At 58.7% G+C, this 114,440-nt stretch carries 105 protein-coding genes, 2 tRNA genes, 2 pseudogenes and 1 riboswitch (2 of these 110 cut by a window edge); of the genes and pseudogenes, 53 read left to right on the top strand and 56 right to left on the bottom strand.

What is annotated here, in order from left to right:
• Both B9P63_RS08120 and B9P63_RS08115 read left to right on the top strand, forming a co-directional pair.
• A protein-coding gene (locus B9P63_RS08120) for a class I SAM-dependent methyltransferase (RefSeq protein WP_085308055.1) crosses the window boundary here: on the top strand, positions 1–193 show its end. The gene continues 410 nt to the left of window position 1, outside the view; only the last 193 of its 603 coding nucleotides appear in the window; its start codon lies off the left edge, out of view; it ends in the stop codon at positions 191–193.
• A 72-nt stretch (positions 194–265) separates the two neighbouring features.
• Entirely contained in the window at positions 266–709 is a 444-nt protein-coding gene (locus B9P63_RS08115; protein ID WP_085308054.1) for a rhodanese-like domain-containing protein, read from the top strand.
• Between the two features lie 68 nt (positions 710–777).
• On the opposite strand, the gene gcvP is transcribed toward B9P63_RS08115, so the two are convergent.
• From gcvP to gcvT, 3 genes are read right to left on the bottom strand one after another with little or no spacing between them, the layout of a single operon-like run.
• Positions 778–3,621 (bottom strand): aminomethyl-transferring glycine dehydrogenase, encoded by a 2,844-nt coding sequence (gene gcvP / locus B9P63_RS08110; RefSeq protein ID WP_085308053.1) that lies wholly within the window; start codon positions 3,619–3,621, stop codon positions 778–780.
• A gap of 13 nt (positions 3,622–3,634) precedes the next feature.
• On the bottom strand, positions 3,635–3,994 hold the full coding sequence (gcvH, locus tag B9P63_RS08105) for a glycine cleavage system protein GcvH (protein WP_085308052.1): 360 nt from the start codon (positions 3,992–3,994) through the stop codon (positions 3,635–3,637).
• Between the two features lie 17 nt (positions 3,995–4,011).
• Positions 4,012–5,127, bottom strand: a complete 1,116-nt coding sequence (gene gcvT, locus B9P63_RS08100) for a glycine cleavage system aminomethyltransferase GcvT (RefSeq protein ID WP_085308051.1) — start codon at positions 5,125–5,127, stop codon at positions 4,012–4,014.
• Positions 5,128–5,290: 163 nt separating this feature from the next.
• Positions 5,291–5,376, bottom strand: a riboswitch (glycine riboswitch).
• Between the two features lie 216 nt (positions 5,377–5,592).
• On the opposite strand from gcvT, the gene B9P63_RS08095 reads away from it, so the two are divergent.
• Positions 5,593–6,465, top strand: a complete 873-nt coding sequence (locus B9P63_RS08095; protein ID WP_085308319.1) for an isoaspartyl peptidase/L-asparaginase family protein — start codon at positions 5,593–5,595, stop codon at positions 6,463–6,465.
• 49 nt (positions 6,466–6,514) lie between these two features.
• Here B9P63_RS08095 and B9P63_RS08090 read toward each other — a convergent pair whose 3' ends face one another.
• Genes B9P63_RS08090 through B9P63_RS08080 form a run of 3 tightly spaced genes read right to left on the bottom strand, consistent with a single transcriptional unit; the run spans position 6,515 to position 11,999 of the window.
• A complete protein-coding gene (locus tag B9P63_RS08090; RefSeq protein ID WP_176219122.1) occupies positions 6,515–8,245 on the bottom strand; it encodes a Mur ligase family protein in 1,731 nt (576 codons plus the stop codon).
• Positions 8,238–11,123 carry a cyanophycin synthetase gene (gene cphA / locus B9P63_RS08085; RefSeq protein ID WP_085308049.1) on the bottom strand — a complete coding sequence of 962 codons (2,886 nt, stop codon included), beginning with the start codon at positions 11,121–11,123 and terminating at the stop codon, positions 8,238–8,240. The genes B9P63_RS08090 and cphA overlap by 8 nt, the downstream gene beginning before the upstream one ends.
• Positions 11,124–11,168: 45 nt before the next feature.
• Positions 11,169–11,999: a cyanophycinase gene (locus tag B9P63_RS08080; protein ID WP_085308048.1), complete on the bottom strand. Its 831-nt coding sequence runs from the start codon at positions 11,997–11,999 to the stop codon at positions 11,169–11,171.
• Between the two features lie 291 nt (positions 12,000–12,290).
• On the opposite strand from B9P63_RS08080, the gene B9P63_RS08075 reads away from it, so the two are divergent.
• The 6 genes from B9P63_RS08075 (at position 12,291) to B9P63_RS08050 (ending at position 19,517) form a co-directional block, all read left to right on the top strand.
• A complete protein-coding gene (locus tag B9P63_RS08075) occupies positions 12,291–13,874 on the top strand; it encodes an ABC transporter substrate-binding protein (protein WP_085308047.1) in 1,584 nt (527 codons plus the stop codon).
• A gap of 109 nt (positions 13,875–13,983) precedes the next feature.
• Positions 13,984–15,558 (top strand): ABC transporter substrate-binding protein, encoded by a 1,575-nt coding sequence (locus B9P63_RS08070; RefSeq protein ID WP_085308046.1) that lies wholly within the window; start codon positions 13,984–13,986, stop codon positions 15,556–15,558.
• Between the two features lie 83 nt (positions 15,559–15,641).
• A complete protein-coding gene (locus B9P63_RS08065) occupies positions 15,642–16,622 on the top strand; it encodes an ABC transporter permease (protein ID WP_085308045.1) in 981 nt (326 codons plus the stop codon).
• On the top strand, positions 16,622–17,581 hold the full coding sequence (locus B9P63_RS08060) for an ABC transporter permease (RefSeq protein WP_085308044.1): 960 nt from the start codon (positions 16,622–16,624) through the stop codon (positions 17,579–17,581). Before B9P63_RS08065 ends, B9P63_RS08060 begins: the two co-directional genes overlap by 1 nt.
• Positions 17,581–18,555, top strand: a complete 975-nt coding sequence (locus B9P63_RS08055; RefSeq protein WP_085308043.1) for an ABC transporter ATP-binding protein — start codon at positions 17,581–17,583, stop codon at positions 18,553–18,555. The genes B9P63_RS08060 and B9P63_RS08055 overlap by 1 nt, the downstream gene beginning before the upstream one ends.
• On the top strand, positions 18,555–19,517 hold the full coding sequence (locus tag B9P63_RS08050; RefSeq protein ID WP_085308042.1) for an ABC transporter ATP-binding protein: 963 nt from the start codon (positions 18,555–18,557) through the stop codon (positions 19,515–19,517). Before B9P63_RS08055 ends, B9P63_RS08050 begins: the two co-directional genes overlap by 1 nt.
• Positions 19,518–19,554: 37 nt before the next feature.
• Here B9P63_RS08050 and B9P63_RS08045 read toward each other — a convergent pair.
• From B9P63_RS08045 to B9P63_RS08035, 3 genes are all read right to left on the bottom strand, one after another.
• Positions 19,555–19,631: transfer RNA gene (locus B9P63_RS08045), tRNA-Arg, on the bottom strand.
• A 54-nt stretch (positions 19,632–19,685) separates the two neighbouring features.
• Positions 19,686–20,768, bottom strand: a complete 1,083-nt coding sequence (locus B9P63_RS08040; protein ID WP_085308041.1) for a CaiB/BaiF CoA transferase family protein — start codon at positions 20,766–20,768, stop codon at positions 19,686–19,688.
• A 3-nt stretch (positions 20,769–20,771) separates the two neighbouring features.
• The gene (locus B9P63_RS08035; protein WP_085308040.1) at positions 20,772–21,011 is read right to left on the bottom strand and encodes an Lrp/AsnC family transcriptional regulator; all 240 of its coding nucleotides are present in this window, start codon (positions 21,009–21,011) and stop codon (positions 20,772–20,774) included.
• A gap of 134 nt (positions 21,012–21,145) precedes the next feature.
• On the opposite strand from B9P63_RS08035, the gene hisB reads away from it, so the two are divergent.
• Positions 21,146–21,733, top strand: a complete 588-nt coding sequence (gene hisB, locus B9P63_RS08030; RefSeq protein ID WP_085308318.1) for an imidazoleglycerol-phosphate dehydratase HisB — start codon at positions 21,146–21,148, stop codon at positions 21,731–21,733.
• 1 nt (position 21,734) lies between these two features.
• On the top strand, positions 21,735–22,373 hold the full coding sequence (gene hisH, locus B9P63_RS08025) for an imidazole glycerol phosphate synthase subunit HisH (protein WP_085308039.1): 639 nt from the start codon (positions 21,735–21,737) through the stop codon (positions 22,371–22,373).
• Here the strand turns inward: hisH and B9P63_RS08020 are convergent, their stop codons facing one another.
• Together B9P63_RS08020 and B9P63_RS08015 are read right to left on the bottom strand one after the other, a co-directional pair.
• A complete protein-coding gene (locus B9P63_RS08020; protein WP_139816225.1) occupies positions 22,374–22,778 on the bottom strand; it encodes a DUF2147 domain-containing protein in 405 nt (134 codons plus the stop codon). It abuts the gene before it with no gap.
• Positions 22,779–22,893: 115 nt separating this feature from the next.
• Positions 22,894–23,283 (bottom strand): DUF2147 domain-containing protein, encoded by a 390-nt coding sequence (locus B9P63_RS08015; RefSeq protein ID WP_085308317.1) that lies wholly within the window; start codon positions 23,281–23,283, stop codon positions 22,894–22,896.
• Positions 23,284–23,414: 131 nt separating this feature from the next.
• Between B9P63_RS08015 and hisA the strand changes: the two genes are divergently transcribed.
• The 3 genes from hisA to B9P63_RS08000 are packed head-to-tail and all read left to right on the top strand — an operon-like array spanning position 23,415 to position 25,270.
• The gene (gene hisA / locus B9P63_RS08010; protein WP_085308316.1) at positions 23,415–24,134 is read left to right on the top strand and encodes a 1-(5-phosphoribosyl)-5-[(5-phosphoribosylamino)methylideneamino]imidazole-4-carboxamide isomerase; all 720 of its coding nucleotides are present in this window, start codon (positions 23,415–23,417) and stop codon (positions 24,132–24,134) included.
• Positions 24,135–24,194: 60 nt separating this feature from the next.
• The gene (gene hisF / locus B9P63_RS08005) at positions 24,195–24,956 is read left to right on the top strand and encodes an imidazole glycerol phosphate synthase subunit HisF (protein ID WP_085308037.1); all 762 of its coding nucleotides are present in this window, start codon (positions 24,195–24,197) and stop codon (positions 24,954–24,956) included.
• The gene (locus tag B9P63_RS08000) at positions 24,953–25,270 is read left to right on the top strand and encodes a phosphoribosyl-ATP diphosphatase (protein ID WP_085308036.1); all 318 of its coding nucleotides are present in this window, start codon (positions 24,953–24,955) and stop codon (positions 25,268–25,270) included. The genes hisF and B9P63_RS08000 overlap by 4 nt, the downstream gene beginning before the upstream one ends.
• A gap of 15 nt (positions 25,271–25,285) precedes the next feature.
• On the opposite strand, the gene tilS is transcribed toward B9P63_RS08000, so the two are convergent.
• From tilS to ruvC, 12 genes are all read right to left on the bottom strand, one after another.
• Complete coding sequence (gene tilS / locus B9P63_RS07995; protein ID WP_085308035.1) at positions 25,286–26,452, bottom strand: tRNA lysidine(34) synthetase TilS; 1,167 nt, start codon at positions 26,450–26,452, stop codon at positions 25,286–25,288.
• The gene (gene ybgF / locus B9P63_RS07990) at positions 26,452–27,282 is read right to left on the bottom strand and encodes a tol-pal system protein YbgF (RefSeq protein WP_245830586.1); all 831 of its coding nucleotides are present in this window, start codon (positions 27,280–27,282) and stop codon (positions 26,452–26,454) included. The genes tilS and ybgF overlap by 1 nt, the downstream gene beginning before the upstream one ends.
• 37 nt (positions 27,283–27,319) lie before the next feature.
• Positions 27,320–27,847: a peptidoglycan-associated lipoprotein Pal gene (gene pal / locus B9P63_RS07985; protein WP_085308033.1), complete on the bottom strand. Its 528-nt coding sequence runs from the start codon at positions 27,845–27,847 to the stop codon at positions 27,320–27,322.
• A 45-nt stretch (positions 27,848–27,892) separates the two neighbouring features.
• Positions 27,893–29,212: a Tol-Pal system beta propeller repeat protein TolB gene (gene tolB / locus B9P63_RS07980; protein WP_085308032.1), complete on the bottom strand. Its 1,320-nt coding sequence runs from the start codon at positions 29,210–29,212 to the stop codon at positions 27,893–27,895.
• Positions 29,213–29,331: 119 nt separating this feature from the next.
• A complete protein-coding gene (locus B9P63_RS19160) occupies positions 29,332–30,357 on the bottom strand; it encodes a cell envelope biogenesis protein TolA (protein WP_176219121.1) in 1,026 nt (341 codons plus the stop codon).
• A 10-nt stretch (positions 30,358–30,367) separates the two neighbouring features.
• A complete protein-coding gene (tolR, locus tag B9P63_RS07970; protein ID WP_085308031.1) occupies positions 30,368–30,847 on the bottom strand; it encodes a protein TolR in 480 nt (159 codons plus the stop codon).
• A gap of 3 nt (positions 30,848–30,850) precedes the next feature.
• On the bottom strand, positions 30,851–31,546 hold the full coding sequence (gene tolQ / locus B9P63_RS07965) for a protein TolQ (protein WP_085308030.1): 696 nt from the start codon (positions 31,544–31,546) through the stop codon (positions 30,851–30,853).
• A 115-nt stretch (positions 31,547–31,661) separates the two neighbouring features.
• Positions 31,662–32,048, bottom strand: a complete 387-nt coding sequence (gene ybgC / locus B9P63_RS07960; RefSeq protein ID WP_085308029.1) for a tol-pal system-associated acyl-CoA thioesterase — start codon at positions 32,046–32,048, stop codon at positions 31,662–31,664.
• 9 nt (positions 32,049–32,057) lie between these two features.
• Positions 32,058–32,696 carry a hypothetical protein gene (locus B9P63_RS07955; RefSeq protein WP_176219120.1) on the bottom strand — a complete coding sequence of 213 codons (639 nt, stop codon included), beginning with the start codon at positions 32,694–32,696 and terminating at the stop codon, positions 32,058–32,060.
• A 37-nt stretch (positions 32,697–32,733) separates the two neighbouring features.
• Entirely contained in the window at positions 32,734–33,759 is a 1,026-nt protein-coding gene (ruvB, locus tag B9P63_RS07950) for a Holliday junction branch migration DNA helicase RuvB (protein ID WP_085308028.1), read from the bottom strand.
• A gap of 3 nt (positions 33,760–33,762) precedes the next feature.
• On the bottom strand, positions 33,763–34,431 hold the full coding sequence (gene ruvA / locus B9P63_RS07945) for a Holliday junction branch migration protein RuvA (protein WP_085308027.1): 669 nt from the start codon (positions 34,429–34,431) through the stop codon (positions 33,763–33,765).
• Positions 34,428–34,934 (bottom strand): crossover junction endodeoxyribonuclease RuvC, encoded by a 507-nt coding sequence (gene ruvC / locus B9P63_RS07940; protein WP_085308026.1) that lies wholly within the window; start codon positions 34,932–34,934, stop codon positions 34,428–34,430. Before ruvC ends, ruvA begins: the two co-directional genes overlap by 4 nt.
• A gap of 354 nt (positions 34,935–35,288) precedes the next feature.
• On the opposite strand from ruvC, the gene B9P63_RS07935 reads away from it, so the two are divergent.
• Positions 35,289–35,495: a DUF1127 domain-containing protein gene (locus tag B9P63_RS07935; protein ID WP_085308025.1), complete on the top strand. Its 207-nt coding sequence runs from the start codon at positions 35,289–35,291 to the stop codon at positions 35,493–35,495.
• Between the two features lie 160 nt (positions 35,496–35,655).
• Here B9P63_RS07935 and B9P63_RS07930 read toward each other — a convergent pair whose 3' ends face one another.
• The 3 genes from B9P63_RS07930 to B9P63_RS07920 form a co-directional block, all read right to left on the bottom strand.
• Positions 35,656–36,009 (bottom strand): hypothetical protein, encoded by a 354-nt coding sequence (locus B9P63_RS07930; protein WP_139816224.1) that lies wholly within the window; start codon positions 36,007–36,009, stop codon positions 35,656–35,658.
• A gap of 106 nt (positions 36,010–36,115) precedes the next feature.
• Entirely contained in the window at positions 36,116–36,988 is an 873-nt protein-coding gene (locus B9P63_RS07925; protein ID WP_085308023.1) for a 50S ribosomal protein L11 methyltransferase, read from the bottom strand.
• Between the two features lie 17 nt (positions 36,989–37,005).
• A complete protein-coding gene (locus B9P63_RS07920) occupies positions 37,006–38,235 on the bottom strand; it encodes an MFS transporter (RefSeq protein ID WP_085308022.1) in 1,230 nt (409 codons plus the stop codon).
• Between the two features lie 122 nt (positions 38,236–38,357).
• Between B9P63_RS07920 and B9P63_RS07915 the strand changes: the two genes are divergently transcribed.
• Both B9P63_RS07915 and B9P63_RS07910 read left to right on the top strand, forming a co-directional pair.
• Complete coding sequence (locus B9P63_RS07915; protein WP_085308313.1) at positions 38,358–39,419, top strand: YeeE/YedE family protein; 1,062 nt, start codon at positions 38,358–38,360, stop codon at positions 39,417–39,419.
• 19 nt (positions 39,420–39,438) lie between these two features.
• Positions 39,439–39,732, top strand: a complete 294-nt coding sequence (locus B9P63_RS07910) for a DUF6958 family protein (protein ID WP_085308021.1) — start codon at positions 39,439–39,441, stop codon at positions 39,730–39,732.
• 89 nt (positions 39,733–39,821) lie between these two features.
• Here B9P63_RS07910 and B9P63_RS07905 read toward each other — a convergent pair whose 3' ends face one another.
• Positions 39,822–42,050, bottom strand: a complete 2,229-nt coding sequence (locus B9P63_RS07905) for a primosomal protein N' (protein WP_085308020.1) — start codon at positions 42,048–42,050, stop codon at positions 39,822–39,824.
• A 58-nt stretch (positions 42,051–42,108) separates the two neighbouring features.
• Here B9P63_RS07905 and fsa point away from each other — a divergent pair, with 58 nt between their 5' ends.
• The 4 genes from fsa to B9P63_RS07885 all read left to right on the top strand — a co-directional run bounded on the left by fsa (position 42,109) and on the right by B9P63_RS07885 (position 45,252).
• Positions 42,109–42,762 (top strand): fructose-6-phosphate aldolase, encoded by a 654-nt coding sequence (gene fsa / locus B9P63_RS07900; protein ID WP_085308019.1) that lies wholly within the window; start codon positions 42,109–42,111, stop codon positions 42,760–42,762.
• Between the two features lie 47 nt (positions 42,763–42,809).
• The gene (locus B9P63_RS07895) at positions 42,810–43,517 is read left to right on the top strand and encodes a DUF484 family protein (protein WP_085308018.1); all 708 of its coding nucleotides are present in this window, start codon (positions 42,810–42,812) and stop codon (positions 43,515–43,517) included.
• Entirely contained in the window at positions 43,514–44,434 is a 921-nt protein-coding gene (locus tag B9P63_RS07890) for a tyrosine recombinase XerC (RefSeq protein ID WP_085308017.1), read from the top strand. Before B9P63_RS07895 ends, B9P63_RS07890 begins: the two co-directional genes overlap by 4 nt.
• 125 nt (positions 44,435–44,559) lie before the next feature.
• Positions 44,560–45,252, top strand: coding sequence for a CDP-alcohol phosphatidyltransferase family protein (locus B9P63_RS07885; RefSeq protein ID WP_085308016.1), 693 nt, complete (start codon positions 44,560–44,562; stop codon positions 45,250–45,252).
• A 70-nt stretch (positions 45,253–45,322) separates the two neighbouring features.
• Here the strand turns inward: B9P63_RS07885 and B9P63_RS07880 are convergent.
• Positions 45,323–46,159 (bottom strand): annotated as a pseudogene (locus B9P63_RS07880) (EamA family transporter).
• Positions 46,160–49,096: an isoleucine--tRNA ligase gene (gene ileS / locus B9P63_RS07875; RefSeq protein WP_085308015.1), complete on the bottom strand. Its 2,937-nt coding sequence runs from the start codon at positions 49,094–49,096 to the stop codon at positions 46,160–46,162.
• 281 nt (positions 49,097–49,377) lie between these two features.
• Here ileS and B9P63_RS07870 point away from each other — a divergent pair, with 281 nt between their 5' ends.
• Positions 49,378–49,668 carry a hypothetical protein gene (locus tag B9P63_RS07870; RefSeq protein WP_085308014.1) on the top strand — a complete coding sequence of 97 codons (291 nt, stop codon included), beginning with the start codon at positions 49,378–49,380 and terminating at the stop codon, positions 49,666–49,668.
• Here the strand turns inward: B9P63_RS07870 and B9P63_RS07860 are convergent.
• The 4 genes and pseudogenes from B9P63_RS07860 to B9P63_RS07840 form a co-directional block, all read right to left on the bottom strand.
• Positions 49,665–51,979 (bottom strand): annotated as a pseudogene (locus B9P63_RS07860) (DUF2339 domain-containing protein). The gene B9P63_RS07870 and the pseudogene B9P63_RS07860 overlap by 4 nt on opposite strands.
• A 407-nt stretch (positions 51,980–52,386) precedes the next feature.
• On the bottom strand, positions 52,387–53,388 hold the full coding sequence (locus tag B9P63_RS07850) for a YcjF family protein (RefSeq protein ID WP_085308312.1): 1,002 nt from the start codon (positions 53,386–53,388) through the stop codon (positions 52,387–52,389).
• Positions 53,381–53,842, bottom strand: a complete 462-nt coding sequence (locus tag B9P63_RS07845; RefSeq protein WP_085308010.1) for a GNAT family N-acetyltransferase — start codon at positions 53,840–53,842, stop codon at positions 53,381–53,383. Before B9P63_RS07845 ends, B9P63_RS07850 begins: the two co-directional genes overlap by 8 nt.
• Positions 53,839–55,254, bottom strand: a complete 1,416-nt coding sequence (locus tag B9P63_RS07840; RefSeq protein ID WP_085308009.1) for a YcjX family GTP-binding protein — start codon at positions 55,252–55,254, stop codon at positions 53,839–53,841. Before B9P63_RS07840 ends, B9P63_RS07845 begins: the two co-directional genes overlap by 4 nt.
• A gap of 116 nt (positions 55,255–55,370) precedes the next feature.
• On the opposite strand from B9P63_RS07840, the gene truA reads away from it, so the two are divergent.
• Positions 55,371–56,141, top strand: coding sequence for a tRNA pseudouridine(38-40) synthase TruA (gene truA, locus B9P63_RS07835; RefSeq protein ID WP_085308008.1), 771 nt, complete (start codon positions 55,371–55,373; stop codon positions 56,139–56,141).
• Between the two features lie 103 nt (positions 56,142–56,244).
• Here the strand turns inward: truA and B9P63_RS07830 are convergent, their stop codons facing one another.
• From B9P63_RS07830 to B9P63_RS07810, 5 genes are all read right to left on the bottom strand, one after another.
• Positions 56,245–56,685 carry a DUF3726 domain-containing protein gene (locus B9P63_RS07830; RefSeq protein ID WP_085308007.1) on the bottom strand — a complete coding sequence of 147 codons (441 nt, stop codon included), beginning with the start codon at positions 56,683–56,685 and terminating at the stop codon, positions 56,245–56,247.
• Between the two features lie 2 nt (positions 56,686–56,687).
• A complete protein-coding gene (locus B9P63_RS07825) occupies positions 56,688–58,340 on the bottom strand; it encodes a hypothetical protein (RefSeq protein ID WP_085308006.1) in 1,653 nt (550 codons plus the stop codon).
• Positions 58,337–59,320 (bottom strand): membrane dipeptidase, encoded by a 984-nt coding sequence (locus B9P63_RS07820; RefSeq protein ID WP_085308005.1) that lies wholly within the window; start codon positions 59,318–59,320, stop codon positions 58,337–58,339. The genes B9P63_RS07825 and B9P63_RS07820 overlap by 4 nt, the downstream gene beginning before the upstream one ends.
• Before the next feature lie 89 nt (positions 59,321–59,409).
• A complete protein-coding gene (locus B9P63_RS07815; protein ID WP_085308004.1) occupies positions 59,410–59,904 on the bottom strand; it encodes a ClbS/DfsB family four-helix bundle protein in 495 nt (164 codons plus the stop codon).
• A gap of 81 nt (positions 59,905–59,985) precedes the next feature.
• Positions 59,986–60,435 (bottom strand): nucleoside deaminase, encoded by a 450-nt coding sequence (locus B9P63_RS07810; protein ID WP_085308003.1) that lies wholly within the window; start codon positions 60,433–60,435, stop codon positions 59,986–59,988.
• Between the two features lie 57 nt (positions 60,436–60,492).
• Here B9P63_RS07810 and B9P63_RS07805 point away from each other — a divergent pair, with 57 nt between their 5' ends.
• The 9 genes from B9P63_RS07805 to dtd all read left to right on the top strand — a co-directional run bounded on the left by B9P63_RS07805 (position 60,493) and on the right by dtd (position 69,172).
• Entirely contained in the window at positions 60,493–61,542 is a 1,050-nt protein-coding gene (locus B9P63_RS07805; RefSeq protein ID WP_085308002.1) for a pseudouridine synthase, read from the top strand.
• A gap of 104 nt (positions 61,543–61,646) precedes the next feature.
• On the top strand, positions 61,647–62,465 hold the full coding sequence (locus B9P63_RS07800; protein ID WP_085308001.1) for a TerC family protein: 819 nt from the start codon (positions 61,647–61,649) through the stop codon (positions 62,463–62,465).
• Positions 62,466–62,669: 204 nt separating this feature from the next.
• On the top strand, positions 62,670–63,575 hold the full coding sequence (locus B9P63_RS07795; protein ID WP_085308000.1) for a 5-bromo-4-chloroindolyl phosphate hydrolysis family protein: 906 nt from the start codon (positions 62,670–62,672) through the stop codon (positions 63,573–63,575).
• Positions 63,576–63,605: 30 nt separating this feature from the next.
• Positions 63,606–64,799, top strand: a complete 1,194-nt coding sequence (locus B9P63_RS07790) for a toxic anion resistance protein (protein ID WP_085307999.1) — start codon at positions 63,606–63,608, stop codon at positions 64,797–64,799.
• Positions 64,800–64,896: 97 nt separating this feature from the next.
• Positions 64,897–65,760 carry a DUF2927 domain-containing protein gene (locus B9P63_RS07785; RefSeq protein WP_085308311.1) on the top strand — a complete coding sequence of 288 codons (864 nt, stop codon included), beginning with the start codon at positions 64,897–64,899 and terminating at the stop codon, positions 65,758–65,760.
• Between the two features lie 39 nt (positions 65,761–65,799).
• On the top strand, positions 65,800–66,909 hold the full coding sequence (locus B9P63_RS07780; RefSeq protein ID WP_085307998.1) for an SPFH domain-containing protein: 1,110 nt from the start codon (positions 65,800–65,802) through the stop codon (positions 66,907–66,909).
• 48 nt (positions 66,910–66,957) lie between these two features.
• Entirely contained in the window at positions 66,958–68,064 is a 1,107-nt protein-coding gene (locus B9P63_RS07775; RefSeq protein WP_085307997.1) for a TFIIB-type zinc finger domain-containing protein, read from the top strand.
• Positions 68,061–68,738: a nitroreductase gene (locus B9P63_RS07770; RefSeq protein ID WP_085307996.1), complete on the top strand. Its 678-nt coding sequence runs from the start codon at positions 68,061–68,063 to the stop codon at positions 68,736–68,738. The genes B9P63_RS07775 and B9P63_RS07770 overlap by 4 nt, the downstream gene beginning before the upstream one ends.
• Positions 68,735–69,172, top strand: a complete 438-nt coding sequence (dtd, locus tag B9P63_RS07765; protein ID WP_085307995.1) for a D-aminoacyl-tRNA deacylase — start codon at positions 68,735–68,737, stop codon at positions 69,170–69,172. Before B9P63_RS07770 ends, dtd begins: the two co-directional genes overlap by 4 nt.
• Before the next feature lie 172 nt (positions 69,173–69,344).
• Here dtd and B9P63_RS07760 read toward each other — a convergent pair whose 3' ends face one another.
• The 6 genes from B9P63_RS07760 to B9P63_RS07735 all read right to left on the bottom strand — a co-directional run bounded on the left by B9P63_RS07760 (position 69,345) and on the right by B9P63_RS07735 (position 79,384).
• On the bottom strand, positions 69,345–70,535 hold the full coding sequence (locus B9P63_RS07760; protein WP_085307994.1) for a beta-barrel domain-containing protein: 1,191 nt from the start codon (positions 70,533–70,535) through the stop codon (positions 69,345–69,347).
• A gap of 3 nt (positions 70,536–70,538) precedes the next feature.
• A complete protein-coding gene (locus tag B9P63_RS07755; protein WP_095533005.1) occupies positions 70,539–72,779 on the bottom strand; it encodes a type I secretion system permease/ATPase in 2,241 nt (746 codons plus the stop codon).
• Positions 72,776–74,506: a TolC family protein gene (locus B9P63_RS07750; protein WP_245830584.1), complete on the bottom strand. Its 1,731-nt coding sequence runs from the start codon at positions 74,504–74,506 to the stop codon at positions 72,776–72,778. Before B9P63_RS07750 ends, B9P63_RS07755 begins: the two co-directional genes overlap by 4 nt.
• Positions 74,507–74,508: 2 nt before the next feature.
• Positions 74,509–77,262, bottom strand: a complete 2,754-nt coding sequence (locus B9P63_RS07745) for an Ig-like domain-containing protein (RefSeq protein WP_085307993.1) — start codon at positions 77,260–77,262, stop codon at positions 74,509–74,511.
• Positions 77,263–77,575: 313 nt separating this feature from the next.
• Positions 77,576–78,667, bottom strand: coding sequence for a Gfo/Idh/MocA family protein (locus tag B9P63_RS07740; RefSeq protein ID WP_085307992.1), 1,092 nt, complete (start codon positions 78,665–78,667; stop codon positions 77,576–77,578).
• A gap of 15 nt (positions 78,668–78,682) precedes the next feature.
• Positions 78,683–79,384 (bottom strand): GntR family transcriptional regulator, encoded by a 702-nt coding sequence (locus tag B9P63_RS07735; RefSeq protein ID WP_085307991.1) that lies wholly within the window; start codon positions 79,382–79,384, stop codon positions 78,683–78,685.
• 88 nt (positions 79,385–79,472) lie between these two features.
• On the opposite strand from B9P63_RS07735, the gene B9P63_RS07730 reads away from it, so the two are divergent.
• The 6 genes from B9P63_RS07730 (at position 79,473) to B9P63_RS07705 (ending at position 85,251) form a co-directional block, all read left to right on the top strand.
• Positions 79,473–80,627, top strand: a complete 1,155-nt coding sequence (locus B9P63_RS07730; protein WP_085307990.1) for an LLM class flavin-dependent oxidoreductase — start codon at positions 79,473–79,475, stop codon at positions 80,625–80,627.
• 1 nt (position 80,628) lies between these two features.
• The gene (locus B9P63_RS07725; protein WP_085308308.1) at positions 80,629–81,519 is read left to right on the top strand and encodes an aldo/keto reductase; all 891 of its coding nucleotides are present in this window, start codon (positions 80,629–80,631) and stop codon (positions 81,517–81,519) included.
• Entirely contained in the window at positions 81,516–82,037 is a 522-nt protein-coding gene (locus B9P63_RS07720) for a flavin reductase family protein (protein WP_425439735.1), read from the top strand. Before B9P63_RS07725 ends, B9P63_RS07720 begins: the two co-directional genes overlap by 4 nt.
• Positions 82,038–82,101: 64 nt before the next feature.
• Complete coding sequence (locus B9P63_RS07715) at positions 82,102–82,692, top strand: TRAP transporter small permease (RefSeq protein WP_085307989.1); 591 nt, start codon at positions 82,102–82,104, stop codon at positions 82,690–82,692.
• On the top strand, positions 82,692–84,167 hold the full coding sequence (locus B9P63_RS07710) for a TRAP transporter large permease (protein WP_085307988.1): 1,476 nt from the start codon (positions 82,692–82,694) through the stop codon (positions 84,165–84,167). The genes B9P63_RS07715 and B9P63_RS07710 overlap by 1 nt, the downstream gene beginning before the upstream one ends.
• A 25-nt stretch (positions 84,168–84,192) precedes the next feature.
• Positions 84,193–85,251, top strand: coding sequence for a TRAP transporter substrate-binding protein (locus tag B9P63_RS07705; RefSeq protein ID WP_085307987.1), 1,059 nt, complete (start codon positions 84,193–84,195; stop codon positions 85,249–85,251).
• A 146-nt stretch (positions 85,252–85,397) separates the two neighbouring features.
• Here B9P63_RS07705 and B9P63_RS07700 read toward each other — a convergent pair whose 3' ends face one another.
• Positions 85,398–85,868: a tetratricopeptide repeat protein gene (locus tag B9P63_RS07700; protein ID WP_085308306.1), complete on the bottom strand. Its 471-nt coding sequence runs from the start codon at positions 85,866–85,868 to the stop codon at positions 85,398–85,400.
• A 45-nt stretch (positions 85,869–85,913) separates the two neighbouring features.
• Between B9P63_RS07700 and B9P63_RS07695 the strand changes: the two genes are divergently transcribed.
• Positions 85,914–87,167, top strand: a complete 1,254-nt coding sequence (locus B9P63_RS07695; RefSeq protein ID WP_085307986.1) for a cytochrome-c peroxidase — start codon at positions 85,914–85,916, stop codon at positions 87,165–87,167.
• Between the two features lie 89 nt (positions 87,168–87,256).
• Here B9P63_RS07695 and B9P63_RS07690 read toward each other — a convergent pair whose 3' ends face one another.
• On the bottom strand, positions 87,257–88,315 hold the full coding sequence (locus B9P63_RS07690) for an ABC transporter ATP-binding protein (protein ID WP_085307985.1): 1,059 nt from the start codon (positions 88,313–88,315) through the stop codon (positions 87,257–87,259).
• A gap of 5 nt (positions 88,316–88,320) precedes the next feature.
• Positions 88,321–89,139, bottom strand: coding sequence for an IclR family transcriptional regulator (locus B9P63_RS07685; RefSeq protein WP_085308305.1), 819 nt, complete (start codon positions 89,137–89,139; stop codon positions 88,321–88,323).
• A 201-nt stretch (positions 89,140–89,340) separates the two neighbouring features.
• On the opposite strand from B9P63_RS07685, the gene B9P63_RS07680 reads away from it, so the two are divergent.
• The 9 genes from B9P63_RS07680 to B9P63_RS07640 all read left to right on the top strand — a co-directional run bounded on the left by B9P63_RS07680 (position 89,341) and on the right by B9P63_RS07640 (position 99,660).
• Entirely contained in the window at positions 89,341–90,606 is a 1,266-nt protein-coding gene (locus tag B9P63_RS07680; protein WP_085307984.1) for an ABC transporter substrate-binding protein, read from the top strand.
• 119 nt (positions 90,607–90,725) lie between these two features.
• The gene (locus B9P63_RS07675; protein WP_085307983.1) at positions 90,726–91,655 is read left to right on the top strand and encodes a carbohydrate ABC transporter permease; all 930 of its coding nucleotides are present in this window, start codon (positions 90,726–90,728) and stop codon (positions 91,653–91,655) included.
• Positions 91,655–92,503 (top strand): carbohydrate ABC transporter permease, encoded by an 849-nt coding sequence (locus B9P63_RS07670; RefSeq protein ID WP_085307982.1) that lies wholly within the window; start codon positions 91,655–91,657, stop codon positions 92,501–92,503. The genes B9P63_RS07675 and B9P63_RS07670 overlap by 1 nt, the downstream gene beginning before the upstream one ends.
• Entirely contained in the window at positions 92,504–94,585 is a 2,082-nt protein-coding gene (locus B9P63_RS07665; RefSeq protein WP_085307981.1) for an alpha-galactosidase, read from the top strand. It abuts the gene before it with no gap.
• A gap of 61 nt (positions 94,586–94,646) precedes the next feature.
• The gene (locus tag B9P63_RS07660; RefSeq protein WP_085307980.1) at positions 94,647–95,411 is read left to right on the top strand and encodes an SDR family NAD(P)-dependent oxidoreductase; all 765 of its coding nucleotides are present in this window, start codon (positions 94,647–94,649) and stop codon (positions 95,409–95,411) included.
• A complete protein-coding gene (locus tag B9P63_RS07655) occupies positions 95,408–96,304 on the top strand; it encodes a 2-dehydro-3-deoxygalactonokinase (protein WP_085307979.1) in 897 nt (298 codons plus the stop codon). The genes B9P63_RS07660 and B9P63_RS07655 overlap by 4 nt, the downstream gene beginning before the upstream one ends.
• A gap of 13 nt (positions 96,305–96,317) precedes the next feature.
• The gene (locus B9P63_RS07650; RefSeq protein ID WP_085307978.1) at positions 96,318–96,947 is read left to right on the top strand and encodes a 2-dehydro-3-deoxy-6-phosphogalactonate aldolase; all 630 of its coding nucleotides are present in this window, start codon (positions 96,318–96,320) and stop codon (positions 96,945–96,947) included.
• The gene (locus B9P63_RS07645; RefSeq protein ID WP_085307977.1) at positions 96,944–97,777 is read left to right on the top strand and encodes an SMP-30/gluconolactonase/LRE family protein; all 834 of its coding nucleotides are present in this window, start codon (positions 96,944–96,946) and stop codon (positions 97,775–97,777) included. The genes B9P63_RS07650 and B9P63_RS07645 overlap by 4 nt, the downstream gene beginning before the upstream one ends.
• Positions 97,774–99,660, top strand: a complete 1,887-nt coding sequence (locus B9P63_RS07640) for a beta-galactosidase (RefSeq protein WP_085307976.1) — start codon at positions 97,774–97,776, stop codon at positions 99,658–99,660. The genes B9P63_RS07645 and B9P63_RS07640 overlap by 4 nt, the downstream gene beginning before the upstream one ends.
• Positions 99,661–99,745: 85 nt before the next feature.
• On the opposite strand, the gene katG is transcribed toward B9P63_RS07640, so the two are convergent.
• Positions 99,746–101,953: a catalase/peroxidase HPI gene (katG, locus tag B9P63_RS07635; RefSeq protein WP_085307975.1), complete on the bottom strand. Its 2,208-nt coding sequence runs from the start codon at positions 101,951–101,953 to the stop codon at positions 99,746–99,748.
• Positions 101,954–102,048: 95 nt separating this feature from the next.
• On the opposite strand from katG, the gene B9P63_RS07630 reads away from it, so the two are divergent.
• Positions 102,049–102,969: a hydrogen peroxide-inducible genes activator gene (locus B9P63_RS07630; protein ID WP_085307974.1), complete on the top strand. Its 921-nt coding sequence runs from the start codon at positions 102,049–102,051 to the stop codon at positions 102,967–102,969.
• A gap of 50 nt (positions 102,970–103,019) precedes the next feature.
• A complete protein-coding gene (locus B9P63_RS07625; RefSeq protein ID WP_085308304.1) occupies positions 103,020–103,925 on the top strand; it encodes an MBL fold metallo-hydrolase in 906 nt (301 codons plus the stop codon).
• Between the two features lie 511 nt (positions 103,926–104,436).
• Here the strand turns inward: B9P63_RS07625 and B9P63_RS07620 are convergent.
• The 3 genes from B9P63_RS07620 to B9P63_RS07610 all read right to left on the bottom strand — a co-directional run bounded on the left by B9P63_RS07620 (position 104,437) and on the right by B9P63_RS07610 (position 106,084).
• The gene (locus tag B9P63_RS07620) at positions 104,437–104,829 is read right to left on the bottom strand and encodes a copper resistance CopC family protein (RefSeq protein ID WP_245830582.1); all 393 of its coding nucleotides are present in this window, start codon (positions 104,827–104,829) and stop codon (positions 104,437–104,439) included.
• 32 nt (positions 104,830–104,861) lie between these two features.
• A complete protein-coding gene (locus tag B9P63_RS07615) occupies positions 104,862–105,080 on the bottom strand; it encodes a c-type cytochrome (RefSeq protein ID WP_342743574.1) in 219 nt (72 codons plus the stop codon).
• A gap of 254 nt (positions 105,081–105,334) precedes the next feature.
• The gene (locus B9P63_RS07610) at positions 105,335–106,084 is read right to left on the bottom strand and encodes a glutaredoxin family protein (RefSeq protein WP_217806500.1); all 750 of its coding nucleotides are present in this window, start codon (positions 106,082–106,084) and stop codon (positions 105,335–105,337) included.
• An 86-nt stretch (positions 106,085–106,170) separates the two neighbouring features.
• Between B9P63_RS07610 and cueR the strand changes: the two genes are divergently transcribed.
• Entirely contained in the window at positions 106,171–106,554 is a 384-nt protein-coding gene (cueR, locus tag B9P63_RS07605) for a Cu(I)-responsive transcriptional regulator (protein WP_085307972.1), read from the top strand.
• Between the two features lie 500 nt (positions 106,555–107,054).
• On the opposite strand, the gene B9P63_RS07600 is transcribed toward cueR, so the two are convergent.
• From B9P63_RS07600 to pdxH, 5 genes are all read right to left on the bottom strand, one after another.
• Positions 107,055–110,726 carry a vitamin B12-dependent ribonucleotide reductase gene (locus B9P63_RS07600; protein WP_085307971.1) on the bottom strand — a complete coding sequence of 1,224 codons (3,672 nt, stop codon included), beginning with the start codon at positions 110,724–110,726 and terminating at the stop codon, positions 107,055–107,057.
• Between the two features lie 626 nt (positions 110,727–111,352).
• Positions 111,353–111,429: transfer RNA gene (locus tag B9P63_RS07595), tRNA-Pro, on the bottom strand.
• A gap of 48 nt (positions 111,430–111,477) precedes the next feature.
• Positions 111,478–111,975 (bottom strand): DUF192 domain-containing protein, encoded by a 498-nt coding sequence (locus tag B9P63_RS07590; RefSeq protein WP_085307970.1) that lies wholly within the window; start codon positions 111,973–111,975, stop codon positions 111,478–111,480.
• Positions 111,954–112,475, bottom strand: a complete 522-nt coding sequence (locus tag B9P63_RS07585) for a cold-shock protein (protein ID WP_085307969.1) — start codon at positions 112,473–112,475, stop codon at positions 111,954–111,956. Before B9P63_RS07585 ends, B9P63_RS07590 begins: the two co-directional genes overlap by 22 nt.
• A 120-nt stretch (positions 112,476–112,595) precedes the next feature.
• On the bottom strand, positions 112,596–113,201 hold the full coding sequence (pdxH, locus tag B9P63_RS07580; RefSeq protein ID WP_085307968.1) for a pyridoxamine 5'-phosphate oxidase: 606 nt from the start codon (positions 113,199–113,201) through the stop codon (positions 112,596–112,598).
• 153 nt (positions 113,202–113,354) lie between these two features.
• On the opposite strand from pdxH, the gene fabI reads away from it, so the two are divergent.
• Both fabI and B9P63_RS07570 read left to right on the top strand, forming a co-directional pair.
• Complete coding sequence (gene fabI, locus B9P63_RS07575) at positions 113,355–114,161, top strand: enoyl-ACP reductase FabI (RefSeq protein ID WP_085307967.1); 807 nt, start codon at positions 113,355–113,357, stop codon at positions 114,159–114,161.
• 8 nt (positions 114,162–114,169) lie between these two features.
• Positions 114,170–114,440, top strand: the 5' end (the start) of a protein-coding gene (locus B9P63_RS07570; RefSeq protein ID WP_085307966.1) for a LysE family translocator. It continues 332 nt past the right edge of the window; 271 of the gene's 603 nt are visible here — the first part of the coding sequence; the start codon lies at positions 114,170–114,172; its stop codon lies beyond the right edge, outside the window.

Genomic DNA, 114,440 nt, shown 5'->3' with positions numbered 1-114,440 from the left:
ACTGCGCCAGGTGCGCGAGATCGTCGGCACCGATCCCGACGCCGCCGATCTGCTGCGCACCGCGCTTCAGCATGCGCGCAATCGGGTCGTGCTGAAATGGCCCGCCAAGGGCGATCCGATCGAAGGTGTGCGCCCCTGCTCGCATCAAATCCTAGGAAAATCAACGCGCTACGATGTGTTCATGCTTGCGTGATTTCATTTGATTTGCCGAGGGACACCTTGGGCGTTAGGTTGCCTCAACCCATCAGCCAAAGGACGGACCCGAATGCTGCGCTGCCTTTTCCTGAGCTTTCTTTTACTGATCACCACGCCGCTGGCCGCAGAGCCAAGCATCATTTCCGCGCCCGACGCCTTTTCGGCAAGCAGCGCAGGCGAAATGATCCTCGTAGACATTCGCAGCCCCGCGGAGTGGGTGGAAACCGGCGTCGCAGAAGGTGCCATCGCGCTCACTATGCACGATCCGGCTTTTCCCAAGCAAATCAGCGCCTTGCTTAACGCAAACAAGGACCAACCGGTCGCTCTGATCTGCGCAACGGGCGGGCGCACGCAATATGTGGTGTCCTTCTTGGCAAAGAACGGTTTTCCCGACGTGATCGATGTTTCGGAGGGCATGTTCGGCAACGCCCGTGGCCCCGGCTGGATCGCGCGCGGCCTGCCTTTGATCGCCGCTAAAGAAGCGCAGGCAGCGTATCGAAGCCTGCTGAAGTAATAGCATCAAAAGCGAGCCGCGTTGATCAAAATTTAAGAGCCGCCCATCACAGGCGGCTCTCTCAATCGTTACTCCGCTGCAACCGCGTAGTCTTCCATCGGCGGGCACGTGCAGGTCAGATTGCGATCCCCCCAGACATTGTCGACGCGGTTCACAGGCGGCCAGTATTTATCCACGCGGAAAGCCCCGGGAGGGAAGCAACCGGTCTCGCGCGTGTAGGGCCGATCCCAGTCTTTCACCAAGTCCTCCATCGTGTGCGGCGCGTTGCGCAGCGGGCTGTTGTCTACCTCCATATCGCCATCCTCGATCTGTTTGATCTCGGCGCGGATCGCCAGCATGGCGTCGCAGAAGCGGTCCAGCTCGGCTTTGGTTTCGGACTCTGTGGGCTCGATCATCAGCGTACCCGCCACGGGCCAGCTCATCGTTGGGGCGTGAAAACCGCAATCAATCAAACGCTTGGCGATATCATCCACAGTTACATGCGCGCTGTCGGCGAAGGGGCGCGTGTCGATAATGCACTCGTGCGCGACGCGCCCTGTGGGGCCTTTGTAGAGCACCTCGAACGCGCCCTCGAGGCGTTTAGCAATGTAGTTGGCGTTCAGGATCGCGACGCGCGTGGCCTGTGTTAGCCCCTCGCCGCCCATCATCAAACAGTAGGCCCATGAGATCGGCAGCAAAGACGGCGAGCCGAAGGGCGCGGCAGAAACAGCCCCCTCACCGCCGTTGGGATCACCGGGCAGATGCGCGATCAAGTGGGATTTAACGCCAATCGGCCCCATGCCCGGACCACCGCCGCCATGCGGGATGCAGAAGGTCTTGTGCAGGTTGAGGTGAGAAACATCGCCGCCCAGATCACCGGGGCGCGACAGGCCGACCATGGCGTTCATGTTCGCTCCGTCAATATAGACTTGGCCGCCGTTATCATGGGTGATCTTGCATACGTCGATCACGGTTTCCTCGAACACGCCATGCGTGGATGGATAGGTGATCATGCAAGCGGCAAGGTTGTCCTTATGCTCTGCCACTTTGGCGCGGAAATCATCAAGGTCGATATCACCGCGCGCATCGCATTTCACGGGGACCACCTTCCAGCCCACCATCTGCGCAGAGGCAGGGTTGGTGCCATGTGCATTCATCGGGATGATGCAAATGTCGCGTTGCCCCTGCCCTTGTGCACGGTGATAGCTGGCAATGCTGAGAAGCCCTGCATATTCACCCTGAGCGCCTGAATTGGGCTGCATGGAAATCGCATCATAGCCCGTCACATCACAGAGTTTGGCGCTTAGATCGTCGATCATCTCATAATAACCCGCCGCCTGATCCTTGGGGATATAGGGGTGTAGCAAGGAAAACTCGTCCCAGCTAACGGGCATCATCTCAGCGGCGGAATTGAGCTTCATCGTGCAAGAGCCAAGCGGGATCATCGCACGGTCGAGCGCAAGGTCGCGGTCCGCAAGGCGGCGCATGTAGCGCATCATTTCCGTTTCAGCGCGGTTCATGTGGAACACAGGATGCGTGAGGAAATCGGAAGTGCGGATCAGCTTTTCGGGCATGTGGTAATGCGGCGTGTAATCCTTGTCCTCTTGGCGCAGACCAAAGGCGCGCCAAACGGCTTCAATGGTTTCAGAGCGCGTGCGCTCGTCCAGCGTGATCCCCACTTTGGTTGTGCCCACAGCGCGCAGGTTGATGCCCTCGTCCACCGCAGATTTCATCACCGCTGATTGCAGCGGACCGACATCGACAGTGATGGTGTCGAAAAAGGCCGTTGGCTCGGATACGAAACCCGCCATGCGCAGCCCTTCTGCCAAGCGCGCAGTTTTACGGTGAATGCGCTGCGCGATGGCTTTGAGGCCCTCAGGCCCGTGAAACACCGCATAAAAGCCCGCCATAACCGCAAGCAAGGCCTGCGCCGTGCAGACGTTCGATGTCGCTTTTTCGCGTCGGATATGCTGCTCGCGGGTTTGCAGGCTAAGGCGATAGGCGCGGTTGCCATGGCTGTCGATCGACACACCGACAAGGCGCCCAGGCATGTTGCGCGCATAGGCTTGCTTGGTCGCCATATAGGCCGCGTGAGGGCCACCGTAGCCAACGGGAACGCCAAAGCGCTGCGTGGATCCAACCGCAATGTCTGCGCCCATCGCACCCGGTTCCTTGAGTAATGTCAAAGCCATAGGGTCCGCCGCCATGATCGCAATCGCTTTGCTCGCGTGCAGTTTGGCAATGTCGTCGGTGAAGTCGCGCAAATGGCCATAAGTGCCTGGGTATTGGAAAATTGCACCGAACACGGCCGCGGCATCCATGTCCTCGACCCGGCCGATCGTCACATCGATACCCAGGGGCGCGGCGCGGGTTTTCATCACGGCGATGTTTTGCGGGTGGCAATTCTCGTCGATGAAGAAGCCTTTGACTTTGGATTTGGACACGCGCTGCGCCATAGTCATCGCCTCTGCGCAGGCGGTTGCCTCGTCCAGAAGGGATGCGTTGGCAATTTCAAGCCCTGTCAGATCGCTGACCATGGTTTGAAAGTTCAAAAGCGCCTCAAGACGCCCTTGGGAAATTTCCGGCTGATAGGGCGTGTAGGCCGTGTACCATGCAGGATTTTCAAAGATATTGCGCTGGATTGCGGGCGGCGTAACTGTTCCGTGATAGCCCTGCCCGATCAACGAGGTCAGCACTTTGTTCTTTTGCGCGACCTGCTTCATGTGATGCAGCAATTCGCGCTCGGACTTGGGCTTGCCAAAATCGAGCGGCACCTGCTGGCGGATCGATTTTGGCAGTGTGTCATCGATCAGCGCATTGAGGTCTTTCGCCCCCACCACATCCAGCATCTGCGCCATTTCAGAGGGCGATGGACCAATGTGACGGCGGTTCGCAAAATCATAAGGCAGATAGTCGGTGGGGGTGAACGTCATTTTGATCTCTCTCTTAAGCGATGAATTTCTTGTAACCGGCTTCGTCCATAAGATCGTCCATCTGGGATGGATCGGACGGCTCGATCTTGAAGAACCAACCTGCGCCAATGGCGTCCTCATTGGCCAGCGCGGGGTTCTCGGCAAGCGCCTCGTTCACCTCGACAATTTCGCCATCAATAGGCGCAAGAATGTCGGAGGCCGCTTTTACGCTCTCGATCACCACGATCTCTTCGTCCTTGGTAACGGTCGTACCGACTTCGGGCAGTTCGACAAAGACGATATCGCCCAATTGAGTCGTCGCGTGCTCGGTGATGCCGACGACGACGCCGTCGTCTTCAACGCGTAGCCATTCGTGTTCTTCAGTGTATTTCATGGAGAGTCTCCCGTGAGTTATCGTTTGAAATTGGCCGCTGTGAAGGGCAGCTTGGCGATCGTAAGTGGCAAACGCTTGCCGCGCAATTCCCCAAATACCGTTGTGCCGACCTCGCTGTGCGCGCGGTCGACAAGCCCCATGGCGACGGGGCCGCCGACGCTGGGTCCAAAGCCGCCAGAGGTGATCGCGCCGATCTGCGCGCCGCCCTCAGCACTGGCAAAAAGCGCGACGCCTTCGCGCATCGGCGCACGGCCCTCGGGAAGCAATCCAACACGTTTGCGCGGTGCGCCTTGCTCCAGTTGCCCTAAAATGATGTCTGCTCCGGGAAAGCCGCCCGCGCGCGCGCCGCCGCTACGGCGTACTTTCTGGATCGCCCAGCTTAACGCGCCCTCAACGGGCGTCGTGCTTGCGTCAATGTCATGGCCATACAGGCAAAGCCCACCTTCAAGGCGCAGGGAATCGCGCGCGCCAAGACCGATGGCCTCTACGTCACCGTGCGCCAGCAAGGCTTCGGCCAAAGCGACCGCATCCGCCTCGGCAACGGAAATTTCATACCCGTCCTCGCCCGTGTAACCTGATCGAGACACCCAGCACTCAGCCCCGTTCAGCGATAGCGTCGCCACATCCATGAAACGCATAGTCGCCGCCTTTGGATCAAGCGCGCTCAGCACCGCTTGCGCACTCGGACCTTGCAACGCCAGAAGCGCACGATCCGTCACGGGCGTCACGCTTACATCAGGCTCCAGATGCGCCTTCATATGGGTAATATCCGCATCCTTGCAGGCGGCGTTCACCACGATGAAAATATGATCGCCGCGATTGGCCAGCATCAGATCATCCATGATCCCGCCTGCCGCGTTGGTGAACATGCCATAGCGCTGACGATCAAGGCCAAGCCCTTCGATATCAACGGGAATAAGCCGCTCCAACGCCGCGGCCGCGCCTGTGCCAGAGACCTTCACCTGCCCCATGTGACTGACATCGAACAGCCCCGCCCGCTCGCGCGTTTGGATATGTTCCTTCATCACCCCCAGCGGATATTGCACCGGCATGGAATAGCCCGCGAAGGGCACCATCTTGGCACCAAGCGCAACATGCAGATCGTGCAAAGGCGTCTCAAGCAATTCAGACATCTACGGCCCTTTCCCAAATTCGGACCGGCTGCGCTGAAAATCGGCAAACGGCACCACACTTTGCCAAGCGAATCCTCTCGCCGGCGTGATGCCCCCTCTGTCTTTTGGCCTGAGATCGCTATCCCTTCGGCGGACGCATATCGCGCCTCTCTCCAGAGTGTTCGTAACGGCATCGGTCCTTGGGCCTGAGAGTTTCCGGGGCGGTTGCTCCTTCGGCACCAGCAGCGCTGGTTCTCCCGATGTCGATGATTGCGATTTGTGGTGATGCTCGCAGATTTGTCAACACGAATACGCAAGCTGCAGCGCACCTTTGCACGGACCTAGCAAACCTTAGGCGCGATCAAGCCCTTCAAATGCTGCGCATTTTTCATTATGAAACGGGATCAAGAAAAATCGACGGCACGCAAAGCGGCCTGTCTGCGCATCGCTTTAAGAAACGCCAGCCGCTCTATTCAGGACAAAAACATGACATACGCATTGGTACTTCACGGCGGGGCCGGTGCACGGCCAGGTACAGATTATACGACGCAAAAGGCGGATCTGACACGTTTGATCATCGCGGGGCAGGAAAAGCTGCGCGCGCGCCAATCGGCCTTGGACGTTGTGGTCTGGGCCGTGGAAGCGCTCGAGGCCTCGGGTCTATATGTGGCGGGAAAAGGCTCTGCACCCAACTCGACGGGCGGATTCGAGCTTGATGCCTCGCTTATGCACGGCCCCCAGCGGCGCGCAGGGGCAGTTGCTGCAATCGAAGGGATCAAAAGCCCGATTCGCGCAGCTCGGGCTGTGCTTGAAGATGGACACCATGTAATGCTCGCCGGGCTTGGCGCGCAAAACGCCGCCAAAGCAAGCGGTTTGAGCGAAATCACTGATCCGCTCGCCTATTACACGGAACATCTGTCACACGGCTCCGCAGACAGCGCGAACCATGGAACCGTTGGTGCTGTGGCGCTCGATTTGCACGGCGAACTTGCCGCAGGCACCTCTACGGGCGGTACCTTTGGCAAGCGCGCAGGCCGCGTCGGCGATACGCCAATCATCGGGGCTGGCACATGGGCCGACGAAACCGTTGCCGTTTCCTGCACCGGCCTTGGCGAAGCATTCATGCGCACCGCAAGCGCCTATGACGTCTCAGCAAGAATGCGTTACGCGAACACGCCATTGCAGAGCGCGAGCCGGCAAGTTCTGGATGAAGTCGCACGCTTTGGCGGCGATGGCGGGCTTATCGCAATCGATGCGAAGGGCAGCATTTCAATGCCCTATAACAGCCACGTTATGAAGCGCGCCGCCGTGTCCAGCACGCTTGCCCCCGTCGTACGCGTGTTCGAGCCGGAGCCATGATGTCCAGCCTAATGGGTCCAAGCTTGTGGCCCGTTTCTAAGGCGCAGCCCTAAAGCGGCAAAGGCTGTCCCGCTTGCCACCCCGACAGGCGCAAGCGCTCCAGAAGCGCCATGGTCTGCACACGGCTGTCGTGCAACAGCAGCGCGAGGAAATCACCCTTGCGCGCCCATTCAAGCGATTTGAGCACGGCCTTATATTCGGTTTCCGTCTCGAGGATATTATCCTCGCCTGCCCCGAGCCTGCGCAACTCAGCGCTCATCACCTCGCTCAACTGACCAAGGGGACGCCCGCGCAGCAATGTGGGCAACTCGGCAACCACGACCATATCCGGCTCGAACGTCCACAGCGCACGGATCATATCGCAGGTATCTGCATCGCTGCGATCCCCCGCTTGCCCGGCGATCACCAGCCTGCGCTCTGCGGGAATAGATTTGATTGCAGGGGCCAAAGCCAAAAGACCGTGAGGGTTATGGGCGAAATCGATCAGCAGGGTCAGCCCGCCAAGCTCGATGTAATTGCCGCGCCCCGGGTTTTCCTCGGGCGTATCGGTAAAGCCCCGAAGCCCCTCGCGCATCGCCGCGAGCGGCAGGTCCAAAGCATCAGCAAGGCAAATCGCACCAAGCGCGTTGTAAACATTGAACTGCGCCGCGCCGCCCAGCGCAGGCACGAAATCATCCACGGCCAGAACCGCAGCCACACCGCCATCGCGCGCGAGCATCATCTGCCCGCCAGAAACGAAGGCGGCACGCCCGCCGCTTGCGATCCAGACATCGAGCAGGGGTTGCTCGAACGTAGGGGCGAACCAGGTGATCGCACCGTCAAACCCTGCACTTCGCGCAACAAGTTCGTGATCATCTGCGTTCAAAACCAATCGCCCACTCGGGCGCACCGCTTGCGAAAGTTGAAACTTCGCATCGGCCAACGCAGCCAAGTCCATGATCCCGTAGGACCCCAAATGATCGGCGGCAATATTGGTAAGCAGGCAAACATCCGCGCGCGGAACGGGCAAGCCGCGGCGCATCAGCCCTCCGCGCGCCGTTTCAATAACAGCCAGTTCCACCCGTGGATCACGCAGCGCCAAGCGCGCGCCTGCGGGGCCTGAATAATCCCCCTCATCCAGAATATCGCCCCCGACGCGCACCCAATCGCTTGACGACAGGCCGACGCATTTTCCCGCCGCCGCGCCGATTGCAGCGGCCAGCCTGACGGTCGTGGATTTACCGTTGGTGCCTGTGACCATGGCAACCGGGATATCGTGCAAAGCGTCCCAATCCACATCGTCGGGCGCAGGTAGATCTGTGATATCGAAGACTTTGCCGCCCCGCCCCATGCCGAGCGAAATCTTGTCGTCATGCCCGAGATAGGTGACGCCGCGCACCCCAGCCGCCTGCGCCAGCGCGACTTCCTTGGGCGATCGTTCTGCTGCAATGCGCGGCGTGACGGCACGCGCTGCAGCCTCGATATCGAACGTGTGCCCAGCCATACGGGCCAAACATGCCGCCCAAGAGGTCTCGAGCAGCTCTGTCGCCGCGTAAAGCGCATCTGTGGGCGCGCTGATTTGCAACGTGGCCCCACCCTCGAAGGCGCGCAGTGCGATCTTGCTATCAGGCCAGCCGACGGCGTCCAGTAAATCACGCGCCGCCGCGCGCCACAGCGCCATGACCAAACCTTTGCCGTCATCGCCAATGCGGGCTTCGGCGGCGGCGCCATGTGCGCTCATCAGGAAATTTGCGCCGCTCAACCGGCGTGTGTTGGCAAGCTCGGCCCCGGTCTCAATCACCGTCTTCCTCCTGTGTGTCCACAAGGCGCACGCCGCGCGCATCGCGGATCATGCGCATACCGCCCAAGAGAATATTCTCGGGCACCTGCGGCGCACCCTCCACCGGCGTTGCGCCCGCAAGCGGATCGGGCGCGCTTTGGTCATGATCGCCGCCTTGGCCAGTCACGTCTGCGCCCCCGTTTGCACCAGAGCCATCGCCCATGCTTGCATCCAGAGCATCCTGAGGGCGGTTAAAGTAAATGATCTGCTTCCAAGTGCGCGCTATGTTGTCGCCAAAGACCAACAACAGATCATCCGCTTGCCCGTGTTGCAATGCAGCCTCGACCGCTTGAGTTTCGTCGGGAATAATCTCGATGCACTCTTTGGGCACGCCGCATTCGATCAAGGTCTTGCTCAGCAATTCAGGCACTTCGGCATTACCGCGCCCACGGCGGTTGTCATCAGCGCGGCAAATATAGTGATCAAACTTGCCCGCGACCGTATGCGCAGCGGCCACGATGTCTTCGTCGCGTCGATCCCCCGGCATCGAGAAGCAAAGCAATTTGCGTCCTTTGGGCTCCAGTTGGGTGCATAGCTTGGTCATCGCATTGATCGCGGCGGGGTTATGGCCATAATCCAGAATAACCTTGAACGGATGTTCCTCATATACGTTCAAACGTCCGGGGGCCTGAAAATACGAGGTCGCAAAAGTGCGCAGTCCTTGGCGGATATCTTCGAGTGATTTGCCCATCGAGTAGCAAATCGCCGCTGCGAACATCGCGTTTTGCACATTGTGCATCGCTTTACCGTCGATGGTTGCCGGGATCAGATGGGTCCACATCAACTGGATATTCGAAGAATTCTCGTAGATCGTGATCATATGTCCGTTCATGCCCTGTTCGAGCACTATCGCGCGCCCACCGATGCGCACGTGTTCGCGCACCAGCGGGTGATTGGCGTTCATGGTGACGTAGCAAATATGATCCGCCTGCGTGTGGCTGGCCATCTTCAGGCACAGCTCGTCATCCGCGTTCAGAACCGCCGTGTCTCGCGCCACTTCGACGACGATACGCTTGACGCGGGCAAGGTCTTCGACGGTTTCGACACCTTTGAGGCCAAGGTGATCCGCGTCGATGTTCAGCACCGCACCCACATCACAGCGCTCATAGCCCATGCCACTGCGCAGCAATCCACCGCGCGCCGTTTCCAGAATAGCCGCGTCCACCGTTGGATCACGCAGGATCATCTGCGCCGCACGCGGTCCAGTCAAATCACCTTTGACCGTCAGATTGCCGTCTATATAAACGCCATCCGTCGTGGCCAAACCTACGGTATTGCCGCTCAGCTTGTGAATATGCGCAACCATGCGCGACACGGTCGTCTTGCCATTGGTGCCGGTGATCGCGGCGATAGGAACGCGGCTGGGCGTGCCAGCGGGAAAGAGCATTTCCATTACCGCGCCGGCAACGTCACGTGACTTGCCCTCGCTTGGGGCGACGTGCATGCGAAAGCCCGGAGCAGCGTTCACTTCGCATATGCCCGAATTAATGTCCTTGTAGGATTGCGAAATATCCGCTGACAGAAAATCAACGCCGCCGATATCCAGCCCGATCGCCTTGATCGCGCGCTCTGCCATGTTGCGGTTGTCCGGATGCACGATATCGGTGACATCCACCGCCGTGCCCCCCGTGGAGAGGTTCGCGGTCGAGCGCAGGAACACCACCTCTTTATCTTTGATCACATCAGCGGCGCAGTACCCGACCTCGGCCAGATGGTCTTCGGCGGTCTTGTCCAGCTCTAGCCGCGTCAGCACCTTTTCATGCCCGACGCCGCGGCGCGGATCGGAGTTGACGATCTCGATCAGTTCCGCGGCGCTATGTTTGCCGTCGCCCACAATATGCCCCGGTACCCGCTTGGACACGGCCTCAAGTTTGCCGTCGATCACCAACATCCGATGATCGAGGCCCTCAATGAAGGTCTCCACGATAACCGTGCGCCCGCGCTTGTTATGAACGAGCGCGAATTCGAATGCCTCTGCCACCGCTTCGCCCGTCTTGAGATTGATCGAAATCCCGTTGCCATGATTGCCGTCCAAAGGTTTGACGACGACCGGATAACCGATGCGCTCCGCCGCACTTACTGCCGCTGGCGCATCGCTTACCGCAATCTGGCGCGGCACTGGCAGGCCAAGATCGCCCAAAATACGGTTGGTGGCTTTTTTGTCCGAGGCCAGATCGGTCGCGATATAATCGGTTTCGGAGGTAATCGTCGCCTGAATGCGCTTTTGGTATTTTCCGTAGCCAAGCTGGATCAGACTGTATTCATTCAGCCGCATCCAGGGAATATCACGTGCAATGGCCGCGTTGACCAGCGAAGCGGTGGATGGCCCCAGCGCTTTGCGCTGCGCGGCGCGAATGAACTTTTCGCGCTCCGCGGTATAATCAAATCCTTCCACGCGCTCGCTATTTTCGAGCAGATGATCCGGCAACAGGTTGTGAATAAAATCCAGCGCAAGCTGGCTGGCGTGCAGGCCGACCTCTTCTTGCTCGTATTGGAACACCATGTTGTAGAGACCGCTCTCGCCTGCGCCGCGCGTGCGCCCGAAGGTGACGTCCAACCCTGCAACGTTTTGCAACTCGATCGACATATGTTCCCAGATATGGGCCATCCACGTGCCCTCGTCCTCGCGCAGACGGCGAATAAACCCGCCATGTTCGCGGTACGAGCAGCCGTGCTCTGCTAGGCCGGGCAAAGCGTCCAGAAGCTGCTCGATAAAATCCTCTCCGATTTTCGCAGAGGGCCAGTCTTCCAGAATACCGATATCAACCACATGTCGAATGACCGGGAACTTTGCATAAATGTTAGGACCTCGAAAAACGGATGTTTCAAGAATCTTCATGCAAGTTCCCCTTTTTGTTCAGATGTTAGGCAGATATCGCGCGCGTCACGGTCCTGCGCTTGGAAAGGCACGGCGCGTATTTAGATCATAGCGATCCCCAGCGAGAAGGATATGCAGCTTTAGACCGATAAGTCCAACGGCAGCGCCTGTCTGGGCATCGGCCATAGACGAAAACTCCAGCTCGGATGGATCAACGATAGTCAATCCGCCGCTGCCAAAGACCTCGATCACATCATCAGGTCCGATAAACGCCGCTGTATCTTCGTCGACGCCGACCCCCGTCGCGAAGGGATTATAGGCCAATGCCGTCATCAAACGTCCCAGCCGGTCACGTTCGCGAAAATGCTGATCGACGATCACCCGGTTGGTCAACCCGAGACCCGGTGACAGCGATGCCATGCCGCGTTTGGGCGTGCCACCTGATTTACCGATCGCAATCATATGCTCGCACACGAAAGCGGCACCTGCCGAAGTACCCGCAATATGCACGCCCCGCGCATTGGCCGCACGCAGCGCCTTGGCCGCCAAAGTGCCACCGATGGTCGTGGCCAGCCGAAGCTGGTTGCCACCGGTAAAAAATATTCCTGTGGCAGCATTCAGCTTTTCAAGAAACTTGGGGTCTGCGCAATCCGCGCGCGTCGCAAGGTCAACAATTTCGATGTCGCTGACGCCCAACTGGCCAAAGACGTCCTGCGTGCGTTGCCCCGCAGTATCCAGTTGCGAGGCAGTGGGAATGATCACCATGCGCGCATCCGCGCCGCCGCTCAATTCAACAAAGCGTTGAAGAATAGTGGAGGAGCGCACTTTCTTGTCGCCCCCGCCGATCGGGATGATCCATCCACGCTGCATGGTCTTGGTCGGTTGAGCCGGGCACATCGATACGATTCTTTCCAATTTACGAGCTCTGCACCTGTCGGGGCAAATCACGCGCGTGTCCACAGCCAACACGGTCGCCTTGCAGCGAATAGGTGAAATTCACGAGCAAACCTGTCTGAATGGGGAGGAAAGAGCGATAAATACGCAAACGCTGGACACAGCCTATCGCGACACCCGATCGATCATGCACGCCCCGTCAAATGGCGAAATCTGCATGCGCACCACACGACCCCTTGCCATTCGCGCAGAATAATCCATTTTTGGAGGATAAATCTGAACAGGGGAATCTCGATGAAACTGACGATGGCAACCATGCTTGGCGCTTTGCTGATCTCTACGGCAGCGCCCATTAGCGCGGAAACGCTCCGCTGGGCGCGCTCCGGCGATGCTTTGACGCTCGATCCGCACGCGCAAAACGAAGGTCCGACACATACAATCCGTCACCAGATGTATGAGCCGCTGATCATCCGCGACATTTCTGGCGCGTTCGAGCCAGCGCTCGCAACCGATTGGGCACCCAAAGCCGGTGATCCGACGGTTTGGGTCTTCAACCTGCGCCAAGGCGTGAAATTCCACGATGGTGCGGATTTCACATCCGAGGACGTCGTGTTCAGCTTCGAGCGCGCGAAACAGCCCAACTCGGACATGAAAGAGCTGATTGGCTCGATCACCGAAGTACGCGCCGTGGGCGAGTATTCGGTCGAGATCGTCACCGACGGCCCGAACCCGATCCTGCCCTCCAACCTGACCAACCTGTTCATGATGGACAAAGGTTGGACCGAGGCGAACAACACCGTCAACGTGCAGGACTTCGAGGGCGGCGAAATCACATTCGCCACCACCAACGTAAACGGCACAGGTCCCTACGTTCTCTCCAATCGCGAGCCTGACGTGAAAACCGTCATGACGCGTAACGAAGCCTATTGGGGCCGCGATCAGTTCCCACTCGAAGTGAGCGAAATCGTCTACACGCCGATCCAGAACGCCGCAACGCGCGTCGCTGCGATGCTTTCGGGCGAGATCGATTTCCTGCAAGACATGCCCGTACAAGACCTTGAGCGCGTGAATGCAGTCGATGGCCTTGTGGTCAAGCAAGCACCGCAGAACCGCGTCATCTTTTTCGGGATGAACCAGGGCGCGGCTGATATCGAGGGTGACAACGTCGATGGTGCCAACCCGCTCGCAGATGTGCGCGTGCGCAAGGCGATGTCCATGGCAATCAATCGCGATGCGATCCGCCAGGTTGTGATGCGCGGCCAGAGCGCGCCTGCGGGCATGATCGCACCGCCCTTCGTGAATGGCTGGACGGCTGAAATGGACGCGGAATCCTCCACGGACATCGAAGGCGCCAAGGCGTTGATGGCCGAAGCTGGCTATGGCGATGGTTTCTCCATCCGCCTCGATTGCCCGAATGACCGTTATGTCAACGATGAAGGCATCTGTCAGGCGGCCGTCGGCATGCTTGGCCAGATCGGCGTCAAGGTGAACCTCGATGCCAAGCCGAAGGCGCAGCACTTCCCGCTGATCACCGATGGCAAAACCGATTTCTACATGCTCGGTTGGGGCGTTCCGACCTACGATTCCGAATATGTGTTCAACTTTCTGGTGCACAGCCGCGAATCTGACATCGGCACGTGGAACGGCACCGGTTTTGCCGATGCGGATCTGGACGGCATGATCAAATCGCTGGCCTCCAACACCGATCTGGACGCGCGTAACGCAGATATCGCTAAAATCTGGCGTGTTGTGCAGGACGAGCAGCTCTACATTCCGATCCACCATCAGGTTCTGAACTGGGGCATGTCCGAAAAAGTCGGCATCGAAGTTGATGCAGAGGATCAGCCAAAAGTGAAATACTTCACAATGTCGAAGTAATTGCGAAATTGCGGCGCGCCGTCAGGACTTGGCGCGCCGCATGTTTTTTCGCGGTTCACTCTTTACTTACCCTCGAACACTTCCGCTTTGGCCAAGATTGGGAAATCTCATGATACGCAAACTAAGCTTCGCCGCCGCTATTGCACTTTTGGCGCCGCTCGCGCCGCTGGCCAATGCAGAAGAGTTCACATGGGCCGTCACCACCGACCCTCAAACCATGGACCCGCACGCGGTCAACTCCGCGCCGGTGCTCGGGTTTTTGAACAACATCTATGAAGGCCTCGTGCGCCGTGACCGCGAAATGGCGATCGAACCAGCCCTCGCCCTAAGCTGGGAGCCGATTGGCGCGGGCGAAGGCTGGCGCTTCAATCTGCGCCAAGGCGTGACCTTCCAGAACGGTGCGCCCTTCACCGCAGAAGATGTGCTGTTTTCCTATCAACGCGCCTCAAGCAAGCAGGCAGATACCCGCAGCTGGTTTTCTCCGGTGTCGGACGTTGTCGTGGTGGATGACTTCACCGTCGACATCATGACCACATCGCCCAATCCGATCTTTCCCGATTCCATCGCCAACTGGATGATTATGGACAGCGATTGGGCCATGGCCAACGATGCCGCCCGCCCCGACAAAGAAGCGGGCAATTTCGCCACCCTTAACGCCAACGGCACCGGTGCCTTCGCGCTAACCGAGCGCGCGCCGGGCCTGCGCACCGTTCTCGAGCCACACGCGACATGGTGGGGCGAGGCAAGCCACAACATCACCCGCGCCGAAATGACACCGATCCAGAACCCCGCCACCGCCCTTGCGGCGCTGCTTTCAGGGGATGTTGATTTCATCAACCCCGTCCCGGTTCAGGACGCGGCGCGCTTGCAAGGCGATGCCAACGTCAAGGTCATCCAAGGCATCGAAGCGCGTGTGATCATGCTGGGCTTTCCGCATGAGGCAGAGACGCTGAAATATTCCTCCGAAACCAGCGATGCCAACCCCTTCGCCGATCCGCGCGTGCGCCGCGCGGTGGCACATGCCATCAACGTGCCTGCGATCTTGCAGACCACGATGCGCGGCAACGCAGAAGCCGTGAACCAGCTGGTCAGCCCTGCGATGCGCGGCTACTCGGACGCGCTTGGCGGCGATGCGGCCTATGACCCCGATGCGGCCCGTGCACTGCTTGCAGAGGCAGGCTATGAGGACGGGTTTTCCTTTGGGCTCAAGTGCCCCAATGACCGTTACCTGAATGACGAAGCCGTCTGCCAAGCGATCACTGGCATGCTGGCGCAGGTCGGCCTGCGCGCCGCGCTTGATGCGATGCCCGTGCAGAATTACTGGCCGGAACTGCGCGCGGATAACTACGATATGTATCTGCTCGGCTGGTCTCCCGGCACGTTTGACGCGGAGCACCCCATCCGCTTTCTTGCAGCAACGCCAGATGCGGACAAGCGCCTTGGAAGCTGGAATTTCGGAGGCTATTCCAACGCACGCGTTGACGAATTGCTGCCAATGATCCAGTCGGAAATCGATGACACCAAGCGTCAGGCGATACTGAACGAGGTCGCGCAGACCCTACAGGACGACACGGCCTATGTGCCGCTCTACGTTCAGCCGCTGATCTGGGGCACGCGTGCCAACATTGATCTGGTGCAGCGCCCGGACAATTTCTTCATCTTGCGTTGGGTCACTGTTAACTAATCCGGCACGAGGGGCTATGAGAGCCCCTCGCGCGCTTTTAGCTGCGCTGCTGAATCTGTCGACACATTGGGATAATCATCACTATGCTTGCCTTTATCATCCGGCGCGTCCTGCAATCGGCGCTCGTTTTGCTGATCGTGGGGCTTACGGCGTTCTCGATGTTTCGCTTCGTTGGCGATCCCGTCGACAATATGCTTGGGCAGGAACGCACGGCGCAGGATATTGAACGACTGCGCGAGCAGCTTGGCCTCGATCAGTCCTTTCCCGTACAATACTACAAATTCCTGAGCGAAGCCGCACAGGGCAACTTCGGCGTCAGCTATCGCCAAGGTCGCCCCGTCGCCGAGATCCTGCTCGAGCGCGCTCCGGCCACCCTAGAACTTGCCGCCGTGTCGGGTTTGCTCGCCATCGCGCTTGGCATTGCCTTCGGCGTGTTCACCGCGATCCGGCGCAACGGGTTTCTCGCCAATTTTATCATGTCCGCCTCGCTCATCGGGGTGTCATTGCCCACCTTCCTGATCGGTATTCTGCTGATCTACGTGTTCTCGGTGGAACTTGGCTGGCTGCCAAGTTTCGGGCGCGGAGAAACGGTACAGATCGGCTTTTGGTCAACCGGGCTGTTAACCGCTTCGGGGTTAAAGGCGCTTATCCTGCCCTCTATCACGCTCGGTCTTTATCAAATGACCTTGATCATGCGGCTGGTGCGCTCTGAAATGCTCGAAGTGCTGCGCCAGGACTACATCCGCTTCGCGCGCGCGCGGGGCCTGCGCGATCGCGCGATCAATTTCCGCCATGCGCTGAAAAACACTATGGTTCCGGTGATCACTGTGATCGGTCTGCAAGTCGGCGCGATCATCGCCTTCGCCATCATCACCGAAACCGTCTTTCAATGGCCCGGTGTCGGACTGCTGTTCATCAACGCGGTACAATTTGTCGATATTCCGGTGATGGCCGCCTATCTGATGCTGATTTCGGTCATGTTCGTGGGAATCAACCTGATCGTGGATATCCTTTATTTCTTTATTGACCCACGGTTGCGCGTCGATCGCGCAGGAGGCCACTGATGACCGATATGCCAATCAAGGATGCGCCGCAAAAAGTGGTGGAGCAATCGCGCCTGCGCGTGTTCCTCGACAGCGACGTGTTCTACATGTTCAAGAAATCACCCGTCGCAGTAATCTCTACGATCATATTCGCCAGCCTCGTGCTCTCGGCGCTTTTCGCGCCGCTGATCGCGCCGACGAACCCCTTTGACCCCGCATCGCTCAATCTGATGAACGGCTTCACCGGACCGATGACGCCCAACGCCTTCACCGGCGAGAGTTTCTTTCTAGGCACCGATGATCAGGGCCGCGATGTATTCTCGACCATTCTCTACGGTATGCGCGTGTCGCTCTTTGTCGGGGTCGCCGCCGTGCTGCTCGCTATGGTCATCGGCATCACTCTGGGGCTGATTTCGGGTTATGTCGGCGGCTGGACGGAAACCATCATCATGCGCACCGCGGATGTGCAACTGACCTTCCCCTCGATCCTTGTTGCGATGCTTATCTTTGGCGTCGCAAAGGGTATCACCCCTGTCGAGTACCGCGATCAAATGGCGATCTGGGTGTTGATCCTTGCCATCGGCCTGAGCGATTGGGTGCAATTCGCGCGCGTCGTGCGCGGCGCGACGATGGTCGAAAAGCGCAAGGAATACGTCGAAGCAGCCCGCTTGATAGGGCGCACGCCTTACGCGATCATGCTGCGCCATATCCTGCCCAATGTCCTCTCGCCCGTGCTCGTGATCGCGACCATTTCGCTTGCACTGGCAATCATCGCGGAAGCTACGCTTAGCTTTCTGGGGGTCGGCGCACCTGCGACGCAGCCCTCACTCGGGACGCTCATTCGCATCGGACAAGGCTTCTTGTTCTCGGGCGAATGGTGGATCCTGCTCTTCCCTGCGGTCACGCTCTTGACCCTCGCGCTCAGCGTCAATTTGCTGGGCGACTGGCTGCGCGATGCCCTGAACCCGAGGTTACGCTGATGTCCGAGCCAGTCCTGTCCATTCGCGGTCTGTCCGTCGAAATTCCAAGCCGCACGGGCACGGTAAAACCCGTCGATGGTGTCAGTTATGACATCCGCGCGGGCGAAATCCTTGGCGTCGTTGGCGAAAGCGGCGCAGGGAAATCCATGGCCGGCAATGCGGTGATCGGCCTGCTCACCCCGCCTGCGCATATCGCGGCAGGGGAAATCTGGCTGAACGGTACCCGCATCGATGCGCTGCAGGGCGAGGACATGCGCCGTCTGCGCGGCAAGAAGATCGGCATGGTGTTTCAGGACCCTCTGACATCGCTCAACCCGCTGCTCAGCATCGGGGATCAACTGAGCGAAACCATGCTGACCCATCTGGATATTTCACGCAACGAGGCGCGCAAACGCTCTATTGCCGCGCTCGAAGAAGTCGGAATTCCCGGGGCTGCCGAGCGCATCGACAGTTATCCGCATGAATTCAGCGGCGGCATGCGCCAGCGTGTCGTAATCGCGCTTGCCCTCTGCGCCGAGCCCTCTTTGATCATCGCCGATGAGCCGACCACGGCGCTCGACGTCTCCGTGCAAGCGCAGATCATCGCGCTGCTGAAACGCCTGTGCCGTGAGCGCGGTACGGCCGTCATGCTGATCACGCATGATATGGGCGTGATTGCCGAAGCGGCGGACCGCGTTGCGGTAATGTATGCTGGCCGCCTAGCCGAGCTGGGCAATGTGCGCGATGTGCTGACCGCGCCGCGCCATCCCTACACTCAGGGCCTCATGGCATCGACGCCGCTGGCATCGCAAGGCAAGGCACGCCTGCACCAGATCGAAGGCGCGATGCCGCGTTTGAACAAAGTCCCCGAGGGTTGCCCCTTTCATCCGCGCTGCACCTTTGCACAGGACAAATGCCGCGCAGCCCCCAGCCCACAAATCACCGATGGCGCAGCTGCGTGCTGGTTCCCGATTGCTGCGGAAAAGGTATCTTAATGTCACTCATTTCCGTCAAATCCCTGACCCGCGTCTTCGATGTTTCGAAACCCTGGCTCAACCGCGTGATCGAGCGGCGCCCCAAAGCGCTTTTGACCGCCGTATCCGAGGTGGATTTCGAAGTGGCGGAGCGCAGCACCTATGCGCTCGTGGGCGAAAGCGGCTCGGGAAAATCCACGATCGGGCGTATGCTGGTCGGGCTTTTGAAGCCCACGTCAGGCAATGTGGAAATCAACGGCGTGGACCTCGCTTCGGAAAGCGATGCGGCCAAGATTGATCTGATCCGGTCTGATATCCAGATGATTTTTCAGGACCCTTTTGCATCGCTCAACCCGCGTTGGCGCGTGCGTGATATCATCGTCGAACCTGTGGTGGCGCGCGGCGGTGATGCGACGGGCCTCGCGGAAAAATTGCTGGAGCAGGTCGGCCTCTCTGCGCTGGATGCGGGCAAGTTTCCCCATGAGTTTTCGGGCGGTCAACGCCAGCGTATCTGCATTGCGCGCGCGCTTTCCTCCGAGCCGAAGCTGATTGTCTGCGACGAGCCGACTTCGGCGCTCGATGTGTCGGTACAGGCGCAGGTTCTGAACCTGATGAGCGATCTCAAGGATAATTTCGGCCTGACCTATGTGCTTATCAGCCATGATTTGACCGTGGTGCAACACATGGCCGATCGCATCGGTGTGCTTTATCTGGGCCGCCTCGTGGAAGAAGCCAGCCCCGAGGATCTGTTCGCTGACACCAAACATCCCTACACCAAGATGCTTCTTGAAGCGGCACCGCGAATGGATGGTTTCGGGCGCGAAGCCGAATTGCCCGAAGGTGAAATCCCCGATCCGATCAATCCGCCAAGCGGCTGCGCCTTTCATCCGCGTTGCCCAATCGCGCGCGACATCTGCAAAGCGGAGCGCCCGGTTATGCGACCCTTGGGCAACACGCGCGTCGCGTGCCACCTCGCCGAGTAGAGCTAGGCACTCTGTATTCACCGAATGAACTGGAAAATGGCGATCCCGGGAGGACTCGAACCCCCAACCCCCTGATTAGAAGTCAGGTGCTCTATCCAGTTGAGCTACGGGACCGCATTGACTTGTCTATCGCGCAAAGTAGCGGGTCGGTGCAAGGGTAAATTCGCCCTAATGCACGCCAATTTCAGCCAGAATCGCTACGCGGTCAGCCCCGCGCTCGGGAGCTTTGGCTATGGCGGGGAGCTCTGCATCAAAGCGCGGTGCAGGGGCGGCTTGAAGCGTACCGCCCGGCGCAGCCCAGATGCCGCGCGCAGCGATATGCGGCTCGCATGCAGCCTCCTGCGGCGACAACACCGCAGCGACGCAGGCCTCAGAATCTGCGAAATGCGCGGCCCAATGGGCACGCGTCTCTGCGGCAAAAATGCCTTTGAAGATAGCGATTTGCGCAGGCCAGGCGCGCGCATCGTGCTGGCTGTGCATGCTAGCATCCGCGCCAAGGTCAAGCGCTGCGAGCAGCGCCGCATAGAACTGTGGCTCCAGCGCCTGTACCGAAACAAAGCCGCCGCAGGCACAGCGATATGTGCGCGACCAATGCGGCCCGTCCAGCAGGCTTTGACCACGCCCCTCCGACAGGCCACCCCCCTGCCCCAATGCCATCAGCAGGTTCATCATATGGGCCGAGCCGTCGACAATTGCCGCATCCACAACGGTGCCCTGCCCCGTGCGCGCGGCCTTGATGATGCCCGCCAGCATGCCTGCAACCAGGTACAAGGCACCGCCGCCGATATCGCCAACCAATGTTGCGGGCGTCACAGGCGCATCACTTGGCAGAGAGGCATAGTGCAGCGCGCCGGAGGTAGCGATATAGTTAAGATCATGCCCCGCCTGCTGCGCGCGCGGGCCGGTTTGGCCCCAGCCCGTCATGCGCCCATAGACCAGTTTGGGGTTATCCACGCGGCATTTCTCTGGACCCAGCCCCAATCGCTCCATCACGCCGGGGCGAAAGCCCTCGATCACACCGTCCGCGCGCGCAATCAGCTTGCGTGCAATCTCAAGATCACCTGCATCCTTCAAATCCAAATCAATCGAGCGTTTTCCACGATCGAGCAGACTAGCCGCTGCCGTAACACCCCCCGCTTTGCCCTTGCGGTGAATGACCGTCACATCAGCCCCAAGATCCGCCAGCATCATTCCCGCGAAAGGCGCAGGTCCGAGGCCTTCGATCTCGACGATTTTGATCCCTTCGAGCACGCTTTAGAACGCCTTGAAGGTCATCGTGGTAAGCGAGCGCTCAATCCCCTCAATGGGGAGCAGATGGTCGTTGATATACATACCAATGTCTTCCTCGCTCGGGATATACATCTTCACGATCAGATCATATTCGCCCGAGGTTGAATAAATCTCGGAATGAATCTCTTCGAGCGCAATCTTTTCGGCCACCTTATAAGTGCTGCCGGGTTTGCATCTGATCTGCACGAAAACGCAGGTGGCCATTGGGTCTGATCCTTTTGATGGGTTGCGCCAAAGCTGGCATAGAGGTCACGCCAGTGCAATCGCGAAACGCTTGTGCTTGGCGCGCGCCGCGCGACTGTTATAAGGGCGCAAACATTAGCCTTGAGGATAGCCCTATGCGGACGGCCACAGTGACACGCGCCACGGCGGAAACGGATATTTCGGTCGAGATCAACCTCGATGGAACCGGCGTTTACGACAACCAGACCGGCATCGGTTTCTTCGATCATATGCTGGATCAACTGGCACGCCATTCCCTGATCGACATGAGCATCCGCGCCAAGGGCGATCTGCATATCGATGATCACCACACAGTCGAGGATACGGGCATTGCTTTGGGCCAGGCACTGGCCCAAGCGCTTGGCGATAAACGCGGAATTGTCCGGTATGGCGCGTGCCATTTGCCAATGGACGATGCACAGGTGCGCTGCGCCTTGGACCTCTCTGCGCGGCCATTTCTGGTGTGGAACCTCGACCTACCGACGCAGAAAATCGGCACTTTCGATTGCGAACTGATACGCGAGTTTTTCCAGGCCTTTGCCACGCACGGCGGCATTACACTGCACGTCGATCAGCTTCACGGCTTCAACAGCCACCACATTGCAGAGGCCGCATTCAAAGCGGTCGCGCGCGCGCTGCGGATCGCAGTAGAGACCGATCAGCGAAAATCAGACGCAGTCCCGTCCACCAAAGGAACGCTGTGACGTGCTGACGGCAATTATTGATTACGAGAGCGGCAATCTTCATTCCGCAGAGAAGGCCTTTGGCCGCATGGCGCGCGAAGTCGGTGCAGGTGAGGTTATCGTGACATCGGACGCCGATGTCGTGGCCCGCGCGGACCGGATCGTTCTGCCGGGTGACGGTGCCTTTCCTGCCTGCGTCAAAGCGCTCAAAGGCACGGGCGGATTGTTCGACGCCCTGCAAGAGGCGGTCACAATCAAGGCGCGGCCCTTCCTTGGAATTTGCGTCGGGATGCAGCTTATGGCCACGCTGGGGCGCGAATATGAAGACACGGACGGGCTTGGCTGGATCGACGGCGAAGTGGTGAAAATCACGCCGCGTGATACATCATTGAAGGTGCCGCATATGGGGTGGAACGATCTGGTGATCGATGCGCCCCACCCTGTGTTCGAGGGCGTTCAAACCGGCGATCACACCTATTTCGTGCATTCCTACCACTTTGATGTGGCCAAACCCGAAGAGCGCCTTGCCCATGTCGAGTATGCAGGTGATGTCACTGCAGTGGTCGGGCGCGGCACGATGCTGGGGATGCAATTTCATCCCGAGAAAAGCCAGCAGGTTGGCCTGCGGCTGATCTCGAATTTTCTGACATGGTCGCCGTGATTAGTTCACGCGGGTCCAGCGCTGGGATTTGCACACGGGGCCGCCGCAACCCTTTACGATCATGCGGCTGTTCGTGACCGTCATCGTTGCTGGGAAGTCCTTGCCCAGCAACGGCACATAGGCGCGGCCCGCGAAATCACCCTTGCCTATGGGTTTGGCATCCCAGAACAGGCGTTTGCCGACGTTCTTATGGGCGATCTGTTTACCGGACTGATCAAAGGCGCGCACCATCTTGCCGCAAAAACCAGTGCCGCATTTCGTCACCAGAACATGCGCAGTCTGCTTTTTCGCGTCTGGCTCTGTATGCCATGTGCCTATGGGGTTTTCGGCCTGCGCCACCAAAGGCGCGAGGCTTAGGAAGAGGGCAGTGATAAAACCGCTCCATTGCATTTCGAAAAAATCCAAACGCCCGATCCGGAGCGCACGGGACGCGGAGTTAACCGCGCTCTTTCGCCCTCTACACCCGGGCGCGCGAAACACGCTACGAAATCGGCGCTGAAACAATAAAGTGATAGAGACCCTAGTTGACGCGCGTCCACGTGCCTCCGCTGCGGCAGATGCCCAGCACACAGCCTTTGACGCTTAGCGTAGTGCCATTCAATTCAAGACGGCTGTTGTAGGTCTTGTCGCGATCAGGTGCCCAGACCTTGCCGCCCGAATAGGCACCGCCGCCGTCAGCCTGCATGTCCCAAATAATGTTTTTACCGTCATTGGGCGATTTCCAGACATTGCCTTCGCCATTATAGGACGTGGTCAAAACACCGCAAATCTTGGCACCGCAGGCCGAAACCTTAATGTCTCCGAAGTTGCCGTTGTCGTCTTTGATCGTGCGCCACGTGCCGTAGATCGGATCGGCCAGCGCCGAACTCGCCAGCAGGGCAATCGCAGCGGCTGTCATCACTATTTTCATGGTATCCTCCCAATATATCCACGCAGCGTGCAAGCGCGCGGCGCGCAAAGCAAGCCTTGACGCTACGCCCCGTTGCAAATCCGGCGATCCCGTGCGAATGCAAAGCGCAAGAAATGAAAGGGCTGCGCGCTATGATCCTCTATCCTGCAATCGATCTCAAGGACGGTCAGGCCGTGCGCCTCGTGCACGGTGAAATGGACCAGGCCACGGTGTTCAACGATGATCCTGCCGCGCAGGCAATGGCCTTTGTAGAGGCGGGGTGCGAGTGGCTGCACCTCGTTGATCTCAATGGCGCTTTTGCAGGCGAGCCGATGAATGCCGCCCCTGTGGAAGCGATCCTGAAGGCCTGCAAAGTGCCTGCCCAACTTGGCGGCGGCATCCGCGACATGGCCACGATCGAGCGGTGGTTGGACAAAGGTTTGCAGCGCGTAATCCTTGGCACCGTGGCGGTGGAGAACCCCGATCTGGTGCGGCAGGCGGCCAAAGCCTTTCCCGGACAGGTGGCCGTCGGTATCGATGCACGCGCGGGCAAGGTTGCAACAAAAGGCTGGGCCGAAGAGACCGATGTGGAGGTCACGGACCTTGCGCGCTCGTTCGAGGACGCAGGCGTGGCGGCAATCATTTACACCGACATCAACCGCGACGGCGCGATGCAGGGGCCGAACGTGGAGGCGACGGCGGCTTTGGCGCGCGCAGTCTCCATTCCTGTGATCGCCTCGGGCGGCGTGTCCTCACTGGCCGATCTGATCGCTTTGCGCGATTGCGGTGCGGGCCTTGACGGCGCGATTTCGGGCCGTGCGCTTTATGATGGTGCACTTGATCTTGGCGCAGCTTTGAAAGCGCTAAAATGATAAGATTTTTCTGCGAAAAACCGGGGTGCAATTTTTCAAGAAAAATTGGAGCCGCTTGCAATGCTTAAAACCCGTATTATTCCTTGCCTTGATGTTGCTGACGGGCGGGTTGTCAAAGGCGTGAACTTCGTCGGGCTGCGCGATGCAGGCGATCCGGTTGAAAGCGCGCGCGCCTATGATCTTGCTGGCGCTGACGAACTTTGCTTCCTTGATATTCATGCCACGCACGAAAATCGCGGCACCATGTTCGACGTGGTGCGCCGCACCGCAGAGCAATGTTATATCCCGCTGACCGTGGGTGGAGGCGTGCGCGAAGTTGAAGATGTACGCGCATTGCTGCTTGCGGGCGCGGATAAGGTCAGTTTCAACTCTGCCGCCGTTGCGCGCCCTGATGTGCTCAGCGAAGCAGCAGACCAATTCGGCAGCCAGTGCATCGTTTGCGCCATAGACGCCAAAACTGTCGCGCCGGGCCGCTGGGAGATATTCACCCATGGCGGGCGCAAGGAAACCGGAATTGATGCGGTGGAATTTGCACAGCTCGTCGCCGAAAAAGGTGCCGGCGAAATTTTGCTGACTTCGATGGACCGCGATGGCACCAAGGCGGGGTTCAACCTGCCTTTGACCCGCGCCATTTCGGATGCAGTCAATATTCCCGTCATTGCCTCGGGAGGCGTTGGCACGCTAGATCATCTGGTCGAGGGCGTAACACAAGGCGGCGCAAGCGCCGTGCTTGCCGCATCGATCTTTCACTTCGGGGAATTCACCATAGCCGAGGCCAAGGCGCATATGGCCGCCGCGGGTATTCCAGTGAGGCTGACATGAGCATTTTGCACGACCTTTTCGCTACGATAGAAGCGCGCAAAGCGGGCGGCGACCCGAAAAGCTGGACCGCCAAGCTGCTTGCCAAAGGCCCCGAGAAATGCGCCGAAAAATTCGGCGAAGAAGCGATTGAAGCGATTATCGAAGCAGTGAAGGGCGACAAGGCTGCGCTGACATCTGAGGCGGCGGACGTGCTCTATCATCTGCTGGTGATGCTGGCCGCGCGCGATGTGTCGCTGGCGGATGTGGAGGCAGAGCTCGCGCGCCGTAAAGGCACATCGGGGATTGCCGAAAAAGCGGCGCGCGCCGAGAGCTGAATTCGGGATTTGAGTTTATTTGGCAAGATGAAGCGGGTTCGGCGCGGCCGCGCTCCAAGTGCCATCAGGCGCAGCGAGCGGCGCGGCGACAAGGCTGCGGCCTTGCCAGATTGCAGGGCTGGCCAAGAGCGAGCGGCGCGGCAAGAGAGCCGTCGCGCGCCAGTCCGTGACTTGTGATAGCCCCGCCTCTGTGAGCGGTGCGATGGTATGATTTGCCGTCAAGGGACCTGAAATCACCCATCGTTTCGTGTCGCCGGGGGTCATCGCGTTTAGCTCGCGGGTGATGCGCAACGTGGCTTTGTGGCGGTAGATCAGACAGCCATGCAGGGTGCGCCCTGCGTAGGTTTCCATCATTTCAGCAAGCGCGTTATAGCGCGGGCGATAGGGCTTGCCCGAGATCGCGCAGAGCGCGCGCGTCAGAACACGGCCCGCCGTTTCCTCGGGGCAGCGGCGCAACTCTGCAAGGTCGAAAACCGCATCGCCGTGCGCGCCCTGCGCATGGCGTGCGATCCACGCATCCGCAGCATGCTCGAGCACCTCGCAGGCCGCGCGCATCCATTTGGCGCTCTGGCTAAGCCGCTCTTGCGTGAGGCCAAGCGCCGCGAGTTCTGGTCCCGCATTGCGTGCCAGAACGCGGGCAAACCGCGGGTCAGCATTGGAGGGGTCCGTGCTCCAGAGGATGCCACGCCCGCGCAGCATCGACTGAAGATCAGAGCGGGTCGCATCGAGCAAAGGACGCAGAAACAGCGTACCCTCGCGCTCGAAGCGCGCAGGCATTTGCGCTAGCCCATCCACGCCCGAGCCGCGCGCAAGGCGCATCATGAAGGTTTCGGCGACGTCGTTTTGCGTGTGGCCAAGTGCGAGCGCGCTAACGCCGCTCTCGCGCGCCCAAGCGCAAAGCGCATCATAGCGCGCGCCGCGTGCGCGCGCTTGCAGACCGCTGCCCGCAGCCACATGCAGATCAAGCGTGTCATGCGCCACGCCCAGTTGCGCGCAAAGCTGCTTGGCGGCCAGAGCTTCAAGCGCAGCCTCATCGCGAAGGCCATGGTTCACGGTGACCGCGCGCAGGTTTTCAGCGCCAAGCGCATCAACAGCCAAAGTCAAAAGCGCGCTTGAATCGCTCCCGCCAGAAAGCGCGATGCCCAAAGGAATATGCTGGCAAAGCAGCGCCGTATTCAGCATTAGGTACAGGCGAGCGCGCTCATCTCAGCGGCTGCGCTGCTTGCCGCGTCGCTGCCAGGGTGACGCGCGCCGACCTCGCCAAGGGTGACGCAGGCTTCGGACACTTTGCCAAGCCGGCCAAGGCTGCGGCCCAAGCGGAACAAGGCTTCAGGTGCAACCGCACTATTCGGATCGCGCGAATAGGCCTCCAGATAGGCGCGCGCCGCTTCGCGCATATCGCCGTCAGCCTCATAGGCTTCACCCTGTTTGAGGCGTGCCTGGCCCTCCAGCGGACTACCCGGGTAATTCTGGCTAAAGAGCGCGAATTGCTCGGCCGCTGCGCTGGCATCGCCGTCGCTCAGTGCCTTGTCGGCCGCATCGAAGTCCGCCTGCTCGCCGACAGCAAGCTGCGCGCCGCCCGCATCAGAGCTCGACGCTGGCACGCTGGCAGCAGCAGGCGCCGCCACGCCGCCGCCAAGCGTGCTGGTCTCGCCGATGGCGCCAGCATCGCCGCCCTCCAATTCGACAAGGCGGAATTCCAGATCGCCAATGCGGTTGGTGCCGTCCTTGACGATGGTTTCAATACGAAACTCAAGCTGCTCGATTTTGCCCGTGAGGCGCTGCAATTCCCCCTCAACCGATGTGATGCGATCGTTCGCGCTAGTGCCGCCAATCGCAGGCGCTGATGCGCCCGTCGTGGACAATTCGCGCTTGAGGCGCTGCATTTCGACAAACAATACGGTGAGGTCCTGCCGGATATCGGCGAGCGTCTGTTCCTTGCTGGCCTGCGCCAAAGCAAGGGGTGGCAACAGGCAAAGAGCCACCGCCGCTGCTGCACAAACCTGTGTCATCCGAGCCTTCATATGGACCTCCCCCAATGCGCTGCGCCTAGCCTGAAAGGCCGGCGGCCAGCACTGTCACCGCACGGCGGTTCTTAGCATAGCAATCCTCTGCGCTGCAAATCTCGATCGGGCGTTCCTTGCCGTAGCTGACCACGCGCAGACGCGAGGATGGCACGCCTTTGCTCACTAGATAGTCGCGCACCGTGTTAGCGCGCCGCTCGCCGAGGGCGACGTTATATTCGCGTGTGCCTTGCTCATCCGCATGACCCTCGATGATGGCGGTGTAATCTGAGTTTTCCGTCAACCAGCGCGTTTGGCCGTCAAGGATGATGCGCCCCTGCCCCGTCAGGCTGGATTGATCCACGTCGAAAAGCACACGGTCCCCGACGTTTTGCTGGAAAAACGCAACCGAGCGTGGATCGCTCGCGCCGCCCGCATCGGCACCGAACCCAGCACCGGCATTTGCGCCCGCGTTCAAGTCGACGACGTCATCGCCAGCAAAGTCATTTTTGTTAGAGCAGGCCGCCAACGCAAGAACGCCTGTCAGCAGAAGGGCTTTGGTGATCATTTTCATCTATTTGTCTCACTGCTTACTATTCTGTTTCATACCCCGTTCAACCTAGCGCTGAAGGGGGGACCATGAAGGATCGGACGCGCCGCCTGTCGTGGGAATGGGTTTAAGATTGCGCCCTGAAATATCCACCGAATAAAGCGAAGCCTTACCGCTTGCACCTTGGGTTTCGCGGGTGAACATGATGACCCGCCCGTTCGGGGACCATGTCGGCCCCTCATCCAGAAAGGAGGCGGTCAGCAGACGTTCTTCAGAGCCGTCGGTCTTCATCACGCCAATATGAAAACGCCCCTTGGATTGCTTGGTGAAGGCAATCAGATCGCCGCGCGGCGACCAAACGGGCGTGCCGTAGCGCCCCTGACCAAAGCTGATGCGCTTCGGCTCGCCGCCATTTGCGCCCATGATGTAGATTTGCTGCGATCCAGAGCGATCGCTTTCGAAAACAATACGGGTGCCATCGGGGCTGTAGCTTGGCGCGGTTTCGATTGAGGGGGCAGAGGTCAGGCGCGCGCTGGTGCCGCTTGTGATATCCATACGGTAGATATCCGTATTGCCGCCGCGCGCCAGTGAATAGACCACCGTGCGCCCGTCGGGGGAAAAACGAGGCGCAAAGCTCATCGAGCCTTCCTGGCTTTCCAACACGCGGCGCTGCACAGAGCCGACGTCGAGCAGGTAAATCCGCGGGAAGCCTGTCTCGTAGGAGGTATAAAGCACGCGGTCGCCGGTGGGCGAAAAGCGCGGTGCCAGCACGAGGTGCTCGGAGCCGGTTAAAAACTGCACATTAGCGCCATCATAATCCATGATCGCAAGGCGCTTGAGACGTTTGTCCTTTGGTCCCTGCTCTGCAACATAAACCACGCGGCTATCAAAGTAGGGCTGCTCGCCGGTGATGCGCGCGTAGACCTGATCGGCCACCTTATGCGCCATGCGCCGCCAGCCCTGCGTGGTGCCGGCAAACTGCAGACCCGATCCGATTTCGGTGCCGGAGAACACGTCATAGACGCGAAACTTCACGCTCAAGGTCGTGCCGTTCACGTTCACCGCGCCTGTGACAAGGGCCTGCGCATTAACGGCCTTCCAATCGGCGTATTGCACAGGGGCATCAAAGCTGGTGATCTGGCTGATATAGGCGGCGCGCGGCACTTCGCGAAACAGGCCCGTGCCTTGCAAATCGCTGACCACGACACGGGCGAGTTGCTCTGCGAACTCGTTCGCGGCGGTGCTTTCGGCCACGAAATCGGGCGCGGCAAAGGGCATGGGTTCGACCACGCCTTCGGTGATTTCGATGCGCAAGGGTCCGTTTTGGGCCACTGCAACGAAAGGCATTGCAAGCATTGCCAAAACTGCGATCATTACTCGAAAGGTCATTGCCTGTCCTGCTCCTGCCACGTGGCTACCCTATTTGATATACGCGTTGTAAAAAAGGGGGACGCGCGCGATCAGCAGGCGCTTACCCATGGTTATGACGAAGTTGTGACGAAAGAGGCTCATCTGATGCGCATATCTTTGGGATTGAACGTCATTTCTATCTCTTGCCATTGCTCGTATTTGTCCTGCGGCAAATCATAGCCTTCTTTCTGGCAGCGCAGCACCGCGCGGCGCGCAGATTGGAACGCGGTATCCACCGCCGCCCCCTCGCCCCCGGACGAGGATACGAGGCGCAAGCTGCCAGGTACGACCTTGCCGCGCAAATCCATCGACATGCCAAGCACGACCGTCACGTCAGCCGCCAGGCTACCCACATCGACGACCCAGCAATCCTGCACCGCGATGCGCAGCGCGTCGGTTTCACCCGCCGTCAAGGCTGGCCCGCTTGGCACGTCGCTTGCGGCCGGTTCACCCAAGGCTTCGGCCAATGCGGCGTTCACCGCCGATGAGGTTTCGGGCGCGCTGGCAACAGATTCGCGCGGACGCGCTCTTGGGCGCGGCGTCGCAATTGGCGCACTCCCAGCGGGTTGCTCGGCCTCGGTGACAATCTCTGTTGCGGCGTCTTCTGGCGCAGCTTGAGATTGCTCCTCAACCGCTTGCTCCGCATTTTCATCCGGCTGCGTCGCTTCCCGCGCCGTATTGTCGATCTCCACCTCCGGCTCCGGCGCAGCAACGGCTTCGGGCGCAACGCGCGGCGCGGGGCGCGGCTTGGGGCGCAAGGACGCATCGGGCGCAATATCGGGAACCACTACCGCTTCGGGTTCAGGCGCAGGTTCCGGCTGCGGCTCCACTGGCTCGGGCACTACAAACTGCGGCGGCTCCGGACGCGGCTGAGGCTCGGGTTCAGGCGTTGGCACGACGGGCTCAGGCTCAAGCTCCGGCGCTGCAAATACAGGTTCTGGCGCATCCGCCAAGACATCAGGCGGCTGGGGCGTTTGCGTCAAAGCCGCAAACTCCGCTTCCGAAATTACCGAAACATCCATGCTTGGCAGTTCCAACGGCTCTGCATTGAAAAGCCCGCCAAACATCGCGTAGCCCAGCAACAGCGCATGACCGCCTGCGGAAATATAGGTGCTCTTGTGCACCGCGCGCGCCCTAGTTGCCGCTGATATCGGCGTTCAACTCTGGACCGCCGGTATCGGTGACTAGGCCGATATCATTAAACCCGCCCGCATTGAGTGCGCCCATGACTTGCACGACTTGCGCATAGGCGACCGCCCCGTCCGCACGCAGATAGACCTTTGCGCTTTCGCGCTCTGCTGCAATCGCGCGCAGCTTGGTGACCAGTTCGGGCAAATTCGCCTCTGTCGTCTGGATCATCACGCGCCCGTCGGCCGTGATGGTCACAGTCAGAGGTTCCTCCGCATCAGAGGGCAGCGCGCCTGCGGCGGTCTTGGGAAGCTCCACAGGCACGCCCACTGTCATCAAGGGCGCAGCCACCATGAAGATGATAAGCAGCACCAACATCACATCCACGAAGGGCGTCACGTTGATCTCCGCCATCGGCCTCGAACGCCCACCGCGCCGTTTGCGCCGCGAACCCCCGCTGCCTTTTTGCATCACGCTGGTAACCATCGCCTAACTGTCCAACTGGCGCGACAGGATGGTCGCAAATTCATCGGCAAAGGCCTCATACCCACCCAAGATGCGATCACTGTCGGCGCTGAATTTGTTGTAATAGATCACTGCCGGAATCGCGGCAAGCAGGCCAAGGCCCGTCGCCAGCAGCGCCTCCGCAATGCCCGGTGCGACGACGGCAAGGTTGGTATTCTGCGCCTCTGCGATCTCGATAAAGGCGTTCATGATGCCCCAGACCGTCCCGAACAGACCCACGAAAGGCGCGGTCGATCCCACGGTCGCAAGTACGGAGAGGCCCGCCTGAAGCTCTTCCGCTTCCTTGGATATCGCGACATCCATGGAGCGATCGATCCGGCTTTGCGCCCCTGCGATCAAGCCACCATCGACGCGGTGCGAGCGGCGCCATTCGGTCATGCCCGCCGCGAATATCTTTTCAGAGGCACCGTTGGGTTGTGGCCCGATCTGCTCGAACAGTTGATCCAGCGGTTCGCCCGACCAAAAGGCCTGATCGAAGGTCGCCGCTTCGCTGCGTGCGGCGCGGTATTGCATGTATTTTTGGACAACGATTGACCATGCCCAGATCGACGCGATGACCAGCATGATCATCACCAGTTTCACGGTAATCGTCGCACGCGCAAAAAGCGCCCACATGGAGAAATCAATCTCATGCGCCATTGCTAGGGTTTCTACTTCCATCTGCCTGCTCTTTTCTGCCCGGCCACTGATGTGGCTCTTTGCTCTGACTCAAACTTAAAGGATATCCGTGAAGAAACCAACAACTCTGCTTGCCGGATCGGCGAAATCGTCCCGCTCAGTGCACGATTCGGCGGATATTCGCTGGCAAACGCGTCGGTTGCCCCTCCAGCGTGAGCGCAACAAGCGTCACTTGTGCGCTAAACAGCAGGTCCGTGCCGCGCATCACATCCTGGCTGAGTACGATGCGCGCGCCGCTCATCTGCTCAATGCTCGTGCGCACGATCAGATCGTCGTCAAAGCGCGCAGGCAACAAGTAATCCGCTTCAACGCGGCGCACAGCAAACACCAGCCCCTCGTCGTCGCGCATCTGGCTCTGATCGATCCCTTGTTCGCGTACCCATTCGGTGCGCCCGCGTTCGATGAATTTCAGGTAATTCGCATAATAGACGATCCCCGCAAGGTCTGTGTCCTCATAATAAACCCGCAGCGCAAATTCGTGCATCTCGCTCTCCTACTGCTTTTTCGGCATACGCGCAGCAAGGCGCAAAGCGTGGCTTGGATCGTTTGCCGCAATGGGCATCACAGCATCGTAGCAGGCGGCCAAAAGCCCCGAAATCTCGGGTTTCACAATCACGCCGCCACCCTCCATAACCGCCAAAGGCGAAGCGCCCAGAAACGCAGTATCCGACCAAAGCACCATCATCTGCACCGCTTGGCTAAGCGCGAGCGTTTCCGCAGGCACATCGCTTAGGTGCGTATCCATTCGGATGAAAGTAAAACAGGCCTTGATCGCGCCTTCCTCGTCAAAGCGAAACACGCGATACTGATTGGCATCCGCCGCCGTGACGCGCGCCACCAAACCGGCCAGATCCGGCACCAACTCATCAAGCTTCGGAACCTCCAGAAGCTCAACCCAATCACTGAAGAAAAAGAACATCGCATTGCTGCCAAGCTCGGGGTCAGTTTCCGCCATGTGATGATTGCTCACCAAACATACCGCTTCAATCGCGCCTTTGACCACCTTCAAAGTCTCGTCATTAACCCCGAAAACAACCGGCGAAATCGCCCGCCCCCAACGTGCAAACGCATATTCGCCGCCGCTGCGCGTAAACAGCGCCTCTATCTCGCTTACGTCCAACAAGCTCTTCATCTTCCCAAATAAACTTCCCGCGGAGCGTCCCGCACTCTCATTCAAACAAACCCGCCTGATCCGGTTTGCCCGGCGCAGCCATGCCAAGATGCGTCCACGCCTTTTGCGCCAGCATCCGCCCGCGAGGCGTACGCTGGATCAATCCTTGCTGCAACAAAAACGGCTCGATCACTTCTTCCAGCGCGTCGCGACTTTCCGAGAGCGCCGCCGACATCGTCTCGATCCCCACAGGCCCGCCCTGATAGTTCTCCGCGATCAAGCGCAAGTAACGCCGGTCCGCGCTATCAAGGCCCAGTTTGTCCACCCCAAGCCGTGTAAGTGCGCTATCGGCCAGCGCGCGCGTTACGTGCCCATCACCCTCTACAATCGCAAAATCCACAACGCGCCGCAGCAGGCGTCCCGCAATCCTTGGCGTGCCGCGCGCACGTTTGGCAATCTCGCGCGCGCCGCCCTCGTCTGCGGGGGCGCCCAGCTTGCGTGCATTGCGCTCCACAATCGTGAACAACTCGTCCTCTGTGTAAAACTCCAGCCGCGTGGGAATGCCGAAACGATCCCGCAAAGGCGTGGTCAACAGGCCAAGCCGCGTGGTCGCTCCCACCAAGGTAAAGGGCTGCAGTTCAATCCGCACCGTGCGCGCAGCAGGCCCTTCGCCGATCACCAGATCCAGTTCGAAATCCTCAAGTGCGGGATACAGGATTTCCTCCACCACAGGATTGAGCCGATGAATTTCGTCAATGAACAAAACGTCGCGCGCTTCCAGATTGGTCAGGATCGCCGCCAGATCGCCCGCCTTGGCCAGCACAGGCCCCGAGGTCATGCGAAACGACACACCAAGTTCACGCGACATGATCTGCGCCAATGTGGTCTTACCCAATCCGGGCGGCCCATGAAACAACGTGTGATCCATCGCCTCCCCGCGCCGCTTCGCGCTTTCGATGAAGACCTTCAAGTTCGCGCGAGCGCTCGCTTGCCCGATAAACTCATCCAAAGCCTGCGGACGCAAAGCGCGGTCATTATCTCCGGGCAATTCCGCCGGCCGCATTGTGGGATCAGGTTCGATCATCCCCTACCCCTTCGGTGCGAGCAGCTTGAGCGCGGCGCGGATCAATGCGGGCGTCTGCGCCTCCGGATCAGTACCAGCAGCCTCGGCCACCGCGCTGGCGGCATCGGAGGGGGAATAGCCAAGGTTGCTCAGCGCGGACAAGGCTTCGGCCTGCGCGCTCGCGCTTGGTGCCGCAATCACGCGCGCGGACGTTTCAATCACGTCGAAATCATCGGATGCGGGCACTTCCCCCAGAGCACTTGCGGGCGAACCTCCGCCCATCGCCATCACGCCGGGTGCTTTGTCCTTAAGCTCAATCACCACCCGCTGCGCAGTTTTCGGGCCTACGCCTTTGGCCGCCTTGATCGCGGTCATATCACCCAGTGCAATCGCGCGGCCCACGCCGTCTGCGCCAAGCGCGCCAAGGATCGCCAAAGACGCCTTTGCGCCGATGCCCTGCACGCTCATCAGTAAGCGATGCCATTCCTTTTCGACCAAGGTCGTGAAACCGAACAATTGCAGCAGGTCTTCACGCACCAAAAGGTCTGTATAGAGAGAGACAACTTCGCCATTGCCCGGCAAACCTGCCAAAGTGCGGTCCGAGCAATAGACCATATAGCCCACGCCGCGCACGTCGATCATCACATGATCCGCCGCGCGATAATCAATGCGTCCAGAGAGTTTGCCGATCATCCGTTTGCCGCCTGTTTTGCTTTTTCCCAAACGCTCGTGGAGCGCGTGTAGTGAGCATGGCACATCGCAATCGCAAGCGCATCCGCCGCGTCGGGACCGTTCAGCACAACGCCGGGCAATTGCAGTTTTACCATATGCTGTACCTGCTCTTTGGCGGCGTGACCGACGCCCACAACCGTCTTCTTTACTTTGTTGGGTGCATATTCGCCGATCTCAAGCCCTGCCTGTGCAGGCACCAGCAAGGCAATCCCGCGCGCTTGACCAAGCTTTAGCGTGCCTGCCCCGTCTTTGTTTACAAATGTCTGCTCAACGGCCGCGGTTGTTGGTTGATACTCTCGCAAAACCTCCGTGAGCTGGCGGTGCAGCGACAACAAACGCAGCCCCAAGTCCTTGCCCTCGGATTTGCACACCCCGTTTCCAAGGTGACGCATCCGGCTTCCATCCACCTCGATGACGCCCCACCCCATGTTCCGAAGACCGGGATCAATTCCTAATACGCGCATGCCGCTCTGCACCTGTCGAATTATATGTTGTTTTTTTGCTCCAGTAGCACGAAAGGCGAACAAAGGGAAAGGTTAATGCGAAAATGTCGGTTTTATCCACAGGCGGATCAAAAGCGACACGAGGCCCTCTGCAGCGGGTCAAATCCGCCTTCGCAGATGCAGAAAACGACACTGGCCCGGTCACGTTTACGTCATATTTTAAAGGGCATTTACCCTATTTTCTGCCATGCAGAAAGTGCATAGGTCCCATGCAAAAATGATCGCTTGTCAGGGTCATTCAACGTCCCTAGATGCGCCTCAAGACGAAACGAAACGACCTGCCCGCCGGGCGGTCCGCTATATAGGAATACGATCATGGCTGTTATCGACAACACCCGCGCCGCATACGTCTCCAACGGCGGGTTCTCCGCTCTGAATACGCTGTTCGCAGCCTTTGCCACATGGAACGATGCGCGTCAGACACGCAAGGCTCTGAACGAGCTGACGGACCGCGAGCTGGAAGACATCGGTCTTTGCCGCGGCGACATCGACGATGTTGCGGGTGGCGCGCGTCACGTCTAAGGCGCACCTCGTTCCCTTCGGGGCAGGCAAACTGTTACAAAATGGAAAAGGCCGCAGCACTTAAATGTGCTGCGGCCTTTTCCATTGGAAGAACTGAAAGTGAATAAGAGAGAGGTGCGCCCCAGACCCTGATCCAAGTCTGAGGCGCTATCGAGTCGATTTATCGGAGCAGCGGACCCGCGCTTGAATAAATCGCCTTGGTGACGGGGTCGATCTGCAATGCGAATGCACTGGCCTGCTCGAAGATGTTGCCGCTTTGAAGCAGCGCCAGTTCTTCTTCATAATCAACCATACCGACGTTCATCACGGCAAGCGCTTTGAAGACGGTAAGAAGCACGACGAGCAGTGCCAAAAATTTCAGCGGAACAAGAGAAATCTTGCGCTTTTTGCGCTGTGCAACAACTTGAATTAGTCCGTTTTTATCAACAAGAGTAACATAGCTTGCACCTTTTTGCCGATCACGTTCCGGCAGCAGCATGAAGCCTGTCTTTTGTTGGAGAATGGGATATCCCATGGCAGCCTCCGTTTGTTTGGCCCCCACCAAACTTTCGTAATTTTTAAACCTGAATTATGTCAAATGAAAGGCAAATGCGTCAAAATAGCGATAAATGCCCCTCAAATCAGAAATCTTTGCGCAGTGTTAGTGACGTCCATTCACCAATTTCATCTCTTTGCACCATATTGATGCCCGATTTTGCATAAACCGAAATGATCTCGTCGGCTTGCTCGTTCAGAATACCTGAAAGAATCATATAGCCCCCTGTTTGCAGATTTTCCGCCATGTCCGGAGCAAGCATAATCAGCGGACCTTTTAGGATATTGGCGAAGATCAGATCAAACGGCCCCGCACCGGTCAGTTCGGGATTGTCAAAGCCCGCCGCCTCGACGCAGCTTACACGGCCCACCAGATCATTCGCCGCCACATTGGCGCGCGCAACGTCTACCGCGACCTCGTCGATATCGCTCGCCAACACAGTGCCCGGCCAAATGCGCGCAGCCCCCATTGCCAAGACGGCAGTGCCGCAACCGATATCCGCAACCGCCTTGCCGACAAACCCCTCACCCGCAAGGCGGTCCAGCGCACGCAAACAGCCCAGCGTCGTGCCGTGATGCCCCGTGCCGAAGGCCATCGCCGCCTCGATAAGCAACGGCTCGCTTCCTGCGGGGATCTTGTCGGCGTCATGGCTTCCGTAAACGAAAAAGCGCCCCGCCTCGACGGGCGCAAGCTCGCGCTTCACATGCGCGACCCAATCGGTTTCAGGGATTTCTGAGACCACAAAAGGCTTCGCGCCAAACGCCGCCGCCAAGAGATCAAGCCCGCCCGCATCTGGACGCTCGATGAAATATCCACCCACTTCCCACAGGCCAGAGCCGTCCTCTACCTCGAACACGCCAATGCCCGTCGGTTCGGGCATAAGCCGCTCCATGGCTTCGCCCAATCGCTCTGCGTTCTCTTTTCCCATAAGCGTAGTCAATGCAGTAAAGGTCATCATGCTCTTATCCTTAGGAGTTATTCTGCGGGTTGCGGTGCAAAACCGCCAAGGCGCGTTTCATTGCCAGGCTCGGGGTGGCGCGGGATCAGCAGCGCCAATCCGAAAGACACCAGCGCCATGCAGGCCGCAACGATGAACACCGCAGAGGGCGAGACGAGCCATAGATAGCCCAGCCCCGCTGGCAAAAACACCGCAGCGATATGGTTGATCGTAAAGGCCACCGCCGCTGTTGGCGCGATATCGCCGGGGGCTGCAATTTTTTGGAAGTAGGTTTTCAACGCCAGCGCCAGCGCAAAGAAGATGTGATCGATCACATAAAGCGTCGCCGCAAGCAGCACGCCCCAACCGAACCAATAGATGCCGCCGTAGGCAAGGAACACCAGCGCAAGGCCCATATATTCGAACATGAGCGTGTTACGTTCACCGAAACGCGCGACTGCGCGGCCCATCAAAGGTGCGACGAAGATGTTTACCACAAGATTGATCAGATAGAGCGCGGTGATTTCGTGCACTTCAAAGCCAAAGCGCTCGACCATCATGAAGCCTGCAAAGACCATGAAAATTTGCCGGCGCGCGCCGGCCATAAATTGCAGCGCATAATACAGCCAGTAACGCTTGCGCAGGATCATTTTCTTAAGCTGCGGATGGGGCGCATCGAACTGCGGGTAGATAAAGAAGCATGCCAGCGCGATCAGCGCCGTCAACCCGCCCGAAACCATGTATACAAGGTTATAACTTAGATCGAAAGCTTCCCATGTCAGCACGATCAAGCCGTAAGCCACCAGCGTCGCCCCTGATCCCGCGGCCAAAAGCCAACCCAGCATTTGCGGCGCACGCGCCTTGTCGATCCATTGCAATTGCAGCGATTGATTGACCGTCTCGTAGTAGTGAAACCCGATGGAGCTAAGCATGGTGATCGTCAAAATTCCGCCCATACTCGGAAACCAAGCCGTCATCGCCGTGGCGATGCCCAGCATGATCAACGCCACAAGGCCCAGAACCTGCTCGCGCATGAACATAATGATCGCGATCACTCCGACGGCCAGAAAGCCCGGGATTTCGCGCACTGTGTGCAGCCAGCCGATGTCGGAGCCATCAAAATTAGCCGCTTCGATCACAAAATTATTGAGCAGCGCCGACCATGTGGAAAAGGCGATCGGCATCGCAATCGCCATCATAAATAGCAGCGCGATCGGCCTGCGCCAAAGCGGGAAGTGCTGCGCGTCTTTGAGGGTAATCGCTTTCATATTCTTCCCTTATGCCTATCCGCGCGCCTTGGCGAGAGACATTTGGGCTATCTGATCTGCATCAAAGCGCACCCATTCATTTTCCCGCATGCAAAGCGGGATATCTTTGGAAAGGCATGAAAATGGACCTTGTCGCGCTTGTAGAACGTATCGGCGAAGCCCCCACTGCGGCGCTATTGGGCCTGATCACAGGGACAGTATTCGGCATTGCCGCCCAGCGCTCGCGGTTCTGCCTGCGCGCCGCCGTGGTGGAATTCGCGCGTGGCACAATGGGTGACAAGATCGCCGTGTGGCTGCTGACCTTCTCCACCGCAGTGGTCTGGGTGCAGGGCGCACAGATGCTCGGCCTGATCGAAACCGCCGATGCGCGCATGATGGCAGTGCCGGGCAGCTGGTCCGGCGCAATCATTGGCGGCTTGATGTTCGGCGCAGGCATGGTGCTGGCGCGCGGCTGCTCGGGGCGTCTTTTGGTTCTGGCCGCAACGGGCAACCTGCGCTCCCTCGTTTCCGGCCTGATCTTCGCCGTGGTCGCGCAGATGAGCCTCTCTGGCATGCTCTCGCCCATGCGCGATCAAATCGCGAGCCTCTGGATCACGTCTGGCGGGCGCAACATGAACCTGCTCTCCACACTCGGCCTCGATCAATCCATGGGGCTGATATTCGGTCTCGCGCTGGCCGTGCTCGCCCTTGTTTTCGCGCGCCGCAATCGCATAGGCGCAACCCGCCTCGTCTTCGCTTCGGGTGTCGGTTTCGCAGTGGCTTTGGGCTGGTTCCTGACATTCTCCCTCAGCCAGGTGGCCTTTGATCCCGTTCAAATCGAAAGCGCGACCTTCACGGGTCCCTCGGCCCATACGCTGATGTTCTTCCTTGATCGCAATGCCGTTCTGGAATTCGACATCGGCCTCGTTCCGGGCGTCTTCCTCGGAGCCTTCATCGCCGCTTCGCTCACAGGCGAGTTGAAGTTTCAGGGCTTCGATTCCACCTCCAACATGCGCCAATCCATGATCGGGGCCGCGCTCATGGGCTTTGGCGGCATGCTCGCTGGCGGCTGCGCCATCGGCGCGGGCGTCACGGGCGGCTCGATCTTCGCAGGCACAGCTTGGGCCGCGCTGACCGCCTTTTGGGTGGGCGGCATGATGACCGATTGGCTGGTGTTTCAACGCGGCGCTTTGGCCACGGCCTGAAGTATGATAAGCACATGTCATGACAGATGAAAAAGTAACGGTGCAAAACCCCAACACCCCCGGCCGCACCGAAAACGTGCGCGCCGATAAGTACCACGACATGCGCACCGCCCTGCTAAACGCCCTGCCCACTTCTGCGCCAGGCCTGCCCTTTGCCGCCGTGAAAGCGGCCTTTCTCCCGCATCTCTCTCCGACGCTCTTTGCGGACGGTAAAACCGCAGGGTGGTGGGCAAAATGCGTACAACTCGATCTCGAAGCCAAGGGCCTCATAACCCGCCTGCCAACAAAACCCCTCACCTTTCATAAAAACTGAAGGCCGCCCTTCATCTTTCCAGATAAACTTCGGGGGTTTGGGGGCTGGCCCCCAAACGGTCCGATGGGCGAAGCCCGTCGGAAACCTCTCTAATAAAAACTCTGCGGATCAATATCCACACTCAGCCTGACCTGCGGCGGCACCCGCACCTGCCTGAGCCAGGCTGCAATCGCACGCTGGATCGGCGCGCTCTTTTCAGCCTTCACCAGCAAACGCACTCTATGCCGCCCGCGCACCCGCGCAATAGGCGCCGGCGCCGGCCCGAAGACCTGCGCACCTATGGCGCGCAGCGGCCCATCAAGCCGCGCCAACTCACCGCCCAATTCAAACACCTCCTGCGGATCGGGCGAGGACAGGATAATCCCCGCCAAACGCCCGTAGGGCGGAACCGACGCCATGCGCCGCTCACCTGCTTCAGCGCTCCAAAATCCGTTCTCATCCCCCGCCAAAATCGCGCGGATCACAGGATGTTCAGGCTGATAGGTCTGCATCAGGGCTGTGCCTTTCTTGGATGAGCGCCCCGCGCGCCCTGCCACCTGCCGCATGAGTTGGAACGTGCGCTCCGCCGCGCGCAAATCCGAGCCTTGCAGACCGAGGTCCGCATCAATCACACCCACAAGTGTGAGCAAGGGAAAGTTATGCCCCTTCGCCACCAATTGCGTTCCGATAATAATGTCCGCCGCGCCCTCTGCGATCCCGACAATCTCGGCCTTCAGCGCACGCGCCGATCCATACATGTCAGAACTTAGCGTTGCGATGCGCGCGTCTGGAAACAACTCCGCCGCTTCTTCGGCCAAGCGCTCCACTCCAGGCCCAACTGCTGCAAGGCGATCCTCCGCCTCGCAAGACGGGCAAATCTCCGGCATCGCTTTCGTCTCACCGCATTGATGGCACACCAGCCGCTTTTGAAAACGATGCTCCACCATGCGCGCATCGCAGTGATCGCACCCGATCTGATGGCCGCAGGCACGACAGATCGTAACGGGCGCATAACCGCGCCGGTTGATGAACAGCAAAGCCTGCTCACCAGAGGCCACCCGCGCCTCCACCTCGCCTTTCAGTTGCGGTGAAATCCAGCGATTCCCCGGCAATTTCACACCGCGCATATCAATCGCGCGCATGTCCGGCATCACCGCATCGCCAAAGCGCGACGTCAGATCAATCCGCCTGTATTTGCCTGCCTCCGCATTGGCCCAACTCTCCAGCGAGGGCGTGGCGCTCGCCAAAACCACCTGAGCTGAACAAATCGAGGCGCGCAAAACCGTCATGTCGCGCGCATTGTAAAGAACACCGTCCTCTTGTTTATAGGACGTGTCGTGTTCCTCATCGACCACAACCAAACCGAGATCACGAAACGGCAGGAACAACGCTGAGCGCGCACCAACGATTAGTTGCGCACCGCCCTGCCCGACCATTTTCCATGCGCGTCGCCGCTCTGTCATGGTCACGCCGGAGTGCCATTCAGCTGGTTTCGCCCCGAAGCGCGCCTGTACGCGCGTCAAAAACTCCGCCGTCAAAGCAATCTCGGGCAGCAAGACAAGTGCTTGTCGCCCTTTGCGCAAACACTCCGCGACCGCCTCCAGATACACCTCGGTCTTGCCCGATCCCGTAACTCCACGCAGCAGGGTCGTGCCATATGCGCCAGATCTGATTCCTGCCTTCAATATTTCGGCTGCTTCTGCCTGATCCGCCGCCAACTCCTTGCTGGGCAAGCTGGGATCAAGCCGTGGATAGGGCAAATCGCGCGGCGTATCTTCTTCTCGCACAGCGCCTTGCTTGACCAATCCCTTGACTACGGAAGACGTCACCCCCGCCGCTTCGCTCAGTTCCTTCAAAGTAAACGACAAATCGCCATATTCTTGCAGCGCATCCAGAACCCGCCCCCGCGGCACGGTCATACGGTCCGGCTCGACATCGCCCTTGCGATACACTTTGCGCATTGACGGCGGATCAACCAGCCCCGGCGCACGCACCCCAAGGCGCAGCATCGATTCCATATCCGTCAGCGTATACGCGCCCGCCTTTTCCAGAAACTCGCGCAATTCACCGCGCATGGGCGCGGCGTCGAGAACGCGGACAACCTTGCGCACTTTGGCATAATCGAAATCGCCCCTGCCCGCAGACCAGACCACACCCAGAACTTTACGTGGCCCCAGCGGCACCTCGACAAACGCACCAAGCCAACAGCCCCCCTCGGGTGCCTTGTAATCCAGCATCCGCCCCAAGGGCTGCGTCGTCCATACGCCCACAAGTTGCCCTTCATCGAAGAATTCGACAGGCTCGCTGTTAGCGCTATCAAGAGGGGGCTTTTCGGACATAGGTATATGAGGTAAAGCCTCCAGCAACATAGGCCAACCCATCAAAGGACCCAAGCAGATGAAATTTTTCGTAGACACCGCCGAAATCGACCAGATTGCCGAACTCAATGACCTTGGCATGGTGGACGGCGTCACAACCAATCCCTCACTGATCATGAAATCGGGCCGCGACATTCTTGAGGTCACAAAAGAAATCGCCGCGCTCGTTGACGGCCCGGTCTCTGCCGAGGTCGTCGCAACAGACGCAGCCGAGATGATTGCAGAGGGGCGCAAGCTTGCCAAGATCGCCGAAAACATTACCGTAAAAGTGCCACTGACATGGGCTGGCCTTCAGACCTGCAAAACGCTCTCGTCCGAGGGCACGATGGTCAATGTCACACTCTGTTTCTCTGCCAATCAGGCCCTGCTTGCAGCCAAAGCCGGCGCGACCTTCATCTCGCCTTTCGTGGGCCGCCTCGATGATATCAACGTAGATGGCATGGACCTTATCAGCGACATCCGCACGATCTATGACAACTACTGCTACGACACGGAGATTCTGGTCGCGTCCATTCGCACGGTCAACCATGTTCTGGATTCCGCGCTGATCGGCGCTGACGTGATAACAGCCCCGCCTGCCGTCATCAAAAAGTTGGCAGATCACCCGCTAACCGATGCAGGTCTGGCACAGTTCATGGCCGATTGGGCAAAGACCGGCCAGAAAATCCTCTGATTTCGCAGCTCTCGTGCTATACGAACGGAAAAAGAACGAGAGCAGCAATGAACACCAGCGCTAAAATGACAGATGATCTGCGCGAGCAGATCATCACACGTCCTGATGTGATCCTTGAAGACAAGGACCTGATGAAGGCCCTTATCGAAGCGAATGAACGCGCGATGGGCGGTAATATCGTCGATCTGCGCGGCATCGCGATGGAGCGACTTGAGGCGCGCCTGGATCGCCTCGAGGACACGCATCGTTCGGTGATCGCCGCAGCCTACGAGAACCTCGCGGGCACAAACCAAGTCCACCGTGCCATTTTGCGTATGCTGGATCCCATCGATTTCGAGGCATTCCTCAAGGACCTCGGCGGTGAAGTCGCTGAAATTTTGCGCGTTGATTGTATCCGTCTCGTTCTGGAATCCGTGCAAGTCGAAGATGAACCCGCAGTCAGCAAACTCTCCGATGTGCTTTGCGTCGCCGAACCCGGCTTCATCGCAACTTACCTTGGCGGCTACCCCGATCGTCCCTCGCGCAATGTGACTTTGCGCCAAATGTCCGAAGGAGATGAAGCGATTTACGCAGAAGCCGCGGGCTGGGTGCGCTCGGAGGCCTGCCTGACCCTTGATTTTGGCGCGGGCCGCCTGCCCGGCATGCTGGTTATGGGCGCGGAAGATCCTCATCAGTTCACACCGCAGCAAGGCACTGATCTTTTGGCCTTCTTCGGCGGTGTGTTCGAGCGCGCAATGCGCCGCTGGCTGTCTTGAGCCTGATCTCACCGCAAGCGCGCGATGCGCTTTCGCATTGGCTCGAGACGCAAAAATCCCTGAAGGGCGCGTCAGAAAACACGATCAAAGCCTACGCGAACGACACCGCTGATTTCATCGCATTCATGACCAGTTACACGGGCGAGTCCCAAGGGTTCGCGGCCCTCGCGCGCATCACAACCCGCGATATGCGCGCTTGGATGGCTGCGACGCGCGGAACGGAGGTTGGCGCAAGATCGCTCGCGCGCAAACTCTCGTCCGTGAAAAATTTCTATCGCTGGCTGGCCGAACGAGAGGGGTTCGAGCCAACAGCAGTGCTCACCATCCGAGCGCCCAAATTTCAAAAGAAACTCCCGCGTCCGCTGGCCGTGGACGCCGCCAAAGCGATGATTGAAACGGTTGAGTTGCAAACACCGCACGCATGGGTCGCCGCGCGCGATAGCGCTGTTCTCACCCTCTTGTATGGCTGCGGATTGCGTATTTCCGAAGCGCTTGGCCTCACTGGCGCGGATGTGCCCTTGCCAGATACCTTGCGCATCATCGGCAAAGGCGGCAAGGAACGCGTTGTTCCCGTGTTGCCAGCGGCGCGCGAGGCTGTTGAAATTTACATCAATACCTGCCCATTTCCGCTTGAGCACAATTTACCGCTGTTTCGCGGGATACGCGGCGGCGCGCTAAATCCGCGCGCCATTCAAGAGGTTATGGCAAAAGCGCGCATGCAGCTTGGCCTGCCCGCCACAGCGACGCCTCATGCCATGCGCCACAGCTTTGCAACGCATCTGCTCAGCGCCGGGGGCGATCTGCGTTCGATCCAGGAACTGCTTGGCCACGCCTCACTTTCAACGACGCAGGCCTACACCGCCGTCGACACCGCACGCCTCATGGAGGTCTATGAACGATCCCATCCAAAGGCCTGAGCCCCCGCTTCATCTTGCCCATTAAACTCTCGCGCTTCACGCGAAACAAATTCGTTGCAAACGAATTTCCAAATTTCTTCACAAAGAAATTTGCGCCTCCTCTAAAAATAGGCCATGACGCCCTTATGACACCACAAAACCGCGCCCTCGCCGTTCATCTGCTCACCGCCACAGGTGCGGTTTTCGCTATGCTCGCGATGCTCGCCGCGGTGCAATCCAAGTGGGACATGATGTTCCTCTGGCTCGTCGTCGCCTTCGCCGTGGACGGCATCGATGGCCCCCTTGCGCGCAAATATGACGTCAAGCAATACGCGCCGCAATTCGACGGCGTTCTGCTTGACCTGATCATCGACTATCTGACCTATGTTTTCATCCCAGCCTTCGCCCTCTTCGCCTCCGGGCTTTTGCCAGGCTGGACCGGCTGGTTTGCGATCATCGTAATCACCTTTGCATCGGCCATGTATTTTGCCGACAATCGCATGAAAACAAAAGATAATTCATTCTCCGGTTTTCCCGGTTGCTGGAACATGCTGATCCTTGTCCTATTCGCGATCGAGCCAAATTTCTGGATTTCCATCACCCTTGTTGCCGCTCTGTCTCTGGCAATGTTCCTCCCGCTAAAATTCATCCATCCCGTGCGCACAGAGAGATGGCGCAACGTCTCGTTGCCCATCGCGCTGGCTTGGACCTTTTTCGCAGGCTGGGCGGCCTGGGTTGATTTTCACCCGGAAAGCTGGGCGCATTGGGGTTTGGTCCTGACCTCGGTTTACTTGCTGTTTGCGGGCATCGCGCAGCAGGTCATTGCGCCCAAACGCTGAAACGTTGCAGGGGCTCTGCCCCGTCCGCCGAGACGGACTCCCCGAGGTATTTGAAGACCGGAGAAGCGGATTAAAGCCGCGTAAGGGCGACGCCCGTCACGATGAGAGCAGCGGCGAGCGCCTTGCTGCGATCCATCTTGTCCCCCATGATCAGCCATCCGATGAGCACCGCAAACAAGATCGAGGTTTCGCGCAGCGCGCTCACCAGTGCAATAGGCGCAACTGTCATGGCCCAAACCGCAATCGCGTAGGCTCCCTAGGAGGCCCCCGCCGCCATGCTGCCCATCATCCAATCCTTGCCTCTGGCGCGAAACACGCCGCGCCCACGCAAGGCCAGGCAGATCGGCGTGAAGAACACCGCATCTAGGATAAACAGCCAAGCCACATACATCACCGCATCGCCCGAGGCGCGCGCGCCAAGCCCGTCCACGATAGAATAGCCCGCGGTCATCAGCGCCGAACCGAGCGCCAGCGGCACCAAGCGGCGCGACTCGCCATTGGAAAACACGCCCCGCGCCATCATCAAGATACCCGCGCCAAGCACCAGCACCCCCGCCACTTCGCGCACACTTAACGCATCGCTCAGAACATATCCGCTGAGCGCGAGCACCAACATTGGCGCGGCACCGCGCGCAATAGGGTAGACGCGGCTCAGATCACCCTGCTCATATGCGAAAGCGAGAAACAGTTTGTAGCCGGAGTGGAACACCCCCGACGCCAAAAGCCACGGCCAGATCGCGCCGCTCGGAAAAGCGCTGAAAAGCGCGATGAAGCCGCCAAATCCCCCCTGCACCACAGTGAGGATCAGCATAGATGTCAGCTTGCTCGCCCCGCTCTTTATCATTGCATTCCAACTAGCATGCAGCAGCGCCGCCCCAAGGACGGCCAAGAAGACGAGCGCGCTCAATTAGCCATCAAGCGCATCGCTACAACGTCCACACACACCAACAGCGCTATGCGTGCCAACGTCCGGCAAGATTTTCCAGCAGCGCTGGCATTTCTCACCCTCAGCCTTGGCAAAGGACACCGCGACACCGCTCACATCCGGCAACGTGAACGCGCCCGCGGGGGCCGCATCGCCAGATACTGTGATCGCTGAGGTAATCGCAATATCGTCGAACGGCACGCTTTGCAGCGCCGCATGCAGGTCCGCATCTGCGATGTAGACCGTCGGTGCAGCTTCAAGCGATGCTCCGATCACCTTATCAGTGCGCTGCACTTCCAGCGCCGCGGTCACAACGCGGCGGGCAGCGCGGATCGCAGACCATTTGGCTGCCAATGCATCATCACGCCATGTTTTGGGTGTTTCGACGAAATCGGTCAAATGCACCGAGCTATCGTCGCCGCCAAAACGCTCTAGCCAGACCTCCTCCATCGTGAACACCAGCACGGGCGCGAGCCATGTTGTGAGGCGTGTGAACAGGATATCAAGCACCGTGCGCGCGGCGCGGCGGCGTTCGGTATCACCATCACAATAAAGCGCGTCTTTGCGCACGTCGAAATAGAAGGCAGAAAGCTCAACAGTCGCAAACGTGAAGACCGCAGAGAAAACCCCCTGAAAATCAAAGGCTTTGTAGCCTTCTTGCACTGTCTCATCCAATTCGGACAGACGGTGCAGCACCCAGCGTTCCAGCTCGGGCATATCCGCAGGGTCTATGCGGTCGTTCTCTTGGAAGTCGTTCAAAGAGCCCAGCATAAAGCGCATGGTGTTGCGCAAACGGCGGTAGCTATCGGCGACGCCTTTAAGGATTTCAGGGCCAATACGCTGATCGTTCGTGTAGTCGGTTTGCGCCACCCAAAGGCGCAGAATATCCGCACCATATTGTTTGATGATCGTCTCGGGCACGATGGTATTGCCGATGGACTTGGACATTTTGAGGCCCTTTTCGTCCAGCGTCATTCCGTGTGTAACCACGTTGCGATAAGGCGCGCGCCCGAGCGTTCCGCAAGCCTGCAAGAGCGAGGAATGGAACCAGCCGCGATGCTGGTCCGTGCCCTCCATATAGACATCCGCAATGCCGTCCTCTGTGCCATCTGCGCGGTCGCGCAGAACAAAGGAGTGCGTGGAGCCGGAATCAAACCAGACGTCCAGAACATCGAACACCTGATAGTAGTCGTCGGGGTTCACGATGCCATCAAGGAAGCGCTTCTTCGCGCCGTCCATATACCACGCATCCGCGCCCTCGGCCTCGAAGGCCTCGACAACGCGGGTGTTCACCGCATCGTTGCGCAGCAGGAAATCAGGGTCCGTCGGCAGCAAGCCTTTGCGGGTAAAACATGTGAGCGGAACGCCCCAAGCACGTTGGCGCGACAGCACCCAGTCGGGGCGCGCTTCGATCATTGAATAAAGACGGTTGCGTCCCGTTTGCGGTGTCCATTTCACTAGCTCGTCAATAGAGCGCAGCGCACGTTCGCGGATGGTCGTGCCGTAGGTGTCCTGATTATCACCCACCGCTTTATCCACTGCCGCGAACCATTGCGGCGTGTTGCGATAGATGATCGGCGCTTTGGAGCGCCAGGAATGCGGGTAGCTGTGCTTGATTTTTCCGCGCGCCAGCAGACCGCCGACCTCGACCAGTTTGTCGATCACGGCTGCGTTCGCGTTGCCCTCTTTGCCGTTTGGCTTGAGGATCGCTTTGCCGCCAAAGAACGGCAGATCATTGCGGAAACGGCCATCGTCCATGATGTTGTAGGTGATGACCTGCTCAAGCATGCCAAGGTCGCGGTAGAGTTCAAATTCTTCCATGCCGTGGCTTGGCGCGCAGTGAACGAAACCTGTGCCTTCGGTGTCGGTCACGAAGTCAGCCGCGCGGAAGTCGCGGATATCATCCCATTCGCCATTGCCGCCCTCTGCGCCATTCAAGGGGTGATTCAGAGAGATCCTTTCAAGCTGTTCGTTCGTCACGTCAGAGCGGCGCGTATACATGCCCTCTTCCAGACGCGCGCGGCTGAACACATCAGCAGCGAGGTTGTCGGCGAGCAGATATGTTTCGCCTACATCGAGCCAACACTCGTCCGGCGTCGATGTGACCTCATAAAGACCATAAGAAATGCCCGCGCCGTAAACGACCGCCTTGTTAGACGGGATCGTCCATGGCGTTGTCGTCCAGATCACCACTTTCGCAGCGTCCAGCGTAGCATCACCCGTGCCTGTCACTTGGAACTTCACCCAGATCGTAAAGCTGTCCTTGTCGTGATACTCGACCTCAGCCTCGGCCAGCGCGGTTTGCTCGACGGGCGACCACATGACGGGTTTCGATCCTTGATACAAAGTCCCGTTCATCAAGAACTTCTGGAACTCTGCCGCAATCACCGCTTCGGCGTGGAAATCCATTGTCAGGTAGGGATCAGGCCAGTTGCCCGTGATCCCCATGCGCTTGAATTCCTCGCGCTGGATATCGACCCAGCCCTCGGCAAATTTACGGCATTCCTGGCGAAAATCGACGATGTTCACTTCGTCCTTGTTCTTGCCCTTCTTACGGTATTGCTCTTCGATCTTCCACTCGATCGGCAGACCGTGGCAATCCCAACCTGGCACATAACGCGCGTCATAACCCATCATCTGATGGCTGCGCACGATCATATCCTTGATCGTTTTGTTTAGCGCATGGCCGATGTGCAGATGCCCGTTCGCATAGGGCGGTCCATCGTGCAGCGTAAAGGGCGCGCGGCCCTCCTTGGCACGAAGGCGATCATAAACCCCCATCTTTTCCCAGCGCGCCAGCCACTCGGGCTCGCGCTTGGGCAAGCCCGCCCGCATCGGGAAATCGGTTTTCGGCAGGTTCAGCGTGGATTTGTAATCAACAGCGGTTTCAGCGGTGTTTTCAGGCGTGTCAGCACACATATCGGGCGTCCTTTGGAACGTAATTCATCAAATGAGAGAGAGGCGGCGTGGCCGTGCCATACGCCTTATCCCGGCGGCTCAGTTCGTGAGCGCCGGGCCGGTAATTCGAATAAAGGTCGCGCATATCCGGTCCATCTTGAGCGCGCTTATAGGCCTGCCCTGCCACAAGGTCCAGTGCCGCAAGGGCACTGCCTGCCTATTAGCCTGCACATTCAGAACAAATTTTCGACACGGTCTTTGGCTAGGTGTATGCAGGTAACCAGTAGAAATGTGATTGAGTAATGAACTTTCGTGGCCCCGCATTGATTGTCGCAGGCTTGGCATGTGGCCTGTTTCCCGCCTTGAAGTACGTCCAAGAAGACAAGGCCGAAACCGCGGCGTTGGCCGCCCCCGCCCAAATCCAGAGCGAGACGGCGCAAAAGCAGAAATGCGAGGCTGAATCAGTCCGCATCGGCAAGGTCTGGGTCGGCTGTCATGCGCAAAATCTGCACAAGGACAAGACCCGCAAACTCGGCTTTCAGCGCACCACGCACAGATCGGGCGCGACCTTCATCAAAACAGTCAAGAACTAACCGGTTTTGCCGCGCACGCCGTCCTTGTCCCAGCGTGCAGACATTGCACGGCTTAGCCAGGCAAGCCCGGTCAGCGCAAGCCCGAGACCAAGAAAAAACGCCACGCGCACCAAACCGTTCAGCCCGCTCATATCCAGCAAGAACACCTTGGTAATCGTCACCGCAATCCCCGCCATGGCGAGTTTGCGCAGAGGATCGGAGCGGCGCGAAAAGGCAAAGAGCAAAAGAGCGACAGAGCCAAGCATCATGGCAATCGTGTAACTGTAAAGCTCGCCCTGGCTGACTGCGCTGCTGGCAATGTCGCTTCCTTGCCAAAAGCGGCGAATTTCCAGACCGATGTAGCTTAGGGTCAAAAGGGCAGATATCGCGGCAAATCCAGCGCGCAGATAGCGGTGAATGTGGCCAAGCTTCCAGACCAGCACCGCCAATATCGCGGCGGGCACCAGATAGCCGATTGCGATCGTATCGAGCAGCAGCGGCCCCTGCACATCGCGCGCGCCTCAGCGGGTCAGCGGCGACATGCCGATAAGCGCGACGATCAAAGCGCCGAAGCCGATCACCCCCATGACGAGCGCCAAAACGATGCGCACGGCCTTGAACCGCGCATCGACGCGCCAACGGTACAACTGCGCGCCCATGGCGGTCAGCACGATGGAACCTGCCAGCGAAATGCCCCAGAAACTGTCGAAATCACTGCGGATCGCGCGTTCGAGCAGGATCAATACGAATACCGCGCCAAGCGCATAGATCGCGCTTTCCAGCGCCAATTGCGCGCCTTGCCGCGTGATCGGGCGCAAGACCCACCATGCCAAGCCCATCTGGGCGAGCGGTACTGCGTAGGCCAGAATGACCTCGATCAGCGGCGTATATTGCCACGACGCCCAAGGCACGCCGGGATCGACTATAAAGCGCCAGCCAAGGACCGCGACGGCCAATTGGATGAACAGCCCCAGCCATGGCATGTCAAAGCGGCGATCAATCAGCGCCGCAAGGACGATCATCACGGCGATTGCTATATTCAGGGCAGCAGCACTCAGGATAAGCATCACCGCGAATGTGATAAGCGAGAGTGCGGACATCGCGAAAAGCGCCGCAGGGCGCATATCCTCGGGCCAGCGGCGCGCGGCGCGTTCGGCGAGCAGCGTCATCAAGGCGGCAGCGCCCATCGCGTGCCCCGCCCAGAAATAATAGCCGATGATCCGCACAGGCGTCCAGAATATCTCCAACGCGCCAAGTGCGGCAGGCAAGGCCATGGCACTCGCCCCGATCCAGATAAGCGATGCGCGCACGCCGTTTGAGGCGCGCCAGAACCCGAGCGCAGCGAAAAGCGCAAAGAGGCCGGCGAATGTACTCGCAGCAAGCGGTGTTGGCACATCCTCGTCCTGCACAGGGGATGGAATATCGGATAAGCCTCTGAAAATGTTGGCATTGTCGAGCGCCAGCAAGACCAACAGCAGCAGCAATACAAGCGGCGCGAGTGCGCTCAAATCTTCCAGCGCAGGCGCGCGCGACATCCAGATCAAGGCTAGAAGACCCAATACTACAACGCTGCCAATCCCTATCCAGCCCTCCACCACGCCAGAAACCTCCAGCGCCATAAATGCGCTCAGCACCATGGCTGCGATGAACGTACCGCCCGCGAGGCGGACCGGAAAGTCGGGCCAAGCCTGCCCGTCTTTACCACGCAGCTTCAATGCCATCTCGGCGAGCATCGCGCCGCTGTGATCTGGCCAAATTCGCCTTTGCGGAATGGCTGTCGCCGCAAGGGTCGCGATGATAGCAAAGCCCAGCGCATGCACTGCTACCGCACCGCTAATGAGCAACGCCCAGGTTGCGAGGAAACCGCCGATGAGCGCCAGAACCGATACCCAGCCCCAGCGCCGCACCGTGTCGATCACCAGCGCCATCACCACGATCAACGCAAAGTAATAAAAGAACAAATGCGGCGCATCGCTCGATCCGCCGACCACGAAGGGCGCGCCAAATGCGCCAATCACACCGACCGCCACAAGGAAAGGCCCGTAAAACCAGCCCAGCGCCACAGCCAGAACGGCCACCGCAACCAGCCCCCAAGCGCCAGATCAGAGGGCAGCATGCCGTAGAGGTGACGCGCCGACAGGACCGGAGCAAACAGCGTAACGATCCCCGCGCCGGAAAACGTCGAGGGTAACGCGCGCATGCTGCTGCCCTCGTCGCCATAGCGGCGGCGCACGAATTCACCGCCTGCAATCAAGGCCGCCCCAAGTCCGAGCGCGCCCATGATCCGTGCGAATGGTGTCAGCAAGCCTTGCTCGACGCCGTATTGCACCATGAAAACGCCCGCCAAGGCCAGCGACAGTGCAGCAATCCCAAGGAACCAGTTTTCCTTGATCCAGTTGATCGCGCCGCGCAGGGTATCTGCGCGAAACACAAAGGCTTTGGGCGTTTGAGAGGACAGCGGCTGCAGGGCGATTTCGATCTTCTCTGCGGTGTCGCCGTGCGCGGCGAGCGTTTCAGCATCTTCACGCTCTGCAATGTCATCGCGCTGTGCCATATGCGCTTTGACGTTAGCCCATGGGCTCTCAACACTCCCCTTCGCACTCAGCGCCGCTTCAAGCTGTTCGACCCGCGCCGCAAGTGCCCGCGTTCTACGCGACAGAACCAAAACACCAATCGGCGCAAGCAATACCGCAAGCCCGACAAGAACCGCAACAAGAACAAGAAAACCATCCACTAAAACTATCCTTTATCGCCGAACAATCCCGTCAGCGCGCCCCGCACAAGTGCGGTGACAGAAGGACGCTTCAGCGCGACAAAGGGCAAGGGGCGGCACACTTCCATCGCCGCCACGCCCACACGCGCGGTCAATGCACCGTTCACCACCCCCTCGCCAAAGCGGCGCGAAATCTTGCCAAGCACCCCGCCCCCCGCAATGGAGGACAGGAAGTCATCTCCGACGGCAACCGCGCCAGTGGCCACAAGATGCGTCATCACCGCCCGCGTGAGGCGCCAATTGCCCAGCACACCAGAGCGTCCACCGTAAATTTCTGCAATGCGCCGGATCATCCGTAAGTTCGAGGTCAGCGCAGTTGCAACATCCGCAAGCGCCAGCGGCACCAGCGCCGTGACCATCGCCACCTGCCGCGCCGCAGCCTCCACTTCGCGCATCGCGGCGCCATCGAGCGGCCCCAGCACATCGCGCTCCGCAATATCCAGCAGTGCATCGCCGTCGAGCACTTCAGCGCCTTTCTCGGCCAGGCTCTCGCGCCCCCAACGGGTATCCTCGCGCCCGCCGTAGAGCCGCGTTATTTGCCCGATCACCGCCCGCGCGTCCTCAAGTTCGCCACTGGCGCGTGCCGCCTCGCCTGCGCGGTGGATCACATCCATCCGCCCCAAGCGCGAAAAAGCGGCAAGTTCACGCAAGCCCATCACCAGAAGCACTAGAATGAAGGCGGCAATGAGCGCCGTTACCGCATACCCGAGCAGCGGCATGCGCGCGATCAAGCCCACGGCAAAATCCCAAGCCGCCAAGGAGATCACAAAGCCCGTCAATGATAGCAGCAAGCCCCAGAACCATTTCATCAACCTTGAGGGCCTGCGCGCCGCCAATCGCGCAGCGCTCTGCATCGCCTGCCCCCTCGGTGCCGGAATATCCAACTCCGGTACAGGCGCGGCCGCTTCGGGGCCTTGCTCGGGTGCGGGCGCATCATCGAGATCAATTAATACCGGACCTTTAGCCATCATCGTTTTCCTTCAGTGACCGCGTCCAGACATATGAAATATCCGGCAAGCCCTCTTCATTGCGCGTGCCGTCCGTGCGCTCCGCTTCGCTAAATCCGTGGCGCTGGTAAAACCGCTGCGCGCCCGCGTTCGCCTGAAACGTCCAAAGCTGCAATCGCTGCACCCGCGCTTTGGCATGGCCTATGAGCGCGCTGCCGATCCCCGCGTTCTGGCGCTTTCCGATCACGTAAAGCGAATGCACCTCTGCGCCGTCCAGCGCCAAAAATCCGGCGACGTCGCCGCCACTCTCGCAGACTGTCACCCAGCCGCGATCAATCAAATCACCCATATGCGCCACATCCTGCGCCGCGCTATGCAGCTTGGGCTTCCACGCATTCGCCGCCACCGCCTCGGAAATCATCGCTCCGAGCTTGCCCGCATCCGTGCTGCGCGCAGCCCTTAAAACCAGTGTCATAGCTTGTCCCCGATCAAGAACTGTGCCGCTTTATCAAGTCTTATATGCGGCGGACCGAACCCTGGTTTTAACGTCAAGGGCGCAGGCGCAAAGCGCATGATCTCGTAATCCTGATCGAGCCATGCCTCCGCCCCCTCGCGTGCGGGGCCAAGCAGATGCGAGGGGTCTTTCGGCAATAAACCGGGATAAAAGGCCGCCTGTTTGCCGCTATCCAAGAGCGTGCCGCGCACACAGTCAAGCGGCGCGCCTTCGTGTTCAAGCGTTTCTTCCGTCGTCGCCCTTAGCGCGGCAAGCGACATTGACGCGGTCTTCGCCCCGGCAAACTTCGCGGTGTCGCGCGCCTCCCGCGTCAGCGCTTCCATGATGGCGGTAAGTTCTGGGTGCTGCGCGTGATGCAAATGATCCGCCTTACTGGCGGCGAACAATATCCGCTCGACCCGCTTACCCAGCAGCATCCTGCTCAGGAACGCATTGGTGCCGGGGCGAAAAGCGCTCAGGATATCCACCATCGCGCCGCGCAAATCCTCGACCGCGCGCGGCCCGCTGTTGATCGCGCCAAGCGCATCCACCAGCACCACTTGGCGATCGATCCTTGCGAAATGATCACGGAAAAACGGTTTTACCACGCGCGATTTGTAAGCCTCGTAACGCCGCTCCATTTCACGGCCCAAAGAGCGCCGCGGCGCGGCTTTTGTACCTGCCATCGGCGCAAAAGTAATCGCGGGCGAGCCTGCCAGATCACCGGGCAACAAGAACCGCCCCGGCGTGCAGTCATAAAAACCGGCACTCCGCGCGGCGTGCAAATATTCGGTAAAGCGCGCTGCCAAGGCCTGCGCCTGCGGCTCGTCGAGCTTGGCGCTCGCATCCGTTTCCCCGAGCAATGCGCGATACCCCTGCGCTTGCTCGCGCTGCGCGATGCGCTGCAAAACCTCGCCCGACCACTCCTCGTAACTCTTGTCGAGCAGCGCGAGATCAAGCAGCCATTCGCCGGGGTAATCCACAATATCCAGATGCACCGTGCGCGGCCCTTGCAAGCCGCCAAGCAATCCATTCGGCTGAACTTTCAGCGAAACGCGCAATTCGGAAATCGCCCGTGTGCTTTCTGGCCAATGTGGCTCCCGCGCTGTCAGCGCCCCCAGATGCGCCTCATAATCAAAACGCGGCACGGTATCGTCGGGTTGGGGCTGCAAATAGGCCGCTGTGATGCGCCCTTCGGCGGCGGCCAAAAGCTGCGGCATGCGTCCGCGATCAAGCAGGTTAGCGACCAGCGACGTGATGAACACCGTCTTGCCCGAACGCGCGAGGCCGGTTACGCCAAGGCGGATCACAGGTTCAAAGAGCGTCTCGCTCACCGTGTCGCGTGCGCCCTCGATGGTGCGCACGATCCCCTCTGCGATGCTTGATATGACCACGTCCCGCTGCCCCGACCTAATTATACTTACCTATTCAAAGGATAGGGGCGCACCGAGCACGATACCAGAGGGGAAAAGCATTGCCGCTTGCCCCCTTGATCGCTAAGAGCGTCGCCATGCCCAGATATGCCCTCCAAGTAGAATACCACGGCGCGCCCTTCGTCGGCTGGCAACGCCAGCGCGCACAGACCTCCGTACAAGGCCAGATCGAGACGGCTTTGGCCAAGCTCGAACCAGGCCCCCATACGATAGCCGCTGCGGGGCGAACCGATGCCGGTGTGCACGCATGGGGACAAGTGGCGCATTGCGACCTTGTAAAAGACTGGGAGCCAAGCCGCCTCGCGGGTGCGCTGAATTTCCATCTCAAGCCTGATCCCATCGCGATCGTCGCCTGCGCGCAAGTTGAAGGCGACTGGCACGCACGCTTTTCTGCGCTGGAGCGCGCTTACGAATTTCGCCTGCTGATGCGCCGCCCCCCCGCGACCCATGATGCGGGCCTTGTGTGGCAAATCTCGCATCAACTCGACGTTGCCGCCATGCAGGAAGGCGCGCGTCACCTTGTCGGACATCACGACTTCACCACCTTCCGTTCCACGCTCTGTCAGTCACAAAGCCCGGTAAAGACCCTCGATGAACTGAGCATCAAACAAATCGCCGGCCCCTCTGGCCCCGAAGTGCGCTTTTCCCTGCGTGCACGCTCGTTCCTTCATAATCAAGTGCGCAGCTTTTTAGGATCGCTCGTGCAGGTCGGCTCAGGCGTGTGGCAACCCGATGACGTGAAATCCGCGCTCGAGGCGCGCACCCGCTCCGCCTGCGGTCCCGTCAGCCCACCCCATGGCCTCTACCTTGCCGCCGTCACCTATCCCACCGATATCTTCAGCGCCTGACCTCCCTTTACACTGGCCGCCTTTATCTTCTCTGGTCCTGAAATACCTCGGGGGAGTCTTGGGAAAGCCTTGGCTTTGCCAAGACGGGGGCAGCGCCCCCTCTTTAATCGTTATCCGTCAAACCCGCGCCAGCCCCCGCCAATCGAGAGGCCTCGCTTTCAGGCACGAAGGTGCGTTCTGCATAGCTTTGCAACTGCGCCCAGAGGCTCTTATCCACCTCGAACGGCCCGACGGCTGCATTCTCGGCCTGCATCACTGTTAGCAATTCCTGCGAAAAACTTGCCTCCAAAGTGGCCTCTACTGCCGCATTTCGCAAATCGCACCACGCCGTGATCGCAAGAACAGGATGCCCACCCAACACGACACCGCCCTCTAAACGCGGCAGATCGCACTCAAGGCCCAGCAAATCCGGCACGATTCCCAGCGCGCCCAAACCCGCTAAAGCAGGCGCAACACGCGCCAAATCCTCTGCGCAGCCCAGCGGCATACCAGCCCCGCGCGCCGCTTTCAGAACCATCCCCGAAATCTCGTTGGCCGAGCGCATGGCTACCCCTCGAAGGTGGGCAACCACCAATCATCTGCCGCCTGCAATTCGTCAAAAAGCGGCGCACCCTGACACATGGTAATCCGCGTCCAGCGATCCGACTTAGGATCGAATTTGGCCGCCCCGAAGAACGAGAGCTTGCAGCGCAGCATATCTATCGGCAAGCACTGCGCGCCGATCAGATTGTCGCGAATTTCGCTGTAAGGCGCTTTGGCAAGGTTTTGTACGCGCCGCGCGGCAAAGCGCAAATCGGGGCGGCGCATCAAAAGCTCCGCCGTGATCCCGTCCTGCCCATCCAGCGCACGCGAAAGCCGCTGGACCTGCCGTGCGATATCAAGCGGGCTTTCCAGATCGGCCCCCTCTTCGATATGGCGCAGGCCCAAACGCGGTTCCTGTTTGGCCTCCGAGACATACCAGAATTGCGCGCTCTCGCTCTTGCTCTTGAAATCCAAACCAACCGCCCAATCCCAATCGCGCGCAATCAATGCGCGCAGATCAGCCAGCGGCATGCCAGGTTCGATCTCAGCCTCGTAGGGATTGGCCATGCACTCGGTCAGCCCGTCGATCAAGTCCCCGAACGGTTCCAGCAAAAGCGCGATCAGCAATTCTTGCGTGTCCTCGAACCAGCCCTCCGAGCCTTGCAAAACGCGTGCGAGCGGATCTGCCTGCGGCAAACACTCGCCAAGCAATGCCTGAACTCTCGCCCAATCGTGCCGGATTTGCAAAATCCGCGCTTCCGCACCCGCATCCGGGACGCTCCATTCGCTTAGGTGAAGCGAGGCGCGCTGGGCAAGCGCAAGGATCGTTTGTTGTTGATCCGCGCTTAAAGCGGGCAGCGCCGCCACCCGCGCGAGCGCGGTTTCGCGCACTTGCATCCAACTATCGAGTAGGCGTGGATGGCTAACCAAGAAGGGTGCCATGCCAAGGCCCGTTGAATTGCCGATCCCCAAATGCCGCTTTAATCTTGGATCGAGCGGGGCGCCGCCCACATGCTCGGCAAGGTCGTGGGTGAAGCCGCGAATGAGCCAGACCGTGAGCATTTCCGCCGCAAAAGGCCCCCCAAGGCAGGGGCGTGCGGCGATATGGGCGCGGTCCGCAATGCCGAATTTACCGTTGCCATAAACGGCGGTGGTGCGCATCAGGTAGCCCACGTCACGCACCATGGCTTCATCAGGCTGATCGCCTCTCTTCAGCGCATCCGTGACGTGCTGGAACAGGCGAACGGATTTATTGGCCCGGCTGAGCACGAGATCACGTGCGGTGTAGCGCGACGCCTCTTGTTTGGGCGCAGTGGCCACGATGCGCGCAATTTCGCTCGCGTCCGGGATGCCATCATAGAGGACATAAGCGGTGTCCCACGCGGTCGCGATCACGCGATCCGTGCGCATCTCCGGCGGAAGATCCGTGGAAATTGCGACGAGCGAATAGTCATACCCCCCGAGCGAGATCGTATAGACCGCATGGCCAAATCCGTCCGCATCCATTTCCCAAACAGCTCGCTGCACCTGCACATTCTGGGCCGATAGATCGCGCATCAGCGTGCGCAAGAACGACAGCCGCGTCGGGAACATCGCGCCCATGCGGCGCAGGCGCATCACCGTGCTTGGCGGGCGCAGGGCCATTTGGGGCGTAATTTCGAGCTCAGGCGCGCTCATGCCGCCGGCCCGAAAGACGCGTCGTAGAAATTCAACCAATTGCCGCCCATGATCCCCTCCATTTCCGCCGTGCTAAAGCCCACGTCCAGCAGGCCTTGCGAGATATTTGCAAAGTCGCGATTGTCGTTGAACCAGCTTGGCATCGGCGGGAAGCCTGCGTCGCTGGCGCTGCCCTCGCCATAATCGATCACCTTGCTCCAACGCCCGACGCGCATCCACTCCACGATGCTGTCGGGTTGATCTTGGCAAAGATCGGTCCCGATCCCGAGAGCTTCTGCGCCATAGCGCGTGGCCGCCTCCGCCACCATTTCACAGAAGTCATTCAAAGTGCAATTAGAGCCACCCTTGAGATGATGCGGATAGACAGAAAAGCCGAGCATACCGCCCCTGCCCGTCAGCGCCTTGAGCACCTCGTCAGATTTGTTGCGCAGCGCAGGATGCCACCAATGCGGGTTTGCATGGGTTATGGCGATGGGGCGGGAGGAGTGATCGATCGCCTCCAGCGTCGAGCGGTCCGCAGAATGGGACATATCCACGACCATGCCGACGCGGTTCATTTCGCGCACGACCTGCTTGCCCATGCGCGTGAGGCCCGTGTCCTCATCCTCGTAACAGCCTGTGGCAAGCAAGGATTGGTTGTTATAGGTCAGTTGCATGAAGCGGATGCCAAGCTGGTGGCAGATTTCCACGAGGCCGATGTCGTCCTCTATGGGGCTGGGGTTTTGAAAGCCGAAGAAGATCGCGGTACGCCCCGTTTCTTGGGCAAGGCGCACGTCAGCCGCGCTGGTGCCTTTAAAGATCAGCTCCGGGAAGCGCTCGAACCAGCGGTTGAAGACTTCGAGGTTAAGCACCATTTCACGAAAACTCTCGTGATAGGCGATGGTGACATGGACCGCGTCGACGCCGCCCGCGCGCATCTGGCGGAAGATGGTTTCGGACCAGTTGGCGTATTGCAGGTTGTCGATCAGGGGTGTTTTCATGGGCGTCACGCTGGCCTGAAAGCGCTACGCGGGCAAGGTAAAAAATTCTTGTCCGAAGAATTTTCCTTCCGATTTTTCTCGAAAAATCGCTACTCCGAAGTACACAAACGCGCTCGGATGTATTTCGAAGCCGAGCGGTAGTGCGAGGCCCCAGCCGCTTCTGCGAAGCGCCCGGTGCTCCATTTGCTGCCTGTGCCTTTCATTGGAGCGCCGTAAAGCGCCAAATCGGAGGTGTCATCCAAAAAGTCACCCAGCGCAGCATGCGCTCTGCGCAACACGCCCCAAGCTGCATCCCACCCCATATCCATTTGGCGCACGCGAAGCACGGCATTGTAGTCCGCAAGCTGGTTCCATTTGTACCCTATGGCGGGAATATGCACGTGGCGGCCCGCTTGCCCGTCCGCGTGCCAGCCAAGGAACAAGTCGATCCAATGGGCACGGTGCGCGAGCACATCCTTGATCGAGATGTCGTCTTCTTTAAGCAACGCAAATTCGGGCGGGAGTTGAGCCAAGAGCGCTTGTAACTTGGCGAATTCCTTTATGGTCACAGCGATCAAATCGGCTTTGTTGTTCGCTGAGGGCATGTTTGGCTCCTTTGCAAACAGGTTGGTGCGAAGCCGGCACTCCAATATTGAGCGCAATCAAATTTTCGCAGAAAATTTGGACTAGCCCCGTTTTTCTGCAAAAAACGACTTTAAGAGCGCAGATGCCTCATCTGCCCCGATCCCGTCATAGACCTCCGGCGCATGATGGCTTTGAGCGCGCTCGAACACACGCGCGCCAACAGTTACTCCGCCCGATTTCGGATCGGCCGCCCCAAAATAGAGCCGTGCAATACGGGCATGGGCAATCGCGCCTGCACACATGGCGCAGGGCTCTAGCGTCACATATAGATCGCAGCCGCTCAGGCGATCCTGCCCCAAAGCCGCGCAAGCCGCGCGGATCGCGACGATTTCGGCATGCGCAGAAGGATCGCACCCGCTGCGCGTCGCATTGCGCCCGCGCCCGATGATTTCACCGCCGCGCACCACAACCGCGCCCACAGGCACTTCGCCCGCCTCGCCGGCAAGGCGCGCCTGCTCCAGCGCATCCTTCATAAAAGAGGTGAAACTCATCCCGTTTGCCCTATGATCGCGCTTTCGCTGCGCACCGCTTTAGCCTAAAGCAAGCCCATGGATACAGAAACACCCAAAGGCGAGCGTATCGCAAAAGTCCTGGCCCGCGCGGGCGTCGCCTCGCGCCGTGAGGCAGAGCGCATGATCGAAGCCGGGCGCATTGCCGTTAACGGCAAGGTCATCGACAGCCCCGCGCTGAACGTGGACGTGCGCGCGCGCATCACCGTTGACGGCAAGCCGATGACCCCGCCAGAGCCACCGCGTCTGTGGATGTATCACAAGCCGCCGGGCCTTGTAACGACCGACAGTGACGAGAAGGGTCGCAAGACGATCTACCAAGATTTGCCCGAAGATATGCCCCGCGTGATGAGCGTTGGACGACTTGATCTCAACTCCGAGGGCCTCATTCTTTTGACAAACGATGGCGGCCTCAAGCGCAAACTCGAGCTCCCCGCGACAGGCTGGCTACGTAAATACCGCGTGCGCATCAACGGCCGCCCCACCGAGGAAACATTCGAGCCACTGCGCCGCGGTCTCAACCTGCAGGGCGAAATATTCCAGCCGATGATGGTGAGCATTGATCGCCAGCAAGGCGCGAATGCGTGGCTGACGATCGGTATCCGCGAGGGCAAGAACCGCGAAATCCGCCGCGCTATGGAAGCGATCCAGCTGAATGTGAACCGTTTGATTCGCGTCAGCTATGGTCCTTTCCAACTTGGAAATCTCAAGGTGAGTGGCGTCGAAGAACTGCGCCGCAAGGTACTGCGCGACCAGCTTGGTATGACGGACGAGGATTTAGAAGCCCCCGGCGCACCAGCCAAACCAGCACGTCCCGTGCGAGGTAAAACAAGCGTTGTGCGCGGCAAGCGCCCGCCTTTGAACAAAGGCCCTTTGCGCGGCAAGGACGCCTTTGCCGATAGCGATCCGCTGGCACGCGCCAAGCCTGCCGGAAAACCGGGTGGAAAACCGACAGGCAAGCCGTCTGGCAAACCAAGCGGTAGCAAAGCCTTCGGTAAACCGATGGACCGCAAAGGCGGCAAAGCGGGGGCAAAGCCCGGCTTCAAGTCAGGCCCCAACACAGGATCTAAATCTGGTCCAAAACGCTAGCGCGCGTTCAAACGCTCTGAATTCCCCCTATCTCCCTGCCCGAGCGCTCCGCTATTGGGCGGGAAAAACAAGGCATCATGCCACTTTCCACGGGGGATAGACCTATGGCCGACCTGCTCACTATCGAGAACCTGATCAACCTTGTCATGCTGTGCTTTTTGCAAGCGGTGCTGGGCTTTGACAACCTGCTTTATATTTCCATCGAAAGCCAACGCGCGCCGGTGGCACAGCAAAAGGCGGTGCGCTATTGGGGCATCATAATCGCGGTCGCGCTGCGGGTGGTTCTGCTGTTCGTGATGATCCGGTTGATCGACGCCATGGCCGAACCATTCTTCGTGCTCGCATGGGAGGGGATCATCACGGGCGGTGTGAATTTCGCCACTCTCGTATTCATTATCGGCGGCATCTTCATCATGTATACGGCCGTGAAAGAGATTGGCCATATGCTCACAATTGAGCACCTTGGCACCGACGTCGAGGGCAAGGGCGGCAAATCGGCGGCCAGGGTCGTGGCGATGATCGTCACCATGAACCTCATTTTCTCGTTCGATTCCGTGCTCTCGGCGCTTGCGATCACCGATGTCTTCCCGATCCTCGCCTTTGCGATTATCCTGTCGGGCATCGCCATGCTGGTGCTTGCCGACGGGGTCACGCGCTTTTTGGAGAAGAACCGCATGTACGAAGTGCTAGGCCTGTTCATCTTGCTGATTGTCGGCGTTGTCCTTTTAGGCGAAGCGGGCCAAGCGGCGGCGCATGCGATGCACGACGACAGCCTCGCGCTGCGCGTGTTCGGTTATGAGGTCATTCCGATGTCCAAGAGCACGTTCTACTTTTCGGTCATCGTTCTGGTCGCGGTCGAGGTAATCCAATCGGGCTACACGCGCAAATTGAACGCACAGCGCCGCACCGCCGCGCGCCATTGAAGCGGAATTTCGCAAATCGGGGAACGCGCGCGCGTTTTTCCCCCGATCGCACTGGTTTTTCTGCGCGCGCAAGCACATAGTTATACGACAACGCTGCAACGGGGGGCACGCATGAGCGGAACAGGTCTTCAGAAATTTGCCTATATCGCGCTGATTGTGCTGCTCTTCGGGGTTTCCTCGGGCTGGCTTGGGGGGCTTTAGAGCATGGCACAGAAATTTGGTGGCAAATTCAGCCCCGACGGCGGCGGTGATGGCAAGGACAGCGGCGCGCAGCGCGCGGCGCGTAACAGCTTCGAGGGCACAAACCCTGATGCGGCTGGCGCGCGCTCGAACGGATTGTTCGCACCTGCGATCGTTTTGGTGGCTACCACGTTTTCAGATGGTGCGATCCCGCTGGCCGTTGGCCTGATTGGCGCGGGGGCGCTGACGCTCTCGGCTTGGCTTTTGCGCTCGGGCCTGCGCGCCGAAGCGGAATATAATGCGCGCAAGATTGCCCGTCGCCCTGCCCTGCCGCGCAAGATGATGGCGTCGGTTCTCACGGGCATCGGCTGCGCGCTGGCCGTGATCGCGCATCTTAACAGCTTTGATATCCTCTCGCCGCTGATCTTCGGCCTTGCAGGCCTTGGCCTGCATATGGCCGCTTTCGGGCTTGATCCGATGAAAAACAAGGGTATGGAGGGGATCGACACCTTCCAACAAGACCGCGTCAGCCGCGTCGTGGACGAGGCAGAAAGCCACCTTGCCGCCATGTCCGATGCAATCCTGCGCGCCGGTGATCGCGGCATGGAAAAGCGCGTGGAGCAGTTTCAGCGCACCGCGCGCGAGCTATTCCGCACCGTCGAAGAAGACCCGCGCGATCTGACCGCTGCGCGCAAATACATGGGCGTTTACTTGCGCGGTGCCAAGGATGCGAGCGTGAAATTCGCCGACATCTACGCGCGCACGGGTGACGTGAAGGCGCGCGCGGATTACGCTGCCCTGCTCGATGATCTGGAGCAAAATTTCTCTGCTAGAACCCGCAAAATGCTACTGGATGACCGCAGTGATTTGAATGTTGAAATCGAAGTGCTGCGCGAACGCTTGCAGCGCGAGGGCGTCCGCCCGTCTTAATGAGTCTGTTTTAAACTGGAGTACCTGAATATGGCCGCTACTACCCAAGCCAAAGCACAAGAAGCCCTCTCGCTCGTAGAAGAGGTCAACGCTGTCATTCTCGCAGAGCCCGCGGATGCAAACGCGATTGTTCCACTTGCCGACGCCAACAAAAAGGTGAGTAAAGAAATCACCAAGCGCATGAACGAAATCGACATGGGTAACACCAACTCCATTGTTTCATTCGGCTCTGGCGCTCAGGCGGAATTGCAGGTCATCTCGCAAGCGATGCTGACGGATGTGCGCAATAAAGACGTTGGCCCTGCTGGCGATTCCCTGCGCAACATCGTCACCACCATTCGCGGCTTTTCCGTCTCCGAGCTGGACGTGCGCCGCAAACGCAGCTGGTGGGAAAAGCTCATCGGGCGCGCTGCGCCCTTCGCCAAGTTCACCGCCAAATTCGAAACCGTACAAGGCCAGATCGACAAGGTAACGGAGGATCTATTGGGCCATGAGCACACATTGCTCAAGGACATCAAATCGCTCGATATCCTCTATGACAAGACGCTGGCGTTCTACGACGAACTCGCACTTTATATCGCGGCGGGTACCGAGAAAATCCGCCTGCTCGATACCATCGACATCCCCGCCAAGGACGCTGAAGTTCAAGCTGCACCCGAGAACGATCAGGTGATGAAAGCCCAAGAATTACGCGATCTGCGGGCGGCGCGCGACGATCTGGAGCGCCGTGTGCATGACCTTAAACTCACGCGCCAGGTAACGATGCAATCGCTGCCCTCGATCCGCCTTGTACAGGAAAACGACAAATCGCTGGTCACCAAGATCAACTCGACCTTGGTTAACACCGTCCCCCTTTGGGAAACACAACTGGCGCAGGCCGTCACCATCCAGCGCTCTGCCGAGGCCGCCAAAGCCGTGCGCGCTGCCAATGATCTCACCAATGAACTCTTGACCTCGAACGCGGCAAACCTGCGCGAGAGCAACAAGATGATCCGCACTGAAATGGAGCGCGGCGTGTTCGATATCGAAGCGGTCAAGCAGGCCAATGCAGACCTGATCGGCACAATCGAGGAAAGCCTGCAAATCGCGGATGAGGGCAAGGCCAAACGCGCCGCTGCCGAGGCTGACCTCAAGAAGATGGAAAGCGACCTGCGCGACACGCTCGCAAGCGCCAAGGCCAAGGCGACGGGTACAGGCGACACCATCGGCACCGCTGCGAACTAACGTGCGAGCACAACGGCGCATATCCCCCCTCGCGGCATTGCTGGGCGCTCTCGCGCTAGCAGGCTGCGTGGGTGCGCCGCCCTCAACCGGGCCTGCGATGTCGCCGCGCCCGCACACCAAACCAGCGCTGCCCTCCGCGCCGCTTAAAGCACAATCAGAGGCAAGTCTGGCGCTCTCAACCTACTATCGCCGTGTTCAGGCCGATCTCTTGGTGCAAGGGCTTTTGCGCACCGATGGCGGCGGACCGGACACGCCCTACACCGACACGATGCTGGCGCGCAATTTTGAACAAATCGCCTTTTTCGATGAATATTCCGGCGGTGGCCTTGGCGCTGGTAATGGTCAGGCGGGTCGGCTAAAACGCTGGGAAGGCCCCGTTCGCTTTAGCGTCGAATTCGGCGCTCAGCTGAGCGAAGTGCAGCAACAACGCTACCGCGCCAACGTCGCCAGCTATGCCGCGCGCCTGTCGCGCGCCACGAACCATCCCATCGGTTTCACCGAGTCCAGTGGCAACTTCCATGTGCTGTTCATGGGCGAGGATGATCGTGATCTGGTGCAGGCCCGCGTGCGCGCCCTTGTTCCGCGCATCGACCCTGCAGCGCTGCGCATTTTCGGCAATCTGCCGCGATCCATCCATTGCCTTGTCGTTGCCTTTTCCGGTGGCCAAGGCGCTTATGGCTACACGCAGGCGGTCGCACTGATCCGCACGGAGCATCCCGATCTGATGATGCGTTCGTGTATTCACGAAGAATTGGCACAGGGCCTTGGCCTTGCCAACGACAGCCCCGCCGCACGCCCCTCTATTTTCAATGACGACGATGAATTCGCACTGCTCACCACGCATGATGCGCATCTGCTCGGCATGCTCTATGACAAGCGTTTGCAAACCGGCATGAGCCTCGACGCTGCCCGCCCCCTCCTCCGCCAGATCGCAGCGGAGCGCACGGGGGCAGGCCTATGAAACATATCTGCACAATCTCTGTGATGAAGGACTAAGCCCATGGGTATATTCGATTTTCTGACGGGCGAGTTTATCGACGTCATTCACTGGACCGACAACACGCGCGACACGATGGTCTGGCGCTTCGAGCGCGAGGGCCATGAAATCAAATACGGTGCCAAGCTCACTGTGCGCGAGGGCCAAGCGGCTGTGTTCATTCATGAGGGTCAACTCGCGGATGTGTTCACCCCCGGTCTCTACATGCTCGAGACCAACAACATGCCGATCCTGACAACGTTGAACCATTGGGATCACGGCTTCAAATCTCCGTTCAAATCCGAGGTCTATTTCGTCAACACCACGCGCTTCAACGATCTCAAATGGGGCACCAAAAACCCGATAATCGCGCGCGATCCCGAATTTGGCCCCGTGCGTTTGCGCGCGTTCGGCACGTATAGCGTCAAGGTCTCCGACCCCGCGCGGTTCCTGACGGAAATCGTCGGCACAGACGGCGAATTCACCATGGACGAAATCAGCTTCCAGATCCGCAACATCATCGTTCAGGAATTCTCGCGCACGATCGCACGCGCGGGCATTCCCGTGCTCGACATGGCGGCCAACACCCGCGAACTTGGCAAGTTGGTCGGCAAGGAAATCGAGGCGCAACTGGCTGAATATGGCCTCTCCTTGCCCGAACTCTACATCGAAAATATCTCCCTCCCCCCCGCAGTTGAGGCGGTGATGGACAAACGTACCTCCATGGGCGTGGTGGGCAACCTCAATGAATACATGCAGTTCCAAGCCGCCGAGGCACTCGGGCGCGATGGCAGCGGAGCAGCCGCAATCCAGGCCGGCATGGGTGCGGGCCTTGGCATGCAGATCGCTTCCGGCATGGCGCAGCAGGCAGGCCCTTGGGGCGCAAAGCCCGCGCAAACACCGATGACCCCACCGCCGCCACCCGTCGAACACGTCTGGCACATCACCGAGAACGGCCAAACCACAGGCCCCTTCTCCAAGGCCAAGATGGGCCGCATGGCCTCCGAGGGTGGCCTCGCCCGCGACAGCCTCGTTTGGACCGCGGGCCAGGATGGCTGGATCCGCGCCGAAGAAGTCCGCGAACTCGCGCAACTCTTCACGATCATGCCACCGCCCCCGCCTCCTGCAGGCTAACCGCGCCGCTTCATCTTGCCCTTAAACTCCCGCCGGAGGCTCCCGCACGTGGTGCACGCACAAACCCGCGATATCCAAGAGCATCGCTTCCCCTGCGATCAATGCGGCGCGGACCTTCGCTTTGATCCCGCCGCAAGCAAGCTGATCTGTAATCATTGCGGCAACGGCGCACTCATCGAGGGCTTGGGCCGCAGCGCGCAGCCCATTCGCGAGCTCGATTTCGACGCCGCGCTTAACGCGCAGCTTCCAGAAGCGGAGATCGAGGTAACCCGCGTTCTGTCCTGCCCCAATTGCGCGGCGCAGGTGGAGCTTGGCGGTGCGGATCACGCTGCCGAGTGTCCGTTCTGCGCAACGCCCGTCGTTACCGGAACCGGCACACACCGCCATATCAAACCCAAGGCAGTCCTGCCCTTTGCACTGGACGAGCGCACAGCGCGCGGCGCGATGACCGACTGGCTTGGCCGGCTTTGGTTCGCGCCGACTGGCTTGCAGGACTACGCGCGCAAGGGGCGCAAGATGCAGGGCATCTACGTGCCCTACTGGACCTTTGATGCGGACACCAAATCGCGCTACACTGGCGAGCGCGGCACGATTTATTACGAGACCCAGACCGTCATGCGCGATGGCAAAGCGCATAAAGTGCAAGTACCGAAGACGCGCTGGCGTGCCGCTTCTGGCCGCGTTACGCGCTTCTTTGATGACGTACTGGTGCTCGCCTCCAAATCCCTGCCCAAGCGCTTTACCGATGCGCTGGAGCCTTGGGACCTTGCCGCGCTCGAACCCTACAGCCCCGCGTTTCTTGCCGGGTTTCGCGCCGAGGGTTACACGGTCGAGCTGCAAAGTGGTTTCGCCGAAGCGCGCAACCATATGGACCGCGTGATCGAGCGGGACGTCAAATTCGATATCGGCGGCGATCGCCAGCGCGTGCACAGCATCGGAACGGACATCTGCGATGTCACCTTCAAGCATATCCTGCTGCCCGTCTGGCTCGCTGCTTATAAATATCGCGGCAAGACCTACCGCTTCGTCGTTAACGGCTCCACTGGCCGCGTGCAGGGCGAGCGGCCATATTCGATATGGAAGATCACCTTTGCGGTGCTGCTTGGCTTGATCATAGCTGGTGCCATCGGCTACGGCGCGGCCCTGTCGCAATGAGCGAGATAGACACCCTTGAGACCTTACTAAAGCGCCGCCATTCTTGCCGCGCGTTTTTGGACACCCCCGTTGAGCGCGCGGTAATTGAGCGGATCACTCGCACTGCAGGCCGCGTACCGTCGTGGTGCAACGCCCAGCCTTGGAACGTTACGGTGACGGATACCGCCGAAACAGAGCGCTTCCGACTGGCCTTGGGCGAGCATATCAAGATCGCCGCGCCGCAGCCGGACCTGCCATTTCCCACCAGCTATTCCGGCGCGCATCAAGCGCGTCGCCGTGAATGCGGATTTCAGCTCTATGATGCCGTGGGCATCGAAAAGGGCGACCGCGACGCCGCTGGCGCGCAAATGATGCAGAACTTCACCTTCTTCGGCGCGCCTCACGTGGCATTGATCACCTCCAGCGCCGAACTTGGCCCCTACGGCGCAATGGATTGCGGTGGCTTCGTCAGCACCTTTTGCCTCGCGGCGGACGCGCTCGGCGTCGCGACGGTTCCGCAAGCGGCCATCGCGTCCTATGCACCTTTCGTGCGCAGTCATTTCGGCATTGGCGAAGATCGCCTGCTGCTCTGCGCGATTTCGCTTGGGCTTGAGGACAAGGCTCACCCCGCCAACAGCTTTCGCACAGCGCGCGCGCAGCTTGGTGAATTTTTTGAGTGGAAGGATGCGCCATGAAAGCAGTCGTGCAACGGGTCAGCCGCGCTTCGGTCAGCGTCGAGGGTGCAGTGATCGCAGAAATCACGCATGGCGTGTTGATCCTGATCTGCGCCATGCAAGGCGATAGCGAAGCGCAGGGCGATCAACTCGCCGCCAAGATTTCCAAGCTACGCATCTTCAAAGACGAAGCGGGCAAGATGAACCTCTCGCTCAAGGACATTGGTGGCGAGGCCTTGGTGGTAAGCCAGTTCACCCTTGCCGGTGATACCTCGCGCGGCAATCGGCCCGGGTTTTCCAGCGCAGCGCCGCCCGGCGACGGCCAGCGGCTTTACGAGCATTTTGCAGCTGCGCTGACGGGTTTGGGCGTACCTGTTCATACAGGTCAATTCGGCGCGGATATGGCAGTCGATCTGCTGAACGACGGTCCGGTGACAATTCTTTACGATTTATGATCACGGGGCGAAAATTCTTAGGAAGAATTTTGCACGGAATTTTCTAGCGAGCGGAAAAGCAGCGTCAGCTTTTCTTCACAAAATCCGCCGTGACCACGATGCTCGGACCTTCGGCCCGCTCTTCTATGTGTTCTGCATTATCGTGAATCATAGAAAAACTGCGCGCTGCCGCTCAGCGTTCGCGCAGCGCGTCTTTGGATTTGTAGAGCGGCTTAAGCAGATATTGCAGCACCGTCTTTTGACCTGTGTGCAATTCCACGCTCGCCTGCATGCCGGGACGAATTTGCACATCGGCCTGTCGATCCGTCAGGCTGCTCATATCCACTTTAAGCGACACTTTGTAATGGGGATCACCATCCGCCGCGCGCGCGCGTTCGTCCTTGAACGTATCGGCGGAAATGAAGTCCACCCGCGCCTTGAGCGTACCGTAGATCGTGTAATCATAGGCGCTGAGTTTGATCGTCGCCTCTTGGCCACGGCGGATATTGGCGATGTTTTCGGGCTTCACGCGCGCTTCGACAAAGAGTTCTTCATCCAGCGGAATGATTTGCAAAATCTCTTCACCGGGGCGCACCACGCCGCCTATGGTGGTGACGGAGAGGTTGTTGACCACGCCGCGCATCGGGCTGACGAGGATCGTGCGGCGCAGCTGGTCCGTGCTCGCCTTCATGTTCTGTTTCAGCGTCGCAAGTTCCTTGAGAACGTCAGAATATTCCTGCGCGCGCTCAAGCTCGGTCTGTGTGACGACTTGGTCAAATTTGATCTGCGCATCGGCATAGGCCTTGCGCGCGCGCGTCACTTCGATCAGCGATACGATTTCACGCTTGAGCATGTTTTCCATAAGCCCAAGCTCTTTTCCAGCTTGATCCAGCACCCGCTGCGCGCCGTCGCGGCGCGAGACGAAATCGGACTGGCGCGCACGCAAAAGCGCTTTTTCAGAAGCGACCATGCCCGGGGCCTGCATCGCCAGATTAGAGGGAATGTTGAAATCGAACTGCCCTGCGAGTTCCGCCTCAAGGCGCAAACGACGCACTTCAAAACCGGTGATCTGCTCGGCAAGGTCATCCACGGAAGACTGGAACTGCGTGCCGTGCAGCCGTGCGAGAACGTCGTCCTTCATCACCTCATCGCCTTCCTTGACCAGTAATTCAGCAAGGATACCGCCCTCAAGGTTCTGGATGATCTGCGGACGCGAGGACGAGATGAAAGAGCCATCAGCGCGCACGATTTCATCAATCCATGCGAATGCTGCCCAGACGATAAATAGCCAGACCGAACCGGCGCACAGCCAGATCATCAAGCTAGGGCCGCGCATCCGCTCGCCCATCTGGGCGTTCAAACTCGTCATATTTGCAGCGCTCATACCCTAGCCCCCGTTCGTGCCATTGGCGCGTTCGCCGTCATTTTTACTGTTGAGATGCGCAAGCACCTGATCGCGTGGACCATCCACGGCCATGCGGCCATTTTGCAATATCAATGTGCGTTCGGTCAGCTTCAGGATCGGCACGCGGTGCGTCGCGATCACCGCCGTGCGCCCTTGCAGCCATGTCTCAAGGCGGCTGACGAGGGTGTTCTCCAGCGTCTGATCCAGCGCAGCCGTGGGTTCGTCCAGCAGGCAGATCGCGGGATCTTGCAGCCACAGACGCGCCCAGCCGATAGATTGGCGTTGCCCGATCGACAGGCCCGCGCCGCCATCATGGATTTGCAGATCAAGGCCTTTGGGATGGGTTTTGATAAACTGGCCAAGCCCTGCAAAATCAAGTGCTTGCATCAGGCGCTCGTCATCACGTTCGAGCATGTTTAGATTTAGATTATCACGCAGCTTGCCAGAAAACAGGCGCACGTCTTGGCCAAGATAACCAATGAGGCGGCGCAGATCACGCGGCTCGATCTGGTTCATATCCGTGCCATCAATTAACACACGGCCAGAGGTGGGCGCATAGAGACCGGAGAGAATTTTCAGCAAAGTGGACTTGCCCGAGCCATTGGTGCCAAGCACAGCAACTGATTGGCCCGCATTCAGTGCAACGCCAGAGATATCAAGCGTCGGCGCGCCTTCTTCGTCATAGCGGAACATCACATCGCGCAGCTCAAAACGCCCCTCAAGGCGCTCGCGGCGCATATAGGTTCGGCCCTCTTCGGCGTCTTGCGGCGCATCGGCGATACCGTCCAAGCCGTCGAGCGCTGATTTGACGTTGCCCCAGCGCGCCATGGTGCCCGCAAGCTGCGTCAGCGGAGCAAGCGTGCGCGAGGTCAGGATACCCGTCGCGATGATCGAGCCAACCGTGAACTGGCCTGCGAACACAAGGTAGGCACCGGCGACAACCGCGCTTACATAGGTCGCCTGCTGCACGCCTTGCGACCAGAAGGTCAGATTGGATGACAAGCGGCGTTGCTCGGAAGATTTCATCGCCGAAACCGTGGTCAGTTCAGCCCACATGCGGCGCACGCGATCTTCGGCGCGCTGCGTTTTGACCGTGTCCAGCTCGAACAGCGCTTCTTGCAAAAGCCGCGACGCCTTGGCCGAAGCGCCCTGCGTTTCCTCGGTGAGGCGCATCATTTTCTTCTGCATGAAGTAGCTGGGCAGCACCATCAGGATGCCGCCGATGACCAGCACCCAGACCACATTGCCCGCGATGGAGGCCACAAGGAACAGGAACACGAAGATAAACGGGATATCCGTAAGCGTGCCCACGGTGGAGGCAGTGAAAAACTCGCGCACAGAGCCAAATTCACGCATCGCCGAAAACAACTGGCTGGGCGAGCGCCCTTTAAGATCGGAGCGCATGCCAAGCACACGGTCCATCAAGGTTGCCTGCACCTCAAGTTCGATCTGGCGCCCCGCGCCATCCAGAAGACGCGCGCGCGCGATCTTGAGGAACGCTTCCATCATCAGCGCAAGGCCCGCGCCTGCGGCAAGAACCCACAGCGTCGCGGTGGATTGATGCGGGATCACGCGATCATAGACCTGCAAAGAAAACAGCGCGACCGCGACTGCAAGAACGTTGGCGACGAACGAGCCAAGAATGACCTCGCTGAAGTGGCGCGAAAACTTGGGGAAATGGCTCCAGAACCAATGCTCATTCAGCTTGGCCGCCTTATGCGCATCGCTGATCTGCTCCAGCGGCGCTTCGGCTTTGATGATCGTGCCAGAAAAATACGGGCTGAATTCAGCATAGGGCACTTGTGCGCGGCTATCGGGGCATGTGGGATCGAACAGGATCAGATCGCCGCGCGACTGGCTGAGCACGAGAATATACTGCCCGTTGGTCATCTGCGCGATTGCAGGCCAAAGATCAGGCGTCATTTCACTGACCCGACCCGTTTGCGCGCTCAGCCCGACGGCGCGCAACGCGTTGGCATAACCATCCGCTTCAAGCGCATCGCCGCTGCCAGTGCTTGCCGCAACCGTTTCGAGAAGATCGGAGGCGACGGCCTGCGTGCCCAACAAAGACGCATAGAGCTTGATCAGATCGGCCCGCGTCTTGGTCTTTTCACTATATCGTGGTGCATCGTTTTTTTGGGCGCTGTCCGCGGTTCCGGAGAGCACGCCAAGAACCGCCTTGCCGCCCTGTATGATCGTTGGGATGCGCGAGGCTCTGGTCAAATCTCTGCTCCGCTCGCCAAAAGGCCCATTTCATTGGCGATCTCCAGTTTGATGCGCGCGCCCTTGGAGCGCAGATCAGCCGCGCTTTGCTGTTGGCGCGCATATGTCTCGTAGACGCCAACCACGTCCATCACCTGCCGCCTGCCGGCTTTATACTGTGCTTGAAACAGATCGAGGCTCTTCTTGGATTGATCTGTAAGGTTTTGCGCTTCGCCCGATTGTCGCTGCACACCGCGCAGTTGCGATTCAAGGGCGCGCAGACGGCGATTGCTGTCCTCGCGGGCCTGCGCCACAAGGCGCTCTGCCCCTTCCTTGGTGGCTTCGATCGCTTTGAGCGAGGCACCCGTACCAAGGTTCAAAAGGCTGTCGGTCGTCACGTTCAGACCAAGCGAATTGCCCGATGTTCCCGTCGAACCGGAGGCCTTCAAGCCCGGCAGATGTCCGGCGCGCTCCATCGTCGCTTCGGCAATGGCGCGCTCTTTTTCCGCTTCGGCCAAAAGGATCGGCAGCGGCTTGGTGCCAAGCCCGTTCACCTTGAAATCAGGCAGGCCGCGCACGTCCTCGAGGGGACGGATGGACATGGCGTTCAATTCGGCCATGGCCGTATTGCGCGCCTCTTGATTGGAGGCCATTTCGCTACGGATTTCCGCCAGCTTCTGACGCAGCACGACAAGATCGGAGCGATCGGACACACCGCCGCGCACACGTTCGGACATGATGTACTCAAAATGGCTCATGTCGTTGAACGCCTTGGTGCTCAGATCAGCCTTTTCCGAGGCCTTTTGCGCACGCAGATAAAGATCAAGCGCGGTGAACACACGCTGGTTCGTGTCCATCGACAGATTTACCGCCGCGACCTCGACATCGGCCTTGGCAAAGGCGCGTTCGGCTTTTTTACGGCCATTGTCGAACAAGACTTGCTCCACAATCAGATTGGCGACCAGATCCCCGAGGGAGGACAGCGATATCGACGGTCCGATCGAGGGCAGCCAGTTTTTCGAAGCAGCAACCGCGCGCAGGCGGGCGGCACGCAATTGCGCCTCTGCCGCGCGGGAGTTCGCGGCCAGAACGCTGTCGGCAACACGGTCATAGGCACTGCCGCTTGGCAGCAAAGAGCGGCGCGATTGCAGCCCCGAAATAATCTGGCTCTCGGCGCTTTCACGCACCCGCGCTTCGTAGTCTTTCTGCGCCTGACGCTCTTCTTTGCTCAGATCAGTTGCCTGTGCCTTCGGCTTGAAGAGCGCTGCAAACTTTGTGCCGCCTGCATTCTGCGCGACAGACTCGTCTGAAGCATTTGCTCCGGATGTGCTTTTCTTGGCAAAGAGACCCTTGAACGGATTGGCAGCCACATCGCCGCTCTGCGTGCTTGTCGGCTCCGCATCACCGGCTTTGTTGAACATCCCCTTGAACGGGTTGCTCGCAACGTCGCGCCCGTCTTTGCTAGAAGGCGCTGTGGTTTGGGTGGCATCCTTGCTACCGAAAAGCGAAAAACCCTGCCCCTCCGCTTTAGGCTGGGCAAGGTTGGTCTCATCGCTGTTGAAGCGCGAAACGAACGGAATGTCTTCGCTGATTGAACTAACACAGCCAGAAAGACCCATCGCGAGCCCGGCCACTAATAGTCCCGTTTGTACCTTACTGCCCATCTTGCCCCAAACCTCACCTGAAACCGTTTCACCTATTATGATAAAGAGCGCCGTGCCCGTTAGCCGGCGCTCTTTGATCGTCACACTTAGATTGTGTTGACGTTGGTGATTTCGTCTTCAATGTAGATCGTCGTATCGCCCAGAGAATAGACGTTGTAGTCGATGTCGCCCTCAGAATGGATGTCCTGCCCAAGCGTTGCGCCGCTGATATTAACGGTATCATCCGAACCACCACGTACGCTCAACACATCGCTGTTGCCGGAAAGCGCTTTGATATCCGCTTCCGTCAAGGTCAACTGGGTGTTGTCCATCACACCAAGCTCAATGGTTTCGATATTATAATCGCCAAGGTTGGGGTTGGAGACATTGCGCGCAGGAGACCCGTCGTTAAGAACGATATAGGTACCCGAATTGTTGCCCGCCGCATCGGTTTCGGTCACGATCAGGCTTTGACCGTCAGAGAGGTGGTCGCGCAGCGTATACTCGGTTTCCGTCGGATCGAAAGCATCAGGTTGTGCAATAAAGCCGGTCCCGTCCACCAGATCCACGACACTTCCGTCAGCGTTGACCTGCGTCAGCCCGACCGCCTCATCGGAGGTGTCCATTTCAAACTTGCTGTAGCGCTGCGTACCAGAGCCATCGATGCTTGCCGAATAACCGGTGATTTCAGAACCGATCGGCACGCTTGTATCGATGTCGATGCTACGTGAAATATCATGCACGTTGCCCACGGAATCCGTGCCGGTCACCGTGTAGGTCAACGAGCCTTCGAAATTGGCTGGGATACCGTCTTCAGGGATATTAACGCTCCACATGCCAGTAACCGGGTTGACCGTCGCAGGATAATCAACACCGTTAAAGCGCACCGAAACGCTAGGCGTTCCGGCAACATCGGTCCAGTTGGTTTCCATCGTGCCCGTCAAAGTGACGCCGCCTTCGGCATCATCGAGGCCGATGTAGGAATCGGTCCCAAGCGCCGGACGATTGGACACAGTCAGATTGGTGACTTCCGTATCGACGCGTACATCCATGTTGGCGCGTGCGATATTGCCAGCGGCATCCGTCGCGACAGCTGTCGCTTCATAGGTATGCGTGCCTGTCTCGTAGGTGCCAGGCTCGAAGGCAACTGTCCACTCACCGGTTCGGGCGTTGACGGTCGCTGTGCGCGTATGGCCGTTCATGGTAACTTCTACCGACGTCGTACCCGGCTCGGACGTGCCCGTCAGAACCAGATTTGCAGCGCCGTTGCCGGTTTCCAGCCTGTTTGCTACATGATCGTTGCCGCCCGAAACCGAACTGGCCAAAGTCACGTCCGCCAGCGTGTCCACGTGGATCACGTCCGTAAAAGGCACCGAGGGATTATCGAAGCCGTCCCAAGCCGTGATCGTGATCGGCACATCATACCCGTTCACACCGCTAAGGCCGCCCATCTCCGCTTGCGTGAACTGCACGTTCCAGGATCCATCCTGCGCAACTGTCGTTTCGCGGAATGTTCCGTTGTTCAACTCGACACGGATTTTAGCCCCTGCTTCGCCGGTCCCGCCCACATCCACTCTGCCATCGCTGGTCATGTCAGTATGGTTTACAACATAGCTGGCTGCGACAGTGCCCGACGTCGCCGCCACATTTGGCGCAATCGTGTCAATGACCATGGATTCGGTCTGGGTAAAGCTGTTGCCAAAGCTGTCGGTCGTTTTGATCACAACATCCGCAGTGCGATCACCGCCAAGAATTTCGGTGTTGGAAAAATCGACCGACCAGCTGCCGTCATTTAACACGACAGTCGAATGTGTCGTGCCGTCAATCGTGACATCAATGCTTGAACCTGCCTCGCCCGTGCCGGACACTTTGATGGTACCCGTGCCGTGCGACGCGGCATTGACGAAATCACCCGTCGAAAGCGTACCCTCCGTTGGGTCCACCACTGGCGGGGTCGTGTCGATGACAACAGTTTGACCCGTCAGCGACGTTGTGGTGCCGCCAGTTTCCACGACCGTCACCTGAGAGGTATAGGTTCCGTCAGCGGGGAAATTCGCGCCATCAAATGTGCCGCTCCATGTGCCATCGCCGCCCGTGATCACCGTCATGGTTTCACCAGCCACCTCGATCGTCACGCTAGAGCCTGCTTCGGCAGTCCCAGATACCGTGATCGTCTTGTCGGCTTCGACCAGACCATCGCCGCCATAGGCGTCGGTGCGGCCGGTTCCGTCGATTGTCGGCGGAGTGCGCGCTGGCACGTCCGGCGTATCAGGTGTCGGGGGTGTGACTGTCGGAGGGGTCGGATCAGAGGGGCCATCAACGGGCGGATCTTCCGGATTGTCTGTCGCAGTCGAGCCACCAGAGGCCAGTGCTGCAGCGCCGACGGCACCCGCCGCAACCGCACCTGCGCCGACACCGCCGCCGCCGAGCAAACCTGCGCCGCCCAAAAGGCCAGCCCCGAGCATGGATACGTCTTGATCGCCATCAATGCCGTTGGCCGCAATAAGGTTGGGATCATCCACAAAGATCAGATCATCATCAGGGCTCCACTTGCCCCACTCTGCCGTGGTTCCGTACTGCGCGAAAAGCGCGCCGTCAGCTCCCTCGATAAAGCTCACCTCGTTCAGCGTGCCGCCCGAGCTGATGAACAAGCGATTGGGATTTTCTCCTGCACCGACGAAATAACCGTCAAGCACGATGACGCGCCCATCGGCGAGTACGATCTCAAGAGAATTGCCCTGCCTGCTGTAGGCCTGCATATCACCGGGCTGCAAATTCAAAGAGAACTCTACGCCCGATCCCATGTTAACAACTGTTTCGGCGGCATCCGCTGCTACGGTTCCACGCTCAACAGTACCCATACCCCTACGGGCAACGAAATCTATCGCCTTCATGACCTTTACCGCTCTACCTCGGGCCGCCTCTTCTGGGCGTGCCTTTTTTCGTTATAAAGAGACGATAACAATCTTTAGATACATTTAATAGTATAAAAGTTTAGCGATTCGCTCCAACGATCTAGAGAGCAGTGATTTGTTTCGGCCTTCATGTAAGCGAAGACAATAGAATTCAGCGAAATCTAGCCCCCAGTTACCCAGCAACTACTACATTTTGTTGCGTGGCGAAATTACATCAAAATATCTGTTTCAATGCCAGAAAGCGCTTGGCGCAAGACTTTCAAAGGGAAACGGCCTGACCGCTTTGCGCCGATTGCTGCGCCGCGAGGCCAAGGCGCACAGCCCAGACGCCATCGTCAATACTGACCTCCACGCCTTTTCCCGCCCGCACCGCAGCGACAAAGCGCTGGTGCTGATAGAAGGTCGATCCGTTGTGATCGCCCACGGCTAGCAGCGCCGCATCCACAGGGATCACATGTTCCACAGGCCCCATCGGCGATCGCGGGCTTTCTACCAGCCGCGCAACGGGCGGCGCGCCCAGATGCGCAGGCCAGAAGCGCCCCGGCCCCGGCACGAACGCCTCGATTTTGCCCGCAGGCCCAACGGCGCTGATTTCTTCCTGATAGTGCGAGCCCTCGGCAAACATGCACAGTTCAAGCATCGCGCGGGCACCATTGGCAAAATCAACGATCACATAGCCGCTGTCCCAAATATCGGGCACCGCTCCGTCATAGCTTTCATTCAGGTGGTTAACCGCCTGACCCGCGCTTGCCATCACACGCACCGGATCACTGCCAAGCGCAAGACGCATGAGATCGAAGAAATGGCAGCACTTTTCCACCAGCGTGCCGCCCGTGTTGCGATTGAAGCGGTTCCAATCACCGACCTTCTCCAGAAACGGAAAGCGATGTTCGCGAATGGTCAGCATCTTGACGCCGCCCGTCGCCACGTCCAATCGCTCGAGCAATGCTGCGATGGGCGGCATGTAGCGGTATTCCATCGCCACCCAGATCGGTGCTTGGTGGCCGGCTTTCAACGCCTGCATGCGCGCGCCGCCGCTGGGATCTGTAAACAGCGGCTTTTCGACAAGGATCGCCACATCAGGGCGCGCGGCGCTAATCGCCTCCAGTTGCGCAGCATGGCAATGGTTGGGCGACACGATCAGGATCGCATCGAGATCGGGATAGGCGATCAACTCCGCCTCGCTCGCCACCATCACAGCCCGTGGCGCAAGCGCCCGAGAGGCCGCGCGCATCCCTGCGTCCGGTTCGTAAATCGCCGCGACGGCGGCATCACCCAAAAGCGCTATGTTGCGAATATGCTCGCCGCCCATCATGCCGCAGCCGAGAATTCCGTAGTTGAACGTCGCCATAGCGCGCCCCTTTCGTTATTTTATCCGCGCCACATAACGCGCTTTTTCCGTATCAATCCAGTTGCGCGACACCTCTGCGCGCGCGCCATCCTGCGCCCAGCTAATCCGCTCCGCATAGGCGAGCGGCGTGCCGAGCTTTGGCGCAAATTCTATCGGCGACCAGTCGGGGCACGCCGCCACGCTAACGCGATCTTCGGCCCGCGTGATCCAAAGTCCCAACGCCTCACGGTAAAAAAGATAGAGCGAATCTGGCAGATCCTCTTCGCTTAGGTTTGGCGCATACGAGGCATCAAGCCAGATTTCTTCGAGCACGCAAGGCACACCCGAGAGCGCACGAAGGCGGCGAATCCGGTAGCCCTCATCGCTTGCGCCGAACTCTGGCAGATCGACGGGCTTGGGTTGCTTGGAGACCGAGAGGAGCCGCGCTGTCGGCAGGCCGCCGCCGCCAAGTAATTCAACCCTGAAGAAGGCGTAAACGCTCTCCACATCGCTCTGCGTCTGGACATAATTCCCTGAGCCCTGAATGCGCTTTAATAGAGCCTTTTCCTCCAACATTACCAAGGCTTTGCGAAGCGTTGTTACTGTAGTGAATAAACTATCAGCCAACTCGCGTTCAGGCGGTAATCGTTCGCCGTCCAGGTAGCGCCCGGCGGCAATGTCGCGAATCAAAAGCTCAGCGATCTGCACATACAATGGTAAGCTATTCTGCGCGGCCATGCGGCATACCTCAAATAATTGATACACCATTGATTTACATTTTGCAGGGTGCTACGCAAGATGAAATAACACATCTGAAAGGCAGCTTATGACGGTCGTCCCGATCACGTCCCCCGATCTTAAGGCAGCCGAAGTGTCATGGTTTTCTGCGCTCTGCTCTGACGATTATCAGTTCCTCGGCGTGCCTGATGGCGATCTGCGCTCTAGCTGGGATCACTGCTCGGCCATCGTGAAAGAAGCCGAGGCGCAGGGCTTTCGCAACATCCTCTGCCCCTCCTCCTATCAAGTGGGTCAGGACACGCTTAGTTTTGTAGCGGGATGCGCGCCGATCACCGACAAGATCAACATGCTCGCCGCCGTGCGCTGCGGTGAAATGCAGCCGATCATGCTAGCGCGCACCATCGCGACGCTGGATCACATGCTGCAAGGGCGTTTGACCGTCAACATCATCTCGTCCGACTTCCCCGGTGAGAAAGCGGATAGCGCATTTCGCTATCAGCGCTCGCGCGAAGTTGTCGAAATACTCAAGCAGGCTTGGACTCAAGACGAGATCAACCACAAGGGCGAGGTCTACACTTTCGAGGGCGTGCCAACCGACCCGGCGCGCCCCTACCAGACGGGTGGTCCGCTACTCTATTTCGGCGGCTACTCCCCCTCTGCGCTAGAGCTTTGCGGCGAGCATTGCGACGTCTACCTCATGTGGCCAGAGGTGAAAGAGCAGCTTGCTGATCGCATGAAAGCCGTTCACCAAGTCGCTGAAAAATATAACAGAACCCTAGATTACGGCCTGCGCGTGCACATGATCGTGCGCGATACCGAGGCAGAGGCACGGGAGTACGCTGAATACATTACCTCCAAGCTGGATGACGACCAAGGGAAAGCCATTCGCGAGCGTGCGCTTGATAGCGGTTCACTGGGGGTTTCACACCAAGCCGCAAACCGCGACCTCGCCGATATGGAGGGCTTCATCGAGCCGCATCTATGGACCGGCGTCGGGCGTGCGCGCTCTGGCTGCGGCGCAGCTTTGGTGGGCAGCGCTGATCAAGTGATGAGCGAGATTGAGGCCTATCAAAAGATGGGTATCCGTGCTTTCATCTTTTCAGGCTATCCACATCTGGATGAGTGCAAACACTTCGGAAAACTGGTGCTGCCGCACCTCAAAACCTGCTCGCTGCCCCGTGAATATGGACGGGTCCCGGCGAGCACACCCATGACACCGCTTGGCGCAGGGGAGCGACGCTAAATTGGAACGTATTAACCTAACTTCAGACCTGAATCTCAGCCGTTTGGTCTATGGCATGTGGCGCATCGGCGATGATGCCGACACCTCTGTCAGCCATGTGCAGGCCAAGATCGAATCTTGCCTGTCGCAGGGCATCACGACAATGGATCAGGCCGATATCTACGGCGGATATGAGGCCGAAGAGATCATGGGCAAGGCCATGCGCGGCACAGGTTTGCGCGATCAGATAGAGATCGTGACAAAGTGCGATATCGTTGCGCCTGCGGGCCGCTACGCCGAAGCGCGCGTTAAGTATTACGACACCTCGCGCGCGCATATCATCGCGTCGGTCGAACATTCTTTGCGTTTGATGGAAACCGACCGCATCGACGTCCTGTTGATCCACCGCCCCGACCCCTTCATGGACGCTGCCGAAACTGGCGCGGCGCTGGATGAGGTCGTCGCCTCAGGCAAGGTGCGCGCAGTCGGCGTGTCGAACTTCAAACTGCACGACTGGACGCTGTTGCAATCAAACATGAGCACACCGCTGGTAACCAACCAGATCGAGCTTTCCCTACTTGCGAACAGCGGCTTCACCAACGGTGACGTCGCTTACCTGCAAGAGCGCAAGATCGCGCCAATGGCCTGGTCCCCACTTGCAGGAGGCAGTCTTTTTTCGCAAGAAAACAGTGCACTATTGGACGCTTTAAAGGTAATCGGCGCAGCGCAGGGCGTCGATGAAACTGCCGTTGCCGTCGCCTGGCTGCTGGCGCATCCCGCAAAGATCATGCCGGTCATGGGCACCAATTCGCTCGCGCGCATCGCCAAAATCAGTGATGCCGCCAAAGTCGAGATGGATCGTCAAACCTGGTTCGAACTTTACACTACAGCGTTAGGAAATGAAGTACCATGAGCCGCGAAATGCCGCCCCTGCCCATGCCCGATAGCTTCACGCCGGGCGCTGACACCGCGCGCGCGTTCCGCAATGCGCTGGGTCGTTTTGCAACGGGCGTAACTGTCATCACGTGCGACAGCGCGCAAGGCCCTTTGGGGATCACCGCTAATAGTTTCGCCTCGGTCTCGCTCGATCCGCCTTTGGTGCTCTGGTCGCCCGCCAAGGCGAGCAAACGCTTTGATGCCTTCACCAAAGCCAAGCATTTCGCGATCCACATCATGTCAGACGCGCAAAGCGATATTTGCAGCGGCTTTACCAAAGATGGCAGCGCCTTTTCTGGCTACGACTGGCATGCTTGCGACAAAGGCGTACCGCTGATTTCCCATTGCCTGTCACGCTTTGAGTGCACATTGGACGCGGTGCATGACGCAGGCGATCACGCAATCGTTCTGGGGCGCGTCACGCGGGTCAGCACACAATCAGGAAAACCGTTAATGTTCTATTCTGGAAAGTTTGGGGGCTTTCTGGAAGCCTAAAACACCTATTTTCGCATTATATTCATAATAAATGAAATGCGTAAATCTCTGGGAGGAGAGACACATGGGAGCACTACGCGGGCTACTGGCCCCGTTTCAGATCTTCAACGATCTGATCCTGCCGATCGGGCGCGGCATCGCCGTCGCCTGCATCGCGCTCATGGTGCTTTGCATCCTGATTCAGGTGTTTTTTCGCTATGTTCTGAACAATGCACTGCCTTGGCCAGACGAGGCCGCGCGCTTTTTGATGCTTTGGATGACGGGCCTTATCGCGCCCTCCGCCTACCGCGTTGGTGGCTTTGTCGCGATCGACATGTTCGAGCGCGCGCTGCCCCGCACCATCGCCGCAGGCGTGTCGCTCTTCCTGCTTTCGGTCTCGTTGCTGGTACTCGTCACTGCCGTGCGCCTAGGCTACAACCACTCAAGCGGTCTTGCGTGGCGCTTTACCTCTGCCACCCTCTGGGTGCCACTTGATTGGGTGGGCGGCACCAGCTTCAAACTCAAACTCGCGTGGATGTATGCCTCGCTTTTCGTCGGGTTCGTGCTGCTGACCATCGTGAATATCGAATTGATCTTGCGTAGCCTTATCACGCTCGCAGGCGGGGGCGCGCAGCTCAAGCCGCTCTCCGATGTTGACTTAGCAGGGGCTGAATAATGCTGATCTGGTTTCTCCCTGTCTTTTTGATCCTGCTGATGATTGGCCTTCCGGTCTTCTTTGGCCTGCTGGCGGCCCCCGGTATTTTGCTCGCGCTTAATGGCCAGGAGCGCGACATCGCCCTGCTCTATCGCAACGTTTATAATGGCATGGACAGCTTTCCGCTGATGGCGATCCCGTTCTTCATGCTTGCGGGCGAGTTGATGAACCGCGGCGGTATCACCGAGCGCCTCGTTGAATTTTCCCAAGCGCTGATGGGGCATCTGCGCGGCGGCCTCGCACAGGTAAACATCCTGTCGTCCATGCTTTTTGCTGGCCTGTCAGGCTCTGCGGTCGCGGACACTTCCGCACTTGGTTCCATGCTGGTGCCTGCGATGGCGAAAGAGGGCTACACGCGCAGATATGCAGCTGCAATCACTGCCGCCTCCTCCGTGATAGGGCCGATCATTCCACCCTCCGGCATCATGATCATCTATGCCTATGTCATGGGCGAAAGCGTCGCGGCGCTGTTCCTTGCAGGCATCGTTCCAGGTATTCTGGTCGGCGTCGGCCTGATGGTCATGGTGCGCGTGACCGCAGATAAATACGATCTGCCTGCTGCCAAACGCGTTGTGCTAAAAGGCACCACAATGGGCGCGGTGGAATGGTGGGTATCTTTCATTCTGGTACGCCTCAACATCGGCCTCGTGATCTGGTCTTTCGTTCCGCTTGGCGAGGATGCCAGCAGTACTGCCAATTGGCTGAGCCTTGGCGGTGCCCTTCTCGCGGCGCACGGGCTTTTCCTTGGCATCCGTCAACTCGTGAGCCACGATTTCCGCATGGTCTGCAAACGCGCGATGGTACCGCTGCAAACGCCGATCCTGATCCTTGGCGGTATCCTGATCGGCATCTTCACCCCGACCGAGGCCGCCGCGATCGCCGTGTTCTACGCCACGCTCGTCGGGTTTTTCATCCTGCGCACGCTGCGCATGAAGGACATGCCACTGATCTTGATGAAAGCGGCAAGCACATCGGCAGTTGTCCTTCTGCTCGTCGGCGCGGCTATGGCGTTCAAAACCGTGGTCAGCCTGAGCCATGCGCCAGAGCAGCTTGCCGCGATAATCCTTGGGCTGTCGGACAATCCGCTGGTCCTTTTGCTGCTGATCAACCTCTTGTTGTTCATCGTTGGCATGTTCCTTGACGCTGGCCCTGCGATCATCATCCTTGGCCCCATCCTTGGCCCTATCTTCGTGGACCTTGGCGTACACCCTGTGCATTTCGCGATCATCATGAGCGTTAACCTCACTGTCGGCCTTGCCACGCCGCCCATGGGCCTTGTGCTCTTCGTGGCCAGTTCGGTCAGCGGCGAGCGCGTTGAGGCCATCGCGCGCGCTATCATGCCATTCCTTTTGGTCGAAATTTTCGTGATCTTCCTGATTACTTATATTCCGGCCATTTCGATGACCATTCCCCGCTTAACGGGGTTTGTTAACTAACCAAAAACCAACTGGGAGACCAAAAATGATAAAAAATCTAACAAAAACCTTGCTGGCAGCAAGCCTGATCGCGGCGAGTTCCATCGCAGCGCAGGCTGCGGATTACACGATCCGCGCGACCGCCAACTCCAATGAAAATGATGAGGACTATGACGGTCTTGTCGTGTTCAAAAACTATGTGGAAGCCGCCTCCAACGGCGCGATCGAAGTCGAGCTGTTCATCGGAACGCAGCTTTGCTCTAAAGGCGCCGAGTGTTTGCAAGGCGTCGCCGATGGCTCCATTGATGTTTACATCTCCACTTCCGGCGGCGCGGCGGGCCTATTCCCCTATGTGCAAGTTCTTGACCTGCCCTATCTGATGGCGGACGACCGCGTTGCAGAAGCCGTGCTTCAGGGCGATTTTACCCGTACGATGCGCGCAATGGCGCTTGAGTCCTCCGGCGACAAAATCCGCTTGATGACAGTGGGCAACACCGGCGGATGGCGCAACTTCGCGAACACACAGCGCCGCGTGGCCAATCCGTCCGACATGGAAGGCCTGAAAATCCGCACAGTCGTTGCTGATCTTCCACAAGAATTGGTGCGCGCACTAGGTGCCTCCCCGACGCCGATCCCGTGGCCAGAGCTGTTCACATCACTGCAAACGGGTGTTGTTGAAGGCTCCAAAAACGGCATCACCGACATTATGGGTATGAAGTTCCCGGATGCGGGCCTACAATACGTCACGCTCGACGGTCACGCCTACATGGGCGCGCTCTGGTGGATGAGCAACGACAAATTTATGGCGATGCCAGAAGATATGCGCCAAGTTGTGGTCGACGGTTTCTACCAGCTCCAGCAGGCCACCTTCGCGTCGCCCAAGCGCAAGTCGATTGCAGCCTATGAGGAGTTCGTCGCAGGCGGCGGTGATCTTTACGTGCCAACACCCGCGGAAAAGGCCGCTTTCAAAGAAGCAGCATCGCCCGTGTATGATTGGTTCAAAGGCAATGTTGACGGCGGCGAGAAGATCTTCGAGGCACTGACAGCGGCTGTTGCCGAGGCTGAGGCCGACATCAATGCGGGCCGTATGGCCGATATCAAGTAAGGCACTACGCTTTGCGCATTTGTCCCCGCCCGGAGCCTCCGGCGGGGATACTTTTTTGGGCAGAGGAAGTCTCGCCGCTGGCCTTAACTTGCAGCTTCATCTTGCTAAATAAACTCTCGCGCATGGCGCGAAATCCACGCTAGGGTCTACCGAAACGGATACATCCACACACGGTAGTCATCGATCAGCACATGCGCTTTCTCAATCTGCTCCGCACTCATCTTCTTCACGACCTCTTCCTGAGAGATCGCAGCGTCGGGATCGCCGCCAATCGCGCTCAAAACATACCACATGTAGGCGCGCGTCAAATCGGGTGCGGGCATGCCAAGGCCAACCTCGTAGTACCAGCCCACACCGCTTTGCGCGCCCGGATGGCCCTTCATGGCAGAGCGCAGATACCATTCAAACGCGCGCACGTAATCCTGCTCGACCCCAAGGCCGAGCGCATACATGACGCCAATCAACTCCTCCGCGTCCGCATTACCAGAGCGCGCAGCAGGCCAGAACGCCTCGCGCGCCTCGGCGAAACGGCCCTGTTCCATCAAGTCGCGGGCCTCTTCGATCTCCGCAAATGCGGGCGCGGCAAGCACCGCCAAAACCGCCAAACTCTTGCGCATATCGCGCTCCTTGCTCTGTTGCCTCATGCGGCATGGGCCAGCGATGTGCCAAAGCCTTTAACGCTAGAGCAGTTTCACCCCAGCGATCCGCAAAAGGCAAGGATTGGGCAGTTGCTCTTTTACGATAAAATCCTCAGCGGCAACAAGAATATCTCCTGCGGGACCTGCCATCACCATGACCATGGTGGCGGCGATGGCCTTAGCCTCGGCATTGGCGAGGGCGGCATCGGCGTCGGCCCCAAGCGCAGCGCAGGCACGGGCGAGGACCGCATCCGCAAGCGCATCCCGCGCAATGCCCCCGCGTTTTGGAACATCGGCCACAAAAGCATCCACACCATTTTCCACGATGGGCGGCTCTCGGTCTCGGATATTTACGGCAACGGATTTAACTCGCCTGCCGAAGAATGGCTGCCACAGGGGCTTGATAATATCACCGCAGCACAAGCCCTCTTTCCACTCACAGCTCAATTTGAAATGGCGGGCAATCCCAAAGAAAACCAAGTCGCGGGCGCAGTGCATGACCGCATCGATGCCGCATGGCCGATCATTGCCAAGCGCGTGCGGGTGATCCCCGAATATGCCAGGCTGTTCGAGGCGGCATTTGACGAGGTGCAAACCTCCAAGGACATCAATATCGTCCACATCGGCAATGCGCTCGGGGCCTTCATCAACGCGGAATGGCAAAGCATGGATAGCCCGTTCGATACCTACCTCGCCTCGCAAACGCCGCTGCCTCAAGCCGCTCAACGCGGCATGGAGCTGTTCTATGGTAAGGCAAATTGTGCGGCCTGCCACTCAGGCCCTCTCTTCACCGACCAGAATTTCCACGCGCTCGCCCTGCCCGCCTTCGGCCCCGGCCGCACGCGCCGCTTCGATCCAATGGCGCGCGATGTAGGGCGCATGGGGGAAAGCGATGCGCTAGAGGACGCATACCGCTTTCGCACGCCGCCCCTGCGCAATGTCGCACTCACCGCGCCCTATGGCCACAATGGCGCATTCCCGACCCTAAAAAGCATGATTGAGCATCACGCAAACCCCATCGCCTCCAAGGCCAAATGGACCCGCGATATGGCCGATTTGCCCAGCGCACCTTGGCTAAGCGCAATCGACTACGTGATTCAATCGGATACCCGCGAAATGGCCCGCCAGAATGCAGCGCTTGACATCAAACCTGTCGCGCTCACCAACAGCGAGGTCGCCGACCTCGAAACCTTCCTGCACAGCCTCACCGGCAAAAGCGGCAACGCCCGCCCTATGGGCCGCCCGAGCACAGTCCCCTCGGGTCTACCCGTAGACTAAGTTCTATCTTCTCTGGTCTCTAAATACCTTGGGGGGTTCGGGGGGCTAGCCCCCCGACCGGTCGGATCAGCAAAGCTGATCCGAAACCTTTAGCGGATACGCATCTCGCTATCGGCATCAAATACATACGAGCGGCTATGTTCAAAATTCAATCCAACAACATCACCCTCGTTTGAGCGAACATCACCGCGCTCTTCCACGATGATCCGCTCGCCCGTTTCAGCCACAAGGTAGGCATAGGAAATACCCCCAAGGCTCTCGGTCATATCTACTTTGAAGGCCTCTCCCGCAGGATCAATCACAAGATGCTCGGGGCGGATACCGTAGCTGACGCGCGTGCCGGCAAGCCCGCCAACTCCTGCCTCTACATCCATTTTCATCGCAGGCACGCTGACCACGCCGCCCTCGCCCAGAACGCCGTCCATAAAGTTCATCGCGGGCGAGCCGATAAAACCCGCCACAAATTTATTGTCGGGATCGCGATACAAATTCATCGGGCTGCCCACCTGCTCAATGATCCCGAGCCGCAGCACCACAATCTTGTCGGCCAGCGTCATCGCCTCGACCTGATCGTGGGTGACGTAAATCATCGTTGCGCCGATTTCCTTGTGCAGGCGCGCAATTTCGACGCGCATTTCCACGCGCAGCTCTGCGTCCAGATTGGACAAAGGCTCGTCGAACAAGAACACCTCGGGCCCGCGCACAATCGCGCGGCCGATGGATACACGCTGTCGCTGACCACCCGACAAGGCCGCAGGTTTGCGATCCAAGTAAGGCTCCAGCTTCAGAATGCGCGTGGCCTCGGCGACTTTTTCCTTGATCACGTCCTTCGGGAAACCGTTCATCTTGAGGCCAAAGCCCATGTTATCGCGCACGGTCATATGCGGATAAAGCGCATAGGTCTGGAACACCATCGCCACGCCACGCTGCGAGGGATCTTCGCGCGTCACATCGCGATTTCCAATATTGATCTGTCCGTCCGTGGTTTCCTCAAGCCCCGCCACCATGCGCAGCAAAGTCGACTTGCCACAGCCCGACGGGCCAACAAAAACGCAGAACTCACCATCGTCAACTTCCAGATCAATCCCATGGATCACCTGCACGTCACCATATTTCTTAATGACCTTGTTCAGCGTCACTCCAGACATAAGCCCTACCCCTTTGCCGCCTGAGCGGATTGCATGTTTGATTGATCGGGAAAGCGCCAGCTTTCCGCTTCGCACGCGATAGCGAAGGCTGCGCGAAGAATACGCGGCACCAGCGCTTCAAGCGCGGCCAGATTGGTGCGCTGCGTCGAACTGGTGACAGAAAGCGCACCAAGGACACGGCCCTGCGCCGTTAGAATCGGGATCGCAGCGCAGATGATGTTCGGCTCATGCTCTTCACGGTCGAACCCATACCCGTTGGTGCGGATATCCATAAGCTCTGCGCGCAAGGCCTGCTCGCTGGCAAGCGTATATTCGGTGAACACATGAAAACTCTGCTGCGCAATGACTGCTGCCAGATGCTCTGGCTCGAGATAGGCCATCATCGCCTTGCCCACGCCTGTGCAATAGGCGGGGCCAACCTTGCCAGCTTGCGAATACATCTCGATCGGCTGCCCCGGAACAATCTTGTCCACATAGAGCACCTGAGCATTATCAAGCTGCGCAAGGTGCACAGTCTCGCCCACCTCCTGCGCCAGCGCATCAATATGCGGGCGCGCAATCGGTGCTAGGGACGACTGCTGCCAAGCAGAATGTGCCAACCGAACCAGGCGAATCCCCGGCGCATAGGTCTGGCGATCGGGATCGTAGCTTAGCATTCCTTGCGAGGTAAGCGTCTGGATAAAGCGATACACAGTCGCCTTGGGAAACGGGGCCCGCTCCAACACATCGGAAAAGCGCACAGGCCTGCCAAAGGACGCCACGAGATCAAGTATCTCCAGCGCTTTACCAACTGTTCCATCGCTCTTACCACGATCTTGAGACATTGCTTCGCCCTCCCAAGCGAGCATCAAGAGCCCGCGCAATTGCTGCGCTGCCGCATGTGATGCCTGTTGACAAGCCTAGCCTGTTCGCGATTTAGTATCAATATCCAAAACCAAGTTTCACATATTGGAACTTGAAAGACGACAGGGCGACGCCAAACCGCGCGCCCCGTCCGACACAGGAAAGCATCTAGGGAGGAAACCATGCGTTCCATTATCAAAGCGTCCGTTGCGACGCTTGCTGCCACAACAATCCTTGCAGGCGCTGCATTTGCAGACAGCCACGGCATGAAACTATCGGGCGAGCTGAACATCACATCGGACATGTCCAACCCTGCGCCACGCGCAGTAATGGAAGGCCTTGCGGCGCAGTTCGACGAAATGCACCCCGATTTGACGGTCAACCTGACGATCGTTGACCGCGAAGCTTGGAAAACACAGATTCGCAACTCGCTCAGCGCCAACGCGCCTGACGTTGTGAACTGGTACGCGGCCAACCGCATGGGCCCATATGTAAACGCGGGTCTGTTTGAAGATGTGTCCGACGTTTGGGCGGATGAGGCCCTTGCCGGTCTTGCATCGACCAAAGGCGCGATGACGATCGATGGCAAACAGTGGGGCGTTCCGTACACCTACTACCAGTGGGGCATCTACTACCGCGAAGACATCTTCAAAGAGCTGGGCCTGTCCGAGCCCACAACCTTTGACGAAGAAATGACCAACTGCCAGGTCATCCTCGATTCTGGCCGCAAGTGCTACACAATCGGCTCCAAGTTCCTTTGGACGGCCGGCGGTTGGTTCGACTACATGAACATGCGCACAAACGGTTTTGATTTCCACATGCAGCTCGCACAGGGCGAAGTTGAGTGGACAGACGAGCGCGTGCGCGAAACATTCGCAAACTGGCGCAAGCTGATCGACATGGGCGCGTTCATCGACGATCACCAGAACTATTCCTGGCAGGAAGCGCTTCCCTTCATGCTCAAGGGCGAAGCAACAGCTTACCTGATGGGTAACTTCGCAGTCGCGCCTATGCGTGAAGGCGGCCTGACAGATGACCAGTTGGGCTTTTATCAGTTCCCACTGATCGCGGACGTAGCGCAGGGTGAAGATGCTCCAACGGACACATTCCACATCCCGTCCGGCGCATCCAACAAAGATGCGGCCAAAGCCTTCCTCAAGTTCGTTGTGTCGCCGGACGTTCAGTCCGACATCAACGGCGGCGACAAGCTGGGCCAACTTCCCGTGAACGCGAACTCCACAGTTGCGGACGACAAGTTCATCAAGAAGGGCTTTGATATGCTGTCCAACAATGCCACTGGCGGCGTTGCACAGTTCTTTGACCGTGACTTCCCTGCGGAAATGGCGTCAGCCGGCATGGAAGGCCTGCAAGAGTTCATGGTGTTCCCGGACAATCTGGACGACATCCTTGCGCGCCTCGAAGAGACACGTGCGCGCGTCTATAAGTAAGCCCTAGCGCTCTTACTTCGGCCCCTCCCACGTTGCTGGGTGGGGCCACAAACGCCCCGCCTATCCGCAAGCTCTTTCCTGAAGTGTTTTCGAATATGCGCCCTCGCAGGAGATGCCCTATGTCTGCCCCCGCTCCGTCCAATCGCAGTTGGTACAAACGCAATGAGATCGCAGTCACCCCTTGGCTGTTTCTCATTCCCGGCATCGCGTTCTTTGCGCTTTATGTGATCATGCCGATCTTTCAGAGCTTCTGGATCAGTTTCCATGAATGGGATGGATTAGGTGAAAAAACCTATGTTGGCACGGCGCATTATGAACGCCTGTTCGGCATAGGCGATCAGAATATGGATCGCAAATTCGAAACCTCGTTCTGGAACAACCTCAAATGGCTGGTTCTCTATCTACTCGCCATCCCCATGGGTCTGTTCATCGCGTTGTTCCTCAATCAAACCGTGCGCGGCATTCGCATTTATAAGTCCTTGTTTTTCTTTCCCTTCGTGATCAGCCAAGTTGTCGTCGGTCTCGTTTTCTCGTGGTTCTACCTGCCACGCGAGGGCCTGCTGAATGCGGTTCTGGGCTTTTTCAACCTCGGCTCCATCAACATCCTTGGCGATCCGACTTTAGCAACCTATGGCATCATCGCGGCAGGCCTTTGGCCGCAAACCGCCTACTGCATGATCCTCTACCTCACGGGCCTGAACGCCGTGGACCCTGAGCAGGTCGAGGCTGCGCGCCTGGACGGCGCAAAGGGCTGGAAGATGCTCTGGTACGTGATCCTACCGCAACTCAAACCCGCGACATTCATCGCCTTCGTCGTGACTATCATTGGCGCGCTGCGTAGCTTCGATCTGATCTCCATCATGACCAACGGGGGACCGTTCGGATCAACCCGCGTGCTGTCATTCTACATGTTCGAGGAAAGCCTGTCTGAATTCGGATTCCGCATGGGCTATGGCTCTGCAATCGCCACTGTTCTCTTCTTCATTATGCTCGGCTTCATCGTCTACTTCTTGTACTCGATGTGGCGCGACGAAAAGGAGGCACGCTGATGTTTCCCACCCCTATCGCAAAACGCTCGCGCAGCTGGCAGTTGACCTATCAAAGCCTGTTGCCCGTCGCGCTCATCGTCTGGCTTTTGCCGCTTATCGCAGTTGCGGTCTTTTCGATCCGGCCCGATAGCGATTTCACCAATGGCAACTATTGGGGCATGCCCAGCAGCTTTAATTTCTTCGAAAACTACGGCAAGGTTTTCTTTGAAAGCGATATGCCGCGCTACCTGTTGAACTCCGTATTCATCACGATCCCCACGGTGCTTGGCACCATCGCGCTCTCGGCGATGACGGGCTTCGCCCTCGGCATTTACCGGTTCAGGGGCAACCTTTTGATTTTCTTCATGTTTATCGCGGGTAACTTTGTGCCGTTCCAAATCCTCATGGTGCCTGTGCGCGACCTTACGGTAAACATGAACCTCTATGACACGAAAACGGGCCTGATCCTGTTTCACATCGCCTTCCAGACCGGCTTTTGCACCCTCTTCATGCGCAACTTCATCCGCGCGCTGCCGTTTCCTTTGATCGAAGCCGCCCGCGTCGAGGGTGTGCGCGAATGGCAAATTTTCCCCTACGTCGTTCTGCCCTTGATGAAGCCTGCCCTTGCGGCGCTCGCGGTGCTGATCTTCACCTTCATCTGGAATGATTATTTCTGGGCCGTGGTTCTGACCCAAGGCCCAGATGCCCAGCCTGTGACCGCTGGTATCACCGCCTTCAACTCGCAATACCGCGCGGCGTATCACCTTATGAGCGCAGGCTCGATCGTCGCCGCCCTTCCCCCTGTTTTGATGTTCTTTCTCATGCAGAAACACTTCATCGCAGGCCTTACCCTAGGTGCCGTAAAATAAATGCAACACTGGAGATTAGATTGTAGCCGCCAGACCCTCGTGCTGGCCGCCACAGGCGCGCGTTTGCCGCAAGTGGTCTATTGGGGCGCGCCTTTGCCTGTGACTGAGGATCTCGCGACAATCCACGCAGCCCACACGATTGACGTGACCGGCGGGATGCTCGACGAAAATCCCGATCTAAGCATATGCCCCGAAGCGTCGCGCACCTTTCCCGGTCAGCCGGGCATGATTATCCGCTCGCAGAATGGTACGCCCTTGCTACCAAAGTTCTGCTATGAGAGTGACACCGTCAGCGAAACCGGCCTGACGCTCATCTACCGCGACGAAGCCCATGGTCTGCGCTACACAGCGACCTTCCAAATCGAACCGATCACGCATATCATCACGACCCAAGCGATCCTCGACGCAGACGCGCCGATCCATCTGCACTGGCTCTCAGCCCCCGTCTTCCCTGCCTCGCAGCAAAGCGCGGAGATGATTGATTTTTCGGGCCGGTGGTGCGGTGAATTCCAGCTCAATCGCACCGCATGGTCCCCCGGCATCCGCATGCGCGAGAACCGCACAGGGCGCACAGGGCACGAACATTTTCCCGCGCTAATCGTGCCCGAACACGGTGCGACCAACACGATCGGCGCGGCGCACGCGTATCACTACGGCTGGTCGGGTGGTCATAAAATGATCGCCGAAGAACTGCCCGATGGACGCCGTCAAATCCAGTTCGGCCATGCACCGCGTGTTGAGGCGGACGCTTCCACGCGTTTCACCTCAGCGCCGCTTTACGCTGTCTATTCCTCTGATGGCCTAAATGGCTGCGCGGTGTCGTACCAGCGCCATTTGCGCGATCATATCGTGACCTTCCCGAAAGCCGATCGCCCCCGCCCCGTGCATTACAATTGCTGGGAAGCGGTCTATTTCGATCACAAGCTCGACGTGCTCAGGGACATCGCAGATCGCGCTGCCGATCTTGGCGCAGAGCGCTTTGTGCTGGATGACGGCTGGTTCGGTCAGCGCGATGACGACACCACGTCGCTGTCGGATTGGGCGGTCGATCCGCGCAAATACCCCGATGGACTTGGCCCGCTGATTGATCACGTCCATTCAAAAGACATGAGCTTCGGCATCTGGTTCGAGCCGGAAATGATCAACCCCGACAGCGATCTGCACCGCGCCCACCCTGATTGGGCCTTGGGCGGCGAGGATCAAACGCTGGGCCGCCAGCAAAAAGCGCTGAACATGGCGCTGCCGGAAGTGCGCGATTTCATCTATGGGCGCATGGCCGCGATCCTCTCCGAGTATCCCATCGACTACATTAAATGGGATCACAACCGCGTCCTGCCCGCACCTGATGCGGCGCAAACCCGCGGCTCTTATGCGCTGATCGACCGGTTGCGCGCAGATTTCCCAATGGTCGAGATTGAAAGCTGCGCCTCGGGCGGCGGACGTATCGACTTTGGCATTCTCGCACGGACCCAGCGCGTTTGGCTGTCCGATTCCAACGATGCACTAGAGCGACTGCGCATGCAGCATGATGCGGCTCTGTTCCTGCCAATGGTTGTCACGGGCTCTCATGTCGGCCCGCGCCACTGCCACACATCGGGTCGCACGCTCGACATTTCCTTGCGCGCATGGGTCGCGGCGCAGCGCCACATGGGTTTCGAGATGGACCCACGCGAGCTAACTCCACATGAAACAAGCGTCCTCAAAGAGGTCACGCAGTGGTGGAAAAGCAACCGCCACTGGCTGGAGCGCGCTGATATCCTGCGCCTTGATAGCGCTGATCCCGCAGTCGTTGCAGAGCAGCAACTCGCCGAGGACAACACGCGCTTTGTTGTGTTCGCAGGCAAAGCCGCCACATCAAGCCAGATCCTGCCGCGCCCGCTGCGCCTCACGCGCCTCGACCCGAACGCCCAATACGAAATCAACCTGCTCAACAAAACAACCGCTCCCACCCTCTCGCGCGGTGCGCCTGTCCTAAAAGAGCAATCCATCACCGTCTCGGGCAACTACCTGATGCACCAAGGCCTGACCTTGCCCTGGCACTTTCCCGACACCATGTGGGTGATCGAGGGGCGCAAACTATGAGACTTCATCTTGCCAAAAAACTCCCGCCGGAGGCACCTGAAACCTGCAAGGAGCGCACCCAATGACCGCATCTTTCCCGGAACTGAAAAACGCCTCTGTCTACATCACAGGCGGCGGCAGCGGCATTGGCGCCGCCCTCACCGAGGGCTTTCTTGCGCAAGGCGCTAAGGTTGCTTTCGTGGGCCGCTCGGACTCAACAGAATTCTGCGATGCTATGGAGGCAAAATACGCCAATCGCCCACATTTCATGCAATGTGACATCACCGATATCACCCGTCTCAAAGCCACCATGGATGAAACGGCCGAACTGCACGGCTCGATCACCACACTGATCAACAACGCGGCCAACGACAAGCGTCACGCGATGGCTGAAATAGACGAGGATTTCTACACATGGATGATGGATATCAACTTCAAGGCCTATGTCTTCGCCTGCCAACATGCCGCCCCGATGATGGCGCAGGCCGGGGGCGGCTCGATCATCAATTTCACCTCGATTTCCTATATGATCGGCAATGCGGGCTATCCGCTTTATACGGCTGCAAACTCTGCGATCAACGGCTTGACCCGCTCGCTCGCGCGTGAATTCGGGGCGGACAAGATCCGCGTCAACGCGCTCGCGCCAGGCTGGGTTCTGACGCAAAAACAACTAGATATGTGGGTGACCGAGGACGGACTTGCCGCGCATCTCGAGCGCCAATGCCTCAAGGACCCACTCGCACCTGCGGATATCGTCGGCGGCACACTGTTTCTCGCCTCCGACCTCAGCCGTGCGATGACGGGCCAATCTTTGGTCATCGACGGCGGCGTGGCGGTGAGCGGATGAGCGCGATTTCACCAGACTGGATCGCTGTTGATTGGGGCACGTCGAACCTGCGGGTCTATGCGATGACGCGGGGCGGCGAGGCGTTGCAAACACGCACATCCGATCAGGGCATGGCCACCCTCACGCCCGATATGTACGAGCCGACCCTGCGCGCGCTCATCGCCGATTGGACACTGCCGACACCCTGCACCGTGATCGCCTGTGGCATGCTCGGCTCGCGTCAGGGCTGGCAGGAAGCGCCCTATCGCAGCGCGCCCTGCCAAGCCATAACCCGAGCCCCCGTGCGCGTTCAGAACTGCAGCGCGGACCTTGCCGTCTGGCTGGTTCCGGGGGTCAAACAGAATGAGCCCGCCGATGTCATGCGCGGCGAGGAAACCCAGATCGCCGGATTTCTGGCGCTGAACCCTGATTGGGACGGCGTGATCTGCCTGCCCGGCACCCACTCCAAATGGGTCCATGTCAGCGCGGGCGAAATCGTGAGCTTTCGCACATTTATGACGGGCGAATTGTTCGCAGTGCTCTCGCAAAACACAGTTCTGCGCCACTCGCTCGGAGGGCCGGATTGGGACGATAGCGCCTTTGAAGCCGCCCTGTCCAAGACGCTTTCGCGCCCTGAAAATCTCACAAGCGCGTTGTTTTCACTGCGCGCCGCCGATCTGCTGCATGGCCAGAGCAAAGGCAACGCCAATGCGCAGTTGTCCGGCGCACTGATCGGCGCAGAGCTGGCGGCGGCCAAACCCTATTGGCTGGGCCAGCGCATCGTCATCATCGGCGATGACCGCCTCTGTGATCTTTATGATTTTGCATTGATGCGCCAAGGCCTTAAACTGGAACGAAGCGACGCAGGCGCGATCACGCTCGCAGGTCTCAGCGCCGCCTACACCTCACTATGACGGAGCATATTTCATGAGCAGACCTCTCATAGCCATCCTGCGCGGCGTCACCCCGCCCGACGCCACCGATATCGCCGCCGCCTTGATCGAAGCCGGAATCACCCGCATCGAAGTGCCGATGAATTCTCCCGCAGCTTTGAAATCGATCGAAGCGATGGCGAAAGCCTACGGCGACGTCGCTTTGATCGGCGCAGGCACCGTATTGACGGTGGAAACCGTGATCGACGTGGCCAAGGCGGGGGGCAAGCTGATCGTCTCGCCCAATGCCAACACGCAAGTGATCGCCGCGACCAAACTGGCGGGACTTGATAGCTTTCCCGGCGTCATGACCCCGACCGAGTGCTTTGATGCGCTTGGCGCAGGCGCCGATGGCTTGAAGATTTTCCCGGCCTCTCTCTTGGGCGTCGAGGGCTTGAAAGCAATCCGCGCCGTGCTTCCCGCGCAGACCCAAGTCTACGCTGTCGGCGGCGCGGATCACACTAATTTCGCACATTGGATCGCGGCAAGCGCGGATGGTTTCGGCATCGGCTCTGCGCTCTACAAACCCGGCTTCAGCGTGCGCGACGTCGCCGCGCGCGCGCGCATGATGGTGCAGGCCTATGATGCGGCAATAGACGGGTCAACTGGCGGGGTGGGCGCATGATTTACGACGATCGCCCCTGCTCGCTTGGCGAAGGCCCGCTGTGGCATCCGCTGCGCCGCGAGTTGTTCTGGTTCGACATCAATGCGCGCACGCTCCACAGCAAGGCGCAAAGCTGGACCTTCGATCTAAGCGTCTCTGCCGCAGGCTGGATCGACGCGCAGACCTTGCTGATCGCCTCCGAAGTGGGGCTGCATCTGTTCGAAATCGCCAGCGGGACGCTCTCCGCTCCGCGCGTCATGATCGAAGAAGGCAACCGCGTCACCCGCTCCAATGACGGACGCGCCGACCCTTGGGGCGGCTTCTGGATCGGCACGATGGGATATAACGCAGAGGCGGGCGCAGGCGCGATCTACCGCTTTTTTGGCGGCGAGCTTCGCAAGCTGGTGGCCGATGTGACCATTTCCAACGCGATCTGTTTCACCCCTGATCGCACCTATGCACATTTCACCGACACGGTGACCAAACAGATCATGCGCATACCGCTCGATCCAGACACCGGCTGGCCCGGTGGCGCAGCCGAGGTCTGGCTTGATCTGAACGCAGCAGGCCTGTCCCCGGACGGCGCAATCATAGACGCAAGCGGCACATTTTGGGTCGCGCTTTGGGGCGCGGGCTGCGTCAACACCTACGGCGCGGACAGCGCCCTGATCGCCAGTCATAAGGTCGGGGGGGTGCACGCGACCTGCCCCGCATTTGGCGGCGATGATCTGGGTGATCTGTTCGTGACCAGCGCAAGCGAGGGCATCACTGGCGCACTCGGCGAAAACGGCATGACCTTTTGCCTCGAGCGCGTCGGCACAGGTCAACAAGAGCATCAGGTGATCCTATGAAACGTGCGCTAGGCGTCTGCTACTACCCCGAACACTGGCCAGAAGACCGCTGGACGATAGACGCCGCGCAGATGGTCGAGGCGGGCCTTACATGGGTGCGCATCGGTGAATTCGCGTGGTCACGCTTGGAGCCTACGCCGGGTGATCTGCACCTCGACTGGCTGGACCGCGCGATCGACGTGCTGGGTGCTGCGGGTTTGCAAGTGATCATCGGCACGCCTACCGCAACGCCGCCCCGCTGGATGCTGGACAAGCACCCCGACATGCTTGCCCATGACGAACAGGGCCGCCCGCGCGGCTTCGGCTCACGCCGTCATTACTGCTTCTCTCACGTGGGTTATCTGGATGAGTGCCGCCGCATCACGCGCATTTTGGCAGAGCGGTTCGGCGCCAATCCATACGTCACCGCATGGCAGACCGATAATGAATACGGCTGCCACGAAACCACAGTCAGCTATTCCCATGCGGCAACACGCGCGTTTCAGGATTGGTGCGCGCAAACCTATCAAAGCACGGACGCGTTGAACCGCGCATGGGGCAACATCTTCTGGTCGATGGAGTATGATCGCTTCGATCAAATCGCACTTCCAAACCTTACCGTGACAGAGCCGAACCCGGCCCATGTGCTCGCATTCAGGCGATTTTCCTCGGACCAGGTGGTACGCTTCAATCGCGCGCAAACGGACATTCTGCGGCAGCACACGGATGCGCCGCTTATTCACAATTACATGGGCCGCGTCACGGATTTTGATCACTACGCGGTGGGCGCCGATCTCGATATTGCGTCTTGGGACAGCTACCCTATTGGCTTCCTCTCGGACCGGCTTGAGGCCACGCCCGAACATAAAGCGCGCTACTTGCGTCAGGGCGATCCAGATATGCAAGCCTTTCATCACGACCTCTACCGCGCAGTCGGCCGGGGCCGTTGGTGGGTGATGGAGCAACAACCCGGCCCCGTGAACTGGGCCCCCTACAACCCCGCGCCCCTACCCGGCATGGCGCGCCTTTGGGCGTGGGAAGCCTTTGCCCATGGCGCAGAGGCCGTGCTGTATTTCCGCTGGCGCCAAGCGCCCTTTGCACAGGAACAAATGCACGCCGGGCTTTTGCGCCCGGACGCGCAGCCTGCCCCGGCACTGGCCGAAGCACGCCAGGTCGCTGATGAACTCGCAGCGCTGCCAGAGGTTGGAACCGCGCGCGCGCGCACGGCGCTCATCTTTGATTACGCCTCTTGCTGGGCATGGGAGGCGCAGCCGCAGGGCGCTGATTTCAATATGTTCCGCTTGGCGTTTGAAACCTACCGCGCCGCGCGCAGACTCGGGCTTTCGCTCGATATCATTGCGCCCGATGCGGATCTTAGCGATTATGACCTCGTTCTCGCGCCCGGTCTTTTGGAAACGCCTGAAACCATTGAAAACTACACAGGCACCGCCCTGATCGGCCCGCGCACAGGCTCCAAAACCGCTGAAATGAACATCCCGCTGCCGATGGGGCCAAATATCCCTGGTTTCGACTGCAAAGCCGTGCGGGTCGAAAGCCTGCCACCAACGGCGCGCATCGAGCTGGAGAACGGCGGCGCGTTCCTGCACTGGTTTGAGGGATTAGTGGGCAACGCAGAGGTCGCGCTCAAAACCAAGTCCGGCGCGCCCGCGATCATGCGCGCGAATGGCTTGCACTACATCGCAGGTTGGCCCGAGGCAGACACCTATGTCGATATTTTGGAAAAACTGGCACAAGATGCCAAAATCGAGATAACCCGTCTCCCCGATGGCCTGCGCCTGCGCGATACCGAGACGCATCGTTTCTGGTTTAACTACGCACCAGACACGATCATATTCCAAGGCAAAACAATAAAAGCCGCCGCTCTTCTGATCGAACCGCTTTAGCCTTCCTCTTTCCAGAAATATCGTAGGGGGTCTGGGGGACAAGTCCCCCAGCCTGTCGGAGCGGCCAAGGCCGCTCCGAAACCCTTCATGCGAGATCAAACCGATCCGCGTTCATCACCTGTGTCCATGCGGCGACAAAATCAGAAACGAATTTCACACCCGCATCTGCACTTGCATAGACTTCCGCCACTGCGCGCAGCTCTGAGTTAGAGCCGAACACCAGATCGACGCGCGTACCGGTCCATTTTTTCGCACCCGTGCTCCGGTCTTTACCCTCGAACAAATCCTCGTCGCCAGAGACAGGTGCCCAAACCGTGCGCATGTCCAGCAGATTGACGAAGAAATCATTGCTCAACTGGCCCGCATTTGCGGTCAAAACACCGTGATCGGAGCCATCAAAATTAGCCCCCATCGCGCGCATACCGCCAACCAGAACCGTCATCTGCGGCGCGGTCAGGCCCAAGAGCTGCGCCTTGTCGATCAACAACTCTTCAGCAGAGACAGTGTAACGCGCACGGGCGTAGTTGCGGAAACCGTCTGCTTGTGGCTCCAGAACGTCTTGCTGCTCGATGTCCGTCTGCTCCGCGCTGGCATCCATGCGGCCCGCTGTGAACGGAACCTCGACAGAATGACCCGCATCGCTTGCCGCTTTTTCGACACCGACACAGCCTGCAAGAACGATCAGATCGGCCATGGAAACCTTCTTGTCACCCTTGGTATTGAACGCAGATTGTACACCTTCCAAAGCCGCGAGAACCGTCGCCAGTCCCTTAGGATTGTTGGCGTCCCAATCCTTCATCGGAGCCAAGCGAATGCGCGCACCGTTAGCGCCGCCGCGTTTATCTGAGCCGCGGAACGTCGAGGCAGAGGCCCAAGCCGCCAGAACCATGTCCTGAACGGACAGGCCTGTCGCCGCAATATCGCGCTTAAGCGCAGCGATGTCTGCCGCGTCCACCAGCGGGTGATCCACCGCAGGGATAGGATCCTGCCAGATCAGGTCATCGCTTGGCGCCAGTTTGCCAAGATACAAAGACTTTGGCCCCATATCGCGGTGCGTCAGCTTGAACCAGGCGCGCGCAAAGGCATCGGCGAACACTTCGGGGTTCTCATGGTAGTGGCGCGAGATTTTCTCGTAAGCCGGGTCCATGCGCATCGCCATGTCGGCGGTGGTCATCATGATCGGAACCTTCTTGCCAGAGCCATCGACCTCGGGCGCGTGGTTCTCCTCCGAGAGGTCCTTAGCATGCCAGATTTGCGCGCCAGCGGGGGATTTCGTCAATTCCCACTCATAGCCGAACAACACGCCGAAATAATCGTTGTCCCACTGGATCGGGTTCGGCGTCCATGCGCCCTCGATGCCCGAGGTCGTGGTATCAACGCCAACGCCGCTCTTGTGCGCGTTCATCCAGCCAAAGCCTTGCAAGTGCATTGCTGCACCTTCGGGTTCTGCGCCAACGAGCGCGGGATCGCCTGCGCCATGGGCTTTGCCGAAGGTGTGACCGCCCGCAACTAGCGCGACCGTGTCCTCGTCATTCATGCCCATGCGCGCGAACGTGTCGCGAATGTCATAAGCCGAAGCAACCGGATCAGGATTACCGTCCGGACCTTCGGGGTTCACGTAGATCAGGCCCATTTGCACGGCCGCCAGCGGGTCTTCCAAAGTCCGCTCACCAGAATAACGGCTATTCTCGCCGCCGCTGACTTGCAGCCATTCAGCCTCTGCGCCCCAATAGATGTCCTGCTCTGGCTCCCACACATCTGCGCGTCCGCCTGCGAAACCATCAGTTTTGCCGCCCATGGATTCAATCGCAACATTGCCCGCAAGCACCATCAAATCCGCCCAGGACAGGTTCGCGCCGTATTTCTGTTTGATGGGCCAAAGAAGACGACGCGCCTTGTCAAGGTTGCCATTGTCTGGCCAGCTGTTCAGAGGCGCAAAGCGCTGCGTGCCCGATGTCGCGCCGCCGCGGCCATCGCCAGTGCGATATGTGCCGGCACTGTGCCACGCCATGCGGATGAAGAACGGACCGTAGTGACCGTAATCTGCGGGCCACCAGTCCTGGCTATCCGTCATAAGTGCCGTAAGATCGGCGCAAACTGCGTCGAGATCGAGAGATTTGAACGCTTCGCTATAGTCAAAACCTGCATCCATTGGATCAGATTTGTTCGAGCGCTGGCTTAGAATGCGCAGGTTCAACTGCTCGGGCCACCACTCTTTGTTGGTGCGCGTGCTTGCTTTCGCCGCGTGCATGACGGGGCATTTGCCTGCTTGATCTACGCTATTGCCGTCCATTTTCGAAACTCCCATATGTTGATTCCTGCCAAGATTAGCAGAGCGCTTTAATAGTTTACATTTGCATTTTTTGATTTATTCCATAATCTGAACCTATGGCAGACCTAACCCTCAAACAACTCCGTTATTTCGATGCCGTTGCGCGCGCTGCCCATTTCGGACGCGCAGCAGCGCTATGCTCGATCTCGCAGCCGGCGATTTCCGTGCAGATCAAAGAGTTGGAGCAAACGCTTGGCACGGCCCTGTTCGAGCGCGGCGCGCGCGAAGTGAGGCTGACCCAAGCAGGCGAGGATTTGATCACCCGCGCCCGCATAATTCTTGGAGCCGTAGAAGATTTCAGCGACGCCGCACGCGCCTCCGGCGGACAAGATCTGGCGCGCCTCCGCCTTGGCATCATCCCGACGATCGCACCCTATTTGCTGCCTGCGATCATCGCGGATTTGGGGCGCCAATACCCGAACCTTGATCTGCATGTGCGTGAAACCTTAACGCCGAAGCTGCTGGGCGAATTGGCCGATGGCAAGATCGATGCAGCGATACTTGCCCTGCCCACCTCAGAGCCGAGTCTTGAGGAAGTACCTCTGTTTACTGAAGATTTCGTACTGGTACGGCCGATCGGCGAAGCAGGCAAACCGGTACCCGGTGGTGAGGATCTGCGCAAGATGCGGCTTTTGCTACTGGAAGAAGGCCACTGTTTTCGCGATCAAGCTCTGGCCTTTTGCAGCGCAGGCACGGCCCTGCCGCGCGACGGCCTTGACGGCAGTTCCCTGACGACTTTGGTGCAGATGGTGAGCGCGGGGATTGGCGTTACCTTGATCCCGCAAATGGCGGTTTCGGTGGAAACTCCAGCGGCGGCGGTGGACGTGGCCGCGTTTCCAGCGCCGCGCCCTTCGCGCAGCATCGGGATGATCTGGCGCAAGCGCAATCCGCTGGCACGCCAGCTTGGCGATGTGGCGGCAGTGATCAAACGCGCGCGCAAGGCAGCGCAGCGCCGAGACGCGCCCCCTTGCGCTTGACCGCGAAACCCATCACATTCGAGAAAACGAATATAGGGGAGGATCACCGCATGATCACACGTCGCAACCTGCTGGCCAGAGGCGCTGCCAGCGCAGCACTTCTGGGCGCACCGAAACTTCTCTTGGCCGAAATGTCACTTGGCGGCGCGACCATAAGCACGCTGAGCGATGGCACGCTCACCCTGCCGGGCGATTTTGTTACCGCCAACCTGCCCGAAGAGGCAGTAGACATCATCAAAAGCTATGGTTTGAGCACGGATCAATACACCCCCGAATGCAATCTCGCGCTTTACCGCGATGGCACAAATACCGTGCTTTTCGATGTCGGCTCCGGCCCTGATTTCATGCCCTCTGCGGGGGAATTGCTGGACAGTCTCGACGCGCAAGGCCTTGGCGCAGGCGATATTACGCATGTGGTCTTTACCCACGCCCACCCCGATCACATCTGGGGTTTGATTGATGATTTCGACGAGCTGGTTTTCCCCGACGCCTCCTATCATATCGGGCGCGGCGAGTGGGATTATTGGTGGAACCCGGAGACCGTGAACACCATTGGCGAGGCGCGCACGACCTTCGCCGTCGGGGCCAAGCGGCGTTTTGAATTCCTAGAAGATAAGATCAATTTCTTTGATGCGGGCGATGAGGTTCTGCCCGGTATCGCTGCGGTTGCAACACATGGCCACACACCCGGACATATGGGGTTTGAAATTCGAAATGGCAGCGAAAGCGCCATGGTCGTGGGCGATGCAATCGGCAATCCTCACGTGGCCTTTCACCATCCGGAATGGGAAAGCGGCTCTGATCAGGACGGGGCAATGGGCGTGAAATCGCGCAAGATGCTGATGAATCGCATGGCGGCCGAGCAAATGGCAATCATCGGGTTTCACCTGCCCGGCGGCGGCATGGGGCGGGTCGAAGCAATGGACGGTGCCTACCGTTTTGTGCCTTCCAGCTAGCGCGCAAAAAAGAGGGGAGCCCTAAGGCTCCCCGATTTGCGGCGATCAAATAACTGACCAGGCAAATCAATCTCAATGAATAGGCATGCTATCATTCTTTGGGTGCTTGGATCGGGTTGATATGACATTAAGGAGAATATTCTAGACTTGATTGTCTGTCAGTGTGGCTACTCATTCTGGCATGCCGCTGTTGGAACCTGTCAACAAACGCGCAACCAATACCGCTGGACCAGCGCCATTTGAATATTCGTAAAGCGCACCATCATAGCATCTCATATGCCTCACTGTAATTTGGCGCAATGAAGGCATCATGTCATTTGAGGACTTCCAACTGGGCAACAGTCAAGGTTGCGGTTGTCCCATTGTCGGTCCGTCAGAACTCTCTTCTGCGCACGCATGAAGGTGAGCATAAATGCATCGTTCCCCTACATTGGCAGTGTCAGATTGGACGTGAGCACAGAGGTGACCGCAAGGATAACCAGCACAACCATCCACTCAATAGTGATAGACTTCACGAGGCGGCGTGCAGCCGCGGGATCGCCCTTTTGCTGCCTTTCATGGGGTGACCATCTTTTCCAAGGCCGCGCCAGTCGATGACATACACGCCATTACCCATACCCTCCATTGGCAGGATGTAGTCGGAGATGAACCCTTTGGTGCCGCTCAGATCCAGTTCAATACTGTCATGCGGCGCATGGGTCATGGAGACTTTAGTCAGCCGGACCTCACCTTTGAAATCAAGCATTAACTCTGTTGGAGCCGCGGCGATGTTCGCTTCGTTTGCGGGCATCGTTGCCTTCAACGGCGAATGCGCCACTGCAGTTGTTGCGACGAAAGCAACGATGCCTGCCAATAGGATACTCTTCATCTTTTTTCCTTTTTTAATGCACAGTTGGGCGATCAATTGATGCCATTGGTGCGTTGTAATTCTCTGATTTAGGTGGTGATAAACGTGACCTCTTCACGCGTTATGCCTTCAACCGCTGGCATGTCACCCAGCCGCCAATGGTGCGCCCTAACGCCTTGCGCTGCTGCGCGCTGGAAGCTCTCATCACCGTGATGGCTCGGCTTATAGATTTTATGCACCAACGGTGGTGCCACCCCGTTCTGACCGACCGCATTGACGCCATGGCAAGCGGCGCAATTTTGTCTCAAATGCCTTTTGCCCGATTTCGGCGTTCCGGGACAGGGTTTCGGGCATAACGACGATAACCAAGGCAGCGGCTTGCGCGTCTGGTTGCACGCTTGCTTCGGTGCTTTTCCCCGGCGCAGGTCAGACTGTGTAAGCGACGCCGGCAGCAATCAGGCCAGCGACAAGAGCGGCTGTTTTTCTCACGTATTGTCCTGCGTATTGCCCGTTTTCATCATCACTACAGATTCCAGCAGGTGGAGGGTCAAACGTTTCACTTTCACAGTTTTGTGAGCATCCATAGCGCCATCCCGATCATCATCACGTTCTCGGTCAACGAAACAAAGCCAAGTGGCACCTTGCTGTCACCACCCACGCAAGCACATTTAAGGTCGCGTTTGTCGATGTAGACGGCTTTGAACACGCTGATCGCACCAATGCTGGCAACGAATAATGCTGCAGGTGCCGAAAGCCATGTCAGCACCCCCGCCATCATCAAAAGGCCAGCGCCTGTTTCCACGAACGGATAAACATACCCGTAGCGTACCCAGCGTTGTGCCAATAGGTCGTAATTCAGGAACATTGTCGCAAACCGCTCTACGTTCTGAAGCTTTTGCAGGCCAAGTAGGACCATGGAAATAGAGATGAACCATTCGATGGTGCGGCCTGCGAAGACTGTGCCAAGACTAACCCAGGTCACTGCCACGGCCATGAAGGCTGCTATGCTAAAAAGGGCAATGACGGGGGCATAGGTTTTCGCGTCTTTTGCCGCTACGGGCTTGCCTAGATGCGCGCTCAGATCATCAAATCCGCCAATGCGCGCGCCGTCGACAAATATCTGTGGTGTCGTTTTGACACCGTGTTCGGCCTTGAAAGCATCTACTTCTGCGCGACTGGTCAGGTGCCGGTCATCAACCTCAAACCCCTGCCGTTCCAGCAAGTCCTTAGACTTGAGCCCGTAAGGACACATGTGATCCACCATAACCATCCGGTGTAGGACAGCAGTTTTGATTGGTGTATTACCGGGCATGATTTTGCGTCCTTTTGGTTGCCACTTGAAGCGACGATGTTCTTGACATAGGTCTTCCAGTAACTGGAAGGTCAAGGAAAAATCTGATGAACATTTCCGAAGCAGCAAAATCGTCCGGACTGCCCGTAAAAACGGTGCGCTATTATGCTGACATAGGTTTGGTTGAGCCATCTTCGCGCTCTGATGCAGGCTATCGAATTTACAATGATGCAACGGTTCGCAGACTTTCATTCATCCGGCGTGCGCGAACCTTCGACTTTAGTGTTGCTGAATGTCGTGAGTTAATGGACCTTTATCAAAATCAAGACCGCACCAGTGCAGAAGTAAAAAAGATCGCGTCAAAACGCCTTGAGGAAATCGAGATAAAACAAAAAGAGCTGCAAGCGCTACATGATGATTTGTCCCATCTTGTGAAAGCGTGCCGTGGGGATGAACGACCCGATTGTCCCATTATTGATTTTTTGGGCTGAGTGAAGAGCGGAAAAGACTTTCTGCCCTTTCTGCCTGAATACCGTCTTTATGCGGCCCTCTGGTATAAGGTTCAGAATACGATCAGTAAATCCGGCCAGAGCGCCCGACCATAGGCATTTACCATCGCGTCAGGCGTAAGCTGCATGCCGGTATCGCCACGAAGGCATGCAGGGCAGACGCCGAAATCACAACCCGCTCCTGCGGACGGGGTTCGTAAAAAAGGGGCCCCCGAAGGGACCCCATGAGTTTTGCTGTTCGGGCTCGTGATTATACCGCTCAATGTTTTTGCCTGCGGCCCGAACCGCATCGAGGGCGAGCGCACCCGCCCCGGATCCTATATCTAATTTACACCCTGCCGACTAACTTCTTGCCGATAAAGGACAATTCTCAAAGCTTGACCTCTGCAACCAGCCTATTTCTTACACCGCTTTTCGCCGAATTTTGCAATTCCGACGAAATTACTGCGTCTGACAACAACAGGGACAGACAAGTGGTCTCGTTAGCTACACCCGGACGTCCCGCCGCAGGTGTTGCATTTCATACAGGTGCCGTTGCGCACCAATGTGTAGTTGCCGCACTCGCCGCAGGCCTCGCCCTCGTAGCCCTGCATTTTGGCTTTGACGCGCGCATCCATCGTGACTGTGCCGGTTGACAGGACAGTGGCTGCGCTCGCGGTTGCAACGCCGCCGCCTATCTCGGGCACCAAGGCCTGCAAAGCCGCAACAGGATCAGCCGTTCCGCTAAGCGCCACTGCGCCCGCTTGGCCGCCCTGCAACACAATCAGTTCTTGCGGCAAACGCTTGCGCAGATAACCGGTGGAGCTAATCTGTTTCAGCACTTCAAGCGAGTTGTTCGCGGCCTTGTCGCTCAGCTCAGAGAGGTTGCTCACCCCCTCCTCCGCGCCGCGGCCCAGATCATCAAAACTCGCGCCCGCAGGTTTTACATGGGCAAGATCCGTGCGATCGAGGTAGCTGACTGCCAATTCACGGAAGATATAGTCAAGGATCGAGGTCGCATTCTTGATGCTGTCGTTACCTTGGACCATGCCCGCGGGCTCGAACTTGGTAAAGGTGAAGGCGTCCACGAACTCTTCCAGCGGCACGCCGTACTGAAGGCCCACAGAAATAGCGATGGCGAAGTTGTTCATCATCGCGCGAAAACCAGCGCCCTCTTTGTGCATGTCGATGAAGATTTCGCCAAGCTGGCCATCCTCGTATTCGCCCGTGCGCAAGTAGACCTTGTGACCGCCGACGACTGCCTTTTGCGTATAGCCCTTGCGGCGTTCAGGCATCTTTTCACGGTGCGATTTGACGATCTCTTTGACGATCACCTTTTCGATGATCTTCTCTGCGATCACAGCCGCTTTTTCGGTGATGTTGCCGGACTCCAAGATGTCCATAGCATCATCATCCTCGACCAGCGCCGCCGCAAGCGGTTGGCTGAGTTTGGAGCCATCGCGATACAGCGCATTGGCTTTGACACCGAGAGACCAGCTTAGCTCGTAGGCTTTCTGGCAATCGGTAATGGTCGCATCGTTTGGCATGTTGATCGTTTTGGAGATCGCGCCGGATATGAAGCTCTGCGCCGCTGCCATCATGTAAATGTGGCTATCGACGGACAAGAAACGCTTGCCCTTCTTGCCGCAGGCATTGGCGCAATCGAATATATTCATGTGCTCGTCTTTGAGGAACGGCGCGCCCTCAAGCGTCATGGTTCCGCAGACATGATCGTTGGCCGCGTCGATATCGGCTTTGGAATAACCGAGATGACGTAGCAGATCGAAGGTTGGATCGTTCAGCTTTTCGGCGGGGATGCCAAGTACGCCTGTGCAGAACGCCTCGCCCAGCGTCCATTGGTTAAACACAAAGCGAATGTCGAAGGCAGAGGCAAGCGCGCCTTCAATCTTGGCCAGCTCGTTCGCGCCAAAACCATGGCCGATCAAGGAAGTGGTGTTGATGCCCGGTGCATTGCCTATCGAGGCGTGACCGACCGCGTAGCTGACAATCTCCTCTATCTGGGCAGAGCCGTAGCCGAGGTTCTCAAGCGCCGCAGGAACCGATTGGTTAATGATCTTGAAATAACCACCACCTGCGAGCTTCTTGAACTTGACGAGGGCGAAGTCAGGCTCGATCCCCGTGGTGTCGCAATCCATCACAAGGCCGATGGTGCCCGTCGGTGCAATCACAGAAACCTGTGCATTGCGATAACCGTGCTTTTCGCCTTTGATCAATGCATCGTCCCAGACTGTCTTTGCCAGCGTGGTCAGCTCTTGGTCGGGACAATTCACCAGATCAAGCGCAACAGGCTTGATCTCGAGGCTCTCGTAACCGTCTGTCGCGCCGTACGCGGCATTGCGGTGGTTGCGAATGACGCGCAGCATATGCGCGCTGTTTTTCTCATAGCCCGCGAATGCCCCAAGCTCGCCTGCCATCTCGGCAGACGTCGCGTAGGACACACCGGTCATAACCGCCGTCAGCGCGCCACAAAGCGCGCGGCCCTCGTCGCTATCATAGCCATAGCCCATATTCATCAGCAGCCCGCCGATGTTGGCGTAGCCAAGACCAAGCGTGCGGAAATCATATGAACGCTGCGCGATTTCCTTTGACGGGAACTGCGCCATCATCACAGAAATTTCCAGCGTCACAGTCCACAAGCGGGTGGCGTGCATATACTCGTCCGCTTGGAACTTGCCGTCCGTGTAGAACTTCAGAAGGTTCATCGAGGCAAGGTTGCACGCTGTATCATCAAGAAACATATACTCGGAGCAAGGGTTAGAGCCGCGAATGGCACCGTCCTCGGGGCATGTGTGCCATGCGTTCACCGTGTCGTGGTACTGGATGCCAGGATCGGCGCAGGCCCATGCTGCGTGCCCGATGTCTTCCCACAGGTCGCGCGCTTTGATCGTTTTGGCGACCGTGCCGTCGGTGCGGCGGATGAGTTCCCAATCGCCATCATTCTCGACAGCTTTAAGGAAGGCATCCGTGACGCGCACGGAGTTGTTGGAGTTCTGGCCGGAGACGGATGCGTAGGCTTCCGAATCCCAATCCGTATCATATGTCGGAAACTCGATAGAGGAATAGCCCTGCTTCGCGTAATCCAGAACCCGCTTCACATATGTCTCGGGGATCGCTGTTTTCTTGGCACCGCGAATGGCGTCTTTCAGCTGGGGGTTCTTCTTTGGATCGACGCTATCCTCGGAAGAGCCATCCCAAGCGCGGATCGCTTTGAAAATCTCGTTGAGGTGCTGCTCGTGCATCTTGGAACCAGCAACAATGCTCGCGACTTTTTGCTCCTCCTTCACCTTCCAATTGATGAACTCTTGAATGTCAGGGTGATCCGCATCGCAGATCACCATTTTAGCTGCGCGGCGCGTTGTGCCGCCAGACTTTATTGCGCCCGCAGCGCGATCACCGATCTTGAGGAACCCCATCAGACCAGAAGACTTGCCGCCACCGGAAAGCGTCTCGCCATCAGCGCGAAGCGAGGAAAAGTTAGTGCCCGTGCCAGAGCCATATTTGAACAGGCGGGCTTCACGCACCCAAAGGTCCATGATGCCGCCATCGCCCACCAGATCGTCAGAGACGGACTGGATGAAGCAGGCATGCGGTTGGGGATGCTCGTAAGAAGACTTGGACTTGGTCAGCTTGCCCGTCTGGTAATCCACATAATGATGGCCCTGCGCAGGACCGTCGATGCCGTAGGCCCAGTGCAGGCCGGTGTTGAACCACTGCGGCGAATTCGGCGCGGCGCGCTGAGTCGCAAGCATGAAGCGCATCTCGTCGTAGTATGTCTGCGCGTCGGCCTCGGTGGTGAAATAACCACCCTTCCAACCCCAGTAGGCCCATGCGCCTGCGAGGCGGTCGAACACCTGCTTGGAAGAGGTTTCACCCGTGAAGCCGTCATTGTCTTTCGCGGGAACAGAACGCCACAAGAACTCGGGCATGCCCTTTTCCTTGACCTTGCTCACCTTGTTGGGAACGCCCGCCTTGCGGAAATATTTCTGCGCGATCACGTCTGAGGCAACCTGCGACCAGCTGTTTGGCACTTCCACATTGTCCAGCTTGAACACAACAGAGCCGTCCGGATTGCGTATTTCGGAAACCGTCGTAATAAAATCAAGCGCGCTATATGCGTCTTGGCCTGCTTTGGTGAAATGTCTGCTAATCTTCATGTCCCGAGCCTTCCCGTCGCCCTTAGTCGTTTGTTGCCTGCGCCTGCGCGCCTCGAGCGAGATTAGGGTCAAAGGTCCGCTGATCGGGCCCTTTAACGCAAAAAGACACCGCCTTGCCGGCCCAACGGACCAGCTGCTGAAATTTTCAATCCTAGAGAACTTTCGCCACTATATGTTGTGGCTTACCTGCCTCGCCCCCACAATCTGACGTATTTGCCTGCGCAGGGTCAACGAATTTATTTACAAATTTGTGATGTTTTTGCGTTGACGCTTGGCACATTTTTGAGGCGTTGGGACGGCTTGGCGATTCAGCAAAAGGTGCAGGCACTGGCCATCTTTTCACCAAGCACTTAAAAACCTTTGTTTGCTGCAGGCTTAGGCCTATTGGCTCACTTATTGCGCGAAGATTCCTTACCGAAAGATAAACGTAAATTTGGGGGTTTGGTGAAGAATTAGCCAAAGTCACAGCGTTGCATTCGCGCCATAGCCCCGCTCCGATTCTGTAGAAAATGCTGTGGACAACCCCACAGCTAGTGTGGAAAATCTGAATATGCCTAGATTTAGTGCATTTCCCGGAAGCCACCCACCTTGCATGGATTGGTCAAACCTACTTGGGATTTTGAAAATGGTCGGGACGGCAAGATTCGAACTTGCGACCTACGGTACCCAAAACCGTCGCGCTACCAGGCTGCGCTACGCCCCGACTGAAGCGGTGTTTAGCGGTGTCATCCGGAGATGAAAAGCCCAAAAATCACGGTGCGCAAGGTAATATTGCCGGGCCCTGCGAAAACGCGCGATGTTGCAGCGCATCGCCCACCTTGATCCCGAACGCCGCGCTAAGCCCGCCGTTGATTTCCAGCACAGCAAAGACGTTTTCGCCACCCGGAATCGGGGTCTCGTCCAGCGGGATGGCGTTTTGGTGGATGTGAACAATGCGCCCTGCCGTATCAGCAAAGATCATGTCGAGCGGGATAAGGGTGTTCTTCATCCAAAAAGCGACGCGGCCGGGCTGCTCGAAAACAAACAGCATGCCGGCAGAACGCGCCAAACCTTTGCGGTTCATCAGACCTTGGCTCCGCTCGCCTGCGTCATCGGCCAGTTCTATATCAAAACGCGCTTCACCAAAGCCGCCTTTGACAAGCACTTCCAGATCAGGGCAGCTTTGCTGTGCAACAAGCGGTGTTGCCCCCGCAAGCACAAAGCAAGCGAGCGCAACTTTAAGAGCGTTCAGTGTAGTGCGGCTTCCCATGCGTTCACCTCAACTGCCATGAGACCACGCTTACCATCAATTACCCGGATCGCCAACGCCTCGCCCGGGGCAAGATCGGCCAAGCCGGATCGGCGCAGCACTTCGACGTGAATAAACACGTCGGCGTCGTCGCCGAACACATTGGCAAAGCCAAAGCCCTTGCCCTTGTCAAACCACTTCACCCGTGCCGCCTGAAGTTCGATCAACGCCAAATCGGCTGCATCGAATTCTTCCAGATCCGGCAATGCCGCGCGATCCTCGCTGAGCGGCGGCTCGATCGAGAGCACCTCCAACGCTTGCACGCCGCGATCCGTTTGCTGCGTCACGATTTCAACCGACGCGCCATCGGCGACTGAGTTCTGACCAAAATTGCGCAGCACATTGGCGTGCAGCAAGATATCTGAACCGCCATCGCTCGCAACCACGAAACCGAACCCCTTGGCCGGATCAAACCATTTGACGACGCCGCGAACCGCAGACGTCGTCTGTTCATCATTCATTGTATTGTCCCACTTCCATGAGCCTCATCCCTACGAGGTTTGTGAGGCATTTCGCACCTGATTAGCAAGGATAAAAAATATACCCAAATTAAGACCTTATCATTTCACGTCACATGAAATTCACGGATTCAGGCGCGAGATATTCCACGTATCACCCACTGTAGAGCGCCTCCAGACGAAGCGGTCATGCAGGCGGAACGGGCCGTCTGCCCAGAACTCGATCTCGACCGGAACAATGCGATACCCGCCCCAAAATGGTGGCCGTTTCGGGCTCGCACCATGGGTTGCGGTGATCTTGGCGACCTGCGCCACCAGCGCGGCACGCCCGCTCAAAGGACGCGATTGCGCGCTGGCCCATGCACCAAGGCGGCTCTTGAGTGAGCGGGAATTATAGTACTCATCCGCCTGCGGCCCATCCTCACGGCTGACCACGCCGCGTACGCGAATTTGGCGGCGCAAGGATTTCCAGTGCATCACAAAGGCGGCTTTGCCCGCCTGATCGATTTCGCCCGCCTTGGCGCTCTCGTAGTTGGTAAAAAAGACGAAGGCATCTGCCTCGATCTCTTTCAAAAGCACCATGCGCGCATTTGGCAAACCGCTTGCGTCGACCGTCGAAAGGGCAATCGCATTCGGGTCGTTGATTTCGCTCGCTTCGGCCTCAGCCAGCCAGTTGCGCGCGATCTCGAACGGGTCGTCGCCCGCAAAAATTCCGCTTCTATCGCTCAATTGATCCGTTCCTTTGCATTCGTAACCGAAGTCTCGAAATAGCGCTTAGGCCATGTTTTCAAGGCAAACAAGCAGCGCGATAAGTCCAATAGCTTGATGCGCTCGGGTCATTGCCCTAAAGACATTTCAATATCTCAAACTGGAGCACCCGATATGTCCAACGCACTCATGGCCGGAAAACGCGGCCTGATCATGGGCTTAGCCAATGATAAATCAATCGCATGGGGCATCGCCAGAGCCTGCGCGGATGCGGGCGCAGAGCTTGCATTTTCCTATCAGGGCGATGCGTTGAAAAAGCGGGTCGATCCGCTAGCAGCCCAGCTTGGCAGTGATTTCGTGCATCCGTGCGATGTAGGCAGCGAAGAATCGATGGATGCGCTGTTCGCAGAAATTGAAAAGCGCTGGGGCAAACTCGATTTTGTCGTTCACGCCATCGGTTTTTCAGACAAGAACGAACTTCGCGGGCGCTACGTTGACACTTCGCGCGGAAATTTCGAAATGACGATGGATATCTCGGTCTATTCCTTCACCGCCATCATGCAGCGCGCCGAAAAACTGATGACAGACGGTGGCAGCGCCGTGACGCTGACCTACTACGGCGCAGAACGTATCATGCCCCATTATAATGTCATGGGCGTGGCGAAGGCGGCTTTGGAGGCCTCCGTGCGCTACCTCGCAGAGGACCTTGGCAAGGACGGCATTCGCGTCAACGCAATTTCTGCGGGTCCAATCAAAACGCTGGCCGCCTCTGGCATCGGCGATTTTCGCTACATCATGAAGTGGAACGAATACAACAGCCCACTGCGCCGCAATGTGACAATTGATGACGTCGGAAAATCCGCGCTCTATCTGCTTAGCGATCTTGGCTCGGGCGTCACCGGTGAAACCCATCACGTTGATGCGGGTTATCATGTGGTCGGCATGAAGGCGGTCGATGCACCGGATATGTCCAAGGAGTAAACACGGGCATGGAATGGAGCCATATCATCGCGTTCAATCTGGCGCTGGTGGCGGCGATCGCCAGCCCGGGACCTGCGATGCTCTATTTCATTCGCACCACGCTGGCGAGCGGACGGGGGATCGGGCTTTACACAGTGTGTGGCCTCGGAGTGATGGCCGCCACATGGACCGCGCTGGCCTTCATGGGGCTTGGCGCGGTGTTCGCGCTATTTCCATGGGCCTTCGTGATCTTCAAAACCATCGGTGCGCTTTACCTGATCTGGATCGCCTTTCAAACTT

The sequence above is a fragment of the Planktotalea arctica genome, from assembly GCF_002105285.1.
Classification (GTDB): Bacteria; Pseudomonadota; Alphaproteobacteria; order Rhodobacterales; family Rhodobacteraceae; genus Planktotalea; species Planktotalea arctica.
The sequence above is the reverse complement of the archived record's forward strand: the minus strand, read 5'-3'. Positions and strand labels throughout refer to the sequence as shown.

Bases quoted from the DNA above. Each gene is read 5' to 3' on its own strand.
- B9P63_RS08115 (WP_085308054.1), top strand. From the start codon at position 266: ATGCTGCGCTGCCTTTTCCTGAGCTTTCTTTTACTGATCACCACGCCG.
- gcvP (WP_085308053.1), bottom strand. From the start codon at position 3,621: ATGACGTTCACCCCCACCGACTATCTGCCTTATGATTTTGCGAACCGC.
- gcvH (WP_085308052.1), bottom strand. From the start codon at position 3,994: ATGAAATACACTGAAGAACACGAATGGCTACGCGTTGAAGACGACGGC.
- gcvT (WP_085308051.1), bottom strand. From the start codon at position 5,127: ATGTCTGAATTGCTTGAGACGCCTTTGCACGATCTGCATGTTGCGCTT.
- B9P63_RS08095 (WP_085308319.1), top strand. From the start codon at position 5,593: ATGACATACGCATTGGTACTTCACGGCGGGGCCGGTGCACGGCCAGGT.
- cphA (WP_085308049.1), bottom strand. From the start codon at position 11,123: ATGAAGATTCTTGAAACATCCGTTTTTCGAGGTCCTAACATTTATGCA.
- B9P63_RS08080 (WP_085308048.1), bottom strand. From the start codon at position 11,999: ATGTGCCCGGCTCAACCGACCAAGACCATGCAGCGTGGATGGATCATC.
- B9P63_RS08075 (WP_085308047.1), top strand. From the start codon at position 12,291: ATGAAACTGACGATGGCAACCATGCTTGGCGCTTTGCTGATCTCTACG.
- B9P63_RS08070 (WP_085308046.1), top strand. From the start codon at position 13,984: ATGATACGCAAACTAAGCTTCGCCGCCGCTATTGCACTTTTGGCGCCG.
- B9P63_RS08065 (WP_085308045.1), top strand. From the start codon at position 15,642: ATGCTTGCCTTTATCATCCGGCGCGTCCTGCAATCGGCGCTCGTTTTG.
- B9P63_RS08060 (WP_085308044.1), top strand. From the start codon at position 16,622: ATGACCGATATGCCAATCAAGGATGCGCCGCAAAAAGTGGTGGAGCAA.
- B9P63_RS08055 (WP_085308043.1), top strand. From the start codon at position 17,581: ATGTCCGAGCCAGTCCTGTCCATTCGCGGTCTGTCCGTCGAAATTCCA.
- B9P63_RS08050 (WP_085308042.1), top strand. From the start codon at position 18,555: ATGTCACTCATTTCCGTCAAATCCCTGACCCGCGTCTTCGATGTTTCG.
- B9P63_RS08035 (WP_085308040.1), bottom strand. From the start codon at position 21,011: ATGGCCACCTGCGTTTTCGTGCAGATCAGATGCAAACCCGGCAGCACT.
- hisB (WP_085308318.1), top strand. From the start codon at position 21,146: ATGCGGACGGCCACAGTGACACGCGCCACGGCGGAAACGGATATTTCG.
- B9P63_RS08015 (WP_085308317.1), bottom strand. From the start codon at position 23,283: ATGAAAATAGTGATGACAGCCGCTGCGATTGCCCTGCTGGCGAGTTCG.
- hisA (WP_085308316.1), top strand. From the start codon at position 23,415: ATGATCCTCTATCCTGCAATCGATCTCAAGGACGGTCAGGCCGTGCGC.
- hisF (WP_085308037.1), top strand. From the start codon at position 24,195: ATGCTTAAAACCCGTATTATTCCTTGCCTTGATGTTGCTGACGGGCGG.
- B9P63_RS08000 (WP_085308036.1), top strand. From the start codon at position 24,953: ATGAGCATTTTGCACGACCTTTTCGCTACGATAGAAGCGCGCAAAGCG.
- tilS (WP_085308035.1), bottom strand. From the start codon at position 26,452: ATGCTGAATACGGCGCTGCTTTGCCAGCATATTCCTTTGGGCATCGCG.
- ybgF (WP_245830586.1), bottom strand. From the start codon at position 27,282: ATGACACAGGTTTGTGCAGCAGCGGCGGTGGCTCTTTGCCTGTTGCCA.
- pal (WP_085308033.1), bottom strand. From the start codon at position 27,847: ATGAAAATGATCACCAAAGCCCTTCTGCTGACAGGCGTTCTTGCGTTG.
- tolB (WP_085308032.1), bottom strand. From the start codon at position 29,212: ATGACCTTTCGAGTAATGATCGCAGTTTTGGCAATGCTTGCAATGCCT.
- tolR (WP_085308031.1), bottom strand. From the start codon at position 30,847: ATGGTTACCAGCGTGATGCAAAAAGGCAGCGGGGGTTCGCGGCGCAAA.
- tolQ (WP_085308030.1), bottom strand. From the start codon at position 31,546: ATGGAAGTAGAAACCCTAGCAATGGCGCATGAGATTGATTTCTCCATG.
- ybgC (WP_085308029.1), bottom strand. From the start codon at position 32,048: ATGCACGAATTTGCGCTGCGGGTTTATTATGAGGACACAGACCTTGCG.
- B9P63_RS07955 (WP_176219120.1), bottom strand. From the start codon at position 32,696: ATGAAGAGCTTGTTGGACGTAAGCGAGATAGAGGCGCTGTTTACGCGC.
- ruvB (WP_085308028.1), bottom strand. From the start codon at position 33,759: ATGATCGAACCTGATCCCACAATGCGGCCGGCGGAATTGCCCGGAGAT.
- ruvA (WP_085308027.1), bottom strand. From the start codon at position 34,431: ATGATCGGCAAACTCTCTGGACGCATTGATTATCGCGCGGCGGATCAT.
- ruvC (WP_085308026.1), bottom strand. From the start codon at position 34,934: ATGCGCGTATTAGGAATTGATCCCGGTCTTCGGAACATGGGGTGGGGC.
- B9P63_RS07935 (WP_085308025.1), top strand. From the start codon at position 35,289: ATGGCTGTTATCGACAACACCCGCGCCGCATACGTCTCCAACGGCGGG.
- B9P63_RS07930 (WP_139816224.1), bottom strand. From the start codon at position 36,009: ATGGGATATCCCATTCTCCAACAAAAGACAGGCTTCATGCTGCTGCCG.
- B9P63_RS07925 (WP_085308023.1), bottom strand. From the start codon at position 36,988: ATGATGACCTTTACTGCATTGACTACGCTTATGGGAAAAGAGAACGCA.
- B9P63_RS07920 (WP_085308022.1), bottom strand. From the start codon at position 38,235: ATGAAAGCGATTACCCTCAAAGACGCGCAGCACTTCCCGCTTTGGCGC.
- B9P63_RS07915 (WP_085308313.1), top strand. From the start codon at position 38,358: ATGGACCTTGTCGCGCTTGTAGAACGTATCGGCGAAGCCCCCACTGCG.
- B9P63_RS07910 (WP_085308021.1), top strand. From the start codon at position 39,439: ATGACAGATGAAAAAGTAACGGTGCAAAACCCCAACACCCCCGGCCGC.
- B9P63_RS07905 (WP_085308020.1), bottom strand. From the start codon at position 42,050: ATGTCCGAAAAGCCCCCTCTTGATAGCGCTAACAGCGAGCCTGTCGAA.
- fsa (WP_085308019.1), top strand. From the start codon at position 42,109: ATGAAATTTTTCGTAGACACCGCCGAAATCGACCAGATTGCCGAACTC.
- B9P63_RS07895 (WP_085308018.1), top strand. From the start codon at position 42,810: ATGAACACCAGCGCTAAAATGACAGATGATCTGCGCGAGCAGATCATC.
- B9P63_RS07885 (WP_085308016.1), top strand. From the start codon at position 44,560: ATGACACCACAAAACCGCGCCCTCGCCGTTCATCTGCTCACCGCCACA.
- ileS (WP_085308015.1), bottom strand. From the start codon at position 49,096: ATGTGTGCTGACACGCCTGAAAACACCGCTGAAACCGCTGTTGATTAC.
- B9P63_RS07870 (WP_085308014.1), top strand. From the start codon at position 49,378: ATGAACTTTCGTGGCCCCGCATTGATTGTCGCAGGCTTGGCATGTGGC.
- B9P63_RS07850 (WP_085308312.1), bottom strand. From the start codon at position 53,388: ATGGCTAAAGGTCCGGTATTAATTGATCTCGATGATGCGCCCGCACCC.
- B9P63_RS07845 (WP_085308010.1), bottom strand. From the start codon at position 53,842: ATGACACTGGTTTTAAGGGCTGCGCGCAGCACGGATGCGGGCAAGCTC.
- truA (WP_085308008.1), top strand. From the start codon at position 55,371: ATGCCCAGATATGCCCTCCAAGTAGAATACCACGGCGCGCCCTTCGTC.
- B9P63_RS07830 (WP_085308007.1), bottom strand. From the start codon at position 56,685: ATGCGCTCGGCCAACGAGATTTCGGGGATGGTTCTGAAAGCGGCGCGC.
- B9P63_RS07825 (WP_085308006.1), bottom strand. From the start codon at position 58,340: ATGAGCGCGCCTGAGCTCGAAATTACGCCCCAAATGGCCCTGCGCCCG.
- B9P63_RS07820 (WP_085308005.1), bottom strand. From the start codon at position 59,320: ATGAAAACACCCCTGATCGACAACCTGCAATACGCCAACTGGTCCGAA.
- B9P63_RS07815 (WP_085308004.1), bottom strand. From the start codon at position 59,904: ATGCCCTCAGCGAACAACAAAGCCGATTTGATCGCTGTGACCATAAAG.
- B9P63_RS07810 (WP_085308003.1), bottom strand. From the start codon at position 60,435: ATGAGTTTCACCTCTTTTATGAAGGATGCGCTGGAGCAGGCGCGCCTT.
- B9P63_RS07805 (WP_085308002.1), top strand. From the start codon at position 60,493: ATGGATACAGAAACACCCAAAGGCGAGCGTATCGCAAAAGTCCTGGCC.
- B9P63_RS07800 (WP_085308001.1), top strand. From the start codon at position 61,647: ATGGCCGACCTGCTCACTATCGAGAACCTGATCAACCTTGTCATGCTG.
- B9P63_RS07795 (WP_085308000.1), top strand. From the start codon at position 62,670: ATGGCACAGAAATTTGGTGGCAAATTCAGCCCCGACGGCGGCGGTGAT.
- B9P63_RS07790 (WP_085307999.1), top strand. From the start codon at position 63,606: ATGGCCGCTACTACCCAAGCCAAAGCACAAGAAGCCCTCTCGCTCGTA.
- B9P63_RS07785 (WP_085308311.1), top strand. From the start codon at position 64,897: ATGTCGCCGCGCCCGCACACCAAACCAGCGCTGCCCTCCGCGCCGCTT.
- B9P63_RS07780 (WP_085307998.1), top strand. From the start codon at position 65,800: ATGGGTATATTCGATTTTCTGACGGGCGAGTTTATCGACGTCATTCAC.
- B9P63_RS07770 (WP_085307996.1), top strand. From the start codon at position 68,061: ATGAGCGAGATAGACACCCTTGAGACCTTACTAAAGCGCCGCCATTCT.
- dtd (WP_085307995.1), top strand. From the start codon at position 68,735: ATGAAAGCAGTCGTGCAACGGGTCAGCCGCGCTTCGGTCAGCGTCGAG.
- B9P63_RS07760 (WP_085307994.1), bottom strand. From the start codon at position 70,535: ATGAGCGCTGCAAATATGACGAGTTTGAACGCCCAGATGGGCGAGCGG.
- B9P63_RS07745 (WP_085307993.1), bottom strand. From the start codon at position 77,262: ATGGGTACTGTTGAGCGTGGAACCGTAGCAGCGGATGCCGCCGAAACA.
- B9P63_RS07740 (WP_085307992.1), bottom strand. From the start codon at position 78,667: ATGGCGACGTTCAACTACGGAATTCTCGGCTGCGGCATGATGGGCGGC.
- B9P63_RS07735 (WP_085307991.1), bottom strand. From the start codon at position 79,384: ATGGCCGCGCAGAATAGCTTACCATTGTATGTGCAGATCGCTGAGCTT.
- B9P63_RS07730 (WP_085307990.1), top strand. From the start codon at position 79,473: ATGACGGTCGTCCCGATCACGTCCCCCGATCTTAAGGCAGCCGAAGTG.
- B9P63_RS07720 (WP_425439735.1), top strand. From the start codon at position 81,516: ATGAGCCGCGAAATGCCGCCCCTGCCCATGCCCGATAGCTTCACGCCG.
- B9P63_RS07715 (WP_085307989.1), top strand. From the start codon at position 82,102: ATGGGAGCACTACGCGGGCTACTGGCCCCGTTTCAGATCTTCAACGAT.
- B9P63_RS07710 (WP_085307988.1), top strand. From the start codon at position 82,692: ATGCTGATCTGGTTTCTCCCTGTCTTTTTGATCCTGCTGATGATTGGC.
- B9P63_RS07705 (WP_085307987.1), top strand. From the start codon at position 84,193: ATGATAAAAAATCTAACAAAAACCTTGCTGGCAGCAAGCCTGATCGCG.
- B9P63_RS07700 (WP_085308306.1), bottom strand. From the start codon at position 85,868: ATGCGCAAGAGTTTGGCGGTTTTGGCGGTGCTTGCCGCGCCCGCATTT.
- B9P63_RS07690 (WP_085307985.1), bottom strand. From the start codon at position 88,315: ATGTCTGGAGTGACGCTGAACAAGGTCATTAAGAAATATGGTGACGTG.
- B9P63_RS07685 (WP_085308305.1), bottom strand. From the start codon at position 89,139: ATGTCTCAAGATCGTGGTAAGAGCGATGGAACAGTTGGTAAAGCGCTG.
- B9P63_RS07680 (WP_085307984.1), top strand. From the start codon at position 89,341: ATGCGTTCCATTATCAAAGCGTCCGTTGCGACGCTTGCTGCCACAACA.
- B9P63_RS07675 (WP_085307983.1), top strand. From the start codon at position 90,726: ATGTCTGCCCCCGCTCCGTCCAATCGCAGTTGGTACAAACGCAATGAG.
- B9P63_RS07670 (WP_085307982.1), top strand. From the start codon at position 91,655: ATGTTTCCCACCCCTATCGCAAAACGCTCGCGCAGCTGGCAGTTGACC.
- B9P63_RS07665 (WP_085307981.1), top strand. From the start codon at position 92,504: ATGCAACACTGGAGATTAGATTGTAGCCGCCAGACCCTCGTGCTGGCC.
- B9P63_RS07660 (WP_085307980.1), top strand. From the start codon at position 94,647: ATGACCGCATCTTTCCCGGAACTGAAAAACGCCTCTGTCTACATCACA.
- B9P63_RS07655 (WP_085307979.1), top strand. From the start codon at position 95,408: ATGAGCGCGATTTCACCAGACTGGATCGCTGTTGATTGGGGCACGTCG.
- B9P63_RS07650 (WP_085307978.1), top strand. From the start codon at position 96,318: ATGAGCAGACCTCTCATAGCCATCCTGCGCGGCGTCACCCCGCCCGAC.
- B9P63_RS07645 (WP_085307977.1), top strand. From the start codon at position 96,944: ATGATTTACGACGATCGCCCCTGCTCGCTTGGCGAAGGCCCGCTGTGG.
- B9P63_RS07640 (WP_085307976.1), top strand. From the start codon at position 97,774: ATGAAACGTGCGCTAGGCGTCTGCTACTACCCCGAACACTGGCCAGAA.
- katG (WP_085307975.1), bottom strand. From the start codon at position 101,953: ATGGACGGCAATAGCGTAGATCAAGCAGGCAAATGCCCCGTCATGCAC.
- B9P63_RS07630 (WP_085307974.1), top strand. From the start codon at position 102,049: ATGGCAGACCTAACCCTCAAACAACTCCGTTATTTCGATGCCGTTGCG.
- B9P63_RS07625 (WP_085308304.1), top strand. From the start codon at position 103,020: ATGATCACACGTCGCAACCTGCTGGCCAGAGGCGCTGCCAGCGCAGCA.
- B9P63_RS07610 (WP_217806500.1), bottom strand. From the start codon at position 106,084: ATGCCCGGTAATACACCAATCAAAACTGCTGTCCTACACCGGATGGTT.
- cueR (WP_085307972.1), top strand. From the start codon at position 106,171: ATGAACATTTCCGAAGCAGCAAAATCGTCCGGACTGCCCGTAAAAACG.
- B9P63_RS07600 (WP_085307971.1), bottom strand. From the start codon at position 110,726: ATGAAGATTAGCAGACATTTCACCAAAGCAGGCCAAGACGCATATAGC.
- B9P63_RS07590 (WP_085307970.1), bottom strand. From the start codon at position 111,975: ATGGGAAGCCGCACTACACTGAACGCTCTTAAAGTTGCGCTCGCTTGC.
- B9P63_RS07585 (WP_085307969.1), bottom strand. From the start codon at position 112,475: ATGAATGATGAACAGACGACGTCTGCGGTTCGCGGCGTCGTCAAATGG.
- fabI (WP_085307967.1), top strand. From the start codon at position 113,355: ATGTCCAACGCACTCATGGCCGGAAAACGCGGCCTGATCATGGGCTTA.